The sequence below is a fragment of the Nocardiopsis alba genome (assembly GCF_000710955.1).
Lineage (GTDB): Bacteria > Actinomycetota > Actinomycetes > Streptosporangiales > Streptosporangiaceae > Nocardiopsis > Nocardiopsis alba.
Window position 1 is genome coordinate 343892 of the sequence record NZ_BAZE01000001.1, and the last position, 115343, is coordinate 459234.

At 69.3% G+C, this 115343-nt stretch carries 101 protein-coding genes and 1 riboswitch (2 of these 102 running past the window's edge); of the genes, 21 read left to right on the plus strand and 80 right to left on the minus strand.

The genetic code is table 11. The features are described from left to right. A protein-coding gene (gene gltB / locus TR33_RS01440; protein WP_042280967.1) for a glutamate synthase large subunit crosses the window boundary here: on the minus strand, positions 1-4360 show its 5' portion. 203 nt of this gene lie to the left of the window's left edge; the window shows 4360 of its 4563 coding nt (coding positions 1-4360); its start codon is at positions 4358-4360; its stop codon lies off the left edge, out of view. A 574-nt stretch (positions 4361-4934) separates the two neighbouring features. Between gltB and TR33_RS01445 the strand changes: the two genes are divergently transcribed. Then, entirely contained in the window at positions 4935-6689 is a 1755-nt protein-coding gene (locus TR33_RS01445; protein ID WP_042280970.1) for a bis-aminopropyl spermidine synthase family protein, read from the plus strand. A 72-nt stretch (positions 6690-6761) separates the two neighbouring features. Here TR33_RS01445 and TR33_RS01450 read toward each other — a convergent pair whose 3' ends face one another. The 13 genes from TR33_RS01450 to hisI form a co-directional block, all read right to left on the minus strand. Further along, positions 6762-7808 carry a hypothetical protein gene (locus TR33_RS01450; RefSeq protein WP_017534055.1) on the minus strand — a complete coding sequence of 349 codons (1047 nt, stop codon included), beginning with the start codon at positions 7806-7808 and terminating at the stop codon, positions 6762-6764. Positions 7809-7980: 172 nt separating this feature from the next. Continuing rightward, positions 7981-9147, minus strand: coding sequence for a hypothetical protein (locus TR33_RS01455; protein ID WP_017534056.1), 1167 nt, complete (start codon positions 9145-9147; stop codon positions 7981-7983). A 103-nt stretch (positions 9148-9250) separates the two neighbouring features. Continuing rightward, positions 9251-10363 (minus strand): prolipoprotein diacylglyceryl transferase, encoded by a 1113-nt coding sequence (lgt, locus tag TR33_RS01460; RefSeq protein WP_017534057.1) that lies wholly within the window; start codon positions 10361-10363, stop codon positions 9251-9253. Between the two features lie 45 nt (positions 10364-10408). Next, entirely contained in the window at positions 10409-11392 is a 984-nt protein-coding gene (locus tag TR33_RS01465; protein ID WP_042280972.1) for a DsbA family protein, read from the minus strand. Between the two features lie 60 nt (positions 11393-11452). Further along, entirely contained in the window at positions 11453-11959 is a 507-nt protein-coding gene (locus TR33_RS01470; protein ID WP_026124913.1) for a MauE/DoxX family redox-associated membrane protein, read from the minus strand. Positions 11960-12319: 360 nt separating this feature from the next. Beyond that, a complete protein-coding gene (trpA, locus tag TR33_RS01475; protein WP_041561919.1) occupies positions 12320-13132 on the minus strand; it encodes a tryptophan synthase subunit alpha in 813 nt (270 codons plus the stop codon). After that, positions 13132-14349: a tryptophan synthase subunit beta gene (gene trpB, locus TR33_RS01480; protein ID WP_026124914.1), complete on the minus strand. Its 1218-nt coding sequence runs from the start codon at positions 14347-14349 to the stop codon at positions 13132-13134. Before trpB ends, trpA begins: the two co-directional genes overlap by 1 nt. A 243-nt stretch (positions 14350-14592) precedes the next feature. Next, positions 14593-15399 (minus strand): indole-3-glycerol phosphate synthase TrpC, encoded by an 807-nt coding sequence (trpC, locus tag TR33_RS01485; RefSeq protein ID WP_014909911.1) that lies wholly within the window; start codon positions 15397-15399, stop codon positions 14593-14595. Positions 15400-15572: 173 nt separating this feature from the next. After that, complete coding sequence (locus TR33_RS01490; RefSeq protein WP_042280975.1) at positions 15573-16073, minus strand: DUF2752 domain-containing protein; 501 nt, start codon at positions 16071-16073, stop codon at positions 15573-15575. 123 nt (positions 16074-16196) lie between these two features. After that, positions 16197-16610, minus strand: a complete 414-nt coding sequence (locus tag TR33_RS01495; RefSeq protein WP_042280977.1) for a CD225/dispanin family protein — start codon at positions 16608-16610, stop codon at positions 16197-16199. A 265-nt stretch (positions 16611-16875) separates the two neighbouring features. Then, positions 16876-17163, minus strand: coding sequence for an HGxxPAAW family protein (locus TR33_RS01500; protein WP_042280979.1), 288 nt, complete (start codon positions 17161-17163; stop codon positions 16876-16878). Continuing rightward, positions 17163-17888, minus strand: coding sequence for a Trp biosynthesis-associated membrane protein (locus tag TR33_RS01505; RefSeq protein ID WP_042280981.1), 726 nt, complete (start codon positions 17886-17888; stop codon positions 17163-17165). The genes TR33_RS01500 and TR33_RS01505 overlap by 1 nt, the downstream gene beginning before the upstream one ends. Further along, positions 17885-18229 carry a phosphoribosyl-AMP cyclohydrolase gene (gene hisI / locus TR33_RS01510; protein WP_014912843.1) on the minus strand — a complete coding sequence of 115 codons (345 nt, stop codon included), beginning with the start codon at positions 18227-18229 and terminating at the stop codon, positions 17885-17887. Before hisI ends, TR33_RS01505 begins: the two co-directional genes overlap by 4 nt. A gap of 130 nt (positions 18230-18359) precedes the next feature. Between hisI and TR33_RS01515 the strand changes: the two genes are divergently transcribed. Further along, positions 18360-19367 (plus strand): phosphoheptose isomerase family protein, encoded by a 1008-nt coding sequence (locus tag TR33_RS01515; RefSeq protein ID WP_042280982.1) that lies wholly within the window; start codon positions 18360-18362, stop codon positions 19365-19367. Positions 19368-19376: 9 nt separating this feature from the next. Here TR33_RS01515 and TR33_RS25795 read toward each other — a convergent pair whose 3' ends face one another. The 15 genes from TR33_RS25795 to hisD all read right to left on the minus strand — a co-directional run bounded on the left by TR33_RS25795 (position 19377) and on the right by hisD (position 38072). Then, positions 19377-21530, minus strand: a complete 2154-nt coding sequence (locus TR33_RS25795) for a peptidase domain-containing ABC transporter (RefSeq protein ID WP_042280983.1) — start codon at positions 21528-21530, stop codon at positions 19377-19379. 9 nt (positions 21531-21539) lie between these two features. After that, positions 21540-22076 (minus strand): hypothetical protein, encoded by a 537-nt coding sequence (locus TR33_RS26525; RefSeq protein WP_159068760.1) that lies wholly within the window; start codon positions 22074-22076, stop codon positions 21540-21542. A 6-nt stretch (positions 22077-22082) separates the two neighbouring features. Beyond that, a complete protein-coding gene (locus tag TR33_RS25800; protein ID WP_234305721.1) occupies positions 22083-25274 on the minus strand; it encodes a type 2 lanthipeptide synthetase LanM family protein in 3192 nt (1063 codons plus the stop codon). Positions 25275-25390: 116 nt separating this feature from the next. Next, a complete protein-coding gene (locus TR33_RS27480; RefSeq protein ID WP_084570170.1) occupies positions 25391-25606 on the minus strand; it encodes a mersacidin/lichenicidin family type 2 lantibiotic in 216 nt (71 codons plus the stop codon). A 602-nt stretch (positions 25607-26208) separates the two neighbouring features. Further along, the gene (locus TR33_RS01525; protein WP_014913050.1) at positions 26209-28059 is read right to left on the minus strand and encodes an ABC transporter ATP-binding protein; all 1851 of its coding nucleotides are present in this window, start codon (positions 28057-28059) and stop codon (positions 26209-26211) included. Then, positions 28056-30062, minus strand: a complete 2007-nt coding sequence (locus TR33_RS01530; RefSeq protein ID WP_014913262.1) for an ABC transporter ATP-binding protein — start codon at positions 30060-30062, stop codon at positions 28056-28058. The genes TR33_RS01525 and TR33_RS01530 overlap by 4 nt, the downstream gene beginning before the upstream one ends. A 355-nt stretch (positions 30063-30417) precedes the next feature. After that, a complete protein-coding gene (locus tag TR33_RS01535; RefSeq protein ID WP_017534064.1) occupies positions 30418-31242 on the minus strand; it encodes a peptidoglycan-binding domain-containing protein in 825 nt (274 codons plus the stop codon). 190 nt (positions 31243-31432) lie between these two features. Next, positions 31433-32269, minus strand: a complete 837-nt coding sequence (locus TR33_RS01540; RefSeq protein WP_042280986.1) for a peptidoglycan-binding domain-containing protein — start codon at positions 32267-32269, stop codon at positions 31433-31435. Between the two features lie 211 nt (positions 32270-32480). Next, positions 32481-33254 (minus strand): imidazole glycerol phosphate synthase subunit HisF, encoded by a 774-nt coding sequence (gene hisF / locus TR33_RS01545; protein WP_014909828.1) that lies wholly within the window; start codon positions 33252-33254, stop codon positions 32481-32483. Then, on the minus strand, positions 33251-34009 hold the full coding sequence (priA, locus tag TR33_RS01550) for a bifunctional 1-(5-phosphoribosyl)-5-((5-phosphoribosylamino)methylideneamino)imidazole-4-carboxamide isomerase/phosphoribosylanthranilate isomerase PriA (RefSeq protein WP_042281276.1): 759 nt from the start codon (positions 34007-34009) through the stop codon (positions 33251-33253). The genes hisF and priA overlap by 4 nt, the downstream gene beginning before the upstream one ends. 97 nt (positions 34010-34106) lie before the next feature. Next, positions 34107-34760 carry an imidazole glycerol phosphate synthase subunit HisH gene (gene hisH, locus TR33_RS01555; RefSeq protein ID WP_017534065.1) on the minus strand — a complete coding sequence of 218 codons (654 nt, stop codon included), beginning with the start codon at positions 34758-34760 and terminating at the stop codon, positions 34107-34109. A gap of 13 nt (positions 34761-34773) precedes the next feature. Then, a complete protein-coding gene (locus tag TR33_RS26830; RefSeq protein ID WP_014911839.1) occupies positions 34774-34935 on the minus strand; it encodes a CG2302 family histidine operon protein in 162 nt (53 codons plus the stop codon). Then, positions 34936-35529 carry an imidazoleglycerol-phosphate dehydratase HisB gene (gene hisB, locus TR33_RS01565; RefSeq protein WP_014913322.1) on the minus strand — a complete coding sequence of 198 codons (594 nt, stop codon included), beginning with the start codon at positions 35527-35529 and terminating at the stop codon, positions 34936-34938. Between the two features lie 44 nt (positions 35530-35573). Then, positions 35574-36656: a histidinol-phosphate transaminase gene (locus TR33_RS01570; protein ID WP_014912049.1), complete on the minus strand. Its 1083-nt coding sequence runs from the start codon at positions 36654-36656 to the stop codon at positions 35574-35576. A gap of 108 nt (positions 36657-36764) precedes the next feature. Next, positions 36765-38072 (minus strand): histidinol dehydrogenase, encoded by a 1308-nt coding sequence (gene hisD, locus TR33_RS01575; RefSeq protein WP_108914097.1) that lies wholly within the window; start codon positions 38070-38072, stop codon positions 36765-36767. Between the two features lie 259 nt (positions 38073-38331). On the opposite strand from hisD, the gene TR33_RS01580 reads away from it, so the two are divergent. The 4 genes from TR33_RS01580 (at position 38332) to TR33_RS01595 (ending at position 42335) form a co-directional block, all read left to right on the plus strand. Continuing rightward, entirely contained in the window at positions 38332-38892 is a 561-nt protein-coding gene (locus tag TR33_RS01580; protein WP_042280988.1) for a ferritin, read from the plus strand. Between the two features lie 148 nt (positions 38893-39040). Next, on the plus strand, positions 39041-39823 hold the full coding sequence (locus TR33_RS01585) for an LON peptidase substrate-binding domain-containing protein (protein WP_017534068.1): 783 nt from the start codon (positions 39041-39043) through the stop codon (positions 39821-39823). A gap of 28 nt (positions 39824-39851) precedes the next feature. After that, positions 39852-40337, plus strand: coding sequence for a Cys-tRNA(Pro) deacylase (ybaK, locus tag TR33_RS01590; RefSeq protein WP_234305722.1), 486 nt, complete (start codon positions 39852-39854; stop codon positions 40335-40337). Between the two features lie 129 nt (positions 40338-40466). Continuing rightward, on the plus strand, positions 40467-42335 hold the full coding sequence (locus TR33_RS01595) for an AMP-dependent synthetase/ligase (RefSeq protein ID WP_017534070.1): 1869 nt from the start codon (positions 40467-40469) through the stop codon (positions 42333-42335). 6 nt (positions 42336-42341) lie between these two features. On the opposite strand, the gene TR33_RS01600 is transcribed toward TR33_RS01595, so the two are convergent. Next, the gene (locus TR33_RS01600; protein WP_017534071.1) at positions 42342-42950 is read right to left on the minus strand and encodes a hypothetical protein; all 609 of its coding nucleotides are present in this window, start codon (positions 42948-42950) and stop codon (positions 42342-42344) included. A gap of 74 nt (positions 42951-43024) precedes the next feature. Here TR33_RS01600 and TR33_RS01605 point away from each other — a divergent pair, with 74 nt between their 5' ends. Continuing rightward, positions 43025-43555: a DinB family protein gene (locus tag TR33_RS01605; RefSeq protein WP_017534072.1), complete on the plus strand. Its 531-nt coding sequence runs from the start codon at positions 43025-43027 to the stop codon at positions 43553-43555. Between the two features lie 103 nt (positions 43556-43658). Here TR33_RS01605 and TR33_RS01610 read toward each other — a convergent pair whose 3' ends face one another. Together TR33_RS01610 and dnaE are read right to left on the minus strand one after the other, a co-directional pair. Next, entirely contained in the window at positions 43659-44516 is an 858-nt protein-coding gene (locus TR33_RS01610; RefSeq protein ID WP_036567872.1) for a PadR family transcriptional regulator, read from the minus strand. Between the two features lie 167 nt (positions 44517-44683). After that, a complete protein-coding gene (gene dnaE, locus TR33_RS01615; RefSeq protein WP_042280990.1) occupies positions 44684-48244 on the minus strand; it encodes a DNA polymerase III subunit alpha in 3561 nt (1186 codons plus the stop codon). 317 nt (positions 48245-48561) lie between these two features. On the opposite strand from dnaE, the gene TR33_RS01620 reads away from it, so the two are divergent. Then, the gene (locus TR33_RS01620; protein ID WP_042280991.1) at positions 48562-49803 is read left to right on the plus strand and encodes an endonuclease/exonuclease/phosphatase family protein; all 1242 of its coding nucleotides are present in this window, start codon (positions 48562-48564) and stop codon (positions 49801-49803) included. Here the strand turns inward: TR33_RS01620 and TR33_RS01625 are convergent. The 3 genes from TR33_RS01625 to TR33_RS01635 all read right to left on the minus strand — a co-directional run bounded on the left by TR33_RS01625 (position 49800) and on the right by TR33_RS01635 (position 51716). Next, positions 49800-50174, minus strand: coding sequence for a chorismate mutase (locus TR33_RS01625; RefSeq protein WP_014911112.1), 375 nt, complete (start codon positions 50172-50174; stop codon positions 49800-49802). The two genes, TR33_RS01620 and TR33_RS01625, sit on opposite strands and share 4 nt — an antisense overlap. A gap of 283 nt (positions 50175-50457) precedes the next feature. Beyond that, the gene (locus TR33_RS01630) at positions 50458-51117 is read right to left on the minus strand and encodes a PaaI family thioesterase (RefSeq protein ID WP_026124917.1); all 660 of its coding nucleotides are present in this window, start codon (positions 51115-51117) and stop codon (positions 50458-50460) included. A gap of 161 nt (positions 51118-51278) precedes the next feature. After that, the gene (locus tag TR33_RS01635; protein ID WP_014911672.1) at positions 51279-51716 is read right to left on the minus strand and encodes a GNAT family N-acetyltransferase; all 438 of its coding nucleotides are present in this window, start codon (positions 51714-51716) and stop codon (positions 51279-51281) included. A gap of 52 nt (positions 51717-51768) precedes the next feature. Between TR33_RS01635 and TR33_RS01640 the strand changes: the two genes are divergently transcribed. The 4 genes from TR33_RS01640 to TR33_RS01655 all read left to right on the plus strand — a co-directional run bounded on the left by TR33_RS01640 (position 51769) and on the right by TR33_RS01655 (position 55581). Beyond that, complete coding sequence (locus TR33_RS01640; protein WP_014911209.1) at positions 51769-52620, plus strand: helix-turn-helix domain-containing protein; 852 nt, start codon at positions 51769-51771, stop codon at positions 52618-52620. An 86-nt stretch (positions 52621-52706) separates the two neighbouring features. Further along, positions 52707-53426 (plus strand): AzlC family ABC transporter permease, encoded by a 720-nt coding sequence (locus TR33_RS01645; protein WP_187294601.1) that lies wholly within the window; start codon positions 52707-52709, stop codon positions 53424-53426. Beyond that, positions 53423-53737, plus strand: a complete 315-nt coding sequence (locus TR33_RS01650; protein ID WP_026124919.1) for an AzlD domain-containing protein — start codon at positions 53423-53425, stop codon at positions 53735-53737. The genes TR33_RS01645 and TR33_RS01650 overlap by 4 nt, the downstream gene beginning before the upstream one ends. 161 nt (positions 53738-53898) lie before the next feature. Continuing rightward, complete coding sequence (locus TR33_RS01655; protein ID WP_014911869.1) at positions 53899-55581, plus strand: thiamine pyrophosphate-dependent enzyme; 1683 nt, start codon at positions 53899-53901, stop codon at positions 55579-55581. A gap of 21 nt (positions 55582-55602) precedes the next feature. Here TR33_RS01655 and TR33_RS01660 read toward each other — a convergent pair whose 3' ends face one another. Next, positions 55603-56508, minus strand: a complete 906-nt coding sequence (locus TR33_RS01660) for a LysR family transcriptional regulator (protein WP_014912176.1) — start codon at positions 56506-56508, stop codon at positions 55603-55605. Between the two features lie 72 nt (positions 56509-56580). Between TR33_RS01660 and TR33_RS01665 the strand changes: the two genes are divergently transcribed. Next, on the plus strand, positions 56581-57630 hold the full coding sequence (locus TR33_RS01665; protein ID WP_014912204.1) for a DMT family transporter: 1050 nt from the start codon (positions 56581-56583) through the stop codon (positions 57628-57630). A 79-nt stretch (positions 57631-57709) separates the two neighbouring features. On the opposite strand, the gene TR33_RS01670 is transcribed toward TR33_RS01665, so the two are convergent. From TR33_RS01670 to TR33_RS01690, 5 genes are all read right to left on the minus strand, one after another. Next, on the minus strand, positions 57710-58636 hold the full coding sequence (locus tag TR33_RS01670) for an RluA family pseudouridine synthase (RefSeq protein ID WP_014910717.1): 927 nt from the start codon (positions 58634-58636) through the stop codon (positions 57710-57712). Beyond that, positions 58633-59199: a signal peptidase II gene (gene lspA / locus TR33_RS01675; RefSeq protein ID WP_187294600.1), complete on the minus strand. Its 567-nt coding sequence runs from the start codon at positions 59197-59199 to the stop codon at positions 58633-58635. The genes TR33_RS01670 and lspA overlap by 4 nt, the downstream gene beginning before the upstream one ends. Positions 59200-59228: 29 nt before the next feature. Beyond that, on the minus strand, positions 59229-59639 hold the full coding sequence (locus TR33_RS01680; protein WP_014912766.1) for a TraR/DksA family transcriptional regulator: 411 nt from the start codon (positions 59637-59639) through the stop codon (positions 59229-59231). A gap of 117 nt (positions 59640-59756) precedes the next feature. Beyond that, entirely contained in the window at positions 59757-60305 is a 549-nt protein-coding gene (locus TR33_RS01685) for a GNAT family N-acetyltransferase (protein ID WP_042281279.1), read from the minus strand. A 66-nt stretch (positions 60306-60371) separates the two neighbouring features. Next, positions 60372-60632, minus strand: coding sequence for a divalent-cation tolerance protein CutA (locus tag TR33_RS01690; protein WP_026124920.1), 261 nt, complete (start codon positions 60630-60632; stop codon positions 60372-60374). Positions 60633-61012: 380 nt separating this feature from the next. On the opposite strand from TR33_RS01690, the gene ileS reads away from it, so the two are divergent. Further along, entirely contained in the window at positions 61013-64213 is a 3201-nt protein-coding gene (gene ileS, locus TR33_RS01695; protein WP_017534082.1) for an isoleucine--tRNA ligase, read from the plus strand. 55 nt (positions 64214-64268) lie between these two features. On the opposite strand, the gene TR33_RS01700 is transcribed toward ileS, so the two are convergent. The 15 genes from TR33_RS01700 to TR33_RS01770 all read right to left on the minus strand — a co-directional run bounded on the left by TR33_RS01700 (position 64269) and on the right by TR33_RS01770 (position 82600). Beyond that, positions 64269-65807 carry a midas domain-containing protein gene (locus TR33_RS01700; protein ID WP_014909763.1) on the minus strand — a complete coding sequence of 513 codons (1539 nt, stop codon included), beginning with the start codon at positions 65805-65807 and terminating at the stop codon, positions 64269-64271. A gap of 71 nt (positions 65808-65878) precedes the next feature. Further along, positions 65879-66760, minus strand: a complete 882-nt coding sequence (locus TR33_RS01705; RefSeq protein ID WP_014908354.1) for a DivIVA domain-containing protein — start codon at positions 66758-66760, stop codon at positions 65879-65881. Positions 66761-66891: 131 nt separating this feature from the next. Beyond that, a complete protein-coding gene (locus tag TR33_RS01710) occupies positions 66892-67188 on the minus strand; it encodes a YggT family protein (RefSeq protein WP_017534083.1) in 297 nt (98 codons plus the stop codon). Between the two features lie 39 nt (positions 67189-67227). Further along, positions 67228-67755, minus strand: coding sequence for a cell division protein SepF (locus TR33_RS01715; RefSeq protein ID WP_014908806.1), 528 nt, complete (start codon positions 67753-67755; stop codon positions 67228-67230). A gap of 136 nt (positions 67756-67891) precedes the next feature. Beyond that, entirely contained in the window at positions 67892-68620 is a 729-nt protein-coding gene (locus tag TR33_RS01720) for a YggS family pyridoxal phosphate-dependent enzyme (protein WP_014909038.1), read from the minus strand. Between the two features lie 72 nt (positions 68621-68692). Beyond that, positions 68693-69433, minus strand: a complete 741-nt coding sequence (gene pgeF / locus TR33_RS01725) for a peptidoglycan editing factor PgeF (RefSeq protein ID WP_017534085.1) — start codon at positions 69431-69433, stop codon at positions 68693-68695. A 121-nt stretch (positions 69434-69554) separates the two neighbouring features. Further along, positions 69555-71084: a cell division protein FtsZ gene (gene ftsZ / locus TR33_RS01730; RefSeq protein WP_014909981.1), complete on the minus strand. Its 1530-nt coding sequence runs from the start codon at positions 71082-71084 to the stop codon at positions 69555-69557. Between the two features lie 501 nt (positions 71085-71585). Continuing rightward, positions 71586-72320 (minus strand): cell division protein FtsQ/DivIB, encoded by a 735-nt coding sequence (locus TR33_RS01735; protein WP_014912783.1) that lies wholly within the window; start codon positions 72318-72320, stop codon positions 71586-71588. Positions 72321-72351: 31 nt separating this feature from the next. Further along, positions 72352-73803, minus strand: a complete 1452-nt coding sequence (gene murC, locus TR33_RS01740) for a UDP-N-acetylmuramate--L-alanine ligase (RefSeq protein ID WP_014911048.1) — start codon at positions 73801-73803, stop codon at positions 72352-72354. Next, entirely contained in the window at positions 73800-74960 is a 1161-nt protein-coding gene (gene murG, locus TR33_RS01745; protein ID WP_014909897.1) for an undecaprenyldiphospho-muramoylpentapeptide beta-N-acetylglucosaminyltransferase, read from the minus strand. The genes murC and murG overlap by 4 nt, the downstream gene beginning before the upstream one ends. Further along, complete coding sequence (gene ftsW / locus TR33_RS01750; RefSeq protein ID WP_014910843.1) at positions 74957-76387, minus strand: putative lipid II flippase FtsW; 1431 nt, start codon at positions 76385-76387, stop codon at positions 74957-74959. The genes murG and ftsW overlap by 4 nt, the downstream gene beginning before the upstream one ends. Positions 76388-76574: 187 nt before the next feature. After that, entirely contained in the window at positions 76575-78044 is a 1470-nt protein-coding gene (gene murD, locus TR33_RS01755; RefSeq protein ID WP_014909759.1) for a UDP-N-acetylmuramoyl-L-alanine--D-glutamate ligase, read from the minus strand. A 4-nt stretch (positions 78045-78048) separates the two neighbouring features. Beyond that, positions 78049-79104: a phospho-N-acetylmuramoyl-pentapeptide-transferase gene (mraY, locus tag TR33_RS01760; RefSeq protein ID WP_014911182.1), complete on the minus strand. Its 1056-nt coding sequence runs from the start codon at positions 79102-79104 to the stop codon at positions 78049-78051. After that, a complete protein-coding gene (locus TR33_RS01765) occupies positions 79101-80549 on the minus strand; it encodes a UDP-N-acetylmuramoyl-tripeptide--D-alanyl-D-alanine ligase (RefSeq protein WP_014910238.1) in 1449 nt (482 codons plus the stop codon). Before TR33_RS01765 ends, mraY begins: the two co-directional genes overlap by 4 nt. A gap of 386 nt (positions 80550-80935) precedes the next feature. Continuing rightward, a complete protein-coding gene (locus TR33_RS01770; protein ID WP_014909114.1) occupies positions 80936-82600 on the minus strand; it encodes a UDP-N-acetylmuramoyl-L-alanyl-D-glutamate--2,6-diaminopimelate ligase in 1665 nt (554 codons plus the stop codon). 131 nt (positions 82601-82731) lie between these two features. On the opposite strand from TR33_RS01770, the gene mmuM reads away from it, so the two are divergent. Continuing rightward, positions 82732-83667 (plus strand): homocysteine S-methyltransferase, encoded by a 936-nt coding sequence (gene mmuM, locus TR33_RS01775; protein ID WP_014912446.1) that lies wholly within the window; start codon positions 82732-82734, stop codon positions 83665-83667. 84 nt (positions 83668-83751) lie between these two features. Here the strand turns inward: mmuM and TR33_RS01780 are convergent, their stop codons facing one another. From TR33_RS01780 to mraZ, 4 genes are all read right to left on the minus strand, one after another. Then, the gene (locus TR33_RS01780) at positions 83752-85728 is read right to left on the minus strand and encodes a peptidoglycan D,D-transpeptidase FtsI family protein (protein ID WP_026124922.1); all 1977 of its coding nucleotides are present in this window, start codon (positions 85726-85728) and stop codon (positions 83752-83754) included. Beyond that, a complete protein-coding gene (locus tag TR33_RS01785) occupies positions 85725-86180 on the minus strand; it encodes a cell division protein FtsL (protein WP_017534089.1) in 456 nt (151 codons plus the stop codon). The genes TR33_RS01780 and TR33_RS01785 overlap by 4 nt, the downstream gene beginning before the upstream one ends. Before the next feature lie 9 nt (positions 86181-86189). Next, on the minus strand, positions 86190-87251 hold the full coding sequence (gene rsmH / locus TR33_RS01790; RefSeq protein ID WP_017534090.1) for a 16S rRNA (cytosine(1402)-N(4))-methyltransferase RsmH: 1062 nt from the start codon (positions 87249-87251) through the stop codon (positions 86190-86192). Between the two features lie 272 nt (positions 87252-87523). Next, the gene (gene mraZ, locus TR33_RS01795; RefSeq protein WP_014911491.1) at positions 87524-87955 is read right to left on the minus strand and encodes a division/cell wall cluster transcriptional repressor MraZ; all 432 of its coding nucleotides are present in this window, start codon (positions 87953-87955) and stop codon (positions 87524-87526) included. A 466-nt stretch (positions 87956-88421) separates the two neighbouring features. On the opposite strand from mraZ, the gene TR33_RS01800 reads away from it, so the two are divergent. The 3 genes from TR33_RS01800 to TR33_RS01810 all read left to right on the plus strand — a co-directional run bounded on the left by TR33_RS01800 (position 88422) and on the right by TR33_RS01810 (position 93064). Then, on the plus strand, positions 88422-89414 hold the full coding sequence (locus TR33_RS01800; protein WP_017534091.1) for an AAA family ATPase: 993 nt from the start codon (positions 88422-88424) through the stop codon (positions 89412-89414). 63 nt (positions 89415-89477) lie between these two features. Beyond that, positions 89478-90737, plus strand: a complete 1260-nt coding sequence (locus TR33_RS01805) for a DUF58 domain-containing protein (protein ID WP_017534092.1) — start codon at positions 89478-89480, stop codon at positions 90735-90737. A gap of 8 nt (positions 90738-90745) precedes the next feature. Beyond that, positions 90746-93064: a transglutaminaseTgpA domain-containing protein gene (locus TR33_RS01810; protein WP_042281280.1), complete on the plus strand. Its 2319-nt coding sequence runs from the start codon at positions 90746-90748 to the stop codon at positions 93062-93064. A gap of 192 nt (positions 93065-93256) precedes the next feature. Here TR33_RS01810 and TR33_RS01815 read toward each other — a convergent pair whose 3' ends face one another. From TR33_RS01815 to TR33_RS01865, 11 genes are all read right to left on the minus strand, one after another. After that, positions 93257-93676, minus strand: a complete 420-nt coding sequence (locus TR33_RS01815; protein WP_014913501.1) for an SCO2097 family morphological protein — start codon at positions 93674-93676, stop codon at positions 93257-93259. Positions 93677-93918: 242 nt separating this feature from the next. Next, positions 93919-95205: a DNA polymerase IV gene (gene dinB / locus TR33_RS01820; protein ID WP_014908944.1), complete on the minus strand. Its 1287-nt coding sequence runs from the start codon at positions 95203-95205 to the stop codon at positions 93919-93921. 52 nt (positions 95206-95257) lie between these two features. Then, a complete protein-coding gene (locus TR33_RS01825) occupies positions 95258-96055 on the minus strand; it encodes a methyltransferase domain-containing protein (protein WP_017534094.1) in 798 nt (265 codons plus the stop codon). A 52-nt stretch (positions 96056-96107) separates the two neighbouring features. Further along, entirely contained in the window at positions 96108-96521 is a 414-nt protein-coding gene (nusB, locus tag TR33_RS01830; RefSeq protein ID WP_017534095.1) for a transcription antitermination factor NusB, read from the minus strand. After that, positions 96521-97084: an elongation factor P gene (efp, locus tag TR33_RS01835; protein WP_017534096.1), complete on the minus strand. Its 564-nt coding sequence runs from the start codon at positions 97082-97084 to the stop codon at positions 96521-96523. The genes nusB and efp overlap by 1 nt, the downstream gene beginning before the upstream one ends. Positions 97085-97225: 141 nt before the next feature. Continuing rightward, a complete protein-coding gene (gene aroB / locus TR33_RS01840) occupies positions 97226-98326 on the minus strand; it encodes a 3-dehydroquinate synthase (protein WP_042280998.1) in 1101 nt (366 codons plus the stop codon). Beyond that, entirely contained in the window at positions 98323-98826 is a 504-nt protein-coding gene (locus TR33_RS01845; RefSeq protein ID WP_017534098.1) for a shikimate kinase, read from the minus strand. Before TR33_RS01845 ends, aroB begins: the two co-directional genes overlap by 4 nt. A gap of 224 nt (positions 98827-99050) precedes the next feature. Continuing rightward, entirely contained in the window at positions 99051-100232 is a 1182-nt protein-coding gene (gene aroC, locus TR33_RS01850) for a chorismate synthase (protein ID WP_017534099.1), read from the minus strand. 50 nt (positions 100233-100282) lie between these two features. Further along, on the minus strand, positions 100283-101257 hold the full coding sequence (locus TR33_RS01855) for a prepilin peptidase (protein ID WP_042280999.1): 975 nt from the start codon (positions 101255-101257) through the stop codon (positions 100283-100285). Positions 101258-101345: 88 nt separating this feature from the next. Continuing rightward, the gene (locus TR33_RS01860) at positions 101346-102053 is read right to left on the minus strand and encodes an SseB family protein (protein ID WP_014912022.1); all 708 of its coding nucleotides are present in this window, start codon (positions 102051-102053) and stop codon (positions 101346-101348) included. Between the two features lie 240 nt (positions 102054-102293). Next, complete coding sequence (locus tag TR33_RS01865; protein ID WP_042281000.1) at positions 102294-102749, minus strand: MarR family winged helix-turn-helix transcriptional regulator; 456 nt, start codon at positions 102747-102749, stop codon at positions 102294-102296. Between the two features lie 142 nt (positions 102750-102891). Between TR33_RS01865 and TR33_RS01870 the strand changes: the two genes are divergently transcribed. The 3 genes from TR33_RS01870 (at position 102892) to TR33_RS01880 (ending at position 106889) form a co-directional block, all read left to right on the plus strand. After that, positions 102892-103434, plus strand: coding sequence for a YceI family protein (locus TR33_RS01870; protein WP_014911037.1), 543 nt, complete (start codon positions 102892-102894; stop codon positions 103432-103434). A gap of 238 nt (positions 103435-103672) precedes the next feature. Beyond that, entirely contained in the window at positions 103673-103978 is a 306-nt protein-coding gene (locus tag TR33_RS01875) for a DUF2470 domain-containing protein (RefSeq protein WP_014913046.1), read from the plus strand. A gap of 229 nt (positions 103979-104207) precedes the next feature. Further along, positions 104208-106889, plus strand: coding sequence for a protein kinase domain-containing protein (locus tag TR33_RS01880; protein WP_026124924.1), 2682 nt, complete (start codon positions 104208-104210; stop codon positions 106887-106889). Between the two features lie 18 nt (positions 106890-106907). On the opposite strand, the gene TR33_RS01885 is transcribed toward TR33_RS01880, so the two are convergent. From TR33_RS01885 to rpe, 9 genes are all read right to left on the minus strand, one after another. Then, positions 106908-107756, minus strand: a complete 849-nt coding sequence (locus tag TR33_RS01885) for an SAM-dependent methyltransferase (protein ID WP_042281002.1) — start codon at positions 107754-107756, stop codon at positions 106908-106910. A gap of 146 nt (positions 107757-107902) precedes the next feature. After that, on the minus strand, positions 107903-108523 hold the full coding sequence (locus TR33_RS01890; RefSeq protein ID WP_169336170.1) for a nucleotidyltransferase family protein: 621 nt from the start codon (positions 108521-108523) through the stop codon (positions 107903-107905). A 125-nt stretch (positions 108524-108648) separates the two neighbouring features. Then, positions 108649-109815, minus strand: a complete 1167-nt coding sequence (locus TR33_RS01895) for an XdhC family protein (protein ID WP_017534102.1) — start codon at positions 109813-109815, stop codon at positions 108649-108651. Between the two features lie 169 nt (positions 109816-109984). After that, on the minus strand, positions 109985-110443 hold the full coding sequence (locus tag TR33_RS01900) for a PH domain-containing protein (protein ID WP_014910411.1): 459 nt from the start codon (positions 110441-110443) through the stop codon (positions 109985-109987). An 89-nt stretch (positions 110444-110532) separates the two neighbouring features. Beyond that, on the minus strand, positions 110533-111006 hold the full coding sequence (gene ribH, locus TR33_RS01905; RefSeq protein WP_017534103.1) for a 6,7-dimethyl-8-ribityllumazine synthase: 474 nt from the start codon (positions 111004-111006) through the stop codon (positions 110533-110535). A gap of 55 nt (positions 111007-111061) precedes the next feature. Beyond that, positions 111062-112357 carry a bifunctional 3,4-dihydroxy-2-butanone-4-phosphate synthase/GTP cyclohydrolase II gene (locus TR33_RS01910; protein WP_017534104.1) on the minus strand — a complete coding sequence of 432 codons (1296 nt, stop codon included), beginning with the start codon at positions 112355-112357 and terminating at the stop codon, positions 111062-111064. A 76-nt stretch (positions 112358-112433) separates the two neighbouring features. Continuing rightward, positions 112434-113060: a riboflavin synthase gene (locus TR33_RS01915; RefSeq protein WP_014910686.1), complete on the minus strand. Its 627-nt coding sequence runs from the start codon at positions 113058-113060 to the stop codon at positions 112434-112436. 118 nt (positions 113061-113178) lie between these two features. Continuing rightward, a riboswitch (FMN riboswitch) is annotated at positions 113179-113309 on the minus strand. Between the two features lie 68 nt (positions 113310-113377). Beyond that, positions 113378-114379 (minus strand): phosphatase PAP2 family protein, encoded by a 1002-nt coding sequence (locus TR33_RS01920; RefSeq protein WP_017534105.1) that lies wholly within the window; start codon positions 114377-114379, stop codon positions 113378-113380. A 293-nt stretch (positions 114380-114672) separates the two neighbouring features. Continuing rightward, on the minus strand, positions 114673-115343 hold the 3' portion of the coding sequence (gene rpe / locus TR33_RS01925) for a ribulose-phosphate 3-epimerase (RefSeq protein ID WP_017534106.1). Its footprint extends 1 nt past the window's final position; the window shows 671 of its 672 coding nt (coding positions 2-672); only part of the start codon is in view: it crosses the right edge, with 2 bases visible at positions 115342-115343; the stop codon is at positions 114673-114675.

Genomic DNA, 115343 nt, shown 5'->3' on the forward strand with positions numbered 1-115343 from the left:
AGGTCCGGTCCTCTTCGGTGGTCTCCTCGATCTCGACCATGTCGCCGTTGACGTTCTCGGGGTTCAGGTCGAGGACGTAGGCGATGCCTCCGGACATGCCGGCGGCGAGGTTGCGTCCGGTGCGGCCGAGGATGACGGCGCGGCCTCCGGTCATGTATTCGCAGCCGTGGTCGCCGATGCCCTCGACGACGGCGGTGGCGCCGGAGTTGCGGACGCAGAAGCGTTCGCCGACGACACCGCGGAGGAGGATCTCTCCGGAGGTGGCTCCATAGCCGATGACGTTTCCGGCGATGATGTGCTCTTCGGCGACGAGGGCGCTGTCGGTGTGGGGGCGGACGATGATCCGGCCTCCGGACAGGCCCTTGCCGACGTAGTCGTTGGCGTCTCCCCGGAGTCGCAGGGTGATGCCCTTGGGCACGAAGGCGCCGAAGGACTGACCGGCGGTTCCGGTGAAGGTGACGTCGATGGTGTCGGTGGGCAGGCCTCGGGCCCCGTGGCGTCGGGTGACCTCGTATCCGAGCATGGTGCCGACGGTGCGGTTGACGTTGCGGACGGGCAGTTCGAGCACGACGGGTCGGCCGAAGTCGAGGGCCCCTTCGCTGAGCTGGACGAGGGTGTTGTCCAGGGCCTTGTCGAGGCCGTGGTCCTGCTTACGACGGTGGGAGCGGTGGTCTCCGGTGAGAGGCTCGACCTCGTGGAGGATCGGCGACAGGTCCAGGCCCTGGGCCTTCCAGTGGTCGACGGCGTCGGTGGTGTCGAGCAGGTCGACGGAGCCGATGGCCTCGTCCAGGCTGCGGAAGCCGAGCGCGGCCAGGTACTCGCGGACCTCTTGGGCGATGAACTCGAAGAAGTTGACGATGTACTCGGCCTTGCCGGAGAACCGTTCCCGCAGGAGGGGGTTCTGGGTGGCGACGCCGACGGGGCAGGTGTCGAGGTGGCAGACGCGCATCATCACACAGCCGGAGACGACGAGGGGCGCGGTGGCGAAGCCGTACTCCTCGGCGCCGAGGAGGGCCGCGACGACGACGTCGCGTCCGGTCTTCATCTGGCCGTCGGCCTGGACGACGATACGGTCGCGCAGGCCGTTGAGCAGGAGGGTCTGCTGGGTCTCGGCGAGGCCGAGCTCCCAGGGGGTGCCGGCGTGCTTGAGCGAGGTCAGCGGTGAGGCGCCGGTGCCGCCGTCGTGTCCGGAGATGAGGACGACGTCGGCGTGCGCCTTGGACACCCCGGTGGCGACGGTGCCCACGCCGGCCTCGGAGACCAGCTTGACGTGGACGCGCGCGGAGGGGTTGGCGTTCTTGAGGTCGTGGATGAGCTGGGCGAGGTCCTCGATGGAGTAGATGTCGTGGTGGGGCGGCGGCGAGATGAGGCCGACGCCGGGGGTGGAGTGCCGGGTGTCGGCGACCCACGGGTAGACCTTGTGGCCGGGGAGCTGGCCGCCTTCGCCGGGCTTGGCGCCCTGGGCCATCTTGATCTGGATGTCGTCGGCGTTGCCGAGGTAGTGCGAGGTGACACCGAAGCGTCCGGAGGCGACCTGCTTGATGGCGCTGCGGCGCAGGTCGCCGTTGGCGTCGGGGGTGAAGCGGGCCGGGTCCTCGCCGCCCTCTCCGGTGTTGGACTTGCCGCCGAGGCGGTTCATCGCGATGGCGAGGGTCTCGTGGGCCTCGGCGGAGATGGAGCCGTAGGACATGGCCCCGGTGGAGAAGCGCTTGACGATGGCGGAGACGGGTTCGACCTCGTCGATCGGCACGGGTTCGCGCACGCCCTCCTTGAGGCGGAAGAGTCCGCGGAGGGTCATGAGCCGTTCGGCCTGGTCGTCGACCTTGCTCGTGTACTCCTTGAAGATCTCGTACTTGCGGACCCGGGTGGAGTGCTGGAGCTTGAAGACGGTCTCGGGGTCGAACAGGTGCGGTTCGCCCTCGCGGCGCCACTGGTACTCGCCGCCGACCTCCAGGCGCCGGTGGGCGGCCGGGGTGGCGGTGTGGGCGTGGCGGTGGCGGAGGGCGACCTCCTCGGCGAGGACGTCGAGGCCGACACCGCCGAGTCGGGAGGTGGTGCCGGTGAAGCAGCGGTCGATGACGTCCTGGCCCAGGCCGAGGGCCTCGAAGATCTGGGCGCCGGTGTAGGAGCCGACCGTGGAGACGCCGATCTTGGACATGATCTTGAGGACGCCCTTGGCGTAGGCCTTGAGGGTGTTGCGGGCGGCGGTGTCGGCGTCGATGTCGCCGAGGGTGCCGCGTCGGACCAGGTCGCGGACGGTCTCCAGCGCCAGGTAGGGGTTGACGGCGGAGGCGCCGTAACCGATGAGGAGTGCCACGTGGTGGCACTCGCGGACGTCGCCGGCCTCGACGAGGAGACCGACCTCGGTGCGGGTCTTCTCGCGGACGAGGTGGTGGTGCACGGCCCCGGTCAGCAGGAGCGAGGGGATCGGGGCCCGGTCGGCGTCGGCGTTCCGGTCGCTGAGGACGAGGATGCGGGCGCCGGCGGCGATGGCCTCGGAGACCTCGGTCTCGATCCGGTCGAGGCGGGCGTTCAGGGCGTCGCCGCCTCCGTCGACGGGGTAGGTGCCGTCGATGGTGTGGGTGCGCAGCGCCGGGTCGGTCTCTCCGGCGGCGACGATGGCGGCGAGGTCGCTCTGGTCGACGACGGGGGTGGGCAGCGCGAGACGGCGGGCGGCCTCGGGGTTCGGTCCACGGTGCAGGAGGTTGCTCTCCGCGCCGAGGAGGGTGGTGAGGCTGGTGACCATCTCCTCGCGGATGGCGTCCAGCGGCGGGTTGGTGACCTGTGCGAAGTTCTGCGAGAAGTAGTCGAAGAGCAGGCGCGGTCGGGTGGAGAGGGCGGCGACGGGGGTGTCGGTGCCCATGGATCCGATGGGTTCGGCGCCGGTGCGGGCCATCGGGGTGAGGATGACGCGGAGCTCCTCCTCGGTGTAGCCGAACACCTGCCGGGCGCGGTCGGGTTCGGTGACCGGGGCGGGGTCGGCCTCGGGGAGGTCGTCGAGGTGGACGATGCCGTTCTCGACCCACTCCCGGTAGGGGTGTTCGGCGGCGAGCTCGGCCTTGATCTCCTCGTCCTCGATGATGCGCCCTTGGGCGGTGTCGACGACGAAGATGCGGCCGGGCTGGAGCCGGCCCTTGCGGACGATGGTGGCGGGGTCCAGGTCGAGGACGCCGGCCTCGGAGGCCAGGACGACGAGGCCGTCCTCGGTGACCCAGTAGCGGCCGGGGCGCAGTCCGTTGCGGTCCAGGACGGAGCCGACGATGGTGCCGTCGGTGAAGGACACCGAGGCGGGGCCGTCCCAGGGCTCCATGAGGGTGGAGTGGTACTCGTAGAAGGCCCGGACGGCCGGGTCCATCGTGGTGTGGTTCTCCCAGGGCTCGGGGATCATCATGAGGACGGCGTGCGGCAGGCCGCGTCCGCCCAGGTGGAGGAGTTCCAGGACGTCGTCGAAGGAGGCGGTGTCGGAGTCGTCGGGGTCGACGATGGGCAGGATCCGCTCCAGGTCGCCGGGGATGAGATCGGTGGCGAGTCCGGCCTCGCGGGACCGCATCATGTTCCGGTTGCCCTTGACCGTGTTGATCTCCCCGTTGTGCGCGACGTAGCGGAACGGGTGGGCGAGCGGCCAGGAGGGGAACGTGTTGGTGGAGAACCGGGAGTGGACCAGGGCCAGGCCGGAGGTGTAGCGCCGGTCGGACAGGTCGGGGAAGAACGGTTCGAGCTGGGGCGTGGTGAGCATGCCCTTGTAGGCGATGGTGCGCGGGGACAGGCTCGGGAAGTAGGCGCCGGTCTCGTGTTCGGCGCGCTTGCGGACGCAGTAGGTGTGGCGTTCGAGGTCGATGCCGGTGAGGCCTTCGGTGGGGGTGCCCTCGCGTCCGGTGACGAAGATCTGCCCGAAGTAGGGCATGGACTCGCGGGCGGCGGGCCCGCTGTAGCGGGGCTCGAAGGGGACCTCGCGCCAGCCGAGCAGGGTCAGTCCCTCGTCGGCGACGATGGCGTCGATCTCGGCGACGACCGAGGCGCGTTCGGCGGCGTCGACGGGGAGGAATCCGATACCGGTGGCGTAGGCGCCGGCCTCGGGGAGTTCGAAGTCGCAGACCTCGCTGTAGAGCTCGTGCGGGATCTGGGTGAGGATGCCCGCGCCGTCGCCGTCGTCGGGGTCGGCTCCGGAGGCGCCCCGGTGGTCGAGGTTGCGCAGGACGGTGAGGGCCTTGCTCACGGTGTCGTGGGTGCGGCGCCCGGTGAGGTCGGCGACGAAGCCGAGTCCACAGGCGTCGTGCTCGTGGGCGGGGTCGTAGAGGCCCTGGGGGGACGGTCCGGTGTTCGCTCGGGCGGACGAACGTCGCACGTGTTCAGCGGGCATCGGTCCTCCTGTCGTCATGAAGTGGGCTTTTGTGAAAAGCGCGTTCGGGACGACGTTGGCCCTGCTGCGTGCGTGATTCTGTTGTGCTCTCGCCGGGACGCTCCCGCCGGGGCGGGTGTGTTCCCGATGCCGGAAGGGTGCGCGCCTCGGAGGGTCGGCGGTGGTCGGGGTGCCCGTGGTTCGGGCCTCCGCCACCGTTCGACGTGGGCGGCACGCTGTGTCGAACGGGTCGGTGACGGCGCCGCGGTGCGCTCTCTCCGGTCCCGTTCGCGTCCGCCCGATGCGAGGCGACGCGTGTTCCTCTCGGGGTCGTTCCCGAGGGATCCGGCTCAGCGAATGTTTCCACGAGGAAACTTCACCAAACCTCTCCATGTCAAGACATCACCCTCGGGTGGTGTCCGTTTCACCTCCCTTCGGGGAGGTTCCATGGTGAAGTTCGTGCTGGTCACGAGGGTGTGGTGGGCTTCGGGGCGGGGTGTGGGGACGCTTCGGGAGTGATGTCCCCCTCATCGGTGACGTACCTGTCCCGGCCCGTGTCGCCGCACACGTGCGTGTGCCGTGGGAGGATCGCCAGATGGCAGGACACCCGACTTCCCCCGGCCCGGATTCCGGGGCCTCGAACGATCCCACCCGTGGACCGGGCTCACCGGTCCCGGATCTCGCGACGTCCCTTCGCGGCGACGCGGACCCTCCTCTGCCCGCGGCGGCCGAGAGGTTCCTGCGCGAGCACGGTGTGGACGCGCCACGCCCTCGGCAGATCCTGGCGTTGCTCTCCGACGGACGTTGGTGGAGCGCGAACGATCTGGTGCGGGCCGGCGGTGTGGCCCATTCCGTGGTGAACTCGCTGCTCAAGGCGTTGGACGAGGCCGGTGAGGTGACTCGGGACGGAGACCGGTTCCGGTTGGTGCGGCCCGAGCACTATCGCGGTGCCTCGGCCCCCTCGCTGGCCGATCCCGTGGCCCATCTGTTGTCCGATCATCCCAGGGCCGCCTCCGAACTGGTGCGGGCGGTCGCCGAGGGCCCGGCATCGGACCTGGATCTGGACCACGTGTCGGCGACGGCGGAGACGGCGTTGCGTCGCGCGCTCTTCCTGGACACCCGTTTCGATCTGCGTCGACGGACGCTGTTGTGCGTGGGCGACCACGACCTGACCTCCCTGGCCCTGCCTCTGGTCCGGCCTGGGGTCCGTGTGCTGGTCGTGGACCTGGACGAGCGGGTGTTGGCGCACATCGACGCGGTGGCCGAGCGGCTCGGGCTGCCGGTGCGCACGCACAGCGCCGACCTGCGTCTGGGGTTGCCTTCGAGCCTGCGCGAACAGGCCGACGTGGTCTTCACCGACCCGCCCTACACCCCGGAGGGGGTGGAGTTGTTCGTGCGACGCGGGGTGGAGGGCCTGGCCGACCCCAAGCGGGGTCGTGTGCTCGTGGCCTACGGGGCCAGTGAGGCCACTCCGAAGCTCGCGGCGGCCACTCAGGCCCGGCTGGTGCGGTCGGGTCTGTTGATGGAGGCCGTGTGGCCGGACTTCAACCGGTACCTGGGGGCGGAGTCGATCGGCGCCGCCAGCGACCTGTACGTGCTGCGGCCGTTGGCGAAGCCCTCGCCCTCCTCCGGTGGCGACAGCGCGCGGGTCTACAGCCAGGGCTCCAACGCCAAGGAGGCGCGGGGGCGTTTGGACGCCGAGCGGGCCGCCGCGGTGCTGGAACGGGTGGCCGAGGAGGACGTGGAGGGTTCCGACGCCCCGGCCCTGGTCGGCGACTGGCCGCGCGAGGTCCGTCGTGAGGTGCGGGTGCGGCTGTCCACCTGGATGGACTCGCCGACCGCGGCGGGGACGTGCGCGGTGGTCGATCTCACCGGTGGTTGGGATCGGTCGGCGCCCCGGGTGGCGTTGGCCTCGACGAGCGACACCGTGTACGTGCTGGTGCCCTCGGCCTCGACCTGGGTACGTGACGAGGCCGGTCAGAAGGCCTTCCGGGCGATGGTGGAGCCGGGCGCGCGGGTGCGGTTCCTGCGCGGTTTCGGAGCCCCCGATCTGACCGCGATCCGGTTGACGCGCAACCCGGATCCGGGTGGGAGCACGGGTCGCCTCCTGGCCCATGTGCAGGGGCGGGCCCACGGCACGCTCACCACGACGTTGCGGACCGGTCTGGTGGAGGTGGCCTCCTGGCGGGGCCGCCCGACCAATAAGCGCACGGCCCGGCAGACGGTGGCGTCGGCTCCGGCGTGGCTGCCCGGGCACAGCCTGTTGGACCTGCCCGAGCATCGTTTCTCGGAGTTGCGGGTGTTGGCCTCGGAGCTGGTGGCCCGGGTGGAGGAGTCGCAGGGCGCCTGAGCCCCGGTCCGACGACACCGCGGGCCCGGAGGGGGTTCCCTCCGGGCCCGCGGTGTGTCCTGTGGTGTTCCCCTACTGGCCGGGCTCCACCGGAACCTGTTCCTGAGGGACCTCTTCGGTACCGGGCTCGACGGGGACGCCCGCCTCTCCGGTACCGGTCTCCCCCGTGCCCTCGGTACCGGGTTCGGCGGGGACGCCCTCACCGGTCGTGTCGGGCTCGCCGGTACCGGTCTCGCCGCCCTCGTCACCGTCGCTGTACTCGACCAGGCGACGGAAGAGGGGCTCTCGGAAGTTGGCCAGGGCCACCAGCGGGGTGGAGAGGGTGACGCGTTCCTCCACCGATTCGGAATCGGTCGGCTGAACCCAGACCACGACCAGGTAGTGACCGCTGACGATGGCGTCGGCCGCGCTGTATCCGGAGCCCAGACGGTCGAAGGGGTCACTGCCGGAGGGGGCGAGGAGGAAACCGGGGTCGACGACCTCCTCGGCGGACTCGTCGTCCTCGGGTTCGGGCGCCTCCATGGCGTCGGCGACGGCACGGCTGCCCTCGACGTCGGCCAGGTTGAACACGGCGGCCACACCGAAGTAACCGTCCGCGACGTAGGTGGCGCGTCCGACCTGGGAGCAGTCGGCCGCCGCCAACGCGTCGGTGACCTCCTGACCCCAGACGGCGGCGGAGCAGTCCTCGGTCAGGTCCGAGTCCCGCAGGGTGAAGTCGATGCTCTGGCTGGAGATCTCGGCGTTGCGGCGTTCGAACAGCTCGCCCTCGTTCAGGGGGCGCGAGTCCACCTCGCGGGAGGCGAGCACCTCGTTCATGCTGCCGGCGTCCCGGATCTTGTAGACGACCGGGCGCGTCTGCTGGGCGGCCGCGTCCTCTCCCTCGTCCCCCGTGAACCTGAGGAACAGGAAGGTACCGAGGACGGCGAGCACCACGACCAGCGCCACGACGACGATGATCAGGGTCCGGCCCGGACGTCCGGCCTCCTTCTTGCGTCGGCCACCGCCCCGGCGGCGCCCGCCCTCGGCGGAGGGGGCCGTCGAGGTCCGGGACTCGTCGGGCTCGCTGTTCTTCCTCCGGCGGCCCGGCCGGCCGGGCGTCGATGGTTCAGAAGGGGACACCCAAAGGACCTTTCCGTGGGTTCGGGCCGGTCACCGAGGTGACCGGCCCGCTTGCGCTCGGGATTCGGGGGGATGGATCCTCCCCCGGTACGACCCTGGCGGGGACGGGTCGATCTGTCCGAGATCCTATCGGGGCGCCCGACAGGGCCGAACAGATCCACCGTCTCCGTCGTCACTCACCGTCGGGACGGTTCGCGACGACCTCGTCGTAGACGAACGAGAAGGCGTTCATGGAGGCCACGTTCAGGGTCGCCATGTCCGTGTCCTTACCGGGCGGCTCCCCGTCGACGCGTCCCGACCAGAACACGGCCAGGTAGTGGCCCATGACCTGGGTGGAGGCCTGGCTGTAGCCGTCCTGGAGTCCGGGGATCCCCTCGTCCTCACGGGTGAGGAGGAAGCCGGGGCCGGTCTCGGCATTGGTCGGGTCCATCGCCGCGGCCACCTCGGTGGCGCTCTCGCTGTCGGAGAGGTCGAACAGGGTCACCTGCGCGACGTAGTCCTCCTTGGAGTCGGTGTAGACGCCCGAGGCCGCGTTGACGCAGCCGCCGTCCAGGAGACTCTGACCGAGCTCCTCGCCCCACACCAGAGAGGTGCAGGAGTCGGTGACCTCGGAGGCCCTCAGGTCCAGCTTCATGTCCCCGAGCTCGAGCTCGTCGACGGAGCCGAACACCGAGTCGTCGGTCATCGGTTCCGCGTCGGCGGGACGCTCGTCGATGGCCCCGAACACCTCGGGGTCGTCGGGCTGGAAGAGGTACAGCTCCGGGGTGAGGGTGCTGTGTCCCTCGGGCGGGGCCACGATGGAGTCCTCGCCCCCGGCCGAGCTTCCTCCGCCTCCGGTGACCAGCTGGAAGCTCAACAGGCCCAGGAGGGCGACCAGAGCGAGGCTGAAGGCTCCCAGGAGCACTCCGAGCACGGCGGTGCCGCGCTTGCGCTTGCTCTGCTCGGCGAGGGTGTACACGATCTGGTTGGGCCGGTCGCCCAGGACCGAGACCTTCTTGATCGCGGACGCGGAGAAGGCGGAGACACGGTCGACACCGCGCTTGTCCTTGCCCTTGCCCTTGTTCTTCCGTCGCCCACCGCGACGACCCGGACGTTCCGCCTCGGCGTCCTGCTCCGGCTCGTCGTCGTGGTACTCCGCGGCGTCGTCCTCGGCGTCGCGGGTGTGGGTGTGGCCGTACTCCTCGGAGAAGTCCTCCTCGGGGTCGTAGCCCTCGTCGTATCCGTCGTCCTCACGCTCGTAGTCGTGCTCTTCGACGTGGTCTCCGGTGTGGGTGCCGGAGGCGTGACGGGTTCCGCCACGCCGTCCCTTGCGTCCGTAACCGGACTCGGCTCTGCTCACGGTCTTTCTCAATCGTCAACCCGTGGTCTGCTCGACTGGTGGGGAGAACTCCCTTGGACGCGGTCGGCCACGGGCCGACGCGTCGGGGTTCACTGTCCCCGATCTACTCGGGCTTCGACCCGGAGTCGCCTCCGGCGCCTTCGGCACCGTCCTCCGCCGAGCCCTCGCTACTAGATCGCTCGGGACGCGGATGGTATTCCGTGCCGGCTCCACTGGAAGCGTCCGTGACCTGGTCGAACCCCGAATCGTCGGTGTCCACGGCGCTGTAGACGGTGCCCTGGTCGTCGGTGTCACGCGCACCTGTGTCCCCGAACACCTGGGTGCCCGCGTCGTGGCCGTGCGGGACCACCGCGGTGGAGAAACGGTCCAGGCGGCTACCGGCCCACACGAAGTAGGCCAGGGCGCCGAGGAAGACGACGATCGAGGTCCAGTTGTTCAGACGCAGGCCGAGGAAGTCGTTGGCCGGGTCCACGCGCAGGTACTCGATCCAGAAGCGGCCGACGCAGTAGCCCATGACGTAGAGGGCGAAGAGGCGCCCGCCCTGGAGGGAGCTCTCGAAGCGACGGCCGAGGTAGGCCAGGAGGATCGCCAGGCCCAGGCACCAGAGGGATTCGTAGAGGAAGGTGGGGTGGTACGTGGTCACACCGGGCTCCATGCCGGCGCGAAGGTAGCCCTCGGGGGTGAGGTTGATCTCCACGGCCCAGGGCAGGTCGGTGGGACGGCCGAACAGCTCCTGGTTGAAGTAGTTGCCCCAGCGACCGATGGCCTGGGCCAGCGGGATGGTGGGGGCGATGGCGAAGGCGAGCTTGGACATCGACAGCCCGCGTTTGCGCGCGACCAGCCATACGCCGAGGGCTCCGAGCGGGATGGCCCCCCAGATACCGAGTCCGCCCTCCCAGATGTAGAAGGCGCGGATGGGCTCCTTGCCCGGCCCGAAGTAGAGCTGGGCGTCACTGATGACGTGGTAGAGGCGTCCACCGATCAGCCCGAGGATCACGGCCCAGACGGCCATGTCCATGATGGTGCCGGGCTCTCCCCCCATCGCCTTCCACCTGCGCTCGCTCCACAGGACGGCGACGATGACGCCGGCCAGGATGCACAGGGCGTAGAAGTGGATCTGCAGGGGCCCGATGGGGATCGCGTTGACCTCGGGGCTGGGAATGGCCGCGAGGGCGCGACCGTACTCGATCGCGCCCTCGAAGGCTGTCGACGGCAATGTCAATGCTCTGCTCTCGGGTTCGCCCCGCGCGCGGGGTTCTTGTCAGGGGTTGTCCGCGTCGCCCCCGTCGCCCATCGGTCGAGTCTCGACCTCGCCCGGTCCCGCGGAGGCGATCGCCTCGGACAGACCGCGTGCGGTCATGGCGCTGTTGTTGTCGAGCAGTTCGCCGTTGATGTAGACGGAAGGTGTGCCGCGGAACGCGTTGTCTCCGCTGTAGCGAGTGTAAGCCGTTCCGGTGGCGTCGATGATCTCGCCCGTGTAGGTCCCGTCGAGGAACGAGGAGTCGTGCCCGTTCTCGTCGCCCCACTTGAGCAGGTCGGCCAGGACCATGGTCCCCAGGGTCTCCTCGCCGATCTGCTCGGTGGCGTCCTGGGTCAGGGCGGGAAGGAACTTCTCGGTGAACTCGGTGACGATCTCGGCCTCGGAGTCGAGGCGTTCGTCGAACTCGGCGCCCTGGGTGTCGTCGCCGCCGGCCTCTCGGAACCATCCCTTGAGTTCGTCGACGTCGAAGCCTTCACGGCCCTCGGTCGGCTGGTTCTCGAAGAGCAGGTCGTTGTACTGGACGAAGAGGTCGTGGTCGGCGGCGGCGCGGGCGGCGGCCCCGGCCCGCAGCGAGTTGCTGCTGATGGGGACGGGCTGCTGGGCGAAGATGCTGACCGGCCGGAAGTGGACGATGGCCTCGCCCTCGGCGGCACGCTCCTTGAGGAGGTCGCCGTTGAGGAGTTCGAACTGGCGGCAGGCCGGGCACTGGTAGTCGGCGTACACCTCGACGACGGGGGCCTCCACGCCCTCGTCGGCCATGACGACGCTGCCGTCGTCCTGGAGGGTGGTGGTGGCCAGCGGGCCGTCGTACTCGTCGCCCTGACCGTAGGTGAGGACGGCGTAGCCGACACCGACGACGAGCAGGACCACGAGCGCGGCACCGCCGAGGACCAGAAGGGTCTTGTTGCGCTTGGCGGCGCGCTTCTCCCTCTCCCGCTGTTCCCTGAGTTTCTCTCGGGAGCGCTTGCGCGCTTCACTGCCCATGCTTTCCCCTGTTTCCGATGTTGCTGAAGTGATCGACCGTGCTGTGGAGTGGCCTCCGGCTCACTTGTAGAGCCCGAGGGTCCGGTCGAGGGCGAAGGGTGAACGGGGCCATATCGCGATGAACGCGCCCAGCGCCGCGAAGACGATGTCGCGGGCGATGGAGAGCCCGTAGGTGGTCTCCCCCGGTTCGACCTGTCCGCCGCCGCCGAAGCAACCGCAGTCGATGTTGAGGCCGCGGGCCATCGCGGAAAAGATTCCGGCGATGAAGACGACCATGAGGATCGCACTGACCGCGCCCACGTATCGGGTGGCCAGGCCGGCCAGGAGCAGCAGGGCCAGCGCGAGTTCGAAGAGGGGGAGGGTGTAGCCGATGAGCCGGGCGATCTCGTGGGGGAAGAGGTCGTAGGCCTCCACCGCCTGGACCGACAGTGCCGGCGGGAACTTGGTGACGGCCGCGGTGATGAGGACGGCGGCCAGGCCGAGGCGGCAGGCGAGGCTGATCCAGGGTTGGACGGTCTCCCAGCGTGTGGGGGGACGGGGGGCGGCGTCGTCTGGTGTGTCCGTCATCTGAGGCCTTCGGGAGAGGGGTCGGTCGTCGGCGAGCGTGGCGCCGGGCGCCCGGGCCGTCGCTCTTCGTGTCGATAGAGATCCTACTTGCTGTAGTGGACGGGTGACACTGGGTTCGAACCCCGTGGTGACGGAGCGGCACCCGGCGACCCGGAGCACCGCCATCACATCACCGACACGCCGTTCTCGGGACCGATCCGGCCGTTTTCCCAACCCCTTCTCACCCGATTCTCACCCTCTTAACCCGAACCGCGATCGAAGAGGTCCACCGGCCCGAGAACGCCTCCGTCACTCTCCTCCCCCGAACGCGATTCGCCCCTCGGGCGGGACCCGAGGGGCGAACGGTGGAACAGAAGGCGATCAGCGGGAGCGGACGCCTCCGGCCAGCTCCTCGGCGAAGGAACGGACCGCGATCAGCCCGGTCTCCAGGTCCGGAGCGTCCAGGATCCGCTGGCAGAACCCGGCGCCGACGATGACCCCGTCGGCGTAGGCGGCGACCTCGGCGGCCTGGGCCGCGGTGGAGATGCCCAGCCCCACGCAGATCGGCAACTCCGAGTCCCGGGTGACCTCGCGGGTGCGCCGGACCAGGGTCTCGGCGGTGTCGGCGACCTGGGCCCGGGTACCGGTGACGCCCATGAGCGAGGCCGCGTACACGAACCCGCTACAGGCCTCGGTGGTCAGCGCCAGACGCCGGTCCGAGGAGGAGGGCGCCACCAGGAAGATCCGGTCGAGCCCGGCCTTCTCCGAGGCGTCGTACCACTCGCGGGCCTCCTCCGGGATGAGGTCGGGGGTGATGACCCCGGCCCCGCCGGCGTCGGCCAGGCCGGTGGCGAAGCGCTCCACGCCGTAGCGTTCGATCGGGTTCCAGTAGGACATGACCAGGGCCGCGGCACCGGTGGCGGCGGTGGCCTCCACCACTCGGAACACGTCCTCCGTGGTGGTGCCGGAGTTCAGCGCCATATCGGCAGCCCGCTGGATGGTGGGGCCGTCCATCATGGGGTCGGAGTAGGGCAGGCCGACCTCGATGACGTCGCAGCCGCCCTCGACCATGGCCTGGACGACGCGGATGGAGGACTCCACGTCGGGGAAGCCCGCGGGGAGGTAGCCGACGAGGGCGGCCCGGCCGGCGGCGCGCGCCTCGGCCATCTTGGTCTGCAATGTGGTGGTCGGCATCAGGCCTGTCCCTCCGAGTCGACGAGGCCGAAGTAGTCGGCGGCGGTGTTGACGTCCTTGTCCCCGCGTCCGGAGAGGTTCACCAGGATGATGGAGTCCGGGCCGAGCCTGCGGCCCAGCCGGATCGCCCCGCCCAGGGCGTGCGCGCTCTCGATGGCGGGGATGATGCCCTCGGTCCGGCACAACAGCCGGAAGGCCTCCATCGCCTCGGCGTCGGTGACGGGCTCGTAGGTGGCGCGGCCGGTGGCGGCCAGGTGGGCGTGCTCGGGCCCCACCGCCGGGTAGTCGAGTCCGGCGGAGATGGAGTGGCTGGGCAGGGTCTGGCCGTACTCGTCCTGGAGGACGAAGGTACGGGCCCCGTGGAAGACCCCGGGGCTGCCCGCGGTGATGGAGGCGGCGGTGCGGTCGGTGTCGGCGCCCTCTCCCCCGGCCTCGAAGCCGTACAGGGCCACCTCCTCGTCGGGGATGAAGGCGGCGAAGATCGCGATGGCGTTCGACCCTCCGCCCACGCAGGCGGTGACGGCGTCGGGGAGACGGCCGGTGAGTTCCAGCGCCTGCCTGCGGGCCTCGGCGCCCACGGTGAAGTGCAGGTCGCGCACCAGCTTGGGGAAGGGGTGCGGTCCGGCGGCGGTGCCGAAGAGGTAGTGGGTGCGGTCGACGTTGGCGACCCAGTCCCGGAAGGTCTCGTTGATGGCGTCCTTGAGCGTGCGGCTGCCGATCGTGACCGGAACGACCTCGGCGCCGAGCATCCTCATGCGGGCGACGTTGAGGGCCTGACGGCGGGTGTCCTCCTCGCCCATGTAGATACGGCACTCCAGGCCGAGCAGCGCGCAGGCGGTGGCGGTGGCCACGCCGTGCTGGCCGGCACCGGTCTCGGCGATGACGCGCGTCTTGCCCATGCGCTTGGTCAGCAGGGCCTGGCCCAGCACGTTGTTGATCTTGTGCGAGCCGGTGTGGTTGAGGTCCTCGCGCTTGAGGAGGATGCGGGCGCCGCCCGCGTGCTCGGAGAAGTTGCGGGCCTCGGTGAGCAGGCTCGGACGGCCGGCGTAGTTCTTGAGCAGGTCGTCGAACTCGGCCTGGAAGACCGGGTCCTCCTTGGCCTTGGCCCATTCGGCCTCGACCTCGTCGAGGGCGGCGATGAGGGCCTCGGGGGCGAAACGCCCACCGAAGCGGCCGTAGTGCCCCAGCTCGTCGGGCACCGGTTGAGCGTGACTCATGGGAAGTTCTCCTGGAAGGAGGCCGACCGCGGTGGTTCCCCGCCGACGTTCGCGCCGCGGGGAGGCCGCGCGCCGACCGGCTGTGCGCCGCCGGGGTCCGGCGGCTCGATTGGTTCGGGTCAACGCGGCGACGGGAACCCGCGGACGTGTACGCCTACGGGCTCCCTAGAGCCATCGCCATCGACGGTGGAGCGTGGTGCGCCCCTCGTACTCCGTCGTCGTCGCCATCGTCGGTGGTTCCCTTTAGTTCCGGTCGCGCAGAGCGGGGTGGGCTCCGGCGGTCACCAGGTCGGCGACGGCCTCGCGCGGGTCGCGTCCGCGGACGAGGCTCTCGCCCACCAGGACGGCGCCCGCCCCGGCACCGGCGTAGGCCAACAGGTCGTGCGGGCCTCGTACCCCGGACTCGGCGATCCTGACGCGGTCCGCGGGGATGAGCGGGGCGAGCCGGGCGAAGGTGTCCCGGTCGACCTCGAGGGTCTTGAGGTTGCGCGCGTTGACGCCGATGACGGTGGCTCCGGCGTCCAGGGCACGGGCGACCTCCTCCTCGTCGTGGACCTCGACCAGGGGGGTCAGCCCGAGGGAGCGGGCCCGCTCGACCAGGGAGACCAGGGCCTCCTGGGACAGGGCCGCGACGATGAGCAGGACGGCGGAGGCTCCGAAGACGCGGGCCTCCCACAGCTGGTAGGAGCTGACGACGAAGTCCTTGCGCAGCAAGGGCGTGTCGACGGCGGCGTGGACCGCACGCAGGTCGTCGAGGCTGCCTTTGAAGCGGCGGCCTTCGGTCAGCACGCTGATCCAGGTGGCACCGCCGGCCTCGTAGTCGCGGGCCAGCGCGGCCGGATCGTCGATCGTCGCGAGCGGGCCCTTGGAGGGGCTGGCGCGCTTGACCTCGGCGATCACGTGGACGCCGGGGCGGCGCAGGGCGGCCTCGGCGTCCTGGGGGGCGGGCACCGACTCGGCCTTGGCCTTGAGGCTGTCCAGCGGCAGTTCCTCTTGCCGCTGGGCCAGGTCAGCGCGTACTCCGTCGAGGATCTCGTCGAGCACGCTCACCAGTTCCAGCTCCCTCGTGAAGATCGTTTCTCGGTGGCCGTTCCGGCGATCGGGCGCGGGTCGGCTCGGCGGGCTCGGACACACCGCCGTCACACCGTGTGTTGGTCATCGTATCCACCCTCGGCGGCGTGGGGGGCGTCGACCCCGGATCACCACGCCGTGGAGTTCGGGGATCACCAGGACGGTAGGAGCGGGGCCCCGGGCGCGAGGAAGGAGAACCAGGGCAGATTGCGCAGAATCCAGAAGGTGACGATGCCCGCCAGAATGCCCCAGAGGGCCCAGGTGGGGACCAGGGTCCGGGGGCGTCTGCGGTGCGGCCACAGGCTGTTCCTCAGCCAGGTGAGGTAGGAGTACAGCGCGAAGGGCAGGAAGGCCACGAGCAGGGGGTTCATGCTCAGCGCGCCGAGGACGTCCAGGTGGGTGAGGGCGGCCAAGGCCCGGGTGGTACCACAGCCGGGGCAGAAGGTGCCGGTCAGCGCCAGCCAAGGGCAGCCGGGGTAGAAGCCCGGCTGGTTGGGGTCCACGCTGTGGAGGAGGACCACGCCGACCAGGCCCGCGGCGCCGAGGCTCAGCGGCCAGGTGGCCGGGTGGACGCGCCCCAGCAGCTGGGAGAGGCGGCTCCGCGGGGCGGGGGCCGGGCCTTCGGCGGGGAGGGGCGTCTCGTGGGGCTGCACGCGCCTCAGCGTACCCGGGCCCGGGAAACGGCTTCGCCCCCGACGGTGCCGGGGGCGAAGACGGAGGGTTCGTCCGGGCCGGCCATGGGCCGGGCCGAACGGGTCTCGATCACACGCGATCGATCAGTAGCCGCTGTACGAGGCGGTACCCGCGGCCCCGAAGAGGACGACCACGAAGATGAAGTAGCCCACCCAGAAGACCACGTTGATGATGAACAGCACCAGACCGATGATCCCGAGGATCTTGGCGGTGTTGGCGTTGGACTCGGCGCCGGCGTAGTCCCCGGCGGTCCACTTGCTGTTCACCTGGAGGGCGAAGATCAGGCCGATGATCCCGATCAGCGGGATGCAGCTGATGATGCCCAGGATGTTCTGGATGAGGTAGTTCTTCGGCGGCTCGGCCGAGGGCGGACCCCCGAAGCCGGGCTGGCCGCCGGTGGGAGGCCCGTAGCCGCCCGCGGGCGGGCCGTAACCGCCGGTGCCGTAACCGCCGGGCGGCGGACCGGGGTTACCGGGGGGCGGAGGACCATAGCTCATGAGTAAATGTCTTTCCGGAAGAGGACAAGGGTTTTCACGCGACGCCGCCTGAGCACACGTCGCCCCAACGGGGTACAGGGTCGGGGGTCACCGGTACGCAGCCGACGGATTCGCATCGTGTCGGTTCGACGAGACAGCGACGAACCGGATCGAAACGGCTGACAGGACCGATGAAGTGAATGTACCCGCCACATGGGACCTTCGTCTATTTTCCGTTACTCACCCGTTGTGACCTGTGTTTTCTCCCCCCCGACCCGAAACGGTGTCAGTTGCCGCTCGTGGCGGCGGCCTTACGGCCCGCTTCCCACTCCTCGCGCGTCGGCGGGATCGGGCGGGGCTCCTTACGGCCCAGACCGACCTTCTTCATCACACCGGCGATGATCGAGAGCACGACGCTGGCGGCCAGGGCGATGATGGTCCACGTCAGCAGGGAACCGCCGGCGATGACGGCGATGGCCGCCACGGTCCAGGCCACGATCCAGCTGATGGTGAGGAACCAGGCGGAGACGGTGTTGCCGTGGTCGTCGTGTTCTTCGTGGTGCGCGTCGGCCATCAGTGGTTCTCCTTCGATTCGGCCGGCCGGTCGGCCGGCGGTGCGGGTTCGGTGTCGTCACCGGGTTCGGCCCGATCCACCGGCGCGGTCGCGGTGGGCGTGCCGTCGCCCGGGGCGTCAAGTGTGGGGTCGTCACCGGCATCCAGCGATCTCCACAGGTCGGCAGGTGTCTCCGCCTGGTGCGGACGCGGTGCGGCGTCCCGATCGTACCGGTTGCCCATCCCCGGCCAGGCAGGGGCACGCACGAGCGCCACCAGACCGCTCAGTGCCAGGAGGAGCCCCCCGGCGGCCCCCATGAGGGGCCCCAGGGCGTGGACTTCGGGGGTTCCGACGACCTCGCCGGTTCCGGCGGTGTCGGTGGCCAGGTCGGCGATGGCACCGATCAGGGCGTCGGGGCGTGTGGCCGACCACAGAGTGGTGAGCGCGAACACACCGCAGAGCACGATGAGGGCGCCGACGACCCGACGCGCCCAGGAACGGGTGGCGTACAGGCCGGCGATCCCGGCGAGGCCGGCCCATCCGAGGCCGCTGAGGGCTCCGGCGAGTTCGCCTCCGGTGACCTCCACCGGGACCGGGGCGACGGGCCCGGGAGAGCTGAAGGATCCGGTCACCCAGACCCGCCCGGAGGCCGCCAGCATCAGCGCGGCCCCGGCGATCATGGCGAGGGTGACCACGCCGTATTCGCGCCGGGCCCCGGTCCTGGAGGGTGTGCGCGCGGTGGTCACAGCAGCCGTCCCGCGTCGAAGCACGTACGGTCGCCGGTGTGGCAGGCGGCCCCGGTCTGGTCGACGCGGAGCAGGAGGGTGTCCCCGTCGCAGTCGAGTGCGACGGACACCACACGCTGGGTGTTGCCGGAGGTCGCCCCCTTGACCCAGTACTCGTTCCTGCTGCGCGACCAGTAGGTGGCCTCGCGTGTGGTGAGGGTGCGGTGCAGGGCCTCGTCGTCCATCCAGGCGAGCATGAGGACCTCGCCGGTGTCGTGTTGCTGCACGACGGCGGGGACGAGCCCCTCCGGGGACCGTTTCAGGCGCGCGGCGATGTCCGGGGCGAGGTTGCTGACGCTCATGCTCCCAGGTTATGGGGGATCCGCGATCGATGCTCACCGGGTGCGGGCGAACGGTCTTCGCGCACACGATCTAGAGTGCGAGCGTGCGCGGCCCGGCCGCCTCACGACCCCGACCACCTGGAGACCTTCCGTGACCGCCGACTCCCTGGCCGCCGATCTGGCGGGCAAACCCGAAGCGCTGAGCGCGCTCTCCCGCCGTTTCCCGCGCTGGGACCCCTACGCGGCGCTGCCCGCCCTCCTGGACGACGAACCGGCCTCGGTGCGGTTCCTGGCGATCGGATCGGCCCACCGGGCCTGCTCGGTGGCGGCGGCCCGGCTGCGTCGTGCGGGGATCGGCGCGCAGGCCGACCTCTCCTCCTCCGCGGAGGAGCCACCCGCCGGCCCGGAGACCCTGGTGGTGGGGGTGACCCTGGGCGACGGTCAGCGGGAGCTGTGCGCGAGCCTGGAGCGTTATGTCGGCCGTTCTCCGGTGGTGGTCCTGGCCCCGGATCCCGACACGGTGGTGGCCCGGTACGCGGACCTTCTGGTCCCCCTGCGCACGGGTGAGGAGGCGAGCGGTCTCGGCTGTCACGCCTACCGGAACGCCTTGGCGCTGCTCCTGCTGTTGGGGCACCGTCTGGGGGCTCCGGTGGGCGGGAGCGGGAACTTCCCCGGCCTGTTGATGCGGGTCTCCCACGCCGAGGAGACCCTGTTGAAGAGGGCCCCGGAATGGGTGCCCGAGGTGGCCGAGGTGTTGGAATCCCCGTCCGGGGTGCACCTGGTGGCCCCCGCGGAACGGCTCGCCACTGCCTGGCAGGGGGCCCTGGTGCTGCGTCGGGGTCCGATCCGGACGGCCCACGTGGCGGAGACCGGAGAGTGGTCGCACACCGACCGGCATCCGGCCGCGGTGACGGACTACCGGGCGTTGCTGTTCACCGGTTCCTCCTACGACCAGAGGTTCGCCGAGCACCTGGTGCAGTTGCGGGGCGCCTTCGTGGCGGTGGGCTCCACCCCCGATCGGGAGCGCGTACCGGGCGCGGCGGCGACCGTGCGCTATCCCGGGGACACCGATCCGGACGTGCGTCTGCTCACCGAACCGTTGGTGCCCGAACTCCTGGCCGCCCACTGGTGGGCCCGGGGCGCCGTGGTCTCCACATGACAGGGGAGATCATCCAGGAGAACCGATCGGGCGGGCATCCGAAACGAGTGAGAAGTAGTGACCGCCGCGTTGCATGAGGTCTTCATGGTCACCCATCTCGACGACAGCACCCTGATTCATGACGACGATCTGATCCGCGTCCTCGACCGTGCTCAGACGATGAGCGATGATGATCCGGGTGCATCCCAGGTTCTTCAAGTTCTCCTGAATCCTCTTCTCCGTCGCCACGTCGAGATGACTGGTCGCCTCGTCAAGAAGGATCATCCTGGGTTCGGCGATCAGGGCCCGAGCCAAGGCCAGGCGCTGCCGTTGGCCGCCTGAGATCCCGGACCCACCTTCACCGAGAGGGGTCTCGTATCCCATAGGCATGGACATGATGTCGGATTCCAAGCAGGCGCTTCGCGCAGCCGAAGCCACTTCGGCAATGGTGGCGTCGGGAGAGTTCAACGCGATGTTCTCAAAGATCGTACCGCTATACACAGCACAATCTTGAAGAACAGCACCAAATTGCTTACGAAGCTCCACGACATCCAATTCATTGATATCGACGCCATCGAACTTCAAGCTTCCCGCCTTCGGAAGGTGAAGAGCCAGAGCCAGCTGCCCAAGTGTGCTCTTGCCGCAGCCTGTGGGCCCCACGATCGCCAACGAAGACCCACTCGGAATATCAAGGGAAATGTTCTTCAAAATCGGAGCACCAACGCCTTGATACCCGAAGCCCACTTCCCTGAAGGAGATATTCGGCTTCAGGTCGGAAATCTTCTTGAAAGAATCACCCCTTTGCTCTACTTCTTCATGAGAAATGCCCTGAATCCTCGACACATGGACACCGACCGTCTGAAGCGACTGGTAGACCTGCGAGATGGAACTGATAGGCGCCATAGCCATACCCACCAGACCGTTGGCAGCCACCATTGTCCCCAACCCCACAGAACCCTCAAGGACCGCAGCAACACCGACAAGCAACAACATCAAGGGAACACCGACTCTGCTCACCTCGAAGAACGCAGTCAGAAGATTCTGGAGTCGCTCCTCTCGAACCGTTGCCAACATCTGCCTGGAAAAATGATTTTCCCATCGCCTATAAGCATAGGCCTCACCACCCGAAGCCTTGATACTCGAAATCCCATTAATGGATTCCGCCAAACTGCTCTGACTCAACGAGAAGGCGCTCACCTTGCGCTCACTCTGCATCCTGATGATCGGAGTAAAGAGAAAAGCAACAAGGAGCTGACACAGCATCACCACAAGCGCCATCAACCCAAACAAAGGGAAGATCCAAATAAGTAGGATGACATAAATTATTCCAGCAAAAAGATCAAGCACGAGTGTCGCAAAATGAACACCCAACGCCTCTCTGGCCGCTACCGTACTTGATGTACGCGTTAGAATGTCACCGGCACCTCGATTTTGGAAGTAGCCGAGAGGAAGCCGAAAAATCTTTCCCATGAGATTAGTCATCAACGAAATATCGATCTTCGCCCGGAGCCTTACCAGGATCGCACCCCTGGCGTAGACGGAAACCGCATGACAAATAATGAGGGTGACCATTGCCCAAAATAGATGACCCATGGGTGTCAACGAACCACCCATGGTGGCCATGTCGACCATATATCTCATGAAAAGCGCGGGAATGGCCCCGAGAATCAGCACTACCGTGGAAACAGCAAGAAACGGAACAAGGAGACCCCGACCAACAGGAAGCTGAGCCCTCAGGTAATTCAGGGTCGACTCAGATTCGATCTTCGGAGGAGACCATTTCTCATCAACCGCAAATGTCAGGACCACTCCGGTGAAGTAACGACCCATCTCGGCACGATCGGATCGACGTCGACCAGCAGCCGGATCGATGATGTAAAAGGTGTCTCCGACAACCTTTTCCAACACGACGTAATGCCCGAACCCCCAATGGAGAATAGCCGGAAGCTCAAAGGACTCCAAGTTGCGAATATCAGACTTGTAAGATCGTGTGGTGAGACCGTAAAAATCTCTGGCGAGAGCGACGATATCTCCCGCATTGGCACCATCACGACCAATATTCAACTGAGCCCCCAGCTCGCTGGACCTCACATGGACGCCGAAATAACCCAGCACCATAGCAAGGCATGCGGCGCCGCATTCACTTTGAGAATCTTGGAGTTTAACCGGTGTTCTACGTGCCATTTTCCAGACTCACCCCTCACTACCAACACCGGAGATGAGAACGCTCAAAAGCGACCTGCTCTCACTCATCAGCCTCACTTCTCCAGAGAGACTGTGCAAGACATCAATTCCATTGTTCCAGGCGAGATTCGGAACCAGTTCATACTGCGAATCCCCTTCTCGACTCCGAGCATCAGAAAAAGAATCCTCTGGCACCAGGAGCACGGGAAACATCGAAGATCCAACTTCAAGATAGAGACTTCCCCCTTCTGAAACCGACACAGAATCATTAGTCGAAACTATAATCCCCTCATCGGTTTCCTCCAGAACAAGGAAGTCATAGCCAACCCCAGAGGGAACCGCGAAAGGGACGACAAGGGCACCAAGGATAAGCGTGAGGAAAAAAGCGAATCTAAATTTATTCAAATCCAACAGAGCCGCCACTTCGGAAATACTGCATTCCGAACCTCGACCAATGCCGTCTCTGGTCTTCTTCTGATAATATTCCAAGGCCTCCGGCAGAAAAGGAGAAACAACTTCACGAGACCCCGACAAACTCTTTTCCATGTCCGATCAGATCACCTTCGGGGGGTCGAGCAGGAGAGCCGATGGGATGTTTTCGAAGTCAGACAACTTGAGGATCTCATACCCGATCCCGGCAATCCCAGAAAGGAACCCCGGTGAAAATTTTTCTTCAACTTCACCCGTATTCCATGCATGCGACGCCCCTTCCAGGATGAGCTCATAAAGAGAACTATGCAGCACCTCATCACGGCCACCCATGATCTTTTTATAAGCCATCAAGAATTCAAGGTTTCCGGAAATGCCATGACAGGCTACATGCGAACCGTCGGCTCGGATAAGATGCCCATCATCGCCGATCGTTCTCGAACGGGTGAAGTTTTCGGCTTTCGATAGATCCTCGGCCAGGTACTGGTATTTAATTTCGAGATTCGCAACAGTTCTCATGATTCCAATGCGCGCGAATCCAACACCTGGAGCACCGTGGCACCAAGCCATCATGCCTTGATCAGAGCCGGAGCGAAGATCCGGCCAGGTCTGCTTTTCCTCGTCAAAGCAAGAGGATTCATAGTTCAGAGCCCCATCGATAAATGACACATACCTCTCATCCGGAGAGACCTCGTTGAGACGGGCAAAAGCATAGGCAACACCACTCGCCCCATGAGAGAACCCAGCGAGGTGGTTCTGATCCCCTCCCCATCCCCATGAAATAGAATCATTATTTCGAACGGCATTATTTATCAACTTCTCCGCAGCTGATCTAGCGGCAGCCAGAGCTTGAGAATCAGGCCGGACCGCATGAAGTGAAAGCAGCGAGAGTATCGCCCCTGCACTGCCCTCGATCACATCATTCTCGAGATCCCTGGCAACTCCTTCTTCAACTAGGGGTACCAGGCTCTCCGCCGCATCCCAGAGTTCTTCACGCCATTCATTCTTCTCAGACCAGCCTCCCGCATGAGCAAGATAATAGATCAGTGATCCAACTCCGGAAAACGCTCCAGGTTTCATATTCCCTGTGCTCTTTTTCAGGTCATCGACCTCCCAAAGAACCGTTCTACTCACAGCATCGGCGACCTTTTGCACCCAAAGCTCCCCACTTCTCGCCCCAAGAGCCGAAAAGAACAAGCCGATTCCTGAAATTCCATACGCGATATCCATGCCAGCCGACTCATACCTGAGATGGCCGTCAAGGAGTGGGCTCAGTGAAAGCCACCCTATGCACCCATCACTTTGAACAGAAGAATCCAACAGATCCCGAGCAATGTCCAAGGCCGCTTCAAGTGGGGAGAAGTTTCGAGAGTCACCTCCACCATAAGATTCCTTTCTTTTTTTCTTCAATTCAGGCTTGGCAACGTCACGGGCCTCAGCAAAGCTTGCTCGTATAATCAGCTTTTGTTGGGAAAGTTCTTTTTCACTGAACCCGGACACTCTGCTCGCTGCATAAGAAATTCCTGATTCCGGAAGAAAATCTTCAACGAAAGAGCCGTCGGAAGCGACTAGTCCTCTACTTTCTGGAAGAGATTCAAAGAAGGGGACGTTCGAGCTACGAAGATCGTTCATCTCATGGCGCACCAGCCTCTCTCGGCCCGGAACACCTCTAGCCAGATTTCCCAGGCTCAAAAAAAGCCTTTCCTGGTCCAGAGCATCCCTCAGATAGTCAGGGTGCCACGAAGCATTTATGAAATCCATATAAAGGAAGGTAGGCGCCACAACCCGCCTCATCCTCACCGAAGAGAACTTCTCCAGGATCCCTTTCTTTCCAAGCCATTTATCCTTTTTTTCCATGATGGTTCGGTACATCCAGTCGAAGCCGTCGATCATGTTCTCCACATGGTCGGCTGCGCTGATGCTACCCCCATGAAGTTTCAGAATGTTCTCAGAGGGAGATCGAACCTGAAACTCTTTTTGAGATATGATCATCTCATCGGTGCCGACACCTTGAGGAACAGGAGATGAGAACCTACCACGCCCCTTCTTTGATCCGAATGCACTCATTTCAAATGCATAAGGACCACTGTCCGACTCCATCACAACAGCCTGAGGAAGAAGTCCGGTGTTGATCACGGAATTTTCAATAAGATTTTTTTCCGGCCTCTTCTCCTCCATTACGTAAGGATGATGGAAAAGAGTTTCAAAATCGATAATAGTCGGACTGTCTCCACATGCGATCACATTTTCATAGTGCATATCCGTAGCGCAAAGTGCATGGAGAAGTGCAAGAAGAGCTCCGCCACGCCAGTAATAATCTTCCGCCTCTTTTTCGGAGGAGACTGCTCGAGGTGAGACATGATCCATCCATCCATAATCACCCCTATCCCACGATTTCACCTTCAGTAGTGCAACCCGGGGTGAAAGATCATTCACCCATTCAAGAACATCGTTCCAAATTTCATCAGATTTGAGAGATTTCGGTTTGTAAACGAGCTTAGAGCCCCCGAAGTCAACTACAGCAACGCTTCTTCCGGACCTGTGCCTGTCACCCGCGCCAAAATAAACATCCGACAAACAACTCGGATCGATATCAAATTTTTCACGCAGGAACGGCGCATCAAAAACAAGTCTTTCGGTAAATTCAGACACCACTCCCCTCCAATCATGGAGGAGCAACTCGATCTTTCTAAGAAGAACCGGATACTCTCCCCAGAAGGATTTTTTGTACTCCACATCCGACTGGATCTGGTTGAATTTTTTAAACCTCTCTCTAGAATCATGCCCATCAAGGCGGCCTTCCAATCTGGCAACATTGAGCTCCAGTACATAGGTCTGGAGCATGAGCTTCTTTATTTCTTGAATGGGAAATCTGGATAGCATTATACTGGGCAAACTCGAAAGTTCAGGAATCCCTGAAACAATCTTTCTGAGGTCTCTCGCCACCTGAACCTGGTAACCCCAAATGAGTTCTTCCGCAGCCCGTACGGTGCCCATCTCTTCTACGCCGAGAAGAAAACTCTCTCCACCGAGATCAGAACCCAAGGACCAGAAATGAGCAACACGAGAAACCCACTCAGGCTCCTTGGCATCCCCCTCTCTATTCTCTGCCCCACCATCAAAAACTCCCATCAGAAGCGGAGCATCAAAACCCATAGAATGAAGGGTTGAAGAAAATTCTTTCTCCCCTACAGCCTCCTCCCATTTTTTCTTCTGCCACCTCCTCTCCTCCTCTGAAAGGAGAAAACAATCACCTCTTTCATGAACATAGAGAGCCCTTTGCCAATCAGACTTCAAGATAGAGAACTTCTTCATCATCACTCCAAAGAAAAGTGGCCGACGCTGAAAACATCGGCCACTCAAATTAATCTAGACCGTACATCCGAAATGACTTGATCTAAAAATCAACGCCGGGTACGCATGTCGATTACCTAGCAATCAAACACGTAGGTAGCCGCACACCACCCGGTACCAACAGCCGAAACAATGCATTTCGAACCGGTGATAGCGCCGTTGACCGCACCCAACTCGGTGTCGGTCAGCATCCGAACATTCGACGAACCGGACGGGTGTTCCGGAACTTCAACTCCAGCTGCAGCCAATTCTTCACGGTAGCGGGGGCTCTTCCAAGCGTGCACTGCATCCATTAAAATCACCCTTCAAAGAAATAATTCAATGTCTACAATCAAGCACTTGAACCCTACCAACACCCTCCACCAAAACAGGACAAGATGAACATAAGCAGACGAACCTACATGAACACACCAACGCTGAGCTGCGGCTATGCACACCCAAACTAGATCCCCTGTCCGGATTCGGCCATCTCGGGGCCAAACAAGGTGGATCAGGGAGCCTGTTCTCACCTTCAGCTGCAGAGTAGCCCCTTGCTCCCGAAGCACAGGCAGGTCACACCATCGACTCGGGGACACCGGTTCGAGACCTGCGTACAGGCTGTGGTCGACCGTTTCACGACCACAGCAAGGAGCGGTACCCCTCGGCACCCACTCGTTTCTTTGAGAACCCTTCGCAACGAATACGGATCTCGAAACGATCCAGGTCCCGGTGCGCGACCTCGACGGTCTACGTACAGGGAAAAGCGAACAAACAGGCCCCGGACGTGCGTCTGCTCACCGAACCGTTGGTGCCCGAACTCCTGGCCGCGCATTGGTGGGCCCGGACGGACCGCTGAGCACCGGCCGTCCCGGACCGCCCGTCTCCGAGGAGCCGGGTACGGACGGTCCGGGCGTGATCAGGCGGAGGACCGGATCCAGGAGGCGTAGAGGTCGGCGTACACGCCCGGCCGGCCGACCAGCTCTTCGTGGGTTCCGCTCTGCACGATCCGACCGGCGTCGAAGACCAGGACCCGGTCGGCGGCCTCGGCGGTGGAGAGCCGGTGGGCGATCGCGACCGAGGTGCGGCCTCGGGTCAACCGGTCCAGGGCGCCCTGGATGCGCATCTCCGTGTGCGGGTCGACCGCCGAGGTGGCCTCGTCCAGCACCAACAGGTCCGGATCGGCGATGTAGGCGCGGACCAGGGCGACGAGCTGCCGCTCGCCCGCCGACAGGGATTCGCCGCGCTGACCGACCGGTGTGTCCAGACCGTGGGCGAGTCCGCCCAGCCATTCGGCGAGACCGAGCTCGGTGATGGCGGTCTCCAGTTCGGCGTCGGTGCTCTCGGGCCGGGCGAAGCGGATGTTGTCGCCCAAAGAGCTGTCGAACAGGAAACCCTCCTGCGGGACCATGACGACACGGCTTCGCAGGGAGGAGAAGGCGACCTCCCTCAGGTCGACCCCGTCCAGACGGACGGTCCCGCTCTCGGGGTCCATCAGCCGGGTGAGGAGTTTGACGAAGGTGGTCTTGCCCGACCCGGTCTCGCCGACGACCGCCACCCGGGTGCCCGGGGTGATCCGGACACCGACGTCGTCCAGGACCACGGGCCCCTCGGGATAGGAGTAGGTGACCCGGTCGAAGTCGACCCGGACCGGGCCGCGCGGCAGGACGCGACCGGCCTCGCCGGGATCGGCGATGTCGGGAACGGTGTCCAGGACCCCCAGGACGCGCCGCCATCCGGCGATGGCGTTCTGCGCCTCGTTGAAGATCTCGGTGGCCATCATCATGGGCTGGATGAACAGGGTCATGAGGAAGAGGAAGGCGATGAGCTGACCCGCGGTCAGATCTCCTCCGAGCCCGAGCCGCACACCGGCCAGGACCACGGCCGCGTTGGCGATGGCGGCGACGATCTCGGCGAAGGGCGAGACCGCCATGGACAGACGCTGCGCCTTGACCTGGGCCCCGCGCGTGGCCAGGACGGTGGTGTCGATGCGTTCGGCGGTGCGCGCCTCGATGCCGTGGGCGCGGATGACGGAGGCCCCCATGACGGTCTCGCCGACCGCGCCGAGCATGTCGCCGGTACGTTCGCGGACCTTGAGGTAGGCCTTGGACAGCAGCTTCTGGAGCCAGCGCACGCCGAAGAGCAGCGGCAGGAAGCAGACCCACACGACGATGGTGAGCTGCCAGGAGTAGACCGCCATCAAGACGGTGGCGACGAGGAGCTGACCGGTGCTGACCAGCAGGAGCAGCCCGCCCCACTGCATGAAGTGGCTGATCTGGTCGACGTCGCCGGTGACCCGGGAGACCAGGGCGCCCTTGCGCTCACTGTTCTGGGTCAGGACGGACAGGTCGTGGACGTGCCGGAAGGCCTTGCGGCGCAGGGTCGCCAGCCCGGACTCGGTGGCCCGGTACAGGCGCACGTTCATCAGGTAGGAGCAGATCATGGTGACGACCAGCAGCGCCGCGCAGGTCGCCACCATGCGGGTGACGAATCCCAGGTCGGGGCCGCCGCTCCCGGTGAGACCGTTGTCGATGATCTGCTGGACGGCGATGGGGACGATGACCTTGCCCGCGGTCGCGACCAGGGCGAAGATCAGGGTGAGCCACAGACCCTTGGCGAACTCCGGGGACAGCCTCAGGCCTCGTTTGAGGGTGTCGATCGCGCCGTCCCGGCTCTGGTGCAGGGACAGGACCGGATCCCGTTCGGGGCCGCGCTCCTCGTGCCCCTCCTCCGGACCCTCGTCGGTGCGGGGACGTGTGGGTACGCTCATCGGCTGCTCTCCTCGGTGGCGTCGCCGTCCCTCTCACGGCGGTGGGGTTCGATCGGCGCGGGCTCCTCCGGGAGGGGTTCGCGTTCGGCCTCGTTCTCGGCGGAGGCGCGTTCGTAGGCGGTGACCAGCCGGTTGTAGCCGGGTGAGGCGGTGAGGAGTTCGTCGTGGGTCCCGCGGGCCAGGATCCGCCCCTTCTCCATGTAGAGCACCTCGTCGGCGAGCTCGATGGTGGCGCGACGGTAGGCGACCACGACCACGGTGGCGGAGGAGTCGCGTTCCCGGAGCCCGGAGAGGATCTGGGCCTCGATCTGCGGGTCGACCGCGGAGGTCGCGTCGTCCAGGATCAGGAGCCGGGGCCTGCGGACGATGGCGCGGGCCAGCGCCAGACGTTGGCGTTGCCCTCCGGAGAGGGTGGTGCCCTTCTCCCCCAGTTCGGCGTCGAGGCCGCCGTCGAGGGCGCTGATGAAGCCGTCGGCGCGGGCCAGGCGCAGGGCGGCCCAGACCTGGGCGTCGTCGACGTCCTCGCCGAGGGCGATGTTGTCGCGGACGGTGTCCTCGAACACGAAGGTGCCCTGGGGGACGAGCGCGGCGTGCCGTGGCACCTGGTCGCGGGCCAGGTCGCGCAGGTCGACGTCGTCGTAGGAGACGGAGCCGGTGTCGGGGTCGACCAGGCGCATCAGGACGGTGGTGAGCGTGGACTTGCCCGAGCCGGTGGGACCGACGATGGCGACGGTGCGCCCCGGCGCGATGTCGAGGTCCACCCCGTCGAGGACGGTGGTGCGGGCCCCCTCGTCGGTGTCGGCCATGAGGTCGCGGCCGTCGACATCGTAGGAGTCGGCGTAGGAGAAGGTGACGTCGCGGGCGCTCAGGGCCAGGCCTCGGTTCGAGGGTTCCAGGACGCGGTCCCCGTAGACCATCGCCCCGTCGGACCTCAGGACCGACTGGACGCGGTCCCAGCCCACGACGCTGCGGGGCAGGTCGCCCAAGAGCCATCCGAAGGAGCGGATGGGCAGGGCGAGCAGGGTGAAGAGGAAGGCGATCTGGACGAGGTCGCCGGGTTCGATGGCGCCCGTGGACAGGCGCCACATGCCCAGGAGGAGGACGGCGAGGACACCGAGGTTGGGCAGCGCCTCCATGAAGGGGTCGAACATGGAGCGCATGCGTCCGACCTGGATGAGCGCGTCGCGCAGACGGTGGGCGGCGTGCGTGAAGCGTTCGGTCTCGGTGTCCTCCCGGCCGAGGGTCTTGACGACGAGGGCGCCGTCGAAGGACTCGTGGGCCACACCGCTGACCTCGGCCCGCAGGGCCTGGGCGTGGGAGGCCATCGGGGAGACACGGCGTTGGAAGACGACGTTGGCGGCGGCCAGGGCGGGGAAGACGACGAAGGCGACCAGGGCCAGGATCGGGTCGGTGACGATCATGGCGACGGCGGCGATGAACAGCATGAACACGCTGCCGACCACCATGGGCAGGGGCGCCAGGGGCTGCCAGGCGGCCTCGACGTCGGCGTTGGCGTTGGAGAGGAGTTGTCCGGTGGGGTGGCGGTGGTGCCAGGCCAGCGGGAGCTCGAGGTACTTGCGGGCCACGGAGCGCCGGTAGCGGGCCTGCATGCGGAACTGCATGAGGCCGGCGAGCAGGCGGCGCAGCGCCAGCCCGACGGCCTTGCCCAGACCGACGGCCAGCAGGAGGGCGGCCGCCATGGTCAGCGCGGCGGCGGTGGTCTCACCCGAGGAGAAGGCGGGGATGATGGTCGCGTCGGTGATGTGGCCGAGGACGGACGCCGAGCCGACGGTGACGGCGGCGTGGAGCATGGCCCCGCCGACGGCGGCCAGGAAGATCCAGGGTTCGGTCCGGGCGGCGACCCACAGGACCCGCATCCCCCGTCCGAAGACCTTCTTGTGCCGGTTCGCCTCGTCGAGGTCGGGCCGGTCCCGGGTTCCGGAGCCGGGTTCGCGTTCCTCCTCCCGCTCCTTCGGACTCGTCGCCGTGCTGCCCTGAGCCATACGCCCCCGCTTCCTGTTCCGTGACCGGTCGGTCGGGTGTTCCCGCACCCCGAAGGCCCCGGGGTGCCGGGGGAGGTCTCGGGGCGTGTCGGGCCACAACCTATCCAGCGGCTCCGACAGCTTCCACCGGATTGTTTCAGCGCGAGTCCGGTTCTTGCTATTCCGTCCGCTCCGGGCACAAATCGGTGAACGGGGCGCGAAGGGCGGGTACGTGCGACGGCCCCATCCGTCTCGGCCCCTCCGCCCGGCCGGCCCGGTTCCGGGCCGACCGCTTCGGGTGTCCGGGACATGGCGGGGGCCCGGCCCCTCTCGTAGAGGAGCCGGGCCCGAGGCGCGGAACGTGACGACCGGTCGGTCAGCCGCGCGCGCCCTCGACCTCTGCGGCGGGGGCGTCCATCGGCTGGTCCACGGCGGCCGGGGCCTCGGGGGCGGTCTCCTGGGCCGGGGCCTCCGGAGCGACCTCCTGGGCCGGGGCCTCGATCGGCTGGTCCACGGTGGCGGGAGCCTCCGGAACGACCTCCTCGGCCGGAGCTTCGACCGGGCGCTCCGTGAGCTCCGGGATGCTCACGCACCCGTTCTCGACCTGCTCGGTGATGGTCTCCTTGAAGGTCAGACGGCCGTAGATACCGTCGACCCCGATACCGGCGCCCCGCTGGACCTCCCTGACGGCCTCCTCGGTCTCGGGGCCGTAGAAGCCGTCGATGTCGAGACCGGCGTCGTACTTGCCGTTCAACAGCGACTGGAGGGCACGGACCGCGTCACCCTGGTCACCGGGGCGAATGCCGTCCGCCTCCGACGGGAAGAGCTCGTTGCGCATCTTCACCCAGGTGTCCACGTCCAGGACACCGTCGACCGGAATCGTCCCCGCGTCCTCCTCGAACGCGATGACGGTCGCCTCGACCTCCTCGGTGAACAGGCAGCCGGGCCGCTCGGTCTCGAAGCCCAGGTGGCTCAGGAAGTACTGGGCGGCCAGGATGTCGATGTTCGGTCCGGGGTTGTCGACCGACCACTCGGGCCAGGCTCTGGCCTCGATCTGCTCGATGACCTCCGCCGGGGTGCGGTCGAGGTCGTCCGCCGAGGCGGTCGGGGCGAGCATGAACATGCCCCCGAAGACGAAGGCGCCGGCCGTGGCCAGGGAGACGGCCCGTCGGGCGATACCGCTGCTGAACTGCTCGGACATGATGGGCGTCGACTCCTTATCGTGTGACTGAGACGACAGCATGCTCACACGGATCACGAGGGAGTTAACCCAGCGCCACGCATGTGTAACTTTCGGTCACGTCCGGACGGTCGGAACGGCGAAGGCCCGGGCCGCCCTCACGGGGACCCGGGCCTCGTGCGTCGAGAACTACGGAAAGACGGCGGACCGGCTAGTAACCGCGCACCCGCTCGGCCTCACCGGCCGGAGCCTCGACGGACTTCTCCGCGACCTCCGGAGCCTCCTCCTCGACCGTTTCGCGCACGGCCTCCTCGGGGGCGACCACCTCGGCCGGCTTCTGCGCGGCCTCCGGAGCACCCTCCCGAACCGGACGCTCGACGGCCTCGGACTCGGCGTCCGCGGCGGGCCGCTCGTCCTGGGCGATCCGCGGCAGGTTCTGGCACGTGCTACCGCCCGGGGCGGTGATGGTGCCCTTGTAGGTCAGGCGACCGAACGCGCCGTCGACACCGATGCCGAGACTGCGCTGGGCGTTCCTGACCGCGTTCTCGGTGGCGGCGTCGTAGTACTCGTGGAGCGAGAGGCCCGCGTTGTACTTGGAGTTCAGCAGCACCTTGACGGCGAGGACGCCCCAACCGCGGTCACCGCGCTTGTAGGCGTCGGCCTCCGTCGGGAAGTGCATGTTCCGGATCTTCACCCAGGTGGTCGAGTCCAGGACACCGTTGACGGTGATCCCCTCACGACGTTCGAAGTTCCGAACCGTCGATTCGGCCCGGTCGTTGTAGAGGCAGCCCGGGTTCTGGGTGATGTAACCGAGGCCGTTGAGGAAGAGCAGGGCGGCCTGGACGTCGACGTTCGGGCCGGGGTTACCGACCGAGTACTGAGGCCATGACCTCGCCTCGATCTGGCTGATGATCTCCACCGGGGTCCGCTCGTAGTCGTCCGCGGCCGCGGGCGGGGCGAGCATGACCACGCTGCCGAGGGCGAAGGCCCCCGCCGTGGCCAGGGACGCGACGCGACGAGCGATTCCACTGGTGAGCTGCTCGGGCATGATGGGTTCTGACTCCCCTGTCGAGTGACTGAGACGACAGCATGCTCACACGGAGCACAAGAAAGACGACCCTGCGCCACGCGACAATCACCCTCCGCGTTTATCTTCGCTTTAGAACTGCCCTGACCTGGGATGATTCGTCCCCCCACAAGGCCACCAGGTCACCAGAAGGGGCCGGCTCGTCTCCGACCCGGCCCCTTCACCTCTTCACCTAACGAACCGGGTGTCCGGCCTCGCGCAGGCTCCGTTTCACGTCGGCGATGGTGAACTCGCCGAAGTGGAAGACGGTCGCCGCCAGCAGCGCGTCGGCCCCGGCCTCGACGGCGGGAACGAAGTGCTCCACGGCCCCGGCTCCGCCCGAGGCGATCAGGGGCACGTCCACACGGGCCCGGACCCCCCTGATCAGTTCCAGGTCGAACCCGGCCTTGGTGCCGTCGGCGTCCATGGAGTTGAGGAGGATCTCCCCCGCTCCCAGCTCGGCCGCACGCTCGCACCACTCGAGGGCGTCGAGCCCGGTTCCGCGACGGCCGCCGTGCGTGGTGACCTCGAAACCGCTGGGCGTGGGGGCGTCGCCCTCACGGACCCGACGCACGTCGGCGGAGAGCACCAGGACCTGCCGACCGAAGCGCTCGGCGATCTCCTCGATCAGCTCCGGCCGCGCGATGGCCGCGGTGTTGACCCCCACCTTGTCGGCGCCGGCGCGCAGGAGTCGGTCCACGTCCTCGGTGGAACGCACCCCGCCGCCGACGGTCAACGGGATGAACACCTGGTCGGCGGTGCGACGCACGACGTCGTAGGTGGTCTCCCGGTCCCCGCTGGAGGCGGTCACGTCCAGGAAGGTCAGCTCGTCGGCGCCGCCCGCGTCATAGGTGCCCGCCAGTTCCACGGGATCCCCGGCGTCGCGCAGGTTCTCGAAGTTGACGCCCTTGACGACCCGGCCGTCGTCCACGTCCAGGCAGGGGATGACCCGGATGGCCAGGCTCACCGCCGACCGCCCTTCACCAGGGCCAGGGCGTCCTCCAGGGTGAAGGCGCCCTCGTACAGCGCGGTGCCCATGATGGCGCCCTCCACACCGACCGGGACCAGGGTGGACAGGGCCTCCAGGTCGGCGAGGCTCGACACGCCGCCGCTGGCCACCACCGGCTTGTCGGTGTGCTCGCACACGGTGCGCAGCAGGTCCAGGTTGGGGCCCTTGAGGGTGCCGTCCTTGTTGACGTCGGTGACGACGTAACGGGCGCAGCCCTCGGCCTCCAGACGCTCCAGGGTCTGGAAGAGGTCGCCGCCGTCGCGCGTCCAGCCCCGGGCCGCCAGGGTGGTGCCACGGACGTCCAGACCGATGGCGATCCTGTCCCCGTGGTCCGCGATGATCCGGGCGCACCACTCCGGGTTCTCCAGGGCCGCGGTGCCGATGTTCACCCGGGCGCAGCCGGTGTCCAGGGCGGCCTTCAGGGACTCGTCGTCACGGATCCCGCCGGACATCTCGACCTTGATGTCGAGACGGCCCACGATGTCGCGCAACAGTTCGCGATTCTCGCCGCGCCCGAAGGCGGCGTCCAGGTCCACGAGGTGGACCCACTCGGCGCCGGCGTTCTGCCAGGCCTCGGCGGCCTTGAAGGGGTCGCCGTACCGCCCGCCGGTACCCGCCTTGCCCTGGACGAGCTGGACGGCCTGTCCGCCCGCGACGTCCACGGCCGGCAGCAGTTCGAGTGCGGGGGTCGACGGAGTGTGCTCGCCGGTCATCATGCCTTCTCGTGCTCGGTTCGGTACTGGATGGAGGTGCTCTCGTGTTCGGGGTCCCGAACACGGGCCGGTGGGCGGGTGGCCCCGACCGGCGTCGTCACAGGGTGGCGACCCAGTTGGCCAGGACCCGCGCCCCGGCGTCGCCCGACTTCTCCGGGTGGAACTGGGTGGCGCTCAGCGGGCCGTTCTCCACGGCGGCCACGAAGGGCTCGCCGTGTTCGGCCCAGGTCACCCGGGGTGCCGGGATCCGCTCGCTGGAGGCGACGAACTCCCAGTGACGTACCGCGTAGGAGTGCACGAAGTAGAAGCGCTCCTCGGGGTCGACGTCGGCGAACAGCCGCGTGCCCTCGGGCGGTGTGACGGTGTTCCAGCCCATGTGGGGCACCACGGGGGCGCGGAGCCGCTCGACCGTGCCGGGCCACTCTCCACAGCCCTCCGTGGCCCGATCCTCGGAATGGACGTCGGCCTGCTCGACACCCCGGTCGAAGAGGACCTGCATTCCCACGCAGATCCCGAGGACCGGCCGGCCTCCGGCCACACGGCGACCGATGACGCGGTCTCCGCCCGCGGCCTTGAGGCTGGCCATGCAGGCGCTGAAGGCGCCCACCCCGGGGACGACGAGCCCGTCGGCCTCCAGGGCGACGCGCGGGTCGGAGGTGACGGTGACGTCGGCGCCGGTGCGTTCCATGGCGCGCTGGGCCGAACGCAGGTTGCCCGATCCGTAGTCGAGGACCACCACGCGTGAGGACATCGAGGGTGCCTTTCTAGAGGTAGCCGAGCCGCAGCGCGCCGGAAACCACGGCGAGCACGACACATCCGGCCAGGGCGACGGCGATCAGGCGGTTCTTGTTCCACAGCACGTAGACACCGCCCGCGAGGAAGCCGCCGAAGACGATGAGGAGCAGTCCCCAGAGGTCGGTGTCCATCTACAGGACGCCCTTGGTGGAGGGGACGCCGGTGACCCTCGGGTCCTTCTCGGTGGCCACGCGCAGGGCCCGGGCGAAGGCCTTGAACTGGGCCTCGACGATGTGGTGGGCGTTGCGGCCGTAGGGCACGTGGATGTGCAGGGCCACGCGCGCCTGGGCCACGAAGGACTCGAAGATGTGCCGGGTCATGGTGGTGTCGTAGTCGCGACCGATCACCGGGGCCATGCCCTCGGGCTCGGTGTGCACAAGGTAGGGACGGCCGGAGACGTCGACGGTGACCTCGGCCAGCGCCTCGTCCAGGGGCACCTTCGCGTCGGCGAAGCGGCGGATGCCGGCGCGGTCGCCGAGCGCCTCGCGGAAGGCGGCGCCCAGGGCCAGGGCGGTGTCCTCCATGGTGTGGTGCGAGTCGATGTGCAGGTCGCCCTCGGTGCGCACGGTCAGGTCGAACAGGCCGTGCTTGGCGAGCTGGTCGAGCATGTGGTCGAAGAAGCCCACGCCGGTGGAGACGTCGGCGATCCCGGTGCCGTCCAGGTCGACCTCGACCAGGACCTTGGTTTCCTTGGTTGCGCGTTCGACGCGCCCGGTGCGGCTCATGATGATCTCTTTCGAGGAGAACGGTGGGACGTGGAAGGGGCGGGTCAGCGGCCGGTGGCCTTCAGGAGGGCGTCGCGGAAGGCGACCATCTCCTCCGGTGTGCCGACGGTGACGCGCAGCCAGCCGGGCGGACCGACCTCGCGGATGAGGACCTGCCGGTCGAGCATCCGACGCCAGACCAGGTTGCGGTCCTCGAACTCTCCGAAGAGGACGAAGTTGGCGTCGGAGTCGGCGACCGAGAAGCCCTCCGAGCGCAGCCAGTCGACGAGCGAGTCGCGTTCGCGGCGCAGGTCGGCGACGGCTCCGAGCAGCTCGCCCGAGTATTCGAGCGCGGTGAGGGCCACCGTCTGGGTGACGGCCGACAGGTGGTAGGGCAGCCGGACCAGCTGGAGGGCGTCGACCACGGCGGGGTGCGCCGCGAGGTAGCCCACGCGCGCTCCGGCCAGGGCGAAGGCCTTGGACATGGTCCGGGAGACGATGATCCGGGGGTGCTCGTCGAGCAGGGTGAGTGCGCTGGGCGTGCCCTCCCGCCGGAACTCGGCGTAGGCCTCGTCCACGACGACCACGCCGGGGGCGGCCCGGGCGACACGCTCGATGTCGGCGAGTTCCAGGGCGGTCCCGGTGGGGTTGTTGGGCGAGGTGAGGAAGACGACGCTGGGCCGGTGTTCGGCGATCGCCTCCAAGGCGGCGTCGACGTCGATACGGAAGTCGGCGTCGCGCGGCACCGAGACCCACGCGGTTCCGGTGCCCCTGGAGATGATCGGGTGCATGGAGTAGGAGGGCTCGAAGCCCATCGCGGTGCGACCGGGGCCGCCGAAGGCCTGGAGCAGCTGCTGGAGGATCTCGTTGGAGCCGTTGGCCGCCCATACGCCGGCGGCGGTCAGACCGTGGCCGAGGTAGGCGGCCAGTTCCTCGCGCAGGCGGAGGGCGTCCCGGTCCGGGTAGCGGTTGAGCCCGGTCGCGGTGTCGGCGACCGCCTCGGCCAGGGCCTTGGCCAGGGCCGGCGAGGGGGCGTGCGGGTTCTCGTTGGTGTTGAGGACCACCGGCACGTCCAGCTGGGGGGCACCGTAGGGAGAGCGTCCCCGCAGATCGTCGCGGAGCGGAAGGTCGTTCAGGGTGAAGCTCACTGGTCTCACACTCGTGGTCGGTGGTGGGAGGGGCGGCCGACGTCTCCTGTGACTCTGGTGGTCGGGGAGCTCCGGTCGGTCCGCCCGCTCCGTCGGGTGTGGTCGGTCTCAGTCCCGGTCGTCGCCGTGCCCGACCCGGGCGGCGATCGCCTCGCCGTGGGCGGGCAGGTCCTCGGCCTCGGCCAGGGTGATGACATGGTGGGCGACGTCGGCCAGCGCGTCGCGGTCGTATTCGACGACGTGCACCCCGCGCAGGAAGGTCTGCACGCTCAGCCCGCCGCTGTGGCAGGCGCAGCCCCCCGTGGGGAGGACGTGGTTGGAGCCGGCGGCGTAGTCGCCGAGCGAGACCGGGGAGTGCGGCCCGACGAAGATCGCCCCGGCGTTGCGCACCCGGTCGGCCCACACGGACGCCTGGTCGGTGATGACCTCCAGGTGTTCCGCGGCGTAGGCGTTGACGACGGCCAGGCCCTGTTCGAGGTCGTCGACCAGGACGATGCCGGACTGGGGACCCGCCAGGGCCTCCAGGACACGCTCGCTGTGCCGGGTGGCGGCGGCGCGCACGGCGAGACGTTCGGTGACCGCGTCGGCCAGGGCCTCGTCCGGGGTCACCAGGACGGAGGCGGCGACGACGTCGTGCTCGGCCTGACTGATGAGGTCGGCGGCGACGTGGTCGGGGTCGGCGGTGTGGTCGGCCAGAACCGCGATCTCGGTGGGGCCGGCCTCGGCGTCGATACCGATGATGCCCTTGAGCAGGCGCTTGGCGGCGGCGACCCAGATGTTCCCGGGGCCGGTGACCATGTCCGCGCGCGGGCAGTCCTCGGTGCCGTGGGCGAACATCGCCACGGCCTGGGCTCCGCCGACCGCGTAGACCTCCTCGACGCCGAGCAGGGCGCAGGCGGCGAGGATCGTCGGGTGGGGCAAGCCGCCGAAGTCCTTCTGGGGCGGTGAGGTGACCGCCAGGGAGGACACGCCCGCCTCTTGGGCGGGGACGACGTTCATGATGACGCTGGAGGGGTAGACGGCCCGTCCGCCCGGCACGTAGAGGCCGACCCGGTCGACCGGGATCCACTTCTCGGTGACGGTGCCGCCGGGCACCACGCGGGTGGTGTGGTCCTCACGCCGTTGGGCGGAGTGGACCTTGCGGGCGCGCCGGATGGACTCCTCCAGGGCGGCGCGCACCCGGGGGTCGAGTTCGGTGAGGGCGCGGTCGAGGGCGTCCTTGGGGACGCGGATGTCGGTGAGCCGCACACCGTCGAAGCGCTCGGTGAGTTCGATCAGGGCCTCGGTTCCGCGATGGCGTACGTCATCACAGATGGGACGGACGCGTTCGGTGGCGTCCGCCACATCGATTTCGGCGCGCGGAAGGGAGTCGCGCGGGTCGTCCTGGGAACCTCGGAGGTCGATTCGACTGATCACGGCCCCAGTCTAGGGGCCCTGGGCCGGATCGGGGCCGGTGGAGTCCGAATGATGGACACCACACCGCTCCGACCGGCGCGAACCCCGCGACCGAGGTCGTGGCGAGCATCGCGCGACAAAAGTCCCGAACGCTTCGCCAATAAGCTTCCCCTTACTTTGGATCACCTTACCTAATGAAGCTTTTGAAAGGCTTGCCTAACAAATTCACACGCCTTTTCTGACGTTTCGCAAATGCCATTCGATGGTCTATATTGGTGACATGACTTCCACCAAGACCGGCGATAGCAACCTTTCCAAGTTCCACCGTCTCCTCGTCGACCAGGTGCGGCACGAGTTCACCGCCTCGCACCAGTACGTGGCGATCGCCGCCTGGTTCGACGACCAGGACCTGCCCCAGCTGGCCAGGGTCTTCTACGAGCAGTCCCTCGAAGAGCGCGACCACGCGATGATGATCGTGCGGTACCTGCTCGACAACGACGTGTCGTTCGCCCTTCCCGGCGTGGACGAGATCGAGACCGATTTCTCCGCCACCCGTGATCTGGTCGCGCTGGCGCTGCGTCAGGAACGTCAGGTGAGCGACCAGTTCCAGCGTCTGGCCAAGGTCGCCCGCGACGAGGAGGACTACACCGGGGAACAGTTCCTCCAGTGGTTCATCCAGGAGCAGGTCGAGGAGGTCGCCAAGATGTCGACTCTGCTCAACGTCGTCGACCGTTCGAACGGCAACCTCTTCGACGTGGAGACCTTCGTGGCCCGCGACATGCCCAGTGAGACCGAGGGCGGTCAGAACACGCCCGGGACCGCCGGCCCGTCCGTCTCCTGACGACCGATGCCCCTCGTGCCCCGAGGCCCCGCCCGAACCCGGGCGGGGCCTCGTCGTGTCCGCGCCGGGACCCGGGGAGAGGGGCGCGACACACCGTTCCGACAACGCCGGGACTCTTCGGACCTCGAACCGGCGGCATACTGGGACCATGCCTGAGGCCCTGCCGATCTTCCCGCTGAACACCGTGTTGTTCCCGGGGATGACCATCCCGCTGCACGTCTTCGAGCACCGGTACCGGAGGCTGGTCTCGGAGCTGCTCGGCCCGACCCTGGCCGGTGGCGAGGTCGGCGGACGCGAACGCGGACCCGTGCGTTTCGGAACGGTGTGGATCGAACTCGGTCACGAGGTGGCGAGCGAGTCGGGGCAGGGCGCCGGCGGCACCGATAGCGGGGTGCCCGGCACCGCGGGGGGCGGAGGCCGTCCGACCCTGCCGCTGGTGAGCCCCGTCGGCTGCACCGCGGTCGTCCGCGACGTGCGCACCTACGAGGACGGGCGCTACGACCTGGTCGTCGAGGGCGGTACACGGTTCCGGATCGACGACCTGCCGGAGGTCGACGCCTCCTCCCCGGACGAGTACTCCAGCGCCTCGGTGACGCTGCTCCCCGAGGCCATGGGGCCGGACGCCGAGGAGCACGCCGAACGGGTGCGCGACCTCTATGAGGTGTACCGTGGCCGCTTGTCGGAGATCGGTATGGCTCCGGAGACCTCGCGCGACCTGCCCCGGGATCCGGTGGCCCTGTCACACACGGTGGCGGCCTCGATCGTGCTGGATCCCGCCGAGAAACAACGCCTGTTGGAGGCCGAGGACGCCGCGACCCGGCTGGCGGTGGCGGCTCGTTTCCTCCGCAGGGAGAATCGCATCGTGACCGCCCCCACCCTGCCCAACCTCCCCGCGGGTCCCTTCCTCGACAACGGCGTCTCCTTCAACTAGATCCCTATGTGGAAAGCCGAGGTGACCCATGAGTGGAAAAGCCACGCCCGCTACCGTGGCCGCGGGTCGGACCAAGACCACCTACACCCTGCACCCCTATGAGGCGCCCGAGGAGAGCGACGGGCACTCCTACGGGGCCGACGCCGCGGACGCTCTGGGAGTGCCGCGCCATCGGGTGTTCAAGACCCTGGTCGCCGAGGTGGACGGTGTGTTCACCGTCGGGGTGGTGCCGGTCGCCGGCTCCCTCGACCTCAAGGCACTGGCCGCCGCGGTCGGCGGCAAGAAGGCGACCATGGCCGATCCGGCCCGTGCCGAGAAGATCACCGGGTACGTCCGCGGAGGCATCAGCCCCCTGGGGCAGCGCAAGAGGCTGCGCACCGTCATCGACTCGTCGGTCACCTCGCTGGTCTCGGTCTACGTCTCCGCCGGACGGCGGGGGCTCCAGATGGAACTGGCGCCCGCGGACCTGATCGCGCTGACCGAGGCGGTCACCGCTCCCATCGCCGCTCCCTGAGGCCTGAGCGCGAGCGTCGGGTGAGCCCCACCACGAGGGTCGAAGCCGTGTCGCACAAGGGGCGGTGGACCTGCGCACAGTCGCCCACGGACTGTTGCCCACCCCCCTACCCGGGGGTAGCTTTGTGACATGCCCGACACCTCATCCCCCTACCGATCCATCCCCGACATGTTCGCCTCCCGCGTCGCCGAATCCGGCACGCGGGAGGCGTTCACCCACCCCGTCCCCTCCCCCGACGGCGGCCCCGAGACCTGGCGGACCCTGACCTGGAACCAGGCGCGCGACCGTGTGCGCGACCTGGCCCTGGGGCTGCACTCCCTCGGCCTGACCTCCCAGGCCCGATGCGCCATCGCCTCCAACACCCGGATCGAATGGATCCTCGCCGACCTGGCGATCCTGTGCGCGGGCGGCGCCTCCACCACGATCTACCCCTCCTCCACCCCGCCCGACTTCGCCTACATCGTGTCCGACTCCGGGAGCATGCTGGCCTTCGCCGAGGACGACGAACAGGTCGCCAAACTGCGCGAACAGCGCGGCGCCATGCCCGGCCTGTCCAGGGTGATCGCCTTCGAAGGCGCGGCGGGGGGAGACGACGACTGGGTCATGGGTCTGGACGAACTGGAGGCCCTGGGCGCACGTCGGCACGCCGAGGACCCGGAGCTGTTCGACGAGCTGGTCGCCGCGGTCCGCCCCGAACACCTGGCCACCCTGATCTACACCTCGGGCACCACCGGCCGCCCCAAGGGCGTGCGGCTGGACCACGCGAACTGGCTGTACGAGGCCCAGGCGCTCCAGACCCTGGACGAGGAGCTGCGCGCTCAGGGGCGGGGGCTGCTCACCGGCGACGACGTGCAGTTCCTGTGGCTGCCCTTGGCCCACGCCTTCGGCAAGGTGATGCAGATGAGCCAGTTGCGTCTGGGGTTCGTCACCGCCGTGGACGGACGGGTGGACCGCATCGTCGACAACCTGTCCATCGTGCGGCCGACCTTCATGGCCGCCGCCCCTCGCATCTTCGAGAAGGTGTACGCCAAGGTCGTCACCCAGGCCCGGGAGGGCGGCGAGACCAAGTACCGGATCTTCCGTTGGGCCGCGGACGTGGGAGACCGGGTGGCGCGGCTCCGAGAGAAGGGCGAGGAGCCGACCGGCCTGCTCGCCGCCCGGCATCGGATCGCCGACCGACTCGTGTTCTCCCGACTGCGCGCCCGCTTCGGCGACCGGCTGCGCTTCCTCGTCTCCGGTAGCGCCCCTCTGGCCCCGGAGATCGGCCGGTTCTTCTCCGGTGCCGGGATCACCATCCTGGAGGGCTACGGGCTGACCGAGACCTCCGCCGGTTCCTTCCTCAACCGTCCGGGCGAGGCGCGTTTCGGCAGCGTCGGGCTGCCGCTTCCCGGCACCGAGGTCAAGATCGCGGAGGACGGCGAGGTGCTGTTGCGCGGTGGCGGGGTGATGCGCGGATACCACAACCTGTCCGGCGCCACCGAGGCCGTGCTCACCGAGGACGGCTGGTTCGCGACCGGTGACATCGGCACCCTGGAGGACGGCCACCTGCGGATCACCGACCGCAAGAAGGAGCTGATCAAGACCTCCGGTGGCAAGTACGTGGCGCCGCAGAGCATCGAGAACCGTTTCAAGGCCCTGTGCCCGTACGCGAGCAACCTGGTCGTGCACGGCGATCGGCGCCCCTACTGCGTGGGCCTGGTCGCCCTGGATCCCGAAGCGATCGAGGAGTGGGCGGAGAACAACGGTCTGGGCGCGCTGAACTACGTCGGGCTGACCAGGGAGCCGAAGGTCAGGCGCATGGTCCAGGAGGCCGTCGACGAGCTCAACAAGGGGCTGCCCCGCCACGAGACGATCAAGGACTTCGCGATCCTGCCGAACGGGCTGACCGTGGAGGGCGGGGAGATCACGCCGAGTCTGAAGATGCGCCGCCGAGCGGTGGAGGAGAAGTACGCCGACCTGCTCGACGGGTTGTACGAGAAGGCGCCGCGACGTTCTTGACCGCCCTCAGTCCCGCCGTTCCCCCGGGTCGGGTTCCGGAGCGGCGGTCGGGGCCGGCTCGGGTTCGGGGACACCGGGCTGGTCGGAGCGCAACAGGCTGACGCCGTCGAGCAGACCGTATTGAAGGACGTGGACGAAGGGCCACACCACCAGGAAGGCGGTGGCCTGGAGCCGAAGCGCGCCCATGACGGTGTCGCCGGGGTCGGCGGTCAGGACGATCTCCCGAGCGGGTGCGTCGAGGGCGACCCCGATCCGCCAGACCAGGATCGCGGCCACGGCGGCCGCCACGGCGCTCACCAGGAGCAGAGGCAGGCGCAGGTCCTGGAGGCGCCTGTCGGCCAGGGTGAACTGGGCCATGTAGCAGAGGTAGCCGGTGATCATCCCGGCCACCGCGGTGATGACGACGAAGTAGCCCTCTCCCGCGAAGGCCTCCTCGGAGGTACCGGGGAAGATCTCCCCCTCCCCCAGCGCGGTCACCTCGGGGCGGGGCGCCAGCCACCACCAGAGGGGCCCCAGCAGTGCGCCGAGCAGGGCCACGGCCCCGAACACGCACGCCGCCACGATCAGGGCGCGTGCCACCCCCGAAGCACCCGCGCGGGCGCGCTCCGCCTTCACCCTGTGTACTCCCCTCCGCCCGGACCTGCCGAAAACCAGTGGATACCGGACACGACCCGAAGGACAATACCCGCATGTACGACGAGAGCGATCCCGTGCCCCTTCTCAAGCGTGTCGATCCTCCCATGGCCGCCGACGAACGGACGATGCTGCTGGCCTGGTTGGACCGGCATCGCGCCACGGTGCACGCCAAGTGCGCGGGGTTGGACCCGGAACTCGCCTCGGCCGCTCCGATCCCGACCTCCCCGATGACCACCATCGGCGGGATCGTGTCCCATCTGCGCTGGGTGGAGGCCTTCTGGTTCGAGGTGGTGATGCTCAACCAGCCGGACGAGGCCCCGTACTCGGAGCGGGACCCCGACGGAGAGTTCCGGGTCGGAGCCCGACGCCCCCTCGGCGAACTGTTGGCGGAGTACGAGGAGCAGTGCGCCCGCTCGCGGGAGATCACCTCCCACCTGGAGCTGGGCAACTCCTCACGCCGTGTCCTTCAGGAAGGACGCACCACCCTGCGCTGGGTGATCACGCACATGATCGAGGAGACCGCCCGGCACAACGGTCATCTGGACCTGCTCCGAGAGCTCGCCGACGGTCGCACCGGCCTCTAGGGATTCGAGGCCCGCCACCGCTACGCGACGAAGGGGTCCGGGGCGGTGATCCACCGTCCCGGACCCCTTCGTCGATGGGCCCGCGAAGAGCCCGTGTGAGACCTCAGCCCTCCCGTTCCGCGTCGGGGTCGTCGCCTTCGACGTCCTCCTCCTCGGCGAGGATCAGGTAGAGGTTGCGTCGGGTCTCGTTCAGCAGACGCTTGGCCCGCTCCACCTGCTCCGGGGTGCCCGCCTGGGCGACCTGGGAGGCGGCCGCGGCGAGCTGGTAGGCCAGGCCGCCGATCTCCTCGTAGTACGACCGGGTGTCGGCGTAAGCGTCGGCCCCCGCCTCCCAGGGCGGGGTGAGCCCCTCTCCCTGTTCCTCCAGGTAGGCCCGGCCCTCGTCGGTGAGCCGGTAGGGGCGACGGCGCCCCTCACCCGCGACCTGCTCGATCAGGCCCTCGTCCTCCAGCTGCTGGAGCATCGGGTAGACCGAACCGGAGCTGGGGCGCCAGGCCCCGCCGCTGCGCTCGCGGCCTTCGCGGATGATCTCGTATCCGCTGCGCGGCTCCTCCGCCAGGAGCAGGAGGATGCCGGTGCGCACGTCGCCCCGTCGAGCTCGAGGGCCACCGCGCCGGCGGCCGTGTCCCCCCTCATGTCCGGGGAAACCCCCGGGACCGAAGGAACCACCGGGGCCGAAGGGCGCGCCCGGCCCGAAGGGGCCACCGGGCCCCATGGGGCCTCCGGGTCCGAACGGTCCACCGGGGCCCCTGCCCCACGGAGGGTGCGGAGGATGCGGTGGCCGGGGCGGCTCCGGAACCTCCGCCCGGTGCTCGTGGGGGCCGTGGTGCCCGTCGATCCATGCCTCGTCCGAGGCGGTGTGGGCGTCGTGTCGGTCCCGACCCGGGATGAAGCGGTCGAAGCGTCGTTCCGAACGTCGTCCGCCCCAGGACCAGGGGCCGGGAAGTGCCATGGCTGTCATGTCGTTCTCTTCTCTGTAGATATTCCAAGACAGTCGTTCACTGTCTCGATAGCTCAAAGATATATCGCTAACTATCTTCTGGCAAGAGGGCGGCACGAAAAAGGCCCCCGTGTGCGACACCGCACACGAGGGCCCTGGCCGGAGCGTCCCTACCGGGACCTCGAAGGTCAGTAGTCGACCGAGTACGCCCCCAGCAGGCTCTTCACCTCACCGTTGAACTCCGGGGAGATCCGCACCGAGTAGCGCTCGACCGCGTAGACACGCGAACGCACCGGGTTGTCCACCCGGATCCGCACCGGGGTCTCCCCCTTGTGCGTGCTCAACACCTGACGCAGATCACCGATGAGCTCCGGGGTGAGCCGCTTCTCGTCGACGGTGAGCAGCACCGGGGGTTCGCCCTCGGTGATGTGGGAGATGTCCAGGATCGACATCTCCGAGGCGAACATCGAGTATGTGCCGTCACGGTCGTTGAGCCGGCCCTTGACCGTGACCGCGGTGTCCTCCAGCAACGCCTCCACGTACAGCGGATACGTCTTGGGGAAGAACAGCACCTCCATGCTGGAGTCCAGGTCCTCCACCGTGGCGATCGCCCACTGGTTGCCGGCCTTGTTGGTGCGCTTGTCGACCTTGGAGATCAGCCCCGCGATCCGCACCTCCCCGCGCTCGCGGGCCAGGTCCCCGGCCATGATCTTGGCGATCGGGACGTCCCGGGAACGGGCCAGCACCCGTTCGGCGCCGGCCAGCGGGTGGCTGGACACGTACAGACCCAACATCTCGCGTTCGAAGGCGAGCTTGGTCTTGCGATCCCACTCCTCGTCGCCCCACTGGATGTCCAGCCCGATGGGGGTGGAGTCGCCGTCGTCCCCGCCCCCGAACAGGTCGAACTGACCGTGGGCCTCCTGCTTCTTGGAGCTGATCATGCCGTCCACCGCCATCTCGTGGTGGCGGTACAGCTCCCGCCGGGGCTGGCCCAGGGAGTCGAAACCGCCCGCCTTGATCAGCGATTCGATCACCCGCTTGTTACAGGCCGCCAGCTCGATCTTGGACAGGAAGTCGGTGAAGGAGGTGAACTTGCCCTTCTCGGTCCGGGTCTTGATGATCGAGTTGACCACGTTGGCGCCCACGTTGCGGACCGCGCCCATACCGAAGCGGATGTCGGAACCGACCGGGGTGAAGCGCAGACCGGATTCGTTGACGTCGGGGGGCAGGACCTTGATGTGCTGGGCCCGGCACTCGGCCAGGTAGACCGCCATCTTGTCCTTGTCGTCACTGACCGAGGTCAACAACGCGGCCATGTAGGCCGCGGGATAGTTGGCCTTGAGGTAGGCGGTCCAGTAGGAGACCAGCGCGTACCCGGCGGCGTGCGACTTGTTGAACGCGTAGCCTGCGAAGGGCAGCATGACGTCCCACAGGGCCTGGGTGGCCTCCTTGGAGAAGCCGCGCTCGGCCGCGCCGGGGAAGAACTTGGCCTCCTCCGCCTCCAGGGCCTCCTTCTTCTTCTTACCCATCGCGCGACGCATCAGGTCGGCGCCGCCCAGGCTGTAACCGGCCAGCTGCTGGGCAATGGCCATGATCTGCTCCTGGTAGACGAGCAGGTGGAAGGTCTCCCCCAGGATCGGCTCCAGGGCGTCCTTGAGCTCCGGGTGGATGGGGGTGATCTCCTGGCGCCCGTTCGACCGGTCGGCGTAGTCGTTGTGGGCGTTGGCCGCCATCGGACCGGGTCGGTACAGGGACAGCACGGCCGCGATGTCACCGAACTTCTTCGGCTCCATCCGCTTGAGCAGGTTGCGCATCGCGCCACCGTCGAGCTGGAAGACGCCGAGGGTGTCGCCACGGGAGAGGAGTTCGTAGGTCTTCTTGTCGTCCAGGGGCAGCTGCCCCAGATCGATGTCGATCCCCTCGGACTCCTTGATGGACTTGACCGCGTCGTCCATGATCGTGAGGTTGCGCAGGCCCAGGAAGTCCATCTTCAGCAGACCCATGTCCTCGCACTGAGGGAAGGGGAAGCCGGTGATGATGGCGCCGTCGGTGTCGCGCTTGTGCAGCGGGATGACGTCGAGCAGGGGTTCCTTGGACAGGATCACGCCCGCCGCGTGCACACCCGTGCCCCGGGTCAGACCCTCGATACCCCGGGCGGTCTCCATGACCTTGTTCACCTGGGGGTCGTTCTCCACCAGGTTGCGCAGCTCGATGGTCTCGCTGTAGCGCTCGTGCTCGGTGTTGAACACCGCGTCCAGCGGGATCTCCTTGCCGCCCACCGCGGCCGGGAACGCCTTGGTGATCTGGTCGCCCACCGAGTAGGGCATGCCCAGGATCCGGGTGGAGTCCTTGACCGCGGCCTTGGCCTTGATGGTGCCGAAGGTCAGGATCTGCGCGACCCGCTCCTCGCCGTACAGGCGGGTGACGTAGTCGATCATCTCCCCGCGCCGACGCTCGTCGAAGTCCAGGTCGATATCGGGCATGGTCACACGTTCGGGGTTGAGGAACCGCTCGAACAGCAGACCGTGCTCCAACGGGTCCAGGTCGGTGATGCCCAGCACGTAGGCGATCATCGAACCGGCCGCCGAACCACGCCCCGGGCCCAGCGCGATCCCCGCCTTGCGCGCGTACTGGCAGATGTCGGAGACCACCAGGAAGTACGCCGGGAACCCCATCTCGTTGATGATGCCCAGCTCGAAGTCGACGCGCTTACGGACGTCGTCGCTCACCCCGTCCGGGTAACGCCCCTTGAGCAGCCGCTCGACCTCCTTGGCCAGCCAGGAGGACTGGGTCTCGCCCTCGGGGACGGGGAAGGTCGGCATGAGGTCGCGTTCGGCGAACACGCCCTCGTAGGCGTCGGGTTCGATGCGTTCGGCGATCAGCAGGGTGTTCCTGCACCCCTGAGCCCACTCGTCGAAGTTCAGGATCCCGCGCATCTCGTCCGGCGTCTTGAGGTAGTAGCCCGAGCCGTTGAACCGGAACCGGGTCGGATCGTCCAGGTTCTTGCCGACCCCGACCGCCAGGAGGGCGTCGTGCGCCGAGGCCTGCGACTCGTACACGTAGTGCGAGTCGTTGGTCACCAACGGCGGGATGTCCAGCGCCCGCCCCACCTTGAGCAGACCGTCGCGGACCTCCTTCTCGATGGAGACCCCGTGGTCCATCAGCTCCAGGAACACGTTCTCCTTGCCGAAGATGTCCTGCAGCTTCGCGGCGTAGTCGATGGCCTCCTTCTCCTGGCCCAGCCGCAACCGGGTCTGCACACCCCCCGAGGGGCAGCCCGTGGAGACGATGATGCCCTCGCTGTTCTCCGCCATCAGGTCCAGGTCCATCCGGGGCTTCATGTAGTAGCCCTCGATGGAGGCCAGGGACGACATCTTGAACAGGTTGCGCAGACCCGTCTCGTTCTGCGCCAACATCGTCATGTGCAGGTAGCGGCCGCCACCGGAGATGTCCTTGCCGCCCTCGGCCGAGGCGTCGTCCGACCCGCTGGCCCGCCCCCAGAACACCCGCTTCTTGTGGAACCGGGACTCGGGGGCCACGTAGGCCTCGATCCCGATGATCGGCTTGACCCCCGAGCCCTTGGACTGCTGGTAGAACTCGTAGGCGCCGAACATGTTGCCGTGGTCGGTCATGGCCACCGCCGGCATCTCCAACCGCGCGGCCTCGGAGAACAGGGGCTTCAACTTCGCCGCCCCGTCCAGCATCGAGTACTCGGTATGGACGTGCAGATGAGCGAAGGAGTCGGCCATGGGTGGAGTGCTCCCGGAAAGACTTGTAGGACGGATGGTGTCCCACGAGCCTACGACTTTCCCATGACGTTCGCGGCCGCCTGTGGACGAACGGGCCCCTTCCGGAGGACGTGATGTTCCCCCGGCCCGCGGGTCGTGGGCGTGGGAGCGACTCCACGCCGTCCGGCAGGGGCCCGGGTTCCTCTTCGACGTCCGGAGACCACCTCCACGTCACCGACGCTTCCCACCGAGCTGCTAATCTCCCGCCGGTCGCGTCGCGACCATCATCGTGAGATCGCCCTTCCGAGAGGATCCCCGTGTCCGTCAGAACCCGTCGAGTGGCCTCCACCGCCACTCTCGTTCTCGCCGCCTCCGCCCTGGTGGCCTCCCCCGTGCCGGCCTCGGCCTCCTCGTCCGTGCCCGAGCCTCCGGGAGAGCGCGAGGTACGTTTCGCCACCTTCAACACCGCCCTGGAGCGCCCGGAGGAGGGCATGCTGGCGGAGGAGCTGGCCACGCCCGACAGCGAGCAGGCCCGCAACATCGCCGAGATCATCCAGCACGTCCGTCCCGACGTGCTGCTGGTGAACGAGTTCGACCACGACGACGAGGGCCGGGGACTGAGTCTCTTCCAGGACAACTACCTGTCCGTGGGGCAGAACGGGGCCGACCCGATCGACTACCCGTACGTGTACAGCGCGCCGGTCAACACGGGCGTGGCCTCGGGGGTCGACCTGAACGGCGATGGAGCCGTCGTGACCGAGCCGGGGAGCCCCGAGTACGCGGAGGACGCCTTCGGGTACGGGCTCTTCCCCGGCCAGTACGGGATGGCCGTGCTCTCGAAGTACCCGATCGTCACCGACGAGGTGCGCACCTTCCAGACCTTCCGCTGGGCCGACATGCCGGACGCGCTACTGCCCACCGATCCCGAGACCGGCGGGTCGTACTACTCGGAGGAGGCCCTGGAGGTCCTGCGGCTGTCCTCCAAGAGCCACTGGGACGTGCCCATCGACACCGGTCGCGGGCGGCCGGTACATCTGTTGGCCTCCCACCCCACTCCCCCGACCTTCGACGGCCCCGAGCGGCGCAATGTGGCCCGCAACCACGACGAGATCCGTTTCTGGGCCGACTACGTCACCCGACGCGACAGCGGTTACATCTACGACGACGAGGGGGTGCGCGGCGGACTCGCCCCCGGGGCGCCCTTCGTGATCGCCGGCGACCTCAACGCCGACCCCAACGACGGTGACGGGCACCCCGAGGCCGTCACCCGGCTGCTGGACCACCGGGCCGTGGTGGACGTCCGGCCCTCCGGCCAGGGCGGCCGCGGGGCGGCGCAGCGCCAGGGCGGCGCCAACGAGGACCACGTCGGGGACCCCGGGCTGGACAGCGCGGACTTCAACGACGAGCCGGGGCCGGGCAACCTGCGGGTGGACTACGTGCTGCCCTCCCGTTCGCTCCCCGCCCGGGGTTCGGGGGTGTTCTGGCCGACCGTGGACGACCCGCTGTTCCGCCTGACCGGCGACTATCCCTTCCCCAGCTCCGACCACCGTCTGGTCTGGGTGGACGTGGCGCGTCCCTAGGGACGTTCCCCCGGTCGGCCGGTGCGCCGGCCGGGGCCGCTCGTTCCGGACCGGGGTCGGTCTCGGCCGGCCGCCTCCTCTTGGGCGACGGCCAGTCCGGCACCGATGACGCTGTCCATGATGGTGGCCAGGTGTTCGGCCCCCAGCCGGGGAGCCCGCTCGGCCATGCGCTCGACGAGTTCGCGCTCACGCGTCATGTCGCGTCCGGCGAAGTAGCCCACCGGCTTGAGCCGCTGGACCTGGGCCGCGACCAGCGCCCGACGTTCGAGGAGCTCGGCGAGCTCGGCGTCCATCAGGTCGATGCGGCCGCGCAGGTCGCGGATGCGCTCGTCGACGTTCTCTGTGCCGGTGGCGTGGTGACGGTCGTGCACGATGTCCCTTTCCGGGGGTGGTTGCGTACGCGGATGCGGCGCGACCGTACGTCCCGGCGGGAAACGTGTTCGGGGCGTCGGCCGCCCGAAAAGACGAAGGAGCACCGGGCGTGTGCCCGAATGCTCCGATAGCCGACGTTCCCGTTCTCGCTCAGGTGTGAGCGGCCGACGGGTCCGTCGGCGGCCTAAACACGAAAGCGCGGTGGGTCATGGGTGCGATGCTACTACAACGGCGAGAGGCCGCGCCCGGAGCGGACACGGCCTCGACATGCGGGGTGCTCCCCTACTCGGGGACCTCGACCCGGATCATGAGCGCCTTGCCCTCGGCGGTGACCTGGCCGTGGGCGCGGATACGACCGGCCACGTAGACCTTGCGGCCCTCGGTCCGCTCCACCCAGGAGGTGATCTCCAGCGGGGTGAACAGCGGGGTGGGGCGGCGGTAGTCGATCTCCAGTCTGGCGGTCAGGCCGGGGCTGGTCTCCACCGAGGAGACGCTGCCGACGGCCTGGTCGAGCATGGCCGCGATCCACCCGCCGTGGACCAGCCCGGGAGGCCCCTGGTAGATGGTGTTGAGGGTGACCTCGGCACGCATCCCCTCGGGGGTGCGCATGAGGGCGAGTCGGGGCGCGGCCGGGTTGGTGTCGCCGGCGACGATGTTGGTGATGGTGCCGATCTCGGTGGTGCCGTCGCCGAGGTCTCGGGTGACCATGGTGCCCACCTGGCGCCGGTCGACGTCGAGGCGGTCCGTGAGCCCTCGGACGGTGGCGGCGGCCTCGGCCAGGGTCTCGGTGTCGGCCCGGGTGTTGCCGACGGCGTCGATGAGGTCGTGGACGCTGGAGACCAGGGAGTGCAGCTCGGCGGGGAGGGAACCGCCCTCGACCAGGGGAAGGCCGAAGGCCCGGGGGTCGGGCGTCTCGGTGGTCGGTTGCGTGTTGACCGTCATGTGTTCCTCGTCGGGTCGGTGTTCGTCGTCGCCGGCCCGTACCGTGGCCCGGCCCACGTCAAAACCGAATCGTACTCGGTCGTATTCCGGTGGGCGCGAGGGGCGACATGCGCCCCCCGTCACACGTCACGGAGACGGGGGACACATTCGGGAGGATCCGCTCAGGTCAGAACGTGTTCCATGTGCCGGTGCGGGATGTTCGCGTCGAGGAACTCCTCACCGTGGGCGGTGTACCCCAGCCGCTCGTAGAAGCCCAGCGCGTGGGTCTGCGCGTGCAGCTCCACCCGCTCCAGCCCCAGCTCGCGCCCCAGGTCCTCCGCGGCGCGCACCAGCGCCGCGCCGATCCCGCGTCCCCGCCCCTCGGGCAGCACCGCCATGCGGCCCAGGAGCCCCACGCCCGCGCCCTGGTCCACCAGGCGGACGGTGCCGACCGGGACCCCCTCGTCCAGGGCCAGGAGGAAGGCGGCGGTGGCGTCGCGCTCGTCCCATTCCTCATCGATGGGCACCTTCTGCTCGGCGACGAACACCGCTCCCCGGATGACGAAGACGGCCGCACGGTCCTTCTCGTCGTGGGCGCGGCGGATCTGTGGCTTGCTCATCCGCGCAGACTAACGGACACCTTCGGTCCACCTCTAACCTGGGTGTATGGGCATGCCCGACGAAGTCCACCCCACCGTCGAGGACCCGCGTGTGGAACGCGCGCGGTACTGGCGGTTCTCCGGGCTGCCCGATACCGAACTCCTCACCGCTCGCTTCGTCACCACCTCCTTCACCCGGCACACCCACCCCACGTACACGATCGGGATGATCACCGGGGGGATCGAGGAGTACTCCCATCCCGGAGGCCGGTCCCGGGTCGGTCCCGGCGGGCTGGCGGTCGTCGGCCCCGGCGAGGTGCACACCGGACACGCCGGGATCCCGGAAGGGTGGGGCTACCGGGTCTTCTACCCGGCCCGCGAGGTGGTCGAGGGGGTCGGGCGCGAGCTCGGGATGCGCGGGACCCCCGGTTTCCGCGAGTCCGGAATCGACGCCCCCGAGGTCTCCCGGGTCCTGGTGGCCGCGCATATGGCCGCCGAGCGGGGGGAACGCCTGACCTCCTCCGCCCTGCTCCGGCGTGGGCTGGCGATGCTGTTGCGCTCCCATGGGCGGGAACCGGTCGGGAACGTCGTCGAACCCACCGCCCGGCCCGAGGTGGAGCTGGCCCGCGAGCTGCTGACCGGGGCTCTGACCGATCCGCCGTCCCTGGAGGAGCTGGCCGCCCGGGTGGGTCTGGGGCCCTTCGCTCTCAACCGGGCCTTCCGTTCCCGCTACGGGCTTCCGCCGCACGCGTACCTGAACCAGCTGCGGGTGGACCGGGCCCGGACCCTGCTGGCCGCGGGCCGACCGGTGGGCGAGGTCGCCTCGGAGGTCGGGTTCGCCGACCAGCCCCACCTGACCCGCCACTTCCGCCGCCATCTGGGGGTGCCTCCCGGCGCCTACCAACGGGCCCTCCTGTCCCCCTGAGACGGACCACCGCCTCTCCGCCGGCCCCGAGGCGGCAAGAACGTTCAAGACGGAACGCCCGGACCCGCCTAACGTGGGCGAACGTGATGTTCTTGTCTCGACTACGTTCCCCGGCCGTCCGGGACAGCCTGGGTATCGGTATCGCCGTGGGCGCCGCCGGCCTGGCCTTCGGTACGGCCGCCGTCGCCGCGGGGCTCTCCCCCGCGCAATCCGTGTTCCTGAGCGCGTTCATGTTCACCGGGGCCTCCCAGTTCGCCCTGGTCGGGGTGATCGCGGGGGGCGGAAGCCTCGTCGCGGGCGCCTTGGGCGCACTGCTCCTGGGCGCCCGCAACACCCTGTACGGGCTACGACTGACCGACGTCCTCGGCTGGAGGGGGTTCCGGCGCGCCGCGGCCGCCCACGGGGTGATCGACGAGACCACCGCCGTGACCCTGGCCCAACCGGACCGGCGGTCCGCCCGGACCGCCTTCCTGACGACCTACGTCGTGTTGGGGGTCTTCTGGGTGCTCTTCACCCTGGTGGGGGCTCTGGCCACGGAACGGGTGAGCGACATCGACGCGTTCGGCCTGGACGCGGTGGGGCCCGCGATCTTCCTGGGGCTCCTGTGGCCGCGGCTCCGTGACGGAGACGGCCGTACCCGCCTGATCGCGTTGGTGGGCGCGGGCGTGGCCCTGGCGACCACCCCTCTGCTGCCGCCCGGGGTCCCCGTGCTGCTGGCCGCCTCCGCCGCCGCCATCGCGCTGATCGGCACCGGAGGGCGGACGAGGCCCTCCTCCGAGAGCCGCTCCGAGGAGGTGGGGGCATGAGCCTGTGGATCGCCCTGATCGCCACCGCCGCCGGATGCTATCTGCTCAAGTACGCGGGGATGGCCGCCCCTCGACGCCTGCTGGACCACCCCTGGGTCCAGAGGTTCGCGGTCGCGGTCCCCGTCGCCCTGCTCGCGGCCCTGATCGCGGTGGAGGCCCTGCGGGGAGAGGGACAGGCGTTGGCCTGGGACACCGCCCGCATGGCCGGGGTGGGCGCGGCCGTGCTCGCCCTCGCCCTGCGGGCGCCCTTCCTGGTCGTGGTCGTCGTGGCGGCCGCCACGACAGCCGCGATGCGCGCCTTCGGGCTCTGAGCCGAGGGATCCGGGTGACTTGTGGCGGCTTGTCCACAGGCCTTTTGTTCCGGCCTTGACCGGCCTCGGGAGGCCTGCGAGAGTCGGCCGCATGTCACCCGGGACACGCTCGTCCCGGTACGCCTTGAGAGGACCTTGCGACGATGGAAGGACCCGCCTCCATGGCCACTGCCGCACAACGGCCCCAACCCCCCACCGACACCGCCGCCCACGCGGCGGTGGAGGTCCTGGCCGCGGCCGGGATCCAACGCTGCTACACCGTCCCCGGGGAGAGCTTCCTCGAACTGTCCGACGCCATCGACCGACACCCCGGGATGCGGTTGATCTCCACCCGGCACGAGGGCGGCGCCGCCTTCATGGCCGAGGCCGACGCCAAACTCACCGGGGTCCCCGCCGTCGCCGCGGCCACCCGAGGTCCGGGCGCGTCCAACCTGGCGGTGGGGGTGCACACCGCCATGCAGGACTCCACCCCCATGATCGTCTTCCTCGGCCAGGCCGAGACCGAACGGCTGGGTCGCGAGGCCTTCCAGGAGGTGGACCTGACCGCCTTCTACGCGCCCATCACCAAGTGGTCCACCACGGTCCACCGGGCGGACCGGCTGGCCGAGATCACGGCCCGGGCGATCAGGATCGCCACCACCGGCCGCCCCGGCCCGGTGGCGATCGCGGTACCGGGAGACCTGTTCGGGCAACGGGTGGGCGAGGTGCCGACCCCCCGTCCGATGTCCCCGCCGCGCCCGCCCCTCTCGGAGGAGGACCGCGACCGGCTGGCCTCCTGGCTGACCCGGGCCGTACGACCGGTGATCATCGCCGGCGGCGGGGCCCGGGCCGCGCGCGAGGACCTGGTGCGGGTGGCCGAACGCTACAGCGCCGGCGTCTACGCGGCCTGGCGCCGCCAGGACGTGTTCCCCAACGACCATCCGCTGTACCTGGGCCACCTCGGTCTGGGGGCGCCCAGCGCGGTCCTGGGGGCGTTGGCCGACGCCGACGCGGTCCTGGTGGTGGGCTGTCGGATGAGCGAGACCACCACCCAGGGGTACCGGCTCCCCGAGTCCGACGGGCGCACCCGGGTGGCCCAGATCGACATCGACCCGGAACAGGTGGGCGCCACCAAGGACGTGTGGGCGGGTGCCGTGGCCGACGCCGGGGAGGCGCTGCGTTCACTGGCCCTGGCCCCGGGCCGGCCGCTCTACCGGGATTGGAGCGCGGCCCGAAGGCTGTGGATCGAGAGCTCGGCGGTGCCCTCCGACGTCGAGCTCCACCGGGGCTCGCGTATGCACCCGTGGGCGGTGATCGCCGGTATGCGGGACGCCCTTCCGGAGGACACCCTCATCACCAACGACGCCGGTAACTTCGCCTCCTTCCTCCACCGGGGCTGGTGGTATCGGCACGCGAACACCCAGCTCGCGCCGACCAGCGGCGCCATGGGCTACGCGGTACCGGCCGCGATCGCCGCCAAACTCGCCGCGCCGGAACGCACGGTGGTGGCGGTGGCCGGCGACGGCGGCGCGTTGATGACCGGTCAGGAACTGGAGACGGCGGTCCGTACGGGGGCGGCCGTGACCGTGGTGGTGTTCCAGAACGGTCTGTACGGGACCATCGCCATGCACCAGGCCCGTCGGCTCGGACGGATCGCCGGAACCGAGATCGGCGGCCCGTTGGACCTGGCCGGCTACGCCCGGGCGTTGGGAGCGCGGGGCGCCACCGTGCACACCCGGGAGGAGCTGGAGAAGGCCCTGTCCGAGGCGGTCACCGCGGAGCTGCCGACCCTGGTGGACGTGCGCACCGATCCGGAGGTGATCAGTCCGACCGCGACCATGTCGGATCTGTTGGGCGAGGTCTGAGGCCCGCCCCGGCCGGCAGGGTCACTCGTCCTCTCCCACCGCGGCCTCGCGCAGGGCGCGGACGACGGCGCGGATGGCGGGTCGCCGCGATGCGTCGGTGCGCCAGAAGACGTAGACCTGCCGGACCAGGGCGGGTTGGACCGGGATCATCCTCACCCCTTCGGGCAGGGGTCCCCTTCCCATGCGCGGCATGACGGCGGCGCCGATCCCGGCCGCGATCAGCGCCAGTTTGGTCTGGTGTTCCTCGACGTTGTGCACGATCCGGGGTTCGCCGCCGCGCCGTCGGATCATGTCGTGCAGCCAGTCGTCGCAGATGGAGCCGCGCGACCAGCTGATCCACGGAAGGTCGAGGATCTCGTCGAGTTGGAGGAGTTCGCTGTGGGCCAGCGGGTGGTCGGCGGGTAGGGCGATATCGCTGACGTCGTCGGTGATGGGGGCCCGCGACATGCCTTCGGGCAGGGGCATCGGGGCCCCGTCCCAATCCACGACCAGGGCCATGTCGGCCTCTCCCCGCATCATGGAGGGCAGGATCTCGTGGGGCTCCTCCTCACTCAGTTCCACGTGCAGCCCGGGGTGTTCCTCGCGTAGCGCGAGCAGGGCCCGTGGGAGCAGCCCGCGGATGGCGGTGGGGATCGCCGACAGGCGCAGGTGACCGGTGACGTCGTCGCGGTGGGCCTCCAGGTCGGCCTCGGCCTGGTGGACCAGCGAGAGGATCCGGGAGGCGTGGTCGACGAGGAGTTCGGCGGCGGCGGTCAGTCGCACCCCGCGGCCGTTGCGTTCGACGAGGGGTTGGCCGACCTCGCGTTCGAGTTTGGCGAGTTGTTGGGAGACGGCCGAGTTGGTGACGTGGAGGGCCTGGGAGGCCGCGCTGAGGGAACCGTGGACGGCGATGGCGTGCAGGACCCGGAGCCGGTCGACACTGAGCATGTAAGAGATACTAACTTCTGAGTTTAGAAGAATGAAGTAGACCTAAGAATAAGTACGGGATAGAAACATCCCATGGCCACCTCTTCCACCGGGCTCGCCCACTCGCTGTCGGGCTGGCGCGCCAAGTTCGCCGTCCTCGCCCTGGTCTGGGGCATGAGCTTCGTCCTGATCCGTGTCGGCGCCGAGGTGTTGACCCCCGTCCAGCTCTCCCTGGGACGCATGCTGACCGGGGCCCTGCCCCTGCTCGCGGTCCTGCTCCTACGCGGAGGCCGCCTGCCCACCTCTCCCCGGCTGTGGGGCCACCTGTTCGTGGCCGCCCTGCTGCTCAACACGATCCCCTTCACCCTGTTCGGTTACGCAGGGCAGCTCATACCGTCGGCCCTGATGGGGATCGTCAACGCCTCGACCCCGCTGTTCGGAGTGGTGTTCTCGATCCTGCTGCTGTCCGACGAACGCCCCGACCGCGACCGCCTGCTGGGACTGGCCATCGGCTTCCTCGGCGTGCTCACCGTCTTCGGGGTGTGGAACTCCCTGGAGGTCTCGGTGATGGAGGATCGCGACTCCCTGATCGGCATGCTCCTGGTGGTGGGGGCCACCGCCTGCTATGGAATCGGCACCCCCTACCTGCGCCGGTTCGTCGCGGGCACCTCGCACGGGGCCCTGGAGCTGAGCGCCCTCCAACTGCTGCTCGGCTCGGTACCCCTGCTCCTGATCGCCCCCTGGGCGGGCGGGATACCCACCGACCTGACCTGGAGGGCGGCCTTGGCCGTGGCGACGTTGGGCGTCCTCGGGACCGGTTTCGCCTACGTCCTCCAGTACGGCATCGTGCGTGCCGCGGGGGCGACGGTGGCGACCACGGTCACCTACGTGGTGCCGGTGGTGGCGATCGGCGCCGGGATCGTGCTCATGGGCGAGACCCTGAGCTGGAATCAGCCGTTGGGCGCCCTCGTGATCATCCTGGGCGCGGCCCTGTGCCAGGGGCTCCTGCGTTCACCCCGCGCGACCCGCGCCGGAACACGCTCCCCGGACCACGACGCCCGCCCACGACCGACGGCCACCGCCCCGGAGACACCCGAGACCCCCGTGGGCACGCGGGGCCCCGGCACGACCCCCCGTCCCTGAGTCTCAGGGACGGGGACACGAGATCGCCCGCGCCCCGCGAGAGAACGCGGGACACGGGCGATCGGGCCTCGTACGCGGGCTACTCCTCGCGGAGCCGCTCCACGGCCTCGGCCAGGTCGTCGGGGTAGGGGCTGGAGAACTCCACCGGCCGGTGCTCGGTCGGGTGGTCGAAGCCCAGCCGGACCGCGTGCAGCCACTGACGCCGCACACCCAGCCGCTCGGCCAGGGTGGGGTCGGCGCCGTAGAGCATGTCCCCCACACAGGGGTGGCGCAGCGCCGCCATGTGCACCCGGATCTGGTGGGTACGCCCCGTCTCCAGCTTGATCTCCAACAGGGTGGCGGCCCGGAAGGCCTCCTCCGTGTCGTAGTGGGTGATCGAGGGGCGTCCGCCCGCGACCACGGCCCATCGACCGTCACCGGCGGGGTGCCGACCGATCGGGGCGTCCACCGTGCCCCGGAACGGGTCCGGGTGTCCCTGGACGAGCGTGTGGTAGCGCTTGTCCACGGTGCGCTCCTTGAACGCCCGCTTGAGCACGCTGTAGGCGGTCTCGCTCTTGGCGACCACCATCAGGCCGGTCGTGTTGGCGTCCAACCGGTGCACGATGCCCTGGCGTTCCGCCGCGCCGCTGGTCGCCAGCTGCACACCGGAGGCCAACAGCCCCTCCAGGACGCTGGGACCGGTCCAACCGACGGTGGGGTGGGCCACCACGCCGATCGGCTTGTCGACCACGATGATGTCGGCGTCCTCGTGCACGATGGTCATACCCGGGACGGGTTCGGCGCGCGGGACCGGAGCGGTGGGCGGCGGCGGAAGGGTGACCTCCAGCCAGGCCCCCGCCTGGACACGGTCGGACTTGCCCGCCTCGGTCCCGTCCAGCAGGACGTTCCCGTCACCGATGAGTTCGGCGGCCCGGGTCCGGGACAGGCCGAACATCCGCGCGATCGCGGAGTCGAGCCGGTCGCCCTCCAGACCGTCCGGTACCGGCAGGCTCCTGGTGTCGCTCATGTGTTCTTCCGTCCCTCGCCGTCGTCCTCACCGGTGGTCGCCTCGGTCTTGTCGTCCGAGGCCAGGGTCCCGTCGAGGTCGATCCCCCTGAAGGTCAGGAAGACCACCAGGCAGGCCCCGACCACCACGCAGGAGTCGGCGAGGTTGAACACCGGCCAGTTGGGCAGCCGGATGAAATCGACGACGGCCCCGTGGAAGGGTTCCGGTTCACGGAAGAAACGGTCGACGAGGTTGCCGGCCGCACCGCCCATCATCAATCCGAGCGTGATCCCCCACCACACGCTGCGCACCCGGAGACCGATGTAGGCGATCCCGAGGACCACGAGGGTGGCCACGATGGTGAACACCCACGTGTACTCGGTGCCCATCGAGAAGGCGGCACCGGTGTTGAACACCAGGGTGAACTGTAGGAAACTCCCGATCACGTCGACGCTCTCGCCCTGGCGGAAGGTCGCCAGGGCCCATTCCTTGGTGGCGAAGTCGACGGCGATCGCGGCGACCGCCACCAGCAGCAGGAGTAGGTACCTGCGCGGGCGGGCGCTCTTCTCGTCGGTCGTGGCCATGTTGCCGTCCCCGGAGGGCTCCATCTCGGTCAGCGACGCTCCTCGCGCTGTTTGCATGTGACGCACAGGGTGGCCCTGGGAAAGGCCTGGAGACGCGCCTTGCCGATGGCCTGGCCACATGACTCACAGGCCCCGTAGGTCCCCGCGTCCATCCGTTCGATCGCCCGTTCGCTCATGGCGAGCAGGTCACGAGTATTGTAGGCCAACGCCAGATCGTGTTCGCGTTGGAAGGCCTTGGCGCCGACGTCCGCGGGGTCGTCCCCCGCCCCTTCGACCGGGTCGGTGAGCCGCTCGGCGACCTCGTCCTCGTTCTCCCTGAGCTCGGCCTTGCGGACCTCGATCTCGATCTCCAGCAGACCTCTGACCTCGGCGAGCTCCTCGGGGGTCCACGGGCTCTCCCCCGCCCGGACCGGTAGCCTCGCCGCCTGGGTGACCTTCATCGCACTCCCCTTTCGGGTGGCCCACGGATCCCCCGCACCCCTGACCGGACCACGAGGGCGCGCCCCCTACGCGTTGCCGTGGGCGATGATGCCGCGAAGCCTAGGCAATGAACCGGTTCAAGGCAACGATCCCGGCCGCCGGATCGGACGGTGGTAGAGCGCGGTCGGCCGCACGATCGTGCCGCCGAACATCCCCCGATCGACGACGGTGCCGGTGTCCTCCCACCCCTGCGCCTCGTAGAAACGGCGGGCTCGGGTGTTGGCGGACAGCACCCACAGCACCGCCCGGTCCTCGGGGCATCCGTCCATCGCCGAGTGCACGGCGGTGACCAGTCTCTGATTGACCCCACTGCCCCACACCGAGGGCAGTGAGTAGAAGGCGCCCAGGTCCACGACCCGGGTCCCCTCCCCCTCCGTCCCCCGGGGAGCGTCCGTCGTCTCGAAGCCGGCGAAGGCCACGACCCCGTCCCGTTCCTGCGCCACGAGGACGCCGTCCCCGCCCCTACCCTCACGGAGACGGGCCTTCCACATCCGGGTGAGCCGTTCGGGGTCGAGACCGTCCAGGAGCTCGTCGGGGATGATCCCCCGGTAGGCCGCCTGCCAGGAACGGACGTGGACCTCGGCGATGGACGGTGCGTCGTCGGGCCGTGCCTCACGGATCGTCATGCCCACCATCATCGTCCCGAGGTACCCGCCCGACCAGGGCCCTAGGGCCCGATGGCCCCATATCGGTCACTCGGCGACGGCGAAGCCCCCGTAGTCCTCGGCCAGGAGGGACAGGTGCGGTTCGTCGAAGACGGCGGGGCCTCCGTGCGGACCGGTCGACACCTCGATCACCCAGTCGACGTCCTCGGCGTCGTCCTCCCCCGCGAGCATGTCCCGATGCACCGCGCAGGGCTCGTAACCCTGTTCCAGGAGCTGTTCGGCCAACTCGTCCGCGTCCTCGCGGTCGGGCAGGGTCACCAGTACCGTCCCCCGTGTACGCTCCACCATCACCGCGCCCCTTCCTGTACGGTTCAGCGGCCTACCTCGCCGTACTGCGTTATCCTGAACCCGTGTCGATGGGGACGAGTAGCGTTGGCCCCGACCGGGCGGACACAGCCTATGAGGGGCTGGACCGGCCAAGCGACCCGGGGACGGTGTGAGCCCGGGGGTACGACCAGCGCGAAGATCACCCCGGAGCGGCCGGAGGAACAGGCGCCCGTCCCGAGAAATCGTGGATCCGCCCCAGTAGAACCGGCGTTGACCCAATGAAGCGGGACCCGCCGCCGAACCGCCCAGCGGTCACGGCCGCGGCTCCAAGGAGGGTGGTACCGCGGGGCCCAGGCCTCGTCCCTCCGTCAGGAACATCCCTGATGGAGAAAGGTACGACGGTGACCGACGACCCCCGGCCCGAATCCCGCGCGCTGCCCCAACTGCCCGCTCAGATCGACCTGCCCGCGATGGAGCGCGAGATCCTCGGCCGCTGGTCGAAGGAGAACGTCTTCCAGCGCTCCCTGGACCAGACCCGCGGCAACGAGAACTGGGTCTTCTACGAGGGCCCGCCCACCGCGAACGGACAGCCCGGCGTGCACCACGTCGAGGCCCGCGCGTTCAAGGACGTCTTCCCGCGTTTTCGTACGATGCGCGGTTACCACGTCGACCGCAAGGCCGGCTGGGACTGCCACGGCCTGCCCGTCGAGGTGGCCGTGGAGAAGGAACTCGGTCTGAGCGGCAAGAAGGACATCGAGGCCTTCGGCATCGCCGAGTTCAACGACCGTTGCCGTGAGTCCGTCCTGCGCAACGTGGACGCCTTCACCGCCATGACCGAGCGCATGGGCTACTGGGTGAACATGGAGGACGCCTACCGCACGATGGACCCGCGGTACGTGGAGTCCGTCTGGTGGGCCCTGAAGCGGATCTGGGAGAAGGACCTGCTGGTCCGCGACTACCGGATCAGCCCCTACTGCCCGCGCTGTGGCACCACGCTCTCCGACCACGAGCTGGCCCAGGGGTACGAGACCGTCACCGACCCCTCCGTCTACGTGCGGTTCCCGGTGACCTCCGGCCCGGCGGCCGCCCCCGAGCACCCGACCTCCCTGCTGGTGTGGACCACCACCCCGTGGACCCTGGTCTCCAACACCGCCGTGGCCGTGCACCCCGACGTCGAGTACGTGGTGGCCACCGACGGCGATGAGCGTCTCATCGTCGCCGCGCCCCTGTTCGAGCAGGTGCTCGGCGAGGGCTGGGAGCTCACCGGCGAACGCTACGAGGGCGACGAGATGGAGCGTTGGACCTACCAGCGCCCCTTCGACCTCGTCCCCTTCGACGAACCGGCGCACTTCGTGGTCCTCGCCGACTACGTCACCGTCGAGGACGGTACCGGTCTGGTGCACCAGTCGCCGGCCTTCGGTGCCGACGACATGACGGTCTGCCGCGCCTACGGTCTGCCCGTGGTCAACCCGGTCCGCGCCGACGGCACCTTCGAGGAGGACCTCCCCCTGGTGGGCGGGGTGTTCTTCAAGGAGGCCGACAAGACGCTGGTCCGCGACCTCAAGGACCGCGGTCTGCTCTTCCGTCACCTGAACTACGAGCACTCCTACCCGCACTGCTGGCGCTGCCACACGGCGCTGCTCTACTACGCCGTGCCGTCCTGGTACATCCGCACCACCCGGATCAAGGACGAGCTGCTCGCCCAGAACGAGGTCACCAACTGGGTGCCGGAGAACGTCAAGGAGGGTCGCTTCGGCGAGTGGCTGCGCGGCAACGTCGACTGGGCCCTGTCCCGTAACCGTTACTGGGGTACCCCGCTCCCGATCTGGGAGTTCCCCGATGGCCGCCGGATCTGTGTGGGCTCCCTGGCCGAGCTGAGCGAGCTCAGCGGCCAGGACCTGTCCTCGCTGGACCCGCACCGTCCCTACGTCGACGACATCGTCATCCCCGACCCGGACGCCGACCCCTCCCTGCCCGAGGAGCAGCGGGTCGCCCGTCGTGTCCCCGAGGTGATCGACGCCTGGTTCGACTCGGGTTCGATGCCCTTCGCGCAGTGGGGCGCCCCGCACGTCGACGAGGAGACCTTCAAGGCCAACTTCCCGGCCCAGTACATCTCCGAGGCCATCGACCAGACCCGCGGCTGGTTCTACTCGCTGCTGGCGGTCAGCACCCTGGTGTTCGGTCGTAACTCCTACGAGAACGTGGTCGTCCTGGGCCACATCCTCGCCGAGGACGGCCGCAAGATGAGCAAGCACCTGGGCAACGTCATGGAGCCCATCCCGGTGATGGACCGCCACGGCGCCGACGCCCTGCGCTGGTTCATGCTGGCCTCCGGATCGCCCTGGACCGCCCGCCGGGTCGGTCACGCGGCTCTGGAGGAGATCGTCCGCAAGGTGCTGCTGACCTACTACAGCACCACCTCGTTCTTCACTCTGTACGCCAACGCCGGTTCCGGTTGGGACCACTCGCTGCTGGCCCAGGCCCCCGCTCCCCAGGACCGTCCGATGCTGGACCGGTGGCTGCTCTCGGAGCTCAACGAGGTCGTCCGCGACGTCACCAAGGCGATGGAGGAGTTCGACACCACCGGCGCGGGGCGTCGTCTGACCGCGTTCGTCGACGACATCTCCAACTGGTACGTGCGACGTTCCCGCCGCCGGTTCTGGCGCGGGGCCCAGAGCCCCGAGGGCGCCGCCGCCTTCGCGACGCTGTTCGAGGCGCTGGAGACCGTCACCCTGCTCATGGCCCCGGTCGTGCCGTTCCTGACCGACCACGTGTGGTCGGCGCTGCGCCGCCCCGAGGCCGCCGACTCGGTCCACCTGGCCTCCTGGCCCCGGGTGAACGAGGACCTGATCGACCCCGCGCTGTCCGAGCAGATGGCGCTGGCCCGTCGTCTGGTGGAGCTGGGCCGTTCGGCCCGCGTCGACTCGGCGCTGCGCACCCGTCAGCCGCTGGCCCGCGCCCTGGTCGGGGCCCCCGGCTTCGCCGACCTGCCGGAGCAGCTGCGCGACCAGGTGTCCGACGAGCTCAACGTGGCCGGTCTGGACTCCCTGTCCTCGGTCGGCGGCGACCTCGTGGACTACGTCGTCAAGCCGAACTTCCGAGCGTTGGGCAAACGGTTCGCCAAGCGCACGCCGCTGGTGGCCAAGGCCGTTCAGAGCGCGGACCCGGCCGCCCTGGTCGAGCGGGTGCGCGCTACCGGCTGGGCTCAGGTGACGGTCGAGGGCGAGTCGGTGGACGTGAGCGCCGACGAGATCCTGGTGACCGAGCAGCCCCGTGAGGGCTGGGCGGTGGCCTCCGAGTCCGGAGAGACCGTCGCGCTGGACCTGGAGCTGACCCCGGAGCTGCGCCGCGCGGGTCTGGCCCGGGAGATGGTCCGGATGCTCCAGGAGGCCCGCAAGAACAGCGGCCTGGAGGTCTCCGACCGGATCCACGTGTGGTGGGCCACCGAGGACGAGACCGTCCGGCTGACGCTGGAGGAGCACGCGCGGACCATCGCCGGTGAGGTGCTGGCCGACAGCTTCGTGGCGGGCGCGGGAGAGGACACCCCGCACTCGACCCGGTCCGAGGAGTTCGGTGTGACCTTCACCTTCCGCAAGGCCTGATACGACGACGAAGGGCGCCGTCTCCCGTGGGGAGGCGGTGCCCTTCGTCTCGTTCTCAGCCGCTGTAGGAGGAGTCCTTGCGACCCTCGGCCCGGTCGCGTTCCTCTTCGTCGGCGTCGACGGTCTCGTCGAGGATGGCCGCGTAGGCGATCGCGGCGTCCTCCTCCTTCGTCGACCGTTCGGTGTCTTCGCCGTCGGTGTCGTCCTCGGGGTCCGTCCCGGAGGTCTCCTCGGGTTCCGGGGGGTCCTTCTCGGCCTTGTCGGAGGTCTTCTCCGCCTCTTCGGGGGCCTCGTCCTCGTCCCGGACCTCGGTGTCGTCCCCGGTCGAGGCGTCGGTCGTCTCGTCCGGCGTGTCGGAGGCCGAGGTGTCCTCCGTCGCCTCCGCGGCGACCGGCGCGATCGGATCCTCCGTGTCCTCGCGCTCGTCCGCCCCTTCGACCTCGGTCGGCTCCGTCACGGTCTCGGAGGTCGGGGAGGGCTCTTCGGTCTTCTCCTCGTCGACCTCATCGGCCGTGTCGATAACGGCCGGCGCGTCGTCCGTCCCGGTCTCGTCCGACCTCTCCGAGGTCTCGACGTTCTCGTCGGAGATCGGCCCCGTCTCCTCGGACGCGGCCTCCTCCTCGAGGTCCATGTCGCCGGAGACGGGCGTATCGGGGTCGGTGGTGGCCGAAGCACCGGCCGGGGCGTTCTCGTCCTCCTCCGGGGCGGTGAGGGCCTCGGAGGCCCCCTCCCGCTCCGACGGTTCGGTCCGCTCGACCGCGGTGTCGCTCTCGGAGGTCTCCGGTTCGCGCGTGTCGTCGTCGGTCGCGGACTCGTCGTCCTTCGTGCCGGCGGTCTCCGAGGGTTCCTCGGACTCTCTCCGGTCGATGTCCTCCCGAGCCTCGGCCACGGGGGCCGGCCCGGGTTCCCCGACGGGTTCCTCCACCGCGGTCACGGTCTCCGGTTCGGGCTCCACCGGGGTGGAGGCCTCCTCCGGTTCCGTGACGGTCGTGGGCTCCTCGACGGGTTCGGAGGCCGATCCCTCTTCGGGCTCGGCCTTCACGAGGTCTTCGTGCTCCTCCCGCTCCTCCTCGGCCGTCGTGGCCTCGGGGGCGGAGGTGGTCTCGTCGCGGGCGTCGTCGCCCGCGGTGGGGGTCTCGGTGTGGGGCGGGGTCCGGGCCGCCATGACCGGTTCGGTCCGATCGCCCGCGGTGGGGGTCTCCCAACGGGGGATCTCGAACTCGGGGTCCTCCGCACCGTCGTCCGTTCGGTGCGTCTCGAAGGTCTCCCCCACAGGGGTGACCCGCACCGGCGGTTCGGCCGGTGCGGGTACGCGCCCTGTCGGCTCCTGCTCCCACACGGGGCCCGGCGCGATGCCGGCCCCCGGCCCGGTCGTCATGGGGACGGACGACTTCCCCAAACCGCCCGTCCGTACCGTTCCCGGTCCGTCCTTGCCGAACCTGCCTTGGAGGAGCGCCCCCAGTAGGAGGAGGACGCTCAGTCCGCCGAGTCCCAGTGCGATGTACACCAGGGTGGTCTCGGCGAGCACCAGAGCAGCCGCGATGACGGCTATGGCCGCCAGCACCGCCACGGTGGCGAGGATGCTAAGGATCACGGGTCGACCAGGGCCTTTACACGTGTAGAGCTGGAGTCTTCAGTTGTTCGGAGCTACCTGCCGCCGAGAGCTCAGCGGCGCTCGTGCGGGGTCTCGCCCGGGTGGAAACCACCGTGCTGGGCGGGCTCGGGCTGACCGAACGGGTTGCCGCCGGGGCCGTGCTGCTGGAGCGCGGGGGCACCGCCGGACTGCGGGTTCATCGTCTGGAAGCCGCCCGTGGTGTTCGGGTTGGGCTCCACCGACTTGCCCTCTTCGTTGAGCTCGCGCAGCTGACGCTCGAAGTAGTCCTTCAGGCGGCTGCGGTACTCGCGCTCGAAGTCCTTGAGCACGTTGACCTTGTGCTCGAGCTCCTCGCGCTGCTGGACGAGGCTGCCCATGACCTGACGGTGGCGCTCCTGGGCGTCGCGGTCGAGGTTCTCGGAACGGGCACGGGCCTCACCGATGATCTGGTCGGCCTGACGGCGCGCCTTGCCGAGGATGTCCTCGGACTCGTGGCGGGCGCGGCCGAGGGTCTCGTCGGCCTCACGGCGGGCGTCGCTGATCGCCTGGTCGGCGGTCTGCTGGGCGAGGGCCAGGACGCGGGCGGCCGTGTCCATGTTCTCCTCACCGCCCATGGCGAGGTTGGCGCCGGTCATCTGCATCGGGGCGGGCGGCTGGGCCGGCTGCTCGACAGGCTGCTGCGCCTGCACGGGCTCCGGGCGCACCTGCTCCATCTGCTGCTGCGGCTCCTGCTGCTCCTGAGGCTGCTGGAAGTCCTGCATACCGGCGTTGGGGACCTTGCCTCGAAGGCACTCGGCCAGCTTGCCGCGCAGTTCCTCGTTCTCCTGGATCAGCCGGTCGAGTTCCGACTCGACCTCGTCGAGGAAGGCATCGACTTCCTCTTCGTCATATCCCGGCCGAAGCCGGGTGGTGCTGAACTGCTTGTTCCGCACATCGGCGGGTGTCAGCGGCATGTTCGTCTCCTTGGCGCGCTTGGAGTCTGTCCGTAGGGACGCTACCCGATCGTGACCTTACGGCAATCCAGATCATGACCAAGACCACATATCGGAATCCAGGGCGGTTTTTTCGCCCTGGCCCTTCCCTGTCACAGTCCCATCGCCAGCCTCGCCAGAATGCTCTGGAGAAGCAGGATGGCGAAGAAGAGGATCAGCACACTCAGGTCGAGTGCGATGCTCCCCAGCCTCACCGGTTTGATGAACCTGCGCAGGAACCTCAGTGGCGGATCGGTGATCGTGTACACGATCTCAGCGAGCACGAGAACGAACCCGCTGGGTCGCCAGTCCCTCGAAAAGGACTGCACCATCTCCAGTACCACCCTCGCGATCAGCACGAAGACAAACAGCTGAAGCAGCGCGGACAGCACTGACAGAACGATACTCACGGTCGTTCCCCGACCCAATCTCTGGACAAATGTGATGGTCTAGCTCTGATTGAAGAACCCTCGCTCGGCGATCCGCGCCTTGTCTTCGGCGGTCACCTCGACGTTGGCCGGGGACAGCAGGAACACCTTGTTGGTCACGCGTTCGATACTGCCATGGAGACCGAAGATCAGACCAGCCGCGAAGTCGACCAGACGCTTGGCGTCGCTGTCGACCATCTCGGTCAGGTTCATGATCACCGGCGTACCTTCCCGGAAATGCTCTCCGATCGTACGCGCCTCGTTGTACGTGCGCGGGTGGAGCGTGGTGATCCGAGCCAGGTCGGCGGTAGAGGCGGTCGTGGTGGTGCCACCGCGCCGTTCACCCGTTCCCAGGTAATCGCCGGTGTCCGTCACGTCGTCGCCTCGTGTTTCCCCGCCTCGCGCAGGATCGGCGTCGCGGTCACGCTGCTCCTCCGCGCCTTCGTCGAAATCGTCGAACTCATCATATTCGTCCGCATAGCGGTGATCGTAACGGTCGTCCTCCACGAGGCCGAGGTAGACCGCCATCTTGCGCATCGCGCCGGCCATCTCATGTCCTCCGTCGTCCTCGCGGCCCCGATCGAAGCCGACTCCTCCGTCTGCGCCTGTCCTGCGCCCGCAACGGCGGGGCGGGCGCCCATTCGGGCGAACTCCACAGACAGGCCCCAAGGTCTATGTGGGGACATTACCCCACGTTCGTCCCTCGGGCGCCGAGCAACGCCGCACCAAGGCGGAGGTGTGTCGCTCCTCGCTCGATCGCCGCCTCCAGATCCCCGCTCATCCCGGCGGAGATCATCGTTGCCCGAGGGTAGCGATCACGAATCCGCCCCGCCACCTCGTGAAGTCGACCGAAGGCGGTGTACGGGTCCCCTCCCAAGGGCGCGACCGCCATGACACCGCCCAAGGAGAGCGCCTCATGTTCTTCGATCAGGTCGGCGATCCCGGGAGCGTCGGACGGGTCCACTCCGCCACGCGGCCCCAGGACACCCGCCTCGGAGTCGTCGTCGAGGTTCACCTGGACCAGACAGGTCAACGTGCGCCCCGCCTCCGCCGCGCGGTCGCCCAGGGCCCGGACGAGTCTGGCCCGGTCCACCGAGTGCACGACGTCGGCGTAGGAGGCCACCGAACGGGCCTTGTTCGTCTGGAGCTGGCCCACGAAGTGCCAGGTCAGATCGAGGTCGGCGGTCTCCGCGGCCTTGGGGGCGGCCTCCTGGTCCCGGTTCTCTCCGACGTCGACGACGCCCAGGGAGGCGAGGGCGCGCACGTCGGAGGCGGGGTGGGTCTTGGTCACCGCGACCAGGGACACCTCGGAGGAGGAACGCCCCGCCTTGGCGCAGGCCGCCTCGATCCTGTCCCGCGCGGCCTGGAGGTTGGCGCGGATCTGCTCGGTGCGCGCGGGATCGATGTCTGACACGACTGTTCCTTCTGTTCCCTGCTGTGGTGGTGATCCTCGGGAGGAGGGGACACGGTCCCCGCCCCTCCCGTCCTACGAACGGTCCGCGGTCGCCGGGGCGCGCCAGATGAAGGAGGCGAAGCGTCCCGTGGGCGCGCCGCGACGGTGGGAGAAGAGGTCGGGGGTCTCCAGGGTGCACCGGCCGTCGGAGGTGATGTTCTCCACCCCGGCCCGGCGCAGTTGGGCGGTGACGGCGGCCGACATGTCCACCCCGGTGGTCCCTCGATGGGTGGTGGAGGCCGCCTCGGGCGTGAGCTCCGCGGTCTCGGCCTGGAGTTCGGGCGGTACCTCGTAGCAACGACCGCAGATGGTCGGGCCGAGGAAGACGGTGATCCGGTGGACGACGGCCCCGTGGGCGACCATGCTCTCGACCAGGTTCGCCGCGATGCCCTTCGCGGTGCCCGCGCGCCCCGAGTGGGCGGCCCCCAGGATCCCCGCCTCGGCGTCGGCGGCCAGGATCGGAAGGCAGTCGGCCGCCATCGAGGCCAGGACCAGGTCGGAACGGGTGGTGACCACGGCGTCGCAGGTGCCCACCCCTCCGGGTTCGGTGGCCACGAGCACGTCGGCGCTGTGGACCTGGTTCATCCACACCACACGGTCGACGTCGAAGCCCAGGTCGCGCGCGGCACGACGGCGGTTGTCCATCACCGCCTCGCGATCGTCGCCCACCCCCAGGCCCAGATTGAGCGAATCGTAGGGGGGACGGCTCACGCCGCCACCGCGTTCGGTGACGGCGGCACGGACCCCGTGCCCCAGATCGATGACGTTGCCCATCGGTGTGTCCGCGGTCCCTTTCCTCGGTCCCCGGAAGGACGCTCCTCACGAACGGTCCGGGGCGGCGACGGCCCCGCCACGAGGGCGGGGCCGCTATGACACGTCGATGGTACCGGTGGGACTACTTCAGGAACTCCGGCACGTCCAGGTCGTCGGGGTCGTCGAAGATGACCCGACGGCGGGGCGTGGGAACCTCGCCACGCCGCTCGGAGGCGTCCGAGACGGAGTGGATGTGGCCGGTTCCGGTCTCGGATTCGGCGACGGGCTCCGTGGCCCGTCCCTCCTCGACCTGGCTCGTCCGCGGCTCCTGATAGGCCTGGACGGGCTCGCTCTGGGAGTCGTCGTAGGAGGGGACCTGGTGGGTCTCGCCCTGGAACGGCTCCGGCTCGGGTCGCAGCGTCTGCGGGGCGGGCTGCGGCTCGGGGCGCGCCGGCGGCGCCTGCTGAGGCTCGGGCCGCACCGGCTCGGCGCTGACCGGAGGATGGACCGGAGGCATGGTGGACCGGGGCGTCTCCGGCTCAGGACGGGCCTGGCCGGAAGAGGTCACCCACGGCATGCTGGTGGCCGACGCCCCGCTCGCGCCCGCGGTCGACGGAGCCGTCTTGGCGGACGCCTCCTCTGAACCGGACGTGATGCCTGCCGTGGGGGCGACGGCCTCAGGAGGGTCCACCGGGCGGCGCTCCTGCGCCGCCGGGGCACCGACCTCGGGTTCGTCGAACCCCGCGGCTATCACCGTGACACGCACCTCGTCGCCGAGGGCGTCGTCGATGACGGCTCCGAAGATGATGTTGGCCTCGGGGGCCGCGGAGTTGGCGACCAGCTGAGCCGCCTCGTTGATCTCGAACAGCCCGAGATCCGAGCCTCCCTGTATCGACAGCAGGACTCCGTGCGCCCCGTCGATACTGGCCTCCAGCAGAGGTGAGGAGATCGCCAGTTCGGCCGCCGCCACGGCCCTGTCGTCCCCTCTCGCGGATCCGATTCCCATCAGCGCCGATCCCGCCCCGGACATGACCGACTTGACGTCGGCGAAGTCCAGGTTGATCAGGCCCGGCGTGGTGATCAGGTCGGTGATCCCCTGAACACCGGAGAGCAGGACCTGGTCGGCCGCCTTGAAGGCGTCCAGGACACTGACCTGACGGTCGGAGATGGACAGGAGGCGGTCGTTGGGGATGACGATGAGGGTGTCGACCTCCTCACGGAGCATCGCTATCCCCGACTCCGCCTGGGTCGCCCGCCTCTTGCCCTCGAAACCGAAGGGGCGGGTGACCACACCGATGGTGAGGGCTCCCAGGGAACGGGCGATGTTCGCGACGACGGGGGCGCCACCGGTACCGGTGCCACCACCCTCACCCGCCGTGACGAAGACCATGTCGGCCCCCTTGAGGACCTCCTCGATCTCCTCACGGTGATCCTCGGCCGCCTTGCGGCCGACATCGGGGTTCGCGCCGGCGCCCAGGCCACGGGTGAGCTCGCGGCCGACGTCGAGCTTGACGTCCGCGTCGCTCATCAGCAGCGCTTGGGCGTCGGTATTGATCGCGATGAACTCGACGCCCTTGAGCCCCTCTTCGATCATTCGGTTGACGGCGTTGACACCGCCGCCGCCGATACCGACGACTTTGATGACCGCGAGGTAGTTCTGCGGTGCTGCCACGACGAGGGGCCTTTCCGCTCGCATGAGCCGTTCCGTCTTCGCGTCCGTCGACCAGGGGTCGAGGAACACGCCGGCGGACCGGCATCCGGTTCTACAGAGTGTGCGTTTCGGGTTCTTCCACCTTCACCGCCGAGGCGGTCTCCGGCGAGGACCCCGGGTCACCGGTACCGTTCCCCCTCCGTCACCGCGGCCTTGGGGCCGAGAGACGGTTCGCTTCCAGAAGCGGCGGCGAAACGGTTCCTGCGTATCCCGAAAAGCGTGTTTTAGTGTGTTGTTGACGGTGGTTGTGCTTCCCGACAGTAAGCGGACCGTCGGGTGCGGGCAACCGATGATGACTTCAGCCTAACCGCGTATAACGCAAGGAAGCGAAGTGCGCACTCGGCGCGTCGCGTCTGGAATGTCCTCGCGGTCCGCCGTTTCCTCGGGCAGTGGCCCTCCGGAACCCGCTCACGACCCCTCACCACGTCCATTCCGGCTCAAGACCGGCCCTTGGTCGACGCTTCACCGAACGATGGCCAGGTCCGGGGTTCCGACGTCGTAGACACGCCCTTCCTGTGAAGGGTGCTCGCGCATGAGGACACGCAGGATGTCGCTCTTGTCCGCCGTGGCCTCGGAGTCCCCCCACTCCACGACGGAACCGTCACCGAGCTCGATCATGATCTCGTCGGTGTCGCGGGCGTCGATGAGCTGGATCCGGGCGAGCAGGGAGTCGGGGGCCTCCTCGACGATGTCGGCGGCGGCCCGGACCGCGGCGTTGTCCTCCAGCTCTCCGGAGACACGGACCAGCGGTCGGTTGCCCGGACGGGTCGGGGAGTCCTCGATGCGCACACCGTCCCGGTCGACCGACCGGTACTCCTCCCCCACCCGGACCGCGAGCAGAGGCCGTCGTTCGACGACCTCCACTCGCAGGGTGGCGGGCCAGCCACGGGTCACGGTGGCCGACTCGACCAGGTCCAGGCCCTCGACCCGCTCACGGCCGCCGTCGAGGTCCACCCGGATCAACGGGGTTCCGGTGTCCACGGCCACCGCGGTCTCGACCTCCTGGGCCGTGACCCGTTCGGTCCCGGTGACGGCCACGTCCCGGACCACGAGCAGACGTGAGCCCAGGAGCACCCAGACCACGGCACAGACCAACGCGACCACGAGGAGCACCGCGAAGGTGACCTTCCAGGGGTCCGAGCCCCCGCGCGCCGTCGTCGCCCGTTCGCTCCCACCCCGGTCAGCGCCCACGTTCATGCCCCCTGGCTGTCCGCGCCGTCGTCTTCTTCTAGTCGTTACGCGTGTCGCCCGCCGCGGCCGCCAAGGCGGCCACGATGTGCGGACCGAGTTCGGTGACGTCGCCCGCGCCCATGGTCAGGACGATGTCGCCCGGGCGGGCGAGCTCGGCCACCCGTCGTACGGCCTCCTCGCGGCCGGGCACGTACCGCACACGGTCGTGGCCCACGCGGGAGGTGATGGTCTCGCCGGTCACCCCGGGTTCGGGATCCTCGCGCGCCGCGTAGACCTCCATCACCACGACCTCGTCGGCCAGGGAGAGGGCGTTCGCGAACTCCTCGGCGAAGATACGGGTGCGGCTGTACAGGTGCGGCTGGAAGAGGGCGACGACCCGGCCGAGGGGAACGTCCTCGTCGTCCTGGGAGAACGACTCCAGGGCGGCGCGGGTGGCGCGCAGGTCGGCCTCGATCTCGGTGGGGTGGTGGGCGTAGCTGTCGTAGACGCCCACACCGCCGCCCTCGCCCTTGAGCTCGAAGCGGCGGGCCGCCCCGGCGAAGTCGGCCACACCCTCCACCGCGACCTCCAGGTCGTGACCGAGCTCGTCGGCGACCACGACCGCGGCGGCGGCGTTGAGGACGTTGTGCCGCCCCGGAACGGCGACGGTACCGTCGATCGGCTCCCCGTCGGCGGTCTGAAGGGTGAACTCCGTCGAGAAGCCGCGTGCGCGCACTCGGGTGATCCGGTGGTCGGCGTCCTCGGCCTCACCGTAGGTGAGCACCTTCTTGCCGCGTTCCCGGGCGATCTCGGCGACCCGGCGGGCGCCGGGGTCGTCGATACCGACGATCAGCGTGCGCTCGACCCGGTCGACGAAGTCCGCGAAGTTCTCGTGGATCTCGTCGATGCCGCTGTAGTTGTCCAGGTGGTCGGCCTCGACGTTGGTCACCACGGCGATCTTGGGCGAGAGCATCAGGAAGGAGCCGTCGCTCTCGTCGGCCTCCACCGCGATGACCTCCCCGACACCGGCGTCGGCGCCCAGCCCGGTGGTGACCAGCTTCCCGCCGATCACGTAACCGGGGTCGACGCCCAAGTGCTGGAGGACCACGGTGATCATGGAGGTCGTGGTGGTCTTGCCGTGGGTTCCGGAGACCGCGATGCCCTCACGGCCCAACAGGAGGGCGCCCAGCGCCGCGGCGCGGGGCAGGATCCGCAGACCCCGCCGACGCGCCTCGGCCAGCTCCGGGTTGTCCTCGCGGATCGCGGAGGAGATCACCAGGGTCTCGGCGGTGTCGAGGTTCTCGGCCGCGTGGCCCACGTGGACCCGCGCGCCCATCCGCTCCAGGTCGCGCAGGGTGTCGCTGTCCCGGGCGTCGCTGCCGGAGACCTCCACACCGGACTGCAACAGCACACGGGCGATACCGGACATGCCGGCCCCGCCCAGGCCGATGAAGTGGGTGCGTCCCAGCTTGTCGACGGGGACGGGTTCGGTCGGTCGGACCAGGCTCATCGTGCGTCCTTGCCGTCGTCGTAGTAGTCCTCGTAGCCGTCGTCGTCGGGCAACGGCATGTCGGGGGTGGGTTTGTCCCCTCGGGCGATCGCCATGACCTCCCGGGCCAGCTCCATGTCCGCGTCGCGGCGCCCCATGCGGGAGGCAGCCTCGGACATCGACACGATCCGGTCGGTGTCGGTGAGCAGCGGGATCAGCCTCTGGGCGATCCACTCGGGGGAGAGCTCGGCGTTGTCGACCATCACCCCGCCGCCGGCCTTGACGATCGGCTCGGCGTTCATGGTCTGCTCACCGTTGCCGATGGCCAGCGGTACGAAGGCGCCGGGCAGCCCGACCGCGGTGAGCTCGGCGCAGGTCATCGCGCCGGACCGGCACATCGCCATGTCGGCGGCGGCGTAGGCCATGTCCATACGGTCCACGTAGGGGACGGCGACGTAGGGGACGCCGTCCTGCGTGAGGTCCTGGGGCTCGTCGGCGTTCTTGGGGCCGACGACGTGCAGGACCTGCACCCCCGCGTCGCGGAAGGCGTTACGGGCGGCGAAGGCCGCCTCGTTGACGCGCTGAGCGCCCTGGGAGCCGCCGAAGATCAGCAGGGTCGGCAGGTCCTGGCGCAGTCCGAAGTAGGTGCGGGCCTTGTCGCCCATGGCGAGCCGGTCCAGCGAGGTGATCTGACCGCGCAGCGGGATGCCGATGAAGCGCCCGTTCCGGATCTGGGTGTGGGGGTGCCCGGTGAACACGTGGGGGGTGAGTCGCGCGCCGAGCCGGTTGGCCAGCCCCGGCAGCGGGTTGGCCTCGTGCACGACGATCGGGAGTTTGCGCCGACGCGCCGCGAGGTATCCGGGGGTGGCGACGTAGCCGCCGAACCCCACCAGGACGTCGGCCTGAAGCTTGTCGAGCTGCTCGCCGGCGGCGCTGAGGGCGCCCGCCAGCTTCCCCGGTACGGAGAGCAGTTGTGGGGTGAGCCTGCGCGGAAGGGGGACCGCGGGGATCAGGCTCAGCTCGTAGCCGCGCATGGGGACCAGCCGGGTCTCCAGCCCCCGCTCGGTTCCCAGGCAGAGGATCTCGGTATCGGGGTCGATGCGCCGTAGCGCGTCCGCAAGTGAGAGTGCGGGCTCGATGTGCCCGGCCGTGCCGCCTCCGGCGAGGGCTACCCTCATCGTCGTCGATTCCTCCTTGGCCGGTCCCCCACCGGGACCGGTCCGCTCTTGTGCTTGGCCGTCGTCTTGGTGCCGCGTTCGCGCGCCGTGCGGGGGACGCTCGGCGCGGTGGTGCGCCTGGAAGGCGCGCCTCCGCCACGATTCTGGACGGATGCGGCGAACTTCTCCAGGCCAAGCCAGCTTAGAGCCCTTTGGACCCAACTGGGACCCCGGGCGGCCAGCGCCTTCTGCGCTTGAGGCTCGTTCCGGGCGATGGCGAGGAGCACACCGAGACCGATCATGGTGGGGATGAGCGAGGACCCACCATAGGAGACCAGCGGCAGTGGAATGCCCGTGACCGGGACCAGCCCGATGACGGCCGCGATGTTGATCATCGACTGGCCGATGATCCAGGTCACGATGGCGAAGGCGGCCAGGCGCGAGAACGGGTCCTTGACCCGGAAGGCCACCCGCAGTCCGGCGTAACCGAGCATGCCGAACAGGCCGAGCACGACCAGGGTGCCGATGAGGCCGAACTCCTCGCCGATGATGGCGAAGATGAAGTCGGACTCGGCGTAGGGAAGGAAACCCCACTTCTCACGACTGGCGCCGATCCCGACCCCGAAGATCCCGCCGGTGCCCAGGGCGTAGAGACCGTGCAGGGATTGGAACCCCGAGCCGGTCGGGTCGGCCCCGGGGTCGAGGAAGGCGGTGATACGGCGGAGCCGGAAGGGCTCGATCGCGATGACGATGGCGGCCAGCCCCAGGACCAGGCCGAACATGCCCACGAACAGCTTGCCCGGGGCGCCCACGACCCACAGGAGGCTGAGGAAGACGACCAGCAGCACCAGGGTGGTGGACAGGTCGGACCCGAGCAGGACCAGCAGGGTGAGCAGACCGCAGCCCGGCAGCAGCGGGATGAGCAGGTGGCGCCACTCGGTGAGCTCCTTGAGCTCCTCCTTGCGGGCCAGGATGTTGGAACCCCACAGGACGAAGGCGAGCTTGGCGGGCTCGGAGGGCTGGATGAGCAGGCCGCCGATCTCCAGCCAGCGGATCGCGCCGTTGACCTCGGTGCCCTGGAAGGCGGTGAGCAACAGCAACGCCACTGAGAGGATCATCGCCGGGTAGCCCACGAGCCGGAACACCCACAACGGGAGTTGGGAGGCGATGATCATGAGCGGCAGGCCGATCGTCGCCGACACCAACTGGCGTTGGAACACCGAGAAGGCGGACCCGGTCTCGGAGATGGAGTTGACCATCGTCGAGGACAGGACCATGACCAGGCCCAGGGCGATGAGCATCATCCCGGTGCCGAGGATCAGGTAGTAGGAGGTGAGTGGTCGGTCCAGGGACCGAGCCCACTCGCGCCAGAGCGCGCGTTCCCTTCCACCGGAGGCCGTACGCCCCCGGCTTCGGGCCGTACTGGGAACCGCTGTCGTCGCCGCCATCCACACCCTCCGCACGATCGGCGCCTCAATAGTGGCGTACCCGCGGGTCGGGAACCGTGGACATTTCCCGCGTGTTGGCCATCTTTGGCGACCTTCGGGGGTGTCGCCGGACACACGAGGGCCGCACGCCGACTCTGGGTGATCGGCGAGCGACCCTGCGCAGTGGATCTCGTGGGGTTCGGAGACCTCAGCCCAGACGGTGGACGGCCTCGGCGAAGAGACGGCCTCGTTCGGGGTAGTTCGTGAACATGTCCATGGAGGCCGCGGCGGGGGCGAGCAGGACGGTGTCCCCCTCGCCCGCCAGGGCGGTGGCCTCGGCGACCACGACGTCCATGACGGTGTGCCCCTCCGGGGCGTCGGCGGCCGGCCCCTCGACCTCGACCACCGTCACCTCGGGCGCGTACTCGTCGAGCGCCTCGCGGATACGGGCCCGGTCGGCGCCGATCAGCACCGCGCCGCGCAGCCGGTGGGCCGCCGAGGAGACCAGGTCGTCGACCTCGGCGCCCTTGAGCAGTCCACCCGCCACCCACACCACGGAGGGGTAGGAGTTGAGCGAGGCCGCGGCGGCGTGCGGATTGGTGGCCTTGGAGTCGTCGACGTAGTCCACGCCCGCGACCCGGGCCACGTGGGCGATCCGGTGGGGCTCGGGGACGAAGGCGACCAGCCCGGCACGGACCGAGTCCGCCGCCACGCCGACCGAACGGGCCAGCGCCGCGGCGGCCAGGGCGTTGGAGACGTTGTGCGGGGCCGCCGGACGCACGTCGGCCAGGGTGGCCAGTTCCTCGGCGCTGCTGTGCGGCTCGTCCACGAAGGCCCGGTCCACCAACAGGTCCTCGACCACGCCGAGTTCACCGGCGCGGGGCGTGTCGGAGCGGATCCCCACCAGCGGGGTGTGCGGGTCGCCCTCCTCCTCGGCCAGCCGGACCGACCACGCGTCGGCCGTGTTGACCACGCGCAGGGTCCCTCGCGCGAACACCCTGCCCTTGGCCCGCGCGTAGGGTTCGAGCCCTCCGTGCCAGTCCAGGTGGTCGGGGGCCACGTTGAGGACGGTGGCGGCGTGCGGGCGCAGGGACTCGGACCAGTGCAGTTGGAAGCTGGACAGCTCCACCGCGAGGATGTCGTGCACGTGCCCTTCGGCGTCGGGCAGGACGGCGTCCACGATCGGGGTGCCGACGTTGCCCACGGCGAGCGCGTCACGGCCGTCGGCGCGCAGGATCGACTCCAGCATGCGCACCGTGGTGGTCTTGCCGTTGGTGCCGGTGATGGCCAGCCACACCTGGTCGGCGGGCTTGAGACGCCAGGCCAGCTCCACGTCGCCGATGACCTCGACACCGGCCTCGGCGGCCCGTTCCGCCAGCGGGGAGTCGGGGCGCCATCCGGGGGAGATGACGACCAGGTCGCAGCCCTCGGGCAGCGGGGTCTCGCCCAGGACGACCCGGGCTCCGGCCTCGGTCAGCTCGGCGGCGACGCGACGGGTGGTCTCGTCGTCCCGGCCGTCGACGACGACCACCCGGGCCCCCCGGGCCAGGAGTGCCCTGGCGACGGGGGGTCCGGAGACGCCCAGACCGGCGACGCAGACCAACGCGTCCGCGAAGGGATTCTCGTCCCCGACGGAGGCCGGGGACGGGGTGGTGTCGGAAGGTCCTTGGTGCGGCATGCCTCTAGCTTGGCATCCATTCCAGGTAGAAGAGTCCGATCGCCACCGCCACGAACAGGCCCTGGATGATCCAGAACCGGATCACGATGGTGGTCTCCGCCCATCCCTTGAGCTCGAAGTGATGCTGAAGGGGCGCCATGCGGAACACACGTTTCCCGGTGAGGCGGAACGACGTGATCTGGATCATCACCGACATGGTGATGATGACGAACAGGCCACCGATGAGCAGCAGCAGGAGCTGGGTGCGGGTGGTGATGGCCAGACCCACGATCAGACCGCCCAGGGCCAGCGAACCGGTGTCGCCCATGAAGATCTTGGCCGGCGGGGCGTTGAACCACAGGAAACCGATGCAGGAGCCGAGCACGGCGGAGGCCACCACGGCCAGGTCCAAGGGGTCGCGGACCGTGTAGCAGCTGGAGGTGAGGGCCTCCACGCAGGACTGACGGAGCTGCCAGTTACCGATGATGACGTAGGCGCACAGCGACAGGATCGTCGCACCGGTGGCCAGACCGTCCAGACCGTCGGTGAGGTTGACCGCGTTGGAGAAGCCGACGATGAGGAAGAGCGCCCAGATCACGAAGACGCCGATCATCAGCGGCGGCCCGAAGTCCCGGAGGAAGGACAGCTGGGGCGCGGCGGGGGTGTAGCCGTACCCGTTGGGGAACTGGGTGACCCCGTAGGCGAAGCCGACACCGACGATGGCCTGGCCGACCATCTTCGCGCCACTGCGCAGACCCAGGCTGCGGCGCTTGTAGATCTTGATGAAGTCGTCGAGGAAGCCGACGGCGCCCATACCGACGAACAGGAACATCACCAGCAGGCCGGAGACCGTGGGGGTGGTCCACAGGGCCAGGTGCGATCCGAAGTAGCCGATGACGGCACCGAGGATGATGACGATGCCGCCCATGGTGGGCGTGCCCTGCTTGGTCTTGTGGCCCTCGGGTCCGTCGTCCCGGACCTCCTGGCCGAACTTGAACCGGTACAGGAGCTTGATGAGCGGCGGCATCAGCAGCATGGAGACGATCAGAGAGAGCGCCGCCGCAACGGTGATGCCGATCACTGGTCATCACCCTTGGTGATGAGGTCGATAACCCTTTCGAGCGCAGCCACGCGCGATCCCTTCACAATGACGACGTCTCCTGTGCGCATCCGTTGGCGCACCGCTTCGGCTGCCGCCTCGGCGTCGGGCACTCGGATGCTCTCACCGCTCCACCGCCCCTGGTGGGCGGCGCGTTCGGCGCCGACGGCGATGCCCTCGGCCGCCGGGCCGACCACGACGAGGTGGGCCACACCGGTCTCGGCGGCCAGTTCACCCACCTTCTCGTGTTCGGCGTCCCCGTCCTCACCGAGCTCGGCCATGTGGGCGAGCACGGCGATGGCGCGGCGGTCCCGGGCCAAGGAGCCCAGGGTGGTCAGCGCCGCCCGCATCGACTCGGGGTTGGCGTTGTAGGCGTCGTTGACGAGGGTGACACCGTGATGTTCGGTGACCTCCATCCGCCAACGGCTGACAGGGGTGGCCGCGGCCAGGGCGACGGCGATGTCCTCGATGTCCATACCGAGCTCGTCGGCGACGGCGGCCGCGGCCAGGGCGTTGCTCACCTGGTGGGCGCCGACCAGCCCCAGCTCGACCCGGGCCCGACGGCCGCTCAGGTTCAGAGTGAAGGACGGGGCGCCGTTCGCCTCGATGACCACGTCGGTGGCGCGCACCTCGGCCTCCTCGGCGGTGCCGTAGAGCACCACACGCGCCCGAGTGCGCGAGGCCATGGCCCGCACGCGCGGGTCGTCGGCGTTGAGGACGGCCACGCCGCCCTCGCCGCGCCGTTCGGTACCGGCCGGGAGGGACTCGACGAGCTCCCCCTTGGCCTGGGAGATGGCGTCGCGGTCGCCGAACTCGCCCATGTGCGCGCTGCCCACGTTGAGGACCACGCCGATCCGGGGCGGAGCGATCCGGCACAGGTGGGCGATGTGGCCGATGCCACGGGCGGCGACCTCCAGGACCAGGTTGCCGGTCCCGGTGTCGGCGCGCAGCACGGTGAGCGGGTGGCCGATCTCGTTGTTGAAGGATCCCGCCGGGGCCACGGTCGGGCCCAGGCGACCCACCACCTGGGCGATGAGGTCCTTGGTGGTGGTCTTGCCGGAGGAGCCGGTGACCCCCACGATCTCGGTCGTGGCCGCTTCGCGCTTCGGATCCCCGAGTTCACGGGCCACGTACGAGGCCAGACGGCTCAGTGCCGTCACCACCTCGTCGTCTCCACCGTCCACCAGCAGGTGAGGGGCGTCGACCGGCCGTGAGGCCAGGACCGCGACCGCTCCGTCCGCCACGGCGGCGGCGGCGAAGTCGTGTCCGTCGACCCTCTCGCCCTTCAGAGCGACGAAGAGCGCTCCGGGCTCCACCTGCCGCGAATCGATGACGACGGGGCCGTCGACGACGGCTTCGGGGCGCGCTGATCCGCCGATGGCGGTTTGGGTGATCTCAGCGATCCGATCGAGCGTGAGCGCGATCAAATCCACTCCTCATGTCAGGCCCGGCCCACGGCGCCCCAGGGGCATCGGCCACCCGGCCTCGGGTTCGAGTCAGGGGATGGCACCGCGGATACCGTGCGCGCGGGGCCGCGCCGGGCCACGGCGAACCGGCCGGTGCCGGGCCGTGGGCGCCACGTGGGCGGCGCTTCGGGCTGCGATTGCCGGACCTACCTTAGAACATGTTGGGGCGTTCGGAGTCCCGGCGGGGCCCTGCGCGGAGCAATATGCTCCACTTCGTGATCGGGAGCGGACGTTCGGCTCTCGATCCGCGCACGTCGCACGGCGTGGCGCCGCCGGGACGCGATCATCGACCGCGTCCCGGCGAAGGGAAGGCATCGATTCGGCGCCCTCCCCGGTGTGTCGTGGGCTCAGCCCGGGTCAGGGGCCCGGTGCACGTTCTGGAGCGCACTGCCCAGACGTTCGCTGGCCCGACTGCGCAGAGCGTCCTCGATGGCGTTGAGCAGGACCTCGCGGTCGTCGAAGGGCAGCATCTCGCCCTTGACGTACTGGCCGGTCTCGTGGCCCTTGCCCGCAACGACGATCACATCGCCCGGCCCGGTCCTGGCCACGCCCAGGCCGATGGCCTCGGCCCGGTCGAGTTCCACGGTGACGTGGGCACGGTGGTTCTCGGGGACCTTGGCGACCCCTTCGAGCATCGCGGCCGCGATGGAGACGGGGTCCTCGCTCCGAGGGTTGTCGTTGGTGATGATCACCTGGTCGGCCAGGCGCGCCGCGGCCTCGCCCATGAGCGGGCGTTTGGCCCGGTCACGGTCGCCACCACAGCCGACCACCATGGTGATCCGCCCCTTGGTGGTGGCGCGCAGCGAGTCGAGTACCGCCTCGATCGCCCCGGGCTTGTGCGAGTAGTCGACCAGGGCGGTGAAGTCCTGTTCCGACGCCGCGCTCCGGGCCGCCACCGGCTCCATCCGCCCGGGGACCCCGGGGGCGGCCGCCACACCGGCGATGGCGGTCTCCATGGGAAGACCGGCCTCCACCAGACCGACGATGGCCGCCATGGCGTTGGAGACGTTGAAGGGGCCGGGCAGGGCCACCGAGGCCTCCGCCTCCATTCCGCCGGGGCCGACCACGCGGAAGGAGCTTCCGGTGTCCCCCAGACGGACGTCGACGGCGTTCCAGTCGGCCTCCATGCCGTTCTCGGGGCCCGCGTCCGATCCGCCCTCCACCGCGAAGGTGGTGACGGGGATGTCCCCGCGCCCCGCGACCATGTCCACCAGGGCCCGACCGAAGCGGTCGTCGGTGTTGACCACCGCGATGTCGCAGTACTCGGGCGTGAACAGGCGCGCCTTGGTGTCGAAGTAGTCGCGCAGGTCCGAGTGGAAGTCCAGGTGGTCCTGGGACAGGTTGGTGAAGATCGCCACGTCGTAGCGGGCTCCGCCGACCCGGCCCAGGGCCAGGGCGTGGCTGGAGACCTCCATGGCGGCGGCGGTGATCCCGCGTTCGGCCATGACCGCGAACAGGCCGTGCAGGTCGGTGGCCTCGGGAGTGGTCAGGGAGGAGGCGACCCGTTCGTCGCCCACCCTCATCTCCACGGTGCCCACCAGGCCGGTGCTCATACCGGCCTTGCGCAGACCGGACTCGATCAGGTAGCTGATCGTGGTCTTGCCACTGGTCCCGGTGGTACCGACCAGGAGCAGGTCCCGGGCGGGGTCGCCGTAGACCCAGGAGGCGACCGGGCCGAGCACGGCCCGCACGTCGGGCACCACGATCACCGGCAGGCCGGTGGCGGCGGCGCTCTCGGCGCCCTCCGCGTCGGTGAGGATCGCGGAGGCCTCGGCGTCGGCCGCCTGTCGGGAGAACTCGGCGCCGTGGACACGGGTACCGGGCAGGGCGGCGTACAGGTCGCCCTGTCGGACGCGCCGGGAGTCATGGGTGATACCGCGGACATGGACCTCCCGTGGGGGCATGTCCGCCGGGCGTTCCGGATCGGTGTCCGGTCGCAGCAGGGTGGCGTCCGAGCCGAGCGTGGTGACGAGGTCGGACAGTGGACGGAGACTGGTGTGTTCAGGTCGCATTACCGGTGGCACGAGTGGAGGTTAACGGGTGCGGAGGACCGGTCGGTAATTTCCACACCGGTACCGTCGGCGTTTCCCGCCTCGGGGCCCGTTCCAGGTCGTCCCGGGTATCGAAGAGGAGGGGGTCCGGTATGGATCGGGGTTCGATGGTGACGGAGGGGCCCGGCCGCCCGGAGCGGCCGTTGGTCGTGGACGGGGGCCTGGCGACCCGACTGGAGGCCTACGGGCGTGACCTGGGTGGAGGTCTCTGGTCGGCGCGGCTGCTGGCCGAGGAACCGGAGCTGATAGCGCGGGTCCATCGCGACTACTTCGAGGCGGGCGCCGACGTGGCGATCGCCGCCGGATACCAGGCGAGCGTGGCGGGGTTCGTCTCCCTCGGATACTCGCGAAGGAGGGCCCTGGAGTCCATCGCCCGGTCGGTGGAGCTGGCGGTCGGGGAACGGGACGCCTTCGGGTCGGGGCTGGTGGCGGCCGGGGTCGGACCCTACGGTGCCGCCCGGGCCGACGGGTCGGAGTACACCGGCGACTACGACCTGGACGAGGAGGGGCTCTACCGCTGGCATAGGGAGCGCTGGAACGTACTGACCGATGCCGGGGCCGACCTGGTGGCCTGTGAGACCCTGCCCTCCCTGGCCGAGGCCAGGGCTCTGGCCCGGCTGACGCTGGAGACCCCGGGCGCGCGGGTGTGGTTCTCCTTCTCCTGTTCCGATGGGGAGCGGATCTCCGATGGGACACCGTTGCGCGAGGTGGCGGCGGAGTTGGCGCCGCTGCGCGAGAGCGGACGCCTCGTGGCGGTGGGGGTGAACTGCGTCCCGCCCCGGCACGTGCCCTCCCTGGTCCGCGCGGTCGCCTCGGCGGGGCTGCCCGCCGTGGCCTACCCCAACTCGGGCGAGGGGTGGGACGCCGCGCGCGGTGTGTGGACCGGTTCCGGGGAGAGCGAGCGCTTCGGTGAGGCCGCCGTCTCGTGGTGCCGGGAGGGGGCGGTCCTGGTGGGCGGCTGCTGCCGTACCGGGCCGGAACACGTGCGCGCCGTACGCGAGGCCCTGGAGGACGCGGGGCTCCGCTGAGCGACCGGAGCTCGCACGGCGGCGGCCCCTCCCCCGATCTCCGGGAGAGGGGCCGCCGTCCCTCATAGGCTCCGAGGCCCCGACTCAGCCCTCCTCGTTCTCGAACAGGCGGATCGCCGGAGGCTCCTCGTCCGTCGGCGGCACCTTGAAGGTCTTGAGGGCGAAGGACATGATGTCGTTGAACACCGGACCCGCCGCCTCGCCTCCGTAGTAAGTGCCCTGAGGGTCGTGCAAGACCACCTGGACCACCAGTTCGGGGTCGTCCGCCGGAGCGAAACCGGCGAAGGTCGCGGTGTACCCGCCCTCGTCGTAGCGGCCCGTCTCGGGGTCGATCCGGTTGGCGGTACCGGTCTTGCCCGCCACCCGGTACCCGTCGATACGGGCCTGGGGCGCGGTGCCCTCGTCCCCGGTGACCGCCTCCAGCATCAACTGGAGCTGTTCGGCGGTCTCCTCGCTGATCACCCGGTTCCGTTCGGGCTCCTCCGACGGGGTGAACTCCCCGTCGGGGGCGACGGTGCCCGCGATGAGGCGGGGTTCGACGCGCACACCACCGTTGGCGATGGTCGCGTAGACCGACGCCATCTGGGCGGCGTTCACGGACAGGCCGTGCCCGATGGACACCGAGGGAAGCTGGGTACCCCACCAGTCGTCGGGGTCGGTGAGGACCCCGGCCTCCTCGCCCGGCAGGGACAGTCCGGTGGGCTGCCCCAGCCCGAAGTCGGTCATGTACCGGTGCAGGACGTTCGCGCCCACCTGGTCGGCGATCTTGATCGTGCCCACGTTGCTGGACTGGGCCATGATGCCGTTGACGGTCAGACGCTGGGTGCCGTTGTTGGTGGAGTTGCGGAAGGTCTGGTCGTAGTACTGGAGCGCGTAGGGGACGGTGTAGACCGTCTCCGGGGTGGTCTTGCCCTCCTCCAGGGCCGCCGCCATGGTGATCACCTTGTTGGTGCTGCCCGGCTCGAAGGTGGCGGCCACCGCTCCGTTGGCCCACTCCTCGGCACCGCTGGAGGCGATGTCGTTCTGGGAGTAGGACGGGTAGTCGGCCATCGCCAGGATCTCGCCCTCCTTGTTGGAGACGACGACGCTGCCGCCCTGGGCGTCCAGCTCCTCGACCCGGTCCGCCAGGGCCTGGTAGGCGTACCACTGGAGATCGCGGTCCAGGGTCAGGCGCACGTCCTGGCCGGCCTCGGGTTCACGGACCAGCCCGCCCGCCATCGGGATCTGGGTGCCGTCCTGGGCCACCTCGACCTGACGTTTCCCGGCCTCGCCGGCGAGGGTGTCGTCCAGGTAGCCCTCCAGGCCCTCCAGCCCGTACCCCTCCGAGCCCACGAAACCCACCAGGTCGGCGGCTCCGGTCTCCTCGGGGTAGACACGCTGGTAGTCGACCTCGGCCCCCAGGCCGGAGAGCCCCTCCGAGCGCAGGTCCTGCCAGTCCGTCGGCGAGACCTTCCGCGCCACCACCTGGTAGCGGCTGGGCTTGGCGTCCACCTTCTCGGTGACGTCCTCCTCGTCGAGGTCGAAGCGGGTGACCAGTTCGTCGATGAGCCGATCCCGCTCGCCCTCCTCGACCTCCTCGGGGTCGACGAAGACGTTGCGGACCTCCACCGACAGGGCGAAGGGGTTGCCCTCCGCGTCGGTGATCCGCCCGCGCAGCGTGGGGATGTCGATGGTCTGCATACGCAGGTTGGCGGCGGCCTCGGCGTAGGTGTCGGCGTTGATCCCCTGGATCTGGGTGAGGCGCCCGGCGAAGAGCACCAGGATCACGACGATGATGATCCCGCCGACCTTGATCCGTTTGCGCGGATCCCCCTGCCGAAAGGTCCGCCGCAACAGAGGCGGGGGCGGTGGGGGCGTCGAGCCCCCGCGTCGGGTCGGGCGTTCCCCGCCCCGACGCACCTGACGCGCCGAACCGCCGCCCCCCGCGGCGGAACGCGGGCGCGCGCCGCCCGAGGGACGGCGCGACTGTCGCTGTGGGCCCTTGCTCGGCCGGGACCCGGAGCGACCGGTCGCTCCGGGCCTGCGCGGGTCACGAGGGCGTCGGTCCCGAGGCGTGCTCAATCATCGCTCCCAGCGTCCCCGGTGATCTCACCGTTGTCCAGATCCAGGAAGAGCGGGGCGTCGCCCGGCTCCATCCCCATCCTCTCGGCCTCCTCGGCGATGCGCTCCGAGGTCTCCAAGTGGGCGACGGACTCCTCCAGCTCCTGTTCCACGTACGACATCTCGCGGTTCTCCGACTGGAGGCTGGTGATCGTGTAGGCCTCCTGCGCCACGACGCTGCGCAACAGCAGGAGGCTGACCAGGGCTCCGGCCAACAGGCACAGGATGAGCAGCACGAAGGGGATCTTCGGTGCCCGCCCCGGGGCCGCCGGTCGCGCGCTCCGGGTCCCGGCCGCGGGGGCCTTGGTCCGCACGGGACGGGTCGGGGCGGCCGGACGGCCGGCGGCCCCGGTACGCCCTTTCCCGGTCCCTCGCCCCTTCGTGGTGCGGCGTGTGTCCGTCTTCGTACCCATGTGCTCTCCCTACTGCCGCGACGGCCTGCGCACGCGTTCGGCCGCCCTGAGCCGGGCGGACTGCGCGCGCGGGTTGCGTTCGTTCTCTTCCTCCGTGGGGAGTTCCGCTCCCCGGGTGAGGAGTCGGAGTTCCGGTCGACGGTCCGGGAGGGGGACCGGGAGGTCGGCGGGTGTGGTGTCGGTGGCCAGGGCCGCGAAGGCCCGCTTGGTCATCCGGTCCTCCAGGGAGTGGTAGGACAGCACCGCGATGCGTCCCCCCACCGCCAGCCTCGACAGGGCCGCGGGGAAGGTCTCCTGGAGGATCGACAGTTCGGCGTTGACCTCGATGCGCAGCCCCTGGAAGGTGCGCTTGGCCGGGTGCCCTCCGGTACGACGGGTGGCGGCGGGGATGGCCTCCCGGACGAGTTCGGCGAGTTCCCGGGTGGACTCGATCCGCCTCTGGGCCCGGCGGCGTTCGATGGCCCGGGCCACACGCGGCGCGAAGCGCTCTTCGCCGTAGGTGCGCAGGACCCGGATGAGCTCGCCGACGGGGTAGTCGTTGACGATCCGTTCCGCGGTGAGTTCCTGGCCCTGGTCCATGCGCATGTCCAAAGGCGCGTCGTGGGCGTAGGCGAAACCCCGCTCGGCCTCGTCCAGCTGAGGGGAGGAGACCCCCAGGTCGAGCAGGACGGCGTCGGCCTCGGCGAAGCCGGCCTCGTCCAGGGCCCGGGGGATCTCCGAGTAGATCGCGTGCGCGAAGTGGGTGCGGTCGGCGTAGGGGGCCAGGCGCTCGGCGCTGCGTTCCAGCGCGGTCGTGTCCCTGTCGACGCCGACCAGGCGCGCCTCGGGGCAGGCCCTGAGCAGCGCCTCGGAGTGTCCGCCGAGCCCGAGCGTGCCGTCGACCAGCACCGCTCCGGGCCGTTCGAGCGCCGGAGCGAGCAGTTCGATGATGCGGTCGCGCATCACCGGTACGTGCAGAGCGTCGTCCCCGGCCTCGGCGGGCGCCCGGCCCGCCTGGTCGTGGGCGGTGATGTCGTCGTGGTCTGGCCGGTCGTCCCCGTCGGGCCGATCCTGCTGCCGGGTGTCCCCCATGCGGTGCTGTTCCTCCACGCTGTCGCGGTCTCCCCCTGAGTCCGTGACGACGCCCCGGGGGCGTGCCACGGTGTCCTTCGCGTGGCCCGGCCGGTGATCGCCGGTGGGCCTCCGGACACGGCCGCCATTGTCCACCTTTTCGGCGGGTTCACGCTCACGACCTGGCGCCGGGGAAGTCGCGCCAGCTCGTGCGGCCGTCTCCGGAGACCGCTACCGGTCCCGGCACCGCATGGTCCGCGTGTCGTGGGAGCGAACGGCCGGGGCCGCCTCGCTCACGACATCCCGGGCAGCACCTCCTCTGAGAGTCGGGCGAACACCTGCTCCTGTTCGGCCTCGTACTCCGCCCACGCGTGGGCGTCCCAGATCTCCAGGCGCGTGTCGGCCCCGATGACGACGCACTCGCGTTCCAGACCCGCGTAGTCGCGCAGCTTCGGGGGGATGGTGACCCGGCCCTGCTTGTCGCAGGCCTGGTCCGACGCGCCGGAGAAGAGCATTCGACCGTAGTCGCGAACCGCCTTGGCGGTGACCGGCGCCGAACGCAGGGATCGGGTGAGATGGACGAAGCCGTCCGTGGGAAAGACGTAGAGGCAGCGCTCCTGGCCCTTCGTGATCACCACACCCCCCGACAGTTCGTCGCGGTACTTCGCGGGAAGGAACAATCGTCCCTTCTGGTCGAGGCGAGGTGTGTGGGTGCCGAGGAACACGCTCTCACCCCCTCACCCCCCATGTGGAGAATTCACCCTCTCCACGCCGCTCCACCTTACTCCACTCCTCCCCACCGTCAACAGCTCCAATCGGTGTCGATCCCCCGAATGATCGACAAATACGCAGGTGGAAGCGGCGCGTTCCGGGCAGGGCGGCCGTGCCCCCTCGCGCGCGTCGGGGGCACCGCCGCGGGGCCGCCCCACCCGGGGTTCCGGGTCCCTCTCTCCCCCGGCGCCTCCGCCCCGCCCGTCCCTCTTGGGAGCCCTTCGACCGTTTTTCCGCGTCCATCCCGCTTTTTCACACCACCCCCGCACCGATGATCGGGATAATGATTCGGGACCAATGGCCACTTCCGTTCTCCGGCTCCGCACGAGACCACCGATTCCGGCACTTTGGTTTGCAATCGGTCCGATTGGGCCTAGCCTCGGATCGATACACCTGGACATAGGGAGCGGGAGGGGTCTGGTGTCACTCGACACACGGCACGACGAGCACGAGGGCGGACTCCGGGAGGACCTGGGAGCCGTCTCCGCCGTCGCCGACCGCATCCGTGAGGCCATCGAGACGGTCATCGAGGGCAAACCCGACGTGCTCCGGGTCCTGTTGACCGTCCTGCTCGCCGAAGGGCATCTCCTCATCGAGGACGTGCCGGGTGTGGGCAAGACCATGCTGGCCAAGGCCCTGGGCCGGGCCGTGGACTGCTCGGTCCAACGCGTCCAGTTCACCCCGGACCTGCTGCCCGGCGACATCACCGGGGTCAGCGTCTACCACCAGGATCGCAACGAGTTCGAGTTCGCCCCGGGCCCGGTGTTCGCCAACATCGTGCTCGGCGACGAGATCAACCGCGCCTCGCCCAAGACCCAGTCCGCCCTTCTGGAGTGCATGGCCGAACGCCAGGTCAGCGTGGACGGCAGGACCCACGAGCTGGAACGCCCGTTCATGGTCGTGGCCACCCAGAACCCCTCCGACATGGAGGGCACCTACTCCCTCCCCGAGGCGCAACGAGACCGTTTCATGGCCAGGATCTCGGTCGGCTATCCCTCCCCCCAGGCCGAACTCGACATGATCGACAGCCATGGATCCCGGTCCCCCCTGGAGAACCTCTCCCCCGTCACCGACGCCGCCCGGATCCGGGATCTGGTCGAACGGGTGCGCCACGTCCACGTGGCCCCGGGCATGCGCCGCTACGTCGTCGACCTGGTCAACGCCACCCGGACCTCGCCCGAACTGAGGCTGGGCGCCTCGCCCCGCGCCACCCTGCATCTGGTGCGGGCCGCCCGTGCCCACGCCGCGCTGAACGGTCGCCACTACGTCGTCCCCGACGACGTGCAGACCCTCGCCGTGCCGGTCCTCGCCCACCGGTTGCTCCCCGGCCCCGAGGCCCGGATGGAGCGTCTCACCGCCGAGCAGATCGTGGCCGAGATCGTCTCCCGTCTGGCCGTCCCCGGCCCCCGCTGACCGCCCCCTCGCCTCCGTCCTCCCGCCCTCCCGAACCCCGATCGACCTTCCGAGAGACCGCTCATGCGTCCGCACCGCACCCTCACCGCCCGCGGCGGCCTGATGGCGACCTTCGGGACGATCGCCCTCGTCGTCGGCCTGGTCGTCGGTCAACGCGAGATCGTCGGCGTCGGTCTCCTGCTGCTCCTGCTCCCGCCGATCGGCGCCCTGACCCTCATCGGGGCCCTGGGGCGTGTCACGCACAGCCGGGACCTGCGGCCCCGCCGGGTCGCGGCGGGCTCCGACTCCCGTGTCCTGATCCGGATCGGGAACTCCTCCCTCGCCTGGCCCGTGGGCCGGATACGGATCGAGGACACCGTCCCCGCCCTCCTGGGCCACGAGCCCCGCTACACGCTGGGGCACCTGGGCCCGCGCGCCGTCCGGGACATCACCTATCTCGTGCGCCCGGCCGTACGGGGCCGTTATCCCGTCGGGCCGCTGCGGATCACCGTGCTCGACCCCCTGGGCTGTGTGCGGGCGACCCGCGACCTGGGCGCCCCCTCCTCACTGCTCGTCACCCCGCGCTTCGTCCCTCTGGGCTCTCCCGGAACCTCCGACGGCTCCCACGGCGAGGACGCCCCACGACGTTCGGTGACCGGGGTCGGCGAACAGGATCCGATCCCCCGCGCCTACCGGCACGGTGACGAGCTGCGCCGCGTGCACTGGCGCTCCACCGCCAAACACGGCGAGTTGATGGTGCGCCGCGAGGAGCAGCACCACCGAGAACACGACGTCCTCGTACTGGACACCCGTGACCACGCCCACCTGGGCGAGGACGAGGACGATTCCCTGGAGACCGCCGTGAGCGCGGCCGCCTCGATCGTCCTGCACCTGATGGAGCGTGGGCACCGGCTGCGTCTGCACACCGAACGGGGACGGCTGGGCACCGAGAACCCCTCCGAGGTGCTGGAGGAGCTGGCCGTGGTCGAGGCCTCCGAGGCCACCTCCCTGGCCGAGGCCGTCGTGGGACCGGGCGGGGCCCACGGTCCCTCGATCGGACTGTTCGTGGCGGTCCTGGGCGCCCTGAGCGCCGAGGACGTCTCCTCCCTGATCACCGTGGACGACTCGGCGACCCGTGTGGCGGTGCTGTGCTCCGGAGCCGACTGGCCCGACCCCGAGGCCCCGACCCGGGTCGCGGGCCTGCTCTCCGAACACGGATGGCGGGTGCTGTCCATCGACCACCCGACCGAACTCCCCGCGCTGTGGCACCGGGCACTGTCCACCGAGGACGGATGGGCCCCGACCGCCACCGCCTCCCGAACCCCCTGGGAAGGTCCGCGTTGAGAGCGTTGATGTCCCTGGCCGTCCTGGTCACGATGCTGGCGTCGCTGCCGTTGTTCGGCGGTCTGATCAACGGCGGTACGTGGTGGATCCAGGCCGCCGTGTTCATGGCCGTCGTCGCGCTCGTCTCCGCCGTCTACCGGTGGTACGTGAACGACTCGGTGGCCGTGCCCTTCCTCCAACTGTTCGCCGTGGTCCTGCTGTACACGCCGATGTACGCCCCGGGGACCGCCGCCCTGGGTGTCCTGCCCACGCTGGAGACCCTGAGGCGGACCGTCGACCTGATCGAACAGGGCCTGGGCACCATCGCCTCCGGTTCACCGCCCGTGTCCCCCACCGAGGGGCTGACCCTGATCGTCGCCCTGCTGTTCGTGGTGTTCGCCATGACGGCGGACTTCCTGGCGGTGACGGCGCGCTGCCCCGGCATGGTGGGCGGTCTCCTGCTGACCCTGCTGTCGGTGCCCCTGTTCGTGGACGACGCCGGCCTCCCCTGGGTCCCGACCGCGATCTGCGCCGTCGGTTTCCTGACCCTGCTGGCCCTGGACACATGGGTCCGCAATCGGGAGTGGGGCGCCCTGATCCCCTCGGCCGGCGGCCCCGTCTCCCGGGTGAGCGGGGTCGTCGGCGGTACGGGCGTCGTGGCCGCCGTCGTGGTCCTGGCCCTGGTGCCCGCGCTGCTGCTCCCGCTGACGATGTCCTCGCTGCGCACCGACGCGTTCCATGCCCTCGTCGGCGACCGACGGCTCGGCGGCGCGAGCGACACCGTGACCACCACGCATCCGTTGGTGTCCCTGCGCCGCGATCTGGCCGCCACCTCCGACCGGACCGTGCTGACCTACCGCACGGACGACGAGGACCCCGAGTACCTGCGCACCTTCGTCCTGGACGGGTTCGACGGCGAGAACTGGACGATGACCCCGGTACGCACCGGGCGCGACAACGCCCTCGACGACCCTCTGCCGCGGCCCCCGGGCCGGGAGTGGGGACCGAACGAGGAGGTCGTGACCACACGGATCACACCGGCCTCGGGGACCCCGTCCATGGACTTCCTGCCTCTGCCCTACCCCTCCGTGTCGGTGGAGGTCGACGGCGATTGGTACGTGGATCCGGCCACCCTGATGGTCTTCACCACCGACACCCCGGTGGAAGGGGAGGAGTTCGTGGTGCTCTCGGCCCGTAACCGGCCGGGGGCCGAGGCCCTCTCCTCCGCGGGGCCTCCCGGCACGTCGTTGGACGACCATCTCGCCCTGCCCGGCGGCTTGGACGGCCGGGTGGGGGAACTGACCGCCTCCCTCGTCGAAGGCGCCGGGTCCGACTACGAGAAGGCCCTCACCCTCCAGGACTTCTTCACCGACGGCTCCTTCACCTACGATCTGGCCCCTCCCCCGGTGCCCACCGGCTCCGATCCCCTCGCCCACTTCCTCTTCGACGACCGGACCGGCTACTGCGAGCAGTACGCCGGGGCGATGGCGGTCATGGCCCGCCAGGCGGGGATCCCCTCCCGTGTCGCCGTGGGGTACACGGCCGGCAGCCCCGACGGCGGCGATCGTTGGACCGTGTCCGCACGCGACGCGCACGCCTGGCCCGAGCTGTACTTCGAGGGTTCGGGCTGGGTGCGCTTCGAACCCACTCCGGCCGCTCCCGAAGACGGCCAGGGCACCGCCTCCCGACCGGACTACTCCTCGGAAGGGGACTCGGCCGACGAGGAGGCCTCCCCCTCCCCTTCGTCCGACCCCGAGGAGAGCGCCTCCCCGGAGGCGACCCCGTCCTCCCCCGAGACGGACGGCGCGACCGCCGGCGGCTCGGACGGCACGGAACGGGACGACGCCTCCGGCACGTCGGGGTCCACGCCACCGGCCTGGCTGCCCGCGGTCGGTGTCGCTCTGGCCGCCCTGTTCCTACTCTGCGCCCCGCTGCTGTCACGAGCGCTGATCCGCCGTTCCCGGCGGGCCTCGGTCGGTTCCGGAGGGGTCTCCTCCGCGCACTCGGCCTGGCGCGAGGTGCGCGACACCTGCCTGGATCTGGGGACCGCCTGGAACCTGGAGGAGAGCCCGCGCGCGACCGCACGACGGTTGGGGGCCTCCCTTCCGGAACCCTCCGAGCCCGCCCGTGCCGCGTTGTGGCGGCTGGCCCTGGCAGAGGAGACCGCCCGTTACGCGCCCGAACCGCACACCGTACAGAGCTCGGGCGTCGACCTGGACACGGTCGTCACGGCGTTGACCGCCACCGTTCCACCCGGCCGACGGTGGCGCGCCCTCTTGATCCCGCTCTCGCTCCTGCCTCGGCGGCGGTCGGGGCCGGGGGACGAGCCGGCCCCCGCGCCTCTCTGAGCCGGGTCGCCCGCCGGCTCCACCGAGCGGACACGGCGGGCCCCGGCCCGCGAGGTCATCGGCCCCTCACGAAGAGAAAGACGGTGGGGCCCGTAGGCGACCACCTATGGTCGTCCACGGACCCCACCGTCAGGCATGTCCCGGTGCAGGAAGCGTTTCACCGGAGAGGCGGGGCGTACCCCGCCCGCCCGGTCAACGTCCGTCGCCCTCCTGACGACGACGCCAACGCTCCTCGAAACGGTTCATCATCCCGGAGCGTTTGTCGCCCCTGCGCCTCTTGGGCGCGGCCTCCTCGGTGGCCATCTCGGCTCCGCCACCCGACGACTTGCGCCAGGCGTTGGCCCCCATCAGGAAGGAGGCCAGCATGATGACGAAACCGAGGACGCTGATCGTCACCGGCAGCACCATGGACGTGTCCGGGTTGCTCAGCAGCAGACCCAGGAGCAGCAGCACGATACCGACGACGAAACCGATTCCGGCCCTGATGATCCAGCGCTTGTAATGCACCGAGGGGTTCGTCTGCCGAACGGTGTTGGCGAACTTCGGGTCCTCGGCATACAGCGCCTGCTCGATCTGGTCGAGCATGCGCTGCTCGTGTTCAGAGAGCGGCACGGCGCCTCCCTACGGCAGTCCCCGGTTGGGGTGACGGGTACTGGTGAACGGTCTCTTGATCAGTGGTATGCCCAGAATACGGTGCGCTAGCGCCTGGTGGAAAGAAAAGCTGCGTCTGTATCGGGCCCACCACGGCCACGATACCCCCGCCCTGTAGAGGAAACACCGGCTTCCATGCCTCTCTTCTTACCTGCTTCCGGTTCTCCCCTGAGAACGCTCGGGGGTCACCGAAAGTTGCCGCATCATACGTCGTTTTCATCACTCTTGGCCAATATGGCCGACTGTATCGCGCCTGGCCCGAAACGAGCCGTTACGCGGTCCATAACCCGTTCAACGTCCCGCCAACCCGTGTCCTCCTCCCCCAGGGTCATCTGACGGGGGGTCAGCTCCGCCGGAGAGACCCCCTCCACACGTACGCCCACCAGGCGCAGCGGCGTGCCCCTGAGCCCCGAGGACGCATGGAGCTCACGGGCCACGAGACTGATCTCGTGAGCCACGTCCGTGCTCTCCGTGAGGGTTCTGGACCTGGTGATCGTGGAGAAGTCGGCCCTCCGCAGCTTCACGCTCACCGTGCGTCCCACCTGCCCCGTGGCACGCAATCTGTGCGCCACCTTCCCGGACAGGCGCAGCAACTCACGATCGACCAGATCCGGGTCGTCCACGTCCACGGAGAAGGTCTCCTCGGCCCCGACGCTCTTGTCCGGAGCGTCGGTGACCACCGGGCTGGGATCGTGTCCCCGTGAGAGCTCGGCCAGCCGCACACCGGCCTTCTCCCCCAACTCCATGCGCAGCAATTCGACGTCGGCCCGGGCCAGGGCACCGACCGTGCGCAGCCCCAGACGCGCCAGACGTTCCTCGGTCCGATCCCCCACCCCGGGCAGGGCGCCGACCGGCAACGGATCCAGGAACCTCTGGACCGTCGCCGTGGGGACCACCAGGAGACCGTCGGGCTTGCAATGGGTGGAACCGAGTTTGGCCACCAGACGTGTGGCGGCCACGCCCACCGAACAGGTGAGTCCCTGCTCGGCGCGGACCCGCTCACGAATGGTCGCGGCGATGCGCGCCGGACCGCCGGCCACACGTCGGGCACCGGACACGTCGAGGAAGGCCTCGTCCAGGGACAGAGGTTGAACCAGCGGTGTGAACGATCGCAGAATGTCCATGACCGCCTCGGAGACACGGCGGTAGCGCGCCCCGTCGGGCGGATAGACCAGGGCGTCCGGGCACAGACGCAGGGCCCGGCTCATCGGCATGGCCGAATGCACCCCGTGGCGGCGGGCCGCGTAGTCGGCGGAGGAGACCACGCCGCGCGGCCCCGTACCGCCCACGATCACCGGACGATCGCGGGCCTCGGGCCTGCGCAACCGTTCGACGCCGGCGAAGAACGCGTCCATGTCCAGGTGCAGGACGTCGCAGTCGAAGTCCGGACCGGAGCCGTCCACGGGAAAACCCGCGCCCAGCGGGACGATGCCGTCAGAGGTGACCACACCCCGCAGAGCGGCCCCGCGTTCCAGCTGACGTCGGCTCATGTCGCCAGATTACGTCCTGCCCCGTGCCGTCCGCCCCCGCCCCCTGCCCCGGTCAGCCGCGGTGGGCGATGACGTGCAGCTGGGTGGCGATGCCGATGAGCTCGGGATGCCCGGCCGCGGCCTTCTCCAGCTCCAGCAGGTGCTGCCCGGCCTGGGCGTCGCCCTCCCAGGCGTGCCCGGGGATGACGTCGGTGAAGACCCGCACCCCGCGGACGCTCTCCCCGGTCAGGCCGGCCGCGCCGACCAGTTCCAGCAGGCCCTGCCGGGTGAACCGGCGCGGCATGGGGTCGGCCTCGCCCCAACGACCGTCGGGATCGGACAGCAGACGGTGGGCGTCGGCGACGTGCCCGGCCAGGGCGCGGTGCAGGGCCCCGGCGACCGCGTTGGTCGCCAGCAGGCTGACCGCGCCCCCGGGCCGGGTGACGCCGACGACGTCGGCCAGCGCCGCCGCCGGGTCCTCGACGTACTCCAGGACGTTGTGCACAAGCACCAGGTCGGCGCCCTCGGCCGGAACCAGGGAGGGCAGATCGCGGGTGTCGCCCTGGACCCCGCGCACCGTCACACCGCTCTCGGCGGCGCGACGTTCCAGGGCCGCCAGCGAGTCCGGGTTGGGTTCGACGACGGTCACCCGATGGCCGAGCTCGGCGAGCGGGACGGCGGCACCGCCGGTGCCCCCGCCCGCGTCGACGATCTCCAGGGGAGCGCCCTCGGACAGGTCGGGCAGCAGACGGGCCAGGGCGTCCCACACCACCGCGGTTCTGGCGGCACCGGCCGCACGCGCCGGGCCGGTCGTACCGCTCACGCCGAGACCACCGATGGCGGTCGCGGGCGTGCCGCTCCTGTCAGTCACCTGGTTCCCTCAATCAGCTAGTAACCCCGACACCCGACCCCGGAGGGCGGGCTCAGAGCGAGAGCGTCGACTTGTTCTCCAACAGCCTGGACAGGAGTCCGCTGATGAAGTTGGGCGACTCGTCGGTGGACAGCTCCTTGGCCACCCCGACGGCCTCGGCGATCGCCACCCCGTCGGGGATGTCCTCGGCCCACAGCAACTCGTAGGCGCCCATCCGGAGGATGTTGCGGTCCACGACCGGCATGCGCTCCAGGGTCCAACCGATGGCGTACTCGTCGAGGAGCTCGTCGATCCGCCCCCGCCGCTCGTCGACGGAGCGGGCGAGCCGCTCGGTGAACTCGTTGATCGGCGGTTCGGGCTGGGCCCTACGGCGCTTGATGACCTCTTCGATCGTGATGCCGCGGACCTCGGCCTCGTAGAGGACCTCGACCGCGCGCCGCCGGGCCTTGCGTCGTGCACCGCTCATCAGTTGACACGCCCGAGGTAGTCACCGGTGCGGGTGTCGACCTTGACGCGCTCGCCCTGGTTGATGAACAGGGGCACCTGGATGGTGGCACCGGTCTCGACGGTGGCGGGCTTGGTGCCGCCGGTGGAGCGGTCGCCCTGGACGCCCGGGTCGGTCTGGGTGATCTCCAGGTCGACGGCGGCGGGCATCTCGATGTAGAGCGGGTTGCCCTCGTTGGTGGCCACCGTGACCTTGGTGTTCTCCAGCAGGTAGCCCTTGGCGTCGCCGACGACGGTCTCGGAGACCGGGATCTGGTCGTAGGTCTGGGTGTCCATGAAGATGAAGGACTCGCCGTCGTGGTACAGGTACTCCATGTCGCGGCGGTCGACGTTGGCGAACTCGACCTTGGCGCCGGCGTTGAAGGTCTTGTCGACGATCTTGCCCGTGAGGACGTTCTTCAGCTTGGTACGGACGAACGCGCCGCCCTTGCCCGGCTTGACGTGCTGGAACTCCAGGACGTTCCAGAGAACGCCGTTGTCGAGTCGCAGGGTCGTGCCGTTCTTGATGTCGTTCGTCGTGGCCACTTAGGTCGTCTCTCCCAGGGGTTTGACACGTCGGAGACCGGACGGGGTGGTCCGGTCGGTGTTCGGTGGGACGAAGCGCGATCCGGGCCCCCGAGCGGCTGACGCGGCTCGGGGCGCGGACACTCCCCGCCCCTACGCATTCTAGTGGCTTCGCGGGCCCCGGAAACCGTCCGAGACGGCCCGGTAGGCCTCGTCCAGCAGCTCAGGGGCGGGTCCCGCCAGGATGGCGGGGCGTGCCGGGCCGTCCAGGACCACGAAACGCAGCGTGTTGCCACGGGCCTTCTTGTCGACGCTCATGGTGGCGCGCAGGTCGTCCCAGGAGTCGGCGGTGTAGGAGACGGGCAGCCCCACCGAGGCGAGCACGTCACGGTGGCGTCGGACCAGGTCGGCGTCGATACGCCCGTCGGCGTGGGCGAGTTCGGCGGCGAAGACCATGCCCACCGAGACCGCGTATCCGTGCCGGAAGGTGTAGTTCTCGGCCTTCTCGATGGCGTGCCCGAGGGTGTGCCCGTAGTTGAGGATCTCCCGGCGGCCGCTCTCGCGCAGGTCGCCGGAGACCACGTCGGCCTTGAAGCGGATGCCGCGTTCGATGAGTTCGCGGGTGTGCCGCCCCTCGGGGGTGGTGGCGCCCTCGGGGTCGTCCTCGATCAGTTCGCAGATGACCGGGTCGTCGACGAACCCGGCCTTGATGATCTCCGCGAGACCGCCGATGTAGTCGGCCTTGGGCACCGTGGCCAGGGTGGACAGGTCGCACAGGACCCCGGCCGGGGGGTGGAAGGCCCCCACCAGGTTCTTGCCCTCGGGGGTGTTGATACCGGTCTTGCCGCCCACGGCGGCGTCGACCATGCCCAGCAACGTGGTGGGCACCAGCACCGAACGCACCCCGCGCAGCCAGGTCGCGGCGACGAAGCCGGCCAGGTCGGTGGCGGCCCCGCCGCCCACGCCCACGACGGCGTCGCTGCGGGTGAAGTTGAACGAGCCCAGACGCGACCACAGATCGGCGGCGACGGCGACGGTCTTGGCGGCCTCTCCGTCGGGCACCGGCATCGGGCGCACCGTGTACCCGCCGGCCGTCAGAGCCTCGGAGACCCGGGCCGCGATGTCCTCCAGCCCCTCCGGGTGGATGACCGCGACCTGGGCGGCGCCCTCGACCAGGGCGGGCAGCTCACCGAGGAGGTCCTCACCGACCAGCACGTCGTAGCGTCCGGCGGAGTCGCCCACTCCGATACGGGTCACGGTCACTTCTCGGCCTTTCCGGTGGGGAGGGATTCGACGATCGAGTCCACGATCTCCTCGGGGTGGTACTCCGTCGTGGGGACGGTCACCGAGGCCAGGGCCTCGTAGATCGGAAGCCGCTCGTTGAGGAGCTTGCGCAGTCGGGCGCGCGGGTTCCCGGCGAGCAGCGGGCGGGCCACGTCCATACCGACGCGCTTGGCGGCCTCGCCGAACTCGACCTGGAGGTAGACGACATGGTGGACGGCGAGGTCCTTACGGGTGTCCTCGTCGAGGATCGCGCCGCCCCCGACGGCGATGACCCCTTCCCAGGAGCGCAGACCCTCCGCGACGACCTCGCGCTCCAATGCCCGGAAGCCCTCCTCGCCGTCCTCGACGAAGATGTCGCCGATGGGCTTGCCCGCGCGCCTCTCGATCTCGGTGTCGGTGCACAGCAGGTCCGCCCCGAGCCGGCGGGCCAGTGCCTCTCCGACGGTGGATTTGCCCGAACCGGGCGAACCGATGAGCACCGCGATCGCTCTTGCCACGCTCTGCCTACCTATCGGGGTCCGTCCCCACGCGCGCGGGGACCGTTCCGGTCGTCTGTCGATGCGGGGTCCGGCGGCGATGGGCCCATGGCCTCGGGGAGGGCCGCCGGTCGCGCCCCTCCCTCTGTCTAGCAGACGGAGCGTCCCCACGCGCGCGAAGGGAAAAGGGGACGGCCCGCCCCCGACGAGGGCGGGCCGTCGACTCTCTAGCGGATCGTCAGCGAGTCCAGGTAGCCCTGGAGGTTGCGGGCGGTCTCGGCGACCGAGTCGCCTCCGAACTTCTCGACCGCGGCCTCGGCGATGACCAGTGCCACCATCGCCTCGGCGACCACGCCCGCGGCGGGCACAGCGGTGACGTCGCTGCGCTGGTGGTGGGCCTGGGCCGGCTCACCGGTCCCGGTGTCGATGGTGTCCAGGGCGCGCGGCACCGTGGCGATCGGCTTCATCGCCGCGCGCACGCGCAGCGGGTCACCGGTGCTCATACCGCCCTCGACGCCCCCCGCGCGGTTGGTGCGCCGACGCACGCCGTCGGGCCCGGGCTCGATCTCGTCGTGTGCCTGGGAGCCCCGACGGGCCGCGGTGCGGAAGCCGTCGCCGACCTCGACGCCCTTGATCGCCTGGATGCCCATGAGGGCGCCGGCCAGACGCGCGTCCAGACGACGGTCCCAGTGCACGTGACTGCCCAGACCGGGAGGCAGGTTGTAGGCGAGTACCTCGACGACGCCGCCCAGGGTGTCCCCGGACTTCTTGGTGTCGTCGACCTCCTCGACCATGCGGGCGCTGGTCGCGGGGTCGAAGCAGCGCAGCGGGTCGGCGTCGACCGCGGCCAGGTCCTCGGGGCGCGGCTCGGGGGCGTCCTCGGGCACCGAGACCGGGCCCATGGACACGACGTGGCTGATGATCTCGATCCCCAGCGCCTGACGGCAGAAGCTCCGGGCGACCTCTCCGATGGCCACGCGCGCCGCGGTCTCCCGGGCGCTGGCCCGTTCGAGGATGGGGCGGGACTCGGTGTGCCCGTACTTCTGCATGCCCACGAGGTCGGCGTGGCCGGGTCGCGGACGGGTGAGCGGCGCGTTGCGCGCCACGCCCTCCAGTTCCTCGGCGGGGACCGGGTCGGGCGACATCACCTTCTCCCACTTGGGCCACTCGGTGTTCCCGACCTCGATCGCGACCGGTCCCCCCTGGGTACGGCCGTGGCGAATGCCTCCGATGACGGAGACCTGATCTTTCTCGAACTTCATCCGGGCGCCTCGACCGTACCCGGCGCGGCGGCGGAGCAGAGCGGCGGCGATGTCGTCAGAGGTGACGGACACACCGGCCGGAAGGCCCTCCAGAATCGCGACGAGTGCCGGTCCGTGGGACTCCCCCGCGGTCAGCCAACGCAACATGTGCACGATCCTCCCACGGATCGGGGGGCGGAGTGGAACCCGACCCCGGGTCAGGGCACCAGGGGCGCCCCCGTGAACACCGTGGCGAGGGTCGCGGCGATCATGAACGGGCCGAGCGGAAGGGGTTCGGATCGGGTGACCCTGCGCAGCAGCAGGAGCGCCAGACCGACCAGGGAGAAGGAGGCGAAGGCCCAGAGGACGCCGACCATCGCGCCGAGCGGGCCGGCGGCCCAACCCGCGTAGAGGCCGGTCAGGCCGGAGAGTTTGACGTCGCCGAAGCCGAGACCGCGGGGGTGGATCCGCCACAGGAACCAGTACAGGACGGCGACCAGGACGAGGCCGATGAGCGCGTGCGCGCCGCGTTCGAGGTCCGGACCCGCGGGCGGCAGGAGGACGGCGGCGGCCAGCAGCGCCCCCGCGACGGGGTAGGCGGGGCCCACGAGGGCGTCGGGCAGACGCATCACCCGCAGGTCGATGGCGCAGAGCGCGACGCCCAGGGCGATCAGCCAGAGGACGGCCGCCGCCCCGAACGGGGACCAGCCCGCCGGTTGGTGCGCCAGAAGTGGAACGGTCAGGGCGAAGAGCGCTCCCGTGACCACGACCGTCGGAAGGTGGGACGCGATCGGCCGCCCGCATCCCGGGCACCGTCCATCGCCGAGGATCCCGCGCTCCACCGGTACGGGCAGACCCCGGACGAAACGGAGCGCCGTACGACAGTGCGGGCAGCGCGGCGGCGCCGGTCCGGGGTCCTCCCGAGGCCCCTCCACCGGCGGTCTCGATCCTCGTTCGGGCGCGCCTTCCGGGTGCCCGGGCCCGGGTGTGGCACCGTCCTGACCCGGGGGGTTCTCGGGGCCGGCGTGCTCCGCCGGACGAGAGGACACGGCCACGTCCGCGTCGGCCGGGCCGAACAGGTGGACCAGGCGTCCGGTGCCGCGGCCGACGATCAGGCCGAGCGCGCCGAGGGCCGCGGCGGCCACGACCGACCAGAGCACCGGGGAGGCCATGAGGGCCGAGGGGGTGGACATGTTCGGAAACTACCGGCCCGGAAGGCTCGGCGACAGTGGCTCGCGCGACCTGTGGACAGAGCGGGGAGGGGCCGGCGGCCGCCTCCGGTCACTCTTCGTCGCGTTGGGCGCGCACCACGGCGCTCAGTTCGATCCCGCCGGGAAGGACGTGCCGGAGTTCGTCGGCCAGACGCTCGGCGACACGGCGCAGCGACTCGTCGTCGCGCTCCTCCAGCTCCAACCGGATACCGATGTCACAGCGTTCGGAGGCGTGGATGCGCACGCGTTCGATACCGAACTCGGCGTGGGTCACCCGATAGACCAGGGACAGGACCTGGGGGTCGTCCTTGGGTTCGGGGACGGTGCCGTGCTCGGCGAGCATGGTGAGGAAACGGCCCTGGACCGTGTACGGGACGGGGCCGGAGACGTCGAGGACCAGCGCGTCGGCGTTCTCCTCCAGGGTGGCCTGGCAGGCGTCCTTGGTGGTGAAGGGCACGGGGCGGGCGTCGGGTCTCCAACGTCGGACCGCGTCCACGGAGGTGAAGGCGAGCACGCCCCGGCGACCGTCCTTGCCGGTCATGATGGGGATCGCGACCTCGCTGTTCTTGTCCTTGGTGAGGCCGCCCACCCCCTCCTCGGTCTCGGTGGCCACGGCCACGACGGGGATGAGCACGCGGGAGTCGCTGAGCGCGGACAGGACCTGGCGGTCGCCGACCTCGCCGGCGGCGTGGTCGCGCAGCCGGCTCTCGACTACCGGGTCGGCGCTGCCGTCGTCGTCTCGGAAGTTCTGGGCGCCGATGATGGATGGTCTGCTCACGGGGTCCGACTCTACCCGGGATGCGCCTATACGACGGGTACGCCTCTTCGACAGGACCATGTGACCTCTCCCCCTCCCGGGCCGCGGACGGCCGTTCCTCGGGGGCGATCGGCCGTGTGCCGTGTGCCCCTGCCACAGCTTCACAGGCGGGCGCGGCGCGGGGTCGCGTTTCCTCACGAAAGACGTGAAACGGTCGCGAAAGGACCCCGACGCCTCGGTTTCGACGGGCGACTGAGATGTCTAGGGGCGTTCGGATGCGCCACCGAGCGCGGCGACGATCTCCCGCAGCTGACCGACCTGTTCCCGGCTGAGCCGGTCGAAGACCAGCGAGCGGACCCGCGCGGCGTGCCCCGGGGCGGCCCGACGCAGGAGTCGGTCGCCCTGGTCGGTGAGGACCGCCCACAGGCCGCGCCGGTCGTCCGCGCAGCTCTCCCGGCGCACGTGGCCGTTGCGCTCCAGTCTGGCGATCTGGTGGGAGAGCCGACTCTTGGAGACGATGACACTGTCGGCGAGGGAGCGCATACGCATACGCCGATCGGGCGCCTCCGACAGATGGGCGAGGATGCCGTACTCGATGAGGGAGAGTCCGTCGCGGTCGCGGAGATCGTGTTCGAGCTCGTCGTAGATCCAGGAGTTCATCCGCAGGAATCCGCGCCAGACGCCCTGTTCGTCGGCGTCGAGCCAGGCCTTGTCCATGGGTGGATTCTAGCGGGAGGACCTTGCCGGACGCGGACCGAACACCTAAACTACTTCCCAGGAAGATATTTCTAAGGTAGCTTGTTCTTAGCAAGACAGCCGGCCCGGAGGCGGGCCGCGACACGATTCAGGGAGAGACACCATGGCCGCTCAGGAACTCAAGCCCGGCACCTGGAAGATCGACACCGCCCACAGCGTCGTCGGCTTCTCCGTCCGCCACATGATGGTGAGCAAGGTCCGCGGCCGCTTCGAGAGGTTCGACGCCACGCTGACCGTGCCCGAGGACCCCACCAAGTCCTCCGTCGAGGCCACCATCGACGCGAGCTCCATCAACACCGACAACGGCGACCGCGACAACCACATCCGGTCCGCCGACTTCTTCGAGGCCGACCAGCACCCGGAGTTCCACTTCCGCTCCACCGGCCTGGAGGCCAAGGGCGAGGAGTTCGTCCTCAAGGGTGAGCTGACCATCAAGCAGAACACCCACCCGATCGAGCTCACCCTGGAGTTCAACGGCTCCACCCTCGACCCCTACGGCCTGGACCGCGCTGGCTTCTCCGCCTCCACCACCATCAGCCGCAAGAAGTTCGGCGTGGACATCGAGATGCCGATGGACGGCGGCGGCGTGGTCGTCGGCGACAAGATCGCCATCGAGATCGACGCCGAGTTCACCCGCCAGGCCTGAGACCGGCCGGGAGGGCGTCCCGGTCCGGCTCCACCCGCCGAACGACCGGGACCCCGGGCCCCTTTCGAGGGCCCGAGAGACGATGTCCGGGCGCGGCCGCCGGGGGACGGCCGCCGCCCCGGGCCCGAAGGCACGTCACCGACGGGCCCGTGAGGCCTCGGATATCGTCGGGAGGGGAGGGTCGTGACGACCCTCCCCTCCTTCATGCCGTCCACCCACCCTTCCCAGGAGCACCGCCATGACCTCCACCCCCTTCTCCCCCGAGGTCGTCTCCGCCGTCACCGCGCACATGAACGGCGACCACCCCGAGGACACCCTGATCATCTGCCGCGCCCTGGGAGGCGTACCGGAGGCCACCTCCGCCCGCATGGTCGGTCTGGACGGTGAGAGCGGCCACTACGAGGTGACCGTGGACGGCGTGGAGCGTTCCGTCCGCATCCCGTGGTCCGTCCCCCTCACCGAACGGGCCGCCATCCGCGTCGAGGTCGTGCGCATGTACCGACAGGCCTGCGCCGAACTCGGCGTCCCTCCCCGGGAACACTGACCCTTCCCTCCCCTCCGATCGGGAGATCACCGGAACCCGAAGGGCCCCTGGAGCGTCCAACAGGGAGACGAGGGGGAAGGGGCGTCGTCGACCCCACGGATCGGGGGCGCGCACCCGGGGTGCCCGCACCCCTACGTTCGGGTATCGGTACGACCTAGTGTGGAAGGGTCCGCTCTCCTTCCCCCTCGGACATCCGCACACCACCGATCGAAGGACGGCTCCGGCCTCGATGGTCACTCCCGACCCCGGTGACGAGAACGCACCGACCCAACGGATCGACCCCGTCGCTCCCACCACCCGCGTCGGCCCCGGCGCGGGCATCACGCGGCGGGTGACACGCGTGCTCCGACCAGGGGCGCGACGACCATCCACCGACGACGCCGAACCGGCGCCGACCCGGATCGTCCCACCGGAGGGCTCCGACCGGACCGACGTCCTGGACCCCGGGGCCACCCGCGTCCAAGAGCCCCTCTCCCCCACCGCACGGACGCCCGCCGACCGACGCCCCGCCTCGGCGGGCCCCTCCCCCGACGGACGCGTCCCATGGTGGCGGGTTCTCTTCAGTCCCCTCCTCGACTGGATGACCCGGCTGGTCTCCCGCATGGTCATCGGCCCCGCCGGCGACCTCGACTACGCGGTGCCCGCCGAGCTGCGCCGCCGCTACCAGATCCTCGACCGGATCGGCGCGGGCGGCGAGGCCGTCGTGTACCTGGTCGAACCCACCGACTCTCCCGGCCGCAGACTCGCCCTGAAGGTGTACCGGCCCGGACACGACATCAACCGTGAACTCCTGGACCGGCTCCGCGCACGCGGCACCGCCTCCCCCCACACGCCCGCCATCCAGGGCTATGGGACCGCCGCCAGTTCCTGGGGCGAGGACCTGGCTTGGGAGGCCCAGGAGTACTTCTCCGAGGGCACCCTGCGCGAGATCATCGACCGGGCGCCCCTGGACGACGAGGGCGCCCGCGCCGTGGTCCGCGCCGTCGCCGACTGTCTGCACCACTGGCAGCACGAACTCCAGCACAACCACACCGACGTCAAACCCGAGAACCTGCTGCTGCGCTCCTCCGAACCGCCGGTCGTGGCCCTCACCGACTTCGGCGGCGCCGTGCGCGCCACCATGAGCCGTGTCTACGGCGGCCAGGCCGTCACCGAGGCCTACGCCGCCCCCGAGGTCATCGAGGGCCGCCGCGAGGCCCCCGCGGCCTGGTGGTCCCTGGGCGTGATGGCGCACGAGCTGGTCACCGGTCGCCGCCCCGAACGCGGCGGCAACTGGTTGACCGCGCGCAACACCGAGGTCGACATCTCGGCGATCACCGACGAACGCTGGCGCCTGCTGGTGCGCGGCCTGCTCACCCTCTCCCCCGCCGCCCGCTGGGGCCACGAGGAGGTCGAGGCCTGGTTGGCCGGGGAACGCCCCACCATCCGCACCGCCCGCCGGCTGCGCCCCATCGACTTCGCCGGGGCCCTCCACGAGGACCCGCCGAGCCTGGCCTTCGACCTGCTGGACCGCTCCGACACCGGAGCCATGTGGCTGCGCAGCCACTGGCCCGAACTGCGTACCTGGCTCGATCGCGAGGTCAACGACTACACCTTCGACCGTTCCTACCTCACCGGGTTGGACCAACGCCCCGACCTCGCCCACGTGGCGATCAGCGCCCTGGCCGCCCGCTACGTGCCGGGCATGCCACCGCGCTTCCGGGGCCACGAGATCGGCTCCGACGGGCTCCTGGCCCTGGCCACCGGCGAGTCCAGCCGCCACGCGGTGGTCCGCGAGGCGGTCGAGACGGGCGTGGTCGGTCTGGGCTCCCAGCACTGGTGCCCGCACCCCTCGTGCCGTTCCGGGAGCTCCGGCCGGTGCGTGCTGCTCGAACGCGTCCAGCACGAGGTCCCGCTCCTGATGGAGCGGGTCGAGGAGACCCTGGAGCGCCTGGTCGGGACCGGCCCCGACGCGCCCAGGCGCCCCGCCGCGCACGAGATCAACACCACCTGGGCACGCGCGGTCGAGCTGGTCCTGGTCCCCGAGACCGCCTCCCGACACCGCTCGCACCTGCGACGCCGCTCCTGGCACCCCGGCCAGCGCAGCCCGGCCCCCAACGCCCCCTGGTGGCTGGAGCAACGCCGTGCCGCCCTGCGCGACGGGGACGACCCGCTGTCCTCGCGCGCCGCGACGCTCACCGCCCTGCTCCTTCTTCCCGAGGCCGACCGGATCGGCGCCGACATCGCCGAACGCGAACGCGCCGACGGCCGGGCCCGCCGTCAGGACCGTTGGGCCTCGCTGGCCGGGTCGGCCCGGGAACGGTGGGACAAGGCACGGGAGAAGGCCGCCTCGTCGGGGCAGCGCCGCGCCGAGGCCGCCACCCGCCCGGACCTGAACGCCCTGCCCGACGACCCGACCCGCCCCGGACCGGCCGTGACCGACAAGGACCGGCGCCGGCAGGAGAAGGCCGCGCGCCGGGTGGAGCGGACCATGGGGCAGATCCAGCGGGCCATGCGCGCCGGCCGCTGCCGCCGTTTCGCCTACCCCGCGGCCCTGCTCGGACTCATCGACGGCCTGGGCCGGGCCTTGCGCCCCGAGGAGGGTTTCTTCCCCGAGAACCCGATGGTCACCGACGCCTACACCGGTCTGTTGGACTTCAGCGCCAACCCGGTGAGCGAGGGCGCCGCCGCCCTGACCGACCTGCTGCCCGGCGGGATCGGCGCGAGCTGGTGGCTCCCCGTCCTGTTGGCGTTGGCCCTGTTGTACCTGGGCCGGACCGCCGCCCGGGACCGGTTCAAGGCGCGACGCCGACTGGCCGCCTTCCGCCTGTCCGTGGCCGGCTCGATCCTGATGCTCGTGGTGCTGCTGTCCACCGGGCTGCTGGCCCTGGGATCGGGGATCCTCATCCCCTTGGACGGTCTTCTGGGTTGATCGGCCCCTTCGCCGTCCTCACCCGCGTCGGGCGAGGACGGCGAAGGAGTCCGCCCCGGGATCGTAGGCGGCCCCGGTCAGGTCGCCGTACCGCTCCTCCACGACGAACCCGCCCCGAGCCAGTTCCGAGGCGAGCGAGGTCGGATCGAAGTACCGGACCCAGTTGTGGAAGACACGGACCTCCGAGGCCGTGACGATGTCGTAGCGGTCCAGGCTCACCCGCTCCCGGTCGTAACGGAACGTGTGCCGGAAGCCGTGATAGGGCTCGGCCGCCCAGAACCCGTCCATGAGCCCGGGGGCGTACTCGACGTCCTCCCGTACCCGTTCCAGGGCCGGCTCGGCGTCGACGTCGAAGAGCAGGGCCCCGCCGGGCACCAGGTGTCGGTCGACCACGTCCAACAGACGAAGCCGGTCCCGGGGCGTCATCGCGCAGTAGTCGCGCATGACCATGACGGCCAGGTCGAAGCGTTCCGACAGCCTCAGGGAGAGGTAGTCCCGACACAGGTGACGGGCGGGGACGCCCTCATCGCGCGCGACGCGTTCGGCGTACTCCACCGAGGACGGCGAGAAGTCCACCCCCGTGGCCCGGACCCCGTGCCGGGCCAGGCGGACGGTGTAGAGTCCCGGCCCGCACCCCAGGTCGAGGAGGCGGGAACCGGGTCCGAGATCGAACCGCCCCCTCATCCAGGTCACGGCCCGGTCGACGAACCCGTGTCCGTGCGAGGCCGCCTCGACGTCGGGGTCCAGGTGGTGGGCGAGCATCCGTCCGGAGATGTGGGGATCGGTCCACAGGGCGGCCGTGGTGGTGCGGCCGTAGAGGGCGGGACGCCGCCCCATCTCGGACAGGGCGGTGTACGGCGTGGTCATCGAGAGTCCTTCCGGAAAGGCCGAGGGAGCCACCGGCATCGGGCACGGCGGCGTCGTTCGTGTGGCGTTTCAGGAGGACATACCGGACACGCTACCCGGCCCGCCCCGTCGGAGCACCCGGTTTTCGGCCCCACCCGGAAGAAGGGTCAGGCCCGGTCGAGCATCTCGCTCATCCGGGCCAGGTCCTCGGCGGTGTCGATGTCCTCGGGACTGGCGATGTCGTCACAGGACACCGAGGTCACCAGATGGGAGTAGGCCCGCAGGAAGGGGCGGGCGCCCACATCGCGTTCGGCCATGGAGTAGACCGTGGACCAGTGCTCGCGCCCCAACAGCACCGGATTGCGCGGATTCCCGTTGTAGGTGGCGACCGCGGCCCGCGCCCCCTGCTCGTAGGCCTCCACCAGACGACGCACCGCCGCCGGGGTGACCAGGGGCTGATCGGCCAGAGCCACCAGGACCGCGTCCACGCTGTCGGGCAGGGCGTCGATCCCCGCGCGCACGGAGGACCCCATCCCACTCGACCAGTCGGTGTTGTGCACCGTCAGGGCACCCTCGACCCTGGTGTCCGCCGCCCCCAGCACCACCAGCACCGGCGCGCATCCGCCCTCGGCGAGCATGCGCACCCCCCGGTCGACCAGGCGTTCACCGCCCAACTCCACCAGCGCCTTGGGGCGACCGAGTCGGCTCCCCGACCCCGCCGCCAGCAGCAGGCCCGCGACCGGGCCCCTCCGCTCGCTTCCCTCGAGCCTCGCTTCCCCAGTACCCATGACGCGATGATGTCACGGGCGGGCTTCGAGGGTGGGCCACCTCGGTGAGCCCATAGGGCCCTCTTCCCGCACTGTTCCGGACTCACCGCCGTGAACAGGGCTTTCCGAATCCCCCGGGTTCCGGTTCACCCCCTCGAGTGACCGAAACCGGCCGGAATCAGTGGGGGTAGAGGCGCATCCCGATGGATCCGCCCCGTGGTCTCCCGCAGTTCCCGGCCGCTCCCGCCCCAACGGGACCCCACCATCTCCGCCACGATCGACACGGCGGTCTCCTCCGGGGTCCGTGCCCCCAGATCGAGACCGATCGGCGAATGCAACCGCGCCAGCGCCTCCTCCGAGACCCCGGCCTCGCGCAACCGCTCCATCCGATCGTCGTGGGTACGACGCGAGCCCATCGCCCCGATGTAGCCGGCCTCGGTGCCCAACGCCCGTTTGAGCACGGGGACGTCGAACTTGGGGTCGTGCGTGAGCACACAGATCACGGTGCGCCGATCGATCTCGTCGGCGATCTCGTCCAGGAACACGTGCGGCCACTTGACCACCACCTCCTCTGCGGTGGGAAAACGCCGCGCCGTGGCGAAGACCGGACGGGCGTCGCACACCGTCACCCGGTAGCCCAGATAGGTGCCCAGATCGGCCACGGCCGCCGCGAAGTCGATCGCCCCGAACACCAGCATGCGAGGCGCCGGAGCGAACGACTCGACGAACACCTCCAGCTCGTCCCCGCGCCGCTGACCGTCCACCCCGTAGTGCAACAGCCCCGTGGTCCCCTGCGCGAGCATGCCGCGCACGTCGTCGTCCAGGGCCGCGGACAACCGCTCCCCGCCCTCGCCCAGGTCCCCCTCGGCCGAGTCCGGCCACACCAGACGCCGACGACCCACCCTCCCGGCGTCCGAAGGATCGGACACGATCGTGGCCACCGCCACCGGCCGGTGCTCCTCGATGGAGTCCAGCACCGCGTCCAACCCCCGATAGGTGTCGCGACCGATCGGCTCCACGAACAGATGCAGGGTCCCGCCACAGGTCAACCCCACACTGAAGGCGTCCTCGTCACTGACCCCGTAGGTACGACGGACCGGCACGCCGGTCCGGATGACCTCCAGGGCCTCCTCGTAGACCGCGCCCTCCACACAGCCGCCGGACACACTGCCGACCACCTCACCGGAGGATCTGACCAGCATCGACGCCCCTGCCGCGCGTGGAGCGCTCTTGTAAGTGTCGATGACCGTCGCCACCGCGAACGTCTCACCCGAGGCGTACAGGTCGGCCACGGTCGCTCGTACATCACGCACTCGGCACCTCTCCCAGACTCTCCCCGGCGGGTCGCTCCGAACACCCGCGCTCCTCGATACCAACCTATGTGCCCAGGGCCACATGGAAGAGCCCCCGTTTCTCCAGGAAACGAGGGCTCGATTCGGTTTCGTCTACGAACGGAGGCGGCGCCGACCGCTCCACGGAGGGTCAGGGACGCTCGGGCTCCTCGGTCTCACCGCGCCCCAGCATCCCCCGGAACTCCTCCAGGTTGCGCCGGGCCAGATCGCCATCGGTGCTCTGGATCCCCATCACCGGCAACGAGGTGCCGTCGGACAGGTCCAACGACGGCCAGGGCTCCCCCACCGGCATCCGGATGTCCAACACCTCCGGCCACGCCAGGTGATGCGTACGGATGCCGTTGATGACGACGACCCGGTCCTCCATCGCGATCAGCCGAGGTCGGGCCAACAGGTGCAGCCCGGCGGCGACCACCAGCCCCAACATCACGACCAGCACCCGATCCTGGACACGCCAGTCGGCCGGAAGCATCACGGCGAGCAGCACCATGGTCAACAGGATCAACAGCCCCAGCCCGTAGGCGACCAACCGCACCGCGCGGGGACGCCAGGTCCTCGGGCTCTCAGGGCGCTTCGACGCCTCGTCCACGGAGTCTTCCTTCGTCCGCACCTGCCAGCTCCATCCGTGTCCACACGCCAAGGGTCCGCTCTGGGCGCGCACCGTCGACGGGGCATGGATCAGCGGCGCAGCCCCCGCAGGGTCACCGCCGTGTCCAGAGCGGCCAGCGCGGCCTCGGCGCCCTTGTTCTCGGCGCTCCCCGGCAGGCCGGCACGGTCACGCGCCTGTTCCAGGGTGTCACACGTGAGCACACCATTGCCCACAGGGGTCGCCTCCCGAAGGGCCACCTCGGTCAGCCCCTGCGTCACCGACAGACACACGTAGTCGAAATGCGGCGTCCCACCTCGAATGACCGCCCCCAGAGCGATCACCGCGTCGTGCGAGCGCGCCAACTCCTGGGCCACCACCGGGATCTCCACCGCCCCGGCCACCTCGACCACCACCGGATCGGCGGCCCCCGACGCCTTCACCACCTCCAACGCGTTGTCGAGCATCGGCCGCACGATCGGCTCGTTCCACCGAGTGACGACGATGCCCACCGACAGCCCCCGACCGTCGACGCGCTCCTGCTCCGGACGTCCCGTACCGCTCATGACCGGCCCTTCTTCGAATCGATGACGAACATGTCCCCGCGCTCCGAGCGCACGACTAACGCGTGACCCCGGCGGCGAGGTCGTGCCCCATGCGGTCCCGCTTGGTCAACAGGTAGGAGAGGTTGTCGTCGGTGACGAACGTCGGCATGGCCACCCGCTCGCTCACCCGCACCCCATGGCGCTCCAGCGCCTCCGCCTTGTCCGGGTTGTTGGACAACAGCCGCACCGAGACCACACCCAGGTCCGTGAGGATCCGGGCACCCGCCCCGAACTCGCGGGCGTCCGCGGGCAGCCCCAGCCGCAGATTCGCGTCGACGGTGTCCACCCCCCGATCCTGGAGACTGTAGGCGCGCAGCTTGTGCAGCAGCCCGATCCCCCGCCCCTCGTGCCCACCGAGGTAGACCAGGACACCGCGCCCCGCCTCGGCGATCTCGGCCATGGCCGCGTCCAACTGGGCCCCGCAGTCGCACCGGTGCGAACCGAACGCGTCCCCGGTCAGGCATTCCGAGTGCAGACGGGCCAGGACGTCGGCCCCGTCGGTCAGATCTCCGAACACCAGGGCGACGTGCTCCGCGCCGTCGGCCGTGCCCTTGAAACCGACCGCGCGCCATTCCCCGTACCGGTTCGGCATGCGGGTCTCGACCATCCGGGTGACCAGCGGCGGTGCGGCCTGCTCCTCGGTCAGGGTCTCCCCGAGGGAGGCACGGTGCGCCGCCAACTGTTCGACCGAGATCAGCTTGAGGCCGTGCTCGTCGGCGAACTCCCGCAACCGGGGCAGCCGGGCCATCGTGCCGTCGTCCTCGACCACCTCCGCCAACACCCCCGCCGGACGCAGCCCCGCCAACCGCGCGAGGTCCACGGAGGCCTCGGTGTGCCCGCGCCGGGCCAGCACACCGCCCGGGCGAGCGCGCAGCGGCAGGATGTGGCCGGGACGCACGAAGTCGGACGGCAGGCTCCGCTCACCCGCCAGCAGACGGATCGTCCGGGCCCGGTCGGCGGCCGAGATCCCGGTGGTCACGCCCTCACGGGCGTCGACGGTGACCGTGTAGGCGGTACGCAGGCTCTCCTCGTTGCGCGCGGTCATCAGCGGCAGGTCCAGCCGGTCCAGATCCTCGCCCTCCATCGGCACGCACACCACGCCCGACGTGTAACGGATCATGAACGCCAACAGTTCGGGCGTGGCCAGCTCGGCCGCGAAGATGATGTCGCCCTCGTTCTCACGGTCCTCGTCGTCCACGACCACGACGGCCCGCCCCGCGGCGAAGTCGGCGATGGCGTCCTCGATCCGATCGAGGACCACGGTCCCGTCGGTGTCGGCGTCGGCGGCCCGGTTGGTGTCGGTGACGGTCATTCCCGCTCCCTGGAGTACGTCGTGTGTGCGGTGGATGCTGTGGCGGGCACGAAAGGGGCCCGAACCGAAGGGGTGTCTAGGCCCGGACCCGGGCCACGGCGGCGATGCGCTCCACGTACTTGGCGATGACGTCCACCTCGATGTTCACGGTGGCGCCGGGCGCCAGAGCGCCCAGAGTGGTCGCCTCCAACGTGGCCGGGATGAGGCTGACCTCGAAGAACTCCTCGGCTGCGCCGGGCTCGCTGACGGCGGAGACCGTCAGGCTCGTACCGTCGACGGTGATCGAGCCCTTCTCCACCACGTACGGGGACAGTTCCGGGGCCAGGCCGAAACGGAGGACGTCCCAGCGGTCCCCCGGGTCCCTGGAGATCAGGACGGCGGTGCCGTCGACGTGCCCTTGCACGATGTGACCGCCCAGACGACCGTCGACACGGGCGGCCCGCTCCAGGTTGACCGGGGCCCCCGGGACGAGCGTCCCCAGGGAGGAACGGTCCAGGGACTCCTTCATCACGTCGGCGGTGAAGATCCCCTCGGCCAGATCGACCACGGTCAGGCACACGCCGTTGACCGCGATGGAATCGCCCCGCGAGGCGTCCGAGGAGACCAGAGGACCGCGGACGGCGAGCGCCACGGACTCACCGCCGTCGCCGGTCGGTTCGATGGAGACGACCTCGCCGAGCTCTTCCACGATTCCGGTGAACACGCCCTACGTCCCTTCGCCTGATGAGGCTCCGGGGAAAAGGGAGTGGATGAACGGATCCACGAGGGGGTCGGTGACGAAGGGGTACGCCGAAGAACGACGAAGCCCTCGTACCGTCCCAACGCGTACTGCCTCCCATCCGGACTTTCACCGTCGGTACCGGAATTCCACCGGTTCAACCGGCCGATGGATTCGGCCGGGTCGCGGACTATCACCGCCGGTTCGGACTTTCACCGACCCCGGAGCACGCGTTTGACTGCTGTCTCAACGATCGATCCTAGCCCCTTCGTTCCGGAAGCGCCTAGCCGCTGTGACAGGTGTCACCGGCCCCCTCCTCGCCCTTCCACCTCCGCCGACGTGGCCAGACCGCTGCGGACGAACGCCCTCGGCGCGCCATAGGAGGCCCAGAAGGCCGCCGCGGCGTACACCACGAAGGAGACGAGCGCCAAGGCCAGGCCGGTCAGATCGCGGAACAGGATCCGCTCCGCCACCAGGAGGACCACCAGCACCGAGAAACCCAGGACGAAACGCGCCACCCGCGCGGTGATCGTCCCCTCGGCGCTGTACCAACCACGCCGGTACAGCAGGGTCAGACCGGCCACCCCGCCCAAGAGTCCGCCACAGGCCGTGTACAGACCCGCCAGGGAGGCCCCGACCGGATCCGCGGGGGTCGGGCCGATCCACTCGGTCGTGGGGACCGTCCAGTCCCCCCGGGCCCCGTACTGCCAGGCGGTCGCGATCACGCAGGGCGTCAGGACCACGATCAGGAGCCAGAGGGCCGTGCGCCGGGGCTCCGACCCCAGCCACCAGGCGAGCACCCGGCCCTCGTAACGCAGGAACAGCCACAGGATCAGGATCCCCAGGGCGAGACCGACCACCACGTCGCCGATGAAGTGCGCGCCGAGCAGGACCCGGGAGAACGCCACCAGGAGGACCACCACCGCGGCCGCCCACATCGCCGCGCGCCGCCCCGACCGGATCGCCGGATAGCCCCAGGCGACCACCGCGGCCTGGGAGTGCCCGGAGGGCATGCCGAACCCGCTGTGATGGTGGTATCCGGTGATCCGGGCGTCGAACCAGTAGGGACGCGGGGAGTAGGACAACGACTTGAACAGGCCGTTGACCACCCCGGAGGAGATCAACAGGACGAACATGCGCGCGCCGAGACCGGCGTTCACGCACCAGAAGACGGTGGCCACCAGGACGATGAGCACGCCCTGGGAGCCCAGATGGGTGATGAGCTCCATCGGCGCGACGAGCGGACGCCCCCACTCCTGCAACCAGAGGATGGGGCCCGTCTCGGCCTCCAGGTAGGGCTCCATGACCGTATGTCCGACGCTCAGAGCGTTCACGCGCACTCCAGGGATCCGCGCCTGGCAACGCGCTCACGCCGCGCCGCTCCCCCGGTCGCCCGCGACCTCGCGTGGGGAAGACGGAGCCGCGACCAAGCGGAGGGTTACGACTACCGGGGCAGAAGCATAGGCGGCGGGCTCCGCCGATGGCCAGACCCGCGCGTGGGCGCGCCGTGATCGTTACCGGCGGGGGAGAGAAGAAGGGCGGGGCGCGGCCGCACCGGGGTGGTGGGTGCGGGCGGCCGCGCCCCTTCGGAGATGGTCTATGTGGTCGGGTTCGAGGCCCGACGGGCCTGTTCGCGCAGCGACTCGACCGCGCTCGCCGGATCCTGGGCCCCGTAGACGGCCGATCCGGCGACGAAGACGTCGGCGCCGGCCTCGGCCGCGCGCTCGATGGTCTCGTCGCTCACGCCACCGTCGACCTGAAGCCAGACGGAGGCCTCCCTGCTGTCCAGGATCTCACGCGCTCGGCGAATCTTGGGCAGAACCAGGTCAAGAAACCGCTGACCTCCGAAACCGGGTTCGACGGTCATCAGGAGAAGCATATCCATCTCTCCGACCAGGTCGGCATAGGGCTCGACCGGTTCGGCTGGGTTGAGGGCCAGGCCGGCCCGGGCCCCCTGTCGACGGATCTCCCGCAGGGTGCGCACTGGGGCGCTCGCGGCCTTGGCGTGGACTGTGACGCTGCCCGCTCCGGCCTCGGCGTAGGCGGGCGCCCAGCGATCGGGGTCCTCGATCATCAGGTGGCAGTCCAGAGGCGTGGAGGTCGCCTTGAGCAGGGACTCCACGATGGGCAGCCCCAACGTCAGGTTGGGGACGAAGTGTCCGTCCATGACGTCGACGTGCAGCCAGTCGGCGGTCGGCACCGCGGCGGCCTCGTCGGCCAGGTGCGCGAAATCGGCGCTGAGGATGCTGGGAGAGATCTGAATGCCCA

What these genes read in the sequence shown, in the direction of transcription:
- aroC (WP_017534099.1), bottom strand. Translation starts at nt 100,232, where the DNA reads ATGTTGCGTTGGCTGACCGCGGGGGAGTCCCACGGACCGGCACTCGTC.
- TR33_RS01465 (WP_042280972.1), bottom strand. Translation starts at nt 11,392, where the DNA reads ATGGGCAGTGAAGCGCGCAAGCGCTCCCGAGAGAAACTCAGGGAACAG.
- TR33_RS01890 (WP_169336170.1), bottom strand. Translation starts at nt 108,523, where the DNA reads ATGGGTACTGGGGAAGCGAGGCTCGAGGGAAGCGAGCGGAGGGGCCCG.
- TR33_RS01690 (WP_026124920.1), bottom strand. Translation starts at nt 60,632, where the DNA reads ATGGTGGAGCGTACACGGGGGACGGTACTGGTGACCCTGCCCGACCGC.
- priA (WP_042281276.1), bottom strand. Translation starts at nt 34,009, where the DNA reads ATGACCGGCGAGCACACTCCGTCGACCCCCGCACTCGAACTGCTGCCG.
- TR33_RS01630 (WP_026124917.1), bottom strand. Translation starts at nt 51,117, where the DNA reads ATGACGGTCAACACGCAACCGACCACCGAGACGCCCGACCCCCGGGCC.
- TR33_RS01605 (WP_017534072.1), top strand. Translation starts at nt 43,025, where the DNA reads ATGTACGACGAGAGCGATCCCGTGCCCCTTCTCAAGCGTGTCGATCCT.
- TR33_RS01865 (WP_042281000.1), bottom strand. Translation starts at nt 102,749, where the DNA reads ATGGACAAGGCCTGGCTCGACGCCGACGAACAGGGCGTCTGGCGCGGA.
- murC (WP_014911048.1), bottom strand. Translation starts at nt 73,803, where the DNA reads ATGAGCCTGGTCCGACCGACCGAACCCGTCCCCGTCGACAAGCTGGGA.
- TR33_RS01670 (WP_014910717.1), bottom strand. Translation starts at nt 58,636, where the DNA reads ATGAGCGACACCAGGAGCCTGCCGGTACCGGACGGTCTGGAGGGCGAC.
- TR33_RS01885 (WP_042281002.1), bottom strand. Translation starts at nt 107,756, where the DNA reads ATGACCACGCCGTACACCGCCCTGTCCGAGATGGGGCGGCGTCCCGCC.
- dinB (WP_014908944.1), bottom strand. Translation starts at nt 95,205, where the DNA reads ATGAGCCGACGTCAGCTGGAACGCGGGGCCGCTCTGCGGGGTGTGGTC.
- TR33_RS01660 (WP_014912176.1), bottom strand. Translation starts at nt 56,508, where the DNA reads ATGCTCAGTGTCGACCGGCTCCGGGTCCTGCACGCCATCGCCGTCCAC.
- TR33_RS01585 (WP_017534068.1), top strand. Translation starts at nt 39,041, where the DNA reads ATGCCTGAGGCCCTGCCGATCTTCCCGCTGAACACCGTGTTGTTCCCG.
- murG (WP_014909897.1), bottom strand. Translation starts at nt 74,960, where the DNA reads ATGAGGGTAGCCCTCGCCGGAGGCGGCACGGCCGGGCACATCGAGCCC.
- TR33_RS01870 (WP_014911037.1), top strand. Translation starts at nt 102,892, where the DNA reads ATGGCCGCTCAGGAACTCAAGCCCGGCACCTGGAAGATCGACACCGCC.
- TR33_RS01810 (WP_042281280.1), top strand. Translation starts at nt 90,746, where the DNA reads ATGTCCCTGGCCGTCCTGGTCACGATGCTGGCGTCGCTGCCGTTGTTC.
- TR33_RS01680 (WP_014912766.1), bottom strand. Translation starts at nt 59,639, where the DNA reads ATGAAGGTCACCCAGGCGGCGAGGCTACCGGTCCGGGCGGGGGAGAGC.
- TR33_RS01805 (WP_017534092.1), top strand. Translation starts at nt 89,478, where the DNA reads ATGCGTCCGCACCGCACCCTCACCGCCCGCGGCGGCCTGATGGCGACC.
- pgeF (WP_017534085.1), bottom strand. Translation starts at nt 69,433, where the DNA reads ATGGGCAACGTCATCGATCTGGGGCACGGGGTCCGTGCCGCCGTCACC.
- TR33_RS01665 (WP_014912204.1), top strand. Translation starts at nt 56,581, where the DNA reads ATGGCCACCTCTTCCACCGGGCTCGCCCACTCGCTGTCGGGCTGGCGC.
- TR33_RS01470 (WP_026124913.1), bottom strand. Translation starts at nt 11,959, where the DNA reads ATGACGGACACACCAGACGACGCCGCCCCCCGTCCCCCCACACGCTGG.
- TR33_RS01650 (WP_026124919.1), top strand. Translation starts at nt 53,423, where the DNA reads ATGAGCCTGTGGATCGCCCTGATCGCCACCGCCGCCGGATGCTATCTG.
- TR33_RS01715 (WP_014908806.1), bottom strand. Translation starts at nt 67,755, where the DNA reads ATGGCCGGCGCGATGCGCAAGATGGCGGTCTACCTCGGCCTCGTGGAG.
- TR33_RS01655 (WP_014911869.1), top strand. Translation starts at nt 53,899, where the DNA reads ATGGCCACTGCCGCACAACGGCCCCAACCCCCCACCGACACCGCCGCC.
- hisI (WP_014912843.1), bottom strand. Translation starts at nt 18,229, where the DNA reads ATGAGCGTCAGCAACCTCGCCCCGGACATCGCCGCGCGCCTGAAACGG.
- TR33_RS01530 (WP_014913262.1), bottom strand. Translation starts at nt 30,062, where the DNA reads ATGGCTCAGGGCAGCACGGCGACGAGTCCGAAGGAGCGGGAGGAGGAA.
- TR33_RS01770 (WP_014909114.1), bottom strand. Translation starts at nt 82,600, where the DNA reads ATGCGACCTGAACACACCAGTCTCCGTCCACTGTCCGACCTCGTCACC.
- lspA (WP_187294600.1), bottom strand. Translation starts at nt 59,199, where the DNA reads ATGGCCACGACCGACGAGAAGAGCGCCCGCCCGCGCAGGTACCTACTC.
- TR33_RS01580 (WP_042280988.1), top strand. Translation starts at nt 38,332, where the DNA reads ATGACTTCCACCAAGACCGGCGATAGCAACCTTTCCAAGTTCCACCGT.
- trpB (WP_026124914.1), bottom strand. Translation starts at nt 14,349, where the DNA reads ATGAGTCACGCTCAACCGGTGCCCGACGAGCTGGGGCACTACGGCCGC.
- hisB (WP_014913322.1), bottom strand. Translation starts at nt 35,529, where the DNA reads ATGAGCCGCACCGGGCGCGTCGAACGCGCAACCAAGGAAACCAAGGTC.
- rsmH (WP_017534090.1), bottom strand. Translation starts at nt 87,251, where the DNA reads ATGGGGGACACCCGGCAGCAGGATCGGCCCGACGGGGACGACCGGCCA.
- TR33_RS01445 (WP_042280970.1), top strand. Translation starts at nt 4,935, where the DNA reads ATGGCAGGACACCCGACTTCCCCCGGCCCGGATTCCGGGGCCTCGAAC.
- TR33_RS26830 (WP_014911839.1), bottom strand. Translation starts at nt 34,935, where the DNA reads ATGGACACCGACCTCTGGGGACTGCTCCTCATCGTCTTCGGCGGCTTC.
- ftsW (WP_014910843.1), bottom strand. Translation starts at nt 76,387, where the DNA reads ATGGCGGCGACGACAGCGGTTCCCAGTACGGCCCGAAGCCGGGGGCGT.
- TR33_RS01525 (WP_014913050.1), bottom strand. Translation starts at nt 28,059, where the DNA reads ATGAGCGTACCCACACGTCCCCGCACCGACGAGGGTCCGGAGGAGGGG.
- TR33_RS01645 (WP_187294601.1), top strand. Translation starts at nt 52,707, where the DNA reads ATGTTCTTGTCTCGACTACGTTCCCCGGCCGTCCGGGACAGCCTGGGT.
- TR33_RS01495 (WP_042280977.1), bottom strand. Translation starts at nt 16,610, where the DNA reads ATGAGCTATGGTCCTCCGCCCCCCGGTAACCCCGGTCCGCCGCCCGGC.
- TR33_RS01610 (WP_036567872.1), bottom strand. Translation starts at nt 44,516, where the DNA reads ATGACAGCCATGGCACTTCCCGGCCCCTGGTCCTGGGGCGGACGACGT.
- TR33_RS01540 (WP_042280986.1), bottom strand. Translation starts at nt 32,269, where the DNA reads ATGCCCGAGCAGCTCACCAGTGGAATCGCTCGTCGCGTCGCGTCCCTG.
- TR33_RS01535 (WP_017534064.1), bottom strand. Translation starts at nt 31,242, where the DNA reads ATGTCCGAGCAGTTCAGCAGCGGTATCGCCCGACGGGCCGTCTCCCTG.
- ybaK (WP_234305722.1), top strand. Translation starts at nt 39,852, where the DNA reads ATGAGTGGAAAAGCCACGCCCGCTACCGTGGCCGCGGGTCGGACCAAG.
- TR33_RS25795 (WP_042280983.1), bottom strand. Translation starts at nt 21,530, where the DNA reads ATGGCACGTAGAACACCGGTTAAACTCCAAGATTCTCAAAGTGAATGC.
- TR33_RS01685 (WP_042281279.1), bottom strand. Translation starts at nt 60,305, where the DNA reads ATGACGATCCGTGAGGCACGGCCCGACGACGCACCGTCCATCGCCGAG.
- TR33_RS01705 (WP_014908354.1), bottom strand. Translation starts at nt 66,760, where the DNA reads ATGCCGCTGACACCCGCCGATGTGCGGAACAAGCAGTTCAGCACCACC.
- TR33_RS01595 (WP_017534070.1), top strand. Translation starts at nt 40,467, where the DNA reads ATGCCCGACACCTCATCCCCCTACCGATCCATCCCCGACATGTTCGCC.
- TR33_RS01640 (WP_014911209.1), top strand. Translation starts at nt 51,769, where the DNA reads ATGCCCGACGAAGTCCACCCCACCGTCGAGGACCCGCGTGTGGAACGC.
- TR33_RS25800 (WP_234305721.1), bottom strand. Translation starts at nt 25,274, where the DNA reads ATGAAGAAGTTCTCTATCTTGAAGTCTGATTGGCAAAGGGCTCTCTAT.
- TR33_RS27480 (WP_084570170.1), bottom strand. Translation starts at nt 25,606, where the DNA reads ATGGATGCAGTGCACGCTTGGAAGAGCCCCCGCTACCGTGAAGAATTG.
- TR33_RS01635 (WP_014911672.1), bottom strand. Translation starts at nt 51,716, where the DNA reads ATGAGCAAGCCACAGATCCGCCGCGCCCACGACGAGAAGGACCGTGCG.
- trpA (WP_041561919.1), bottom strand. Translation starts at nt 13,132, where the DNA reads ATGCCGACCACCACATTGCAGACCAAGATGGCCGAGGCGCGCGCCGCC.
- nusB (WP_017534095.1), bottom strand. Translation starts at nt 96,521, where the DNA reads ATGAGCGGTGCACGACGCAAGGCCCGGCGGCGCGCGGTCGAGGTCCTC.
- TR33_RS01735 (WP_014912783.1), bottom strand. Translation starts at nt 72,320, where the DNA reads ATGAACGTGGGCGCTGACCGGGGTGGGAGCGAACGGGCGACGACGGCG.
- TR33_RS01785 (WP_017534089.1), bottom strand. Translation starts at nt 86,180, where the DNA reads ATGGGTACGAAGACGGACACACGCCGCACCACGAAGGGGCGAGGGACC.
- TR33_RS01920 (WP_017534105.1), bottom strand. Translation starts at nt 114,379, where the DNA reads ATGGAGCCCTACCTGGAGGCCGAGACGGGCCCCATCCTCTGGTTGCAG.
- hisH (WP_017534065.1), bottom strand. Translation starts at nt 34,760, where the DNA reads ATGTCCTCACGCGTGGTGGTCCTCGACTACGGATCGGGCAACCTGCGT.
- murD (WP_014909759.1), bottom strand. Translation starts at nt 78,044, where the DNA reads ATGCCGCACCAAGGACCTTCCGACACCACCCCGTCCCCGGCCTCCGTC.
- mmuM (WP_014912446.1), top strand. Translation starts at nt 82,732, where the DNA reads ATGGATCGGGGTTCGATGGTGACGGAGGGGCCCGGCCGCCCGGAGCGG.
- TR33_RS01880 (WP_026124924.1), top strand. Translation starts at nt 104,208, where the DNA reads ATGGTCACTCCCGACCCCGGTGACGAGAACGCACCGACCCAACGGATC.
- TR33_RS01500 (WP_042280979.1), bottom strand. Translation starts at nt 17,163, where the DNA reads ATGGCCGACGCGCACCACGAAGAACACGACGACCACGGCAACACCGTC.
- TR33_RS01855 (WP_042280999.1), bottom strand. Translation starts at nt 101,257, where the DNA reads ATGTCCACCCCCTCGGCCCTCATGGCCTCCCCGGTGCTCTGGTCGGTC.
- TR33_RS01910 (WP_017534104.1), bottom strand. Translation starts at nt 112,357, where the DNA reads ATGACCGTCACCGACACCAACCGGGCCGCCGACGCCGACACCGACGGG.
- ribH (WP_017534103.1), bottom strand. Translation starts at nt 111,006, where the DNA reads ATGAGCGGTACGGGACGTCCGGAGCAGGAGCGCGTCGACGGTCGGGGG.
- dnaE (WP_042280990.1), bottom strand. Translation starts at nt 48,244, where the DNA reads ATGGCCGACTCCTTCGCTCATCTGCACGTCCATACCGAGTACTCGATG.
- TR33_RS01875 (WP_014913046.1), top strand. Translation starts at nt 103,673, where the DNA reads ATGACCTCCACCCCCTTCTCCCCCGAGGTCGTCTCCGCCGTCACCGCG.
- TR33_RS26525 (WP_159068760.1), bottom strand. Translation starts at nt 22,076, where the DNA reads ATGGAAAAGAGTTTGTCGGGGTCTCGTGAAGTTGTTTCTCCTTTTCTG.